Below are 84202 nucleotides of genomic sequence, written 5' to 3'. Positions count from 1 at the left end.
GGGCTATGTCCCGCCGGCGGCCTGAGCGACGCCGATGACCCGACAGGAATACAGAAAAACGAGAATCGTTCTCGTTACAAGCTAGACTCCCGGCCTCGTCAATCGTCCGGGAGTCCTTCATGTCGGGTTCGTCCTTCGTCCGTGCGGCCGCGGCCGCCGTGCTTCTCGCCGCCGTCTCCGCCGCCCAGGCGCAGTCGCCGGTGCTGAATCTCTATTCGGCGCGCCACTACCAGACCGACGAGGCGCTCTACGACAATTTCACGAAGGCGACCGGCATCCGCATCAACCGCGTCGATGCCGACGACGCCGGCGTGCTGGCACGCCTGCAGAGCGAAGGACAAAACAGCCCGGCCGACGTCGTGCTGCTCGTCGATGCCGCCCGGCTGTGGCGCGCTGAAAACCAGGGGCTTTTCCAGCCGGTGAAGAGCCGGGTGCTCGAGCAACGGATTCCAGCGACGCTGCGCAGTGACGACGCCGGCCAGGGCTCGCAGTGGTTCGGCTTTTCGACGCGGGCGCGCGTCATCGTCTACGACAAGGCCCGCGTCAAGGCCACCGAAGTCGACACCTACGAAAAACTCGCCGATCCGGTGAACAAGGGTCGCGTCTGCACGCGCTCGGGCTCGCATCCCTACAACCTGTCGCTCTTCGGCGCCATGCTCGAGCACCTCGGCCCGCAGAAGACCGAGGCCTGGCTGCGCGGCGTGGTCGACAACATGGCCCGCCCGCCCAAGGGCGGCGACACCGACCAGATCAAGGCCGTGGCCAGCGGCGAGTGCGCTGTCGCGGTGACCAACAGCTACTACCTCGCGCGGCTGATGCGCTCGGCCAACCCGGCCGACCAGCAGGTCGTCGAGCGCATCGCCGTGGTCTTCCCGAACCAGGCCACGACGGGCACCCACGTCAATATCGCAGGCGGCGCCGTGGCGCGCCACGCGAAGAACCGGGACGCCGCCGTGCGATTCCTCGAATACCTCGCCAGCGCCGACGCCCAGTTGTATTTCGCCAACGGCAACAATGAATGGCCGGCGGTCACCGAGGTCAAGCCGCGCAATCCCGCACTCGAGTCCTTCGGCAGCTTCAAGATGGAATCCGTGCCGGTTTCGGCGATCGGCCGCAACCAGGTTCCGGTGCAGCAGATGCTGGACCGCGTCGGTTACCGCTGATTTCGCGCTGCGAGATTTCTCGCGGGTCGATCGGGGTGCCGGTGGTATATTCCCCGGCACCGACGGATTCGACAGGAGATACCTCGATGGCCACGTTGTCCGAACTGCTCGCGCAGAAGGCTGCACTCGAAAAGCAGATCATCGAGACGCAGCGCGAAGAACGCGCTGCAGCGATCGCCCAGGTGAAATCGCTGATGTCGCAGTACGGGCTGACGCTGGCCGACCTGAGCGGCAAGACGAGTGCCGCGGCCCCGCGCCGCGGCAGCACCGGCAAGGTGCCGGCCAAGTTCCGTGATCCGGACACCGGCGACACCTGGTCGGGCCGCGGCCTGCAGCCCAAGTGGCTGAAGGCGGCGCTGGCCAACGGCCGGTCGCTGTCCGACTTCGCCGTCTGAAGACGGCCACCCCAATGCGGGGCGGGCCCGGGTCGATGCCCGGGTGCGGCGGTAGCATCCGGCGGTTCGCCTGCCGCCGCCACCCCACCCCCGCGTGACCCCTTCCGAAAGCCGCCGACTTCTGCCCCGACTGCGGGCGGACTGGCAGACTGGCCCCGCACGAGCCGTCGGCGCTTTCGCCGCCGCGCTCGGTTGCCTGCTCGCCGGCCTGCTGGGCGGCTTCTCCCTCGCCGACATGCCGTGGAGCACGATGGGCCCCACGGCCGGCGTCGTGCTCGCCTGCGTGCTGCGCTGGGGCGCCGCGGCCGGCGCCGGCGCCGCCCTTGGCGCCGCGCTGGCGTTGCTGGCGCTGCCGCTGCCGCCGCTGGAGATCGCGATCGCGCTGGTGGCTCTGGGCTGCGGCCTGGCCCTGGCCTGGCGCCTGCTCGGCGAGGTCGGCTTCGAACGCCGGCTCGAACGCGCCCGCGACGTCGGCTGGCTCGCTGCCGCGGCGACGCTGGCCTTCGGCCCGGTGGCGGCGATCGTCGCTGCCGGCGCGCTGCGCTGGACCGCGCTGTCACCGACGGTGGATCAGGCCGGGCCGGTCCTGGCCGCCTGGGCGACACTGGCCGTCGGTGCACTGCTGACCGCCTTCCCGCTGCTGGCCCTGGACCAGCGTGCGATGGCGGCGCTGGCGAAGCCGGCACGCGCCGCGAGTGCCCTGGCACTGATCGGCGGCGCGACGGCCGCCACCGTGCTGCTGTGCATGCCGGCCAACCATGCCGGCGCGCTGGCCCCCCTGCTCCCTTTTCTGCCGCCGCTGCTGCTCGTCACGCTGGCCGCGCTGCACGGTGCGCCGCTGGCCGGCGCGGCGCTGCTGGCCTGCACCACCGCCGGCGCACTGGCCACCGCCTCGGGTTCGCCGTGGTGGGCCGGCTCGCTGCAGCCGGGGGCGCTGGCCACCGGCACGTGGCTCGCGACGCAGGCCGCGATGCTGCTGATCCTGCACGCCAGCGCCGTCGAGGCCCGCTGGCGCGAGCAGCGCTGGGAGTGGGCACTGGACGGCTCGCGCCTCGGCGTGGCCGACTGGCACGTGCATCGCGGCGAGGGGTTCGCGTCGACGGCCTGGCGCACGCTGGCCCCGGCGCAGGCCGCCGCCTGGTCCCCGGCCACCTGGCTGGCGCAGGTGCACCCGGACGACCGCAGCCACCTGGAGGCGGCGATCGCGCTGATCGACTCCGGCCAGGCCGGCCGCCTGCCGCTGGAACTGCGCATGCGCCACGACGGCGGCTGGCGCTGGCGCCAGGCCACGCTGCTGGTCATCGAACGCGGCCCCGACGGCCGCCCGGCGCGCATCCTGGCGACGCTGGCCGACATCGAGGAGCGCCACGAGGCGCAGGACCGCCAGCGCCTGTCGGCCAGCCTGTTCCAGCACCTGCACGAAGGCCTGCTCGTCACCGACGCCGAACTGCGTGTGCTCGAGGCCAACCCGGCCTACGGCGAGATCCTGGGCGTGGCGCGCGAGCAGTTGATCGGCACCGTGCCCTCGCTGCTGAGCCCGGCGCCCGACGACGCGCGTGCGCGCCAGCAGCGCGCCGAGATGTGGGCCGCGCTGCGCGAGCAAGGCAGCTGGCGCGGCGAGCTCGACGAACGCGCCGCCGACGGCAGCCTGCGCACGCTGCAGGCGACGATCTCGGCCGTGCCCGGGGCCGACCGCCGCATCAGCCACCACGTGCTGGTGATCTCCGACATCACCGAGCAGCGCCAGCAGCGCGAACGGCTCGAGCGCCAGGCGCTGTACGACGAGCTGACCCGGCTGCCCAACCGCGCCCATCTGTCGACGCTGCTGGCCGAGGCGATGGCCGTCGCCGACCGCGACGGTTTCCTCGTCGCCGTCTGCTACCTGGACCTGGACCGCTTCAAGCCCGTCAACGACCGCTTCGGCCACGCTGCCGGCGACCGGCTGCTGGTGGAGCTGGCGAGCCGGCTGCGCAACACGCTGCGCCGCCGCGATCAGTGGGCCGACGTCGCGGCGCGGCTTCACGGCGACGAGTTCGTGCTGCTGCTGCGCGCCGGCTCGATCGACGAGGTCCGGCGCGCGATCGTGCGCGTGCTGCGCGTGCTGTCGCAGCCCTATCTGGTCGACAGCTCGGCGGCCCCGGTGCCGATCACGACCAGCCTCGGCGCGACGCTGTATCCGCTGGACCGCAGCGACCCCGAGACGCTGCTGCGCCACGCCGATCACGCGATGTACGAAGCCAAGCAGTCGGGCCGCAACGGCTACGTGCTGTTCGATCCCGCCAGCCGCCGCGAGCGCGAGGCGCTGGCGATGGCCCAGGAGGAGATCGAACAGGCGCTGGACCGCGGCGAGCTGATGCTGCGCTACCAGCCCAAGGTCGACATGCGCAGCGGCCGCGTCGTCGGCTTCGAGGCCCTGCTGCGCTGGGAACACCCGTTCAAGGGCGAGCTGCCGCCGCACAGCTTCCTGCCCTGCATCGAGGACGACCGGCTGCTGGTGCGCGTCGGCGACTGGGTGCTGTCGCAGGCCCTCGAACACCTGGCGCAGTGGCGCCGCGACGGCCTGGACTTCGCGGTCGGCGTCAACGTCTCGGCCCGCCACCTGCGCCGCCCGGACTTCGCCGCCCAGCTGGCGGCGCTGATCGCACGCCACGGCCACGACCTCGCGCCCTATCTCGAGCTGGAGGTCGTCGAGACGGCCGCGATCGCCGCCGAGGACAGCCCCACCACCACCGAGCAGATGAAGCTGTGCCGGGAGCTCGGCGTGCGCTTCGCGCTCGACGACTTCGGTACCGGCTACTCGCCGCTGCGCTACCTGAAGGACCTGCCGGCCGACACGCTGAAGATCGACCGCAGCTTCGTGCACAACATGCTCGACGACGCCCAGGACCGCGGCATCGTCGAGGGCATCATCAGCCTGGCGCGCACCTTCGGCTGCAGTGTCGTCGCCGAGGGGGTCGAGACGCCGGCTCAGGCGCGCATGCTGCTGGAGCTGGGCTGCGACATCGGCCAGGGCACCGGCATCGCCTCGCCGCTGCGCGCCCAGCAAGTGGCCCAGTGGGTGCGCGACTTCCGCGGCATGTTCGTCATCGCGCCGGCGGGGGCCGCCGACGGCTTGGCTAGACTCGGCGGGTGATTCCCGCCGGTTTTCTCCAGGATCTGCTGTCCCGCGTCGACATCGTCGACGTGGTCGGCCAGCACGTCGAGCTCAAGCGCGGCGGCGCCAACCTGATGGGCCTGTGCCCGTTCCACGCCGAGAAGTCGCCCAGTTTCTCGGTCAGCCCGAGCAAGCAGTTCTATTACTGCTTCGGCTGCGGCGCCTCGGGTGACGCGATCCGCTTTCTCACCGAACACCTGGGCCTGAGCTTCGTCGAGGCGGTGCGCGACCTGGCGCAGCGTGTCGGCATGCAGGTGCCCGAGGAGCAATTGAGCGCCGAGGAGCTGGTGCGCCGCGACAAGCTGCGCGAACGCCGGCTGTCGCTGGGCGAGGTGCTGGTGCGCGCCAACGACTTCTACCGCGGCCAGTTGAAGACCAGCCCGCGGGCGGTCGGCTACCTGAAGGCGCGCGGCCTGACCGGCGTCGTCGCCGCGCGTTTCGGCCTCGGCTACGCGCCGCCGGGCTGGCGCACGCTGGCCGGCGTCTTCCCGCGCTACGACGACCCGCTGCTCGAGGAGGCCGGCCTGGTGCGCCACCGCGAGGCCGCCGACGGCGAGTCCGAGGACAGCGACCGCGGGCGCTACGACTGGTTCCGCGACCGGGTGATGTTCCCGATCCGCAACGTCGCCGGCGAGGTCATCGGCTTCGGCGGCCGCGTGCTCGACGACAGCAAGCCCAAGTACATCAACTCGCCCGAGACGCCGCTGTTCAGCAAGGGGCGCGAGCTCTACGGCCTGTTCGAGGCCCGCCAGGCGCTGCGCGAACGCGGCTGCGCGATCGTCGTCGAGGGCTACATGGACGTCGTCGCGCTGGCCCAGCACGGCGTGAACAACGCCGTCGCGACGCTGGGCACGGCCTGCACCGCCGAACACGTGCAGAAGCTGTTCCGCTTCACCGACGCGATCGTCTTCTCGTTCGACGGCGACGCCGCCGGCCGGCGCGCGGCGGCGCGTGCGCTCGAGGCCGCGCTGCCGCACGCTACCGACCTGCGCAGCGTGAAGTTCCTCTTCCTGCCGCCCGAGCACGACCCCGACAGCTACGTTCGCGAGCTCGGCGTCGAGGCCTTCGAGCAGGCGCTGGCCGCGGCCGTGCCGCTGTCGCGCCAGCTCGTCGAGCTGGCCGCCGAGGACGCCGACCTGTCCAGCGCCGAAGGCCGCGCGCGCCTGGCCGCGCAGGCCCGGCCGCTGTGGTCGGCGCTGCCCGAAGGCAGCCTGAAGGACCAGCTGCTCGGCGAGATCGCCGAACGCGCCCGGCTGCCGCGCGAAGACCTGGCGCGGCGCTGGGGCCTGCGGGCCGGCGAGGCCACGCGGCCGGCACCGGAGGCGCCGCAGGAACGCCCGGCCCACGGCGGCCGGCGCGGGCCTCCGGCGCCGCGCCGCGGCGGGGTGCGGGTGTCGGTGCGCCAGCCGCAGGACCAGGCGATGCGCCTGCTGCTGCTGCGCGCGGGCTGGTGGCTGGAGCTCACCGACGCCGACCACGAGGCCCTGACGGCGGTGCCCGACTGGCACGCCGACGGTTTTCGCTGGATCGAGCGCTGGCTCGCCGAACACGGCGACACGCCGTGGCCGACGCTGCGCGAGCAGATCGCCGCCGAGCCCTGGGGCGAACAGGCGATCGAGCTCGTCGACGGCGCCGAGATCCCGATCGAGCCCGTGCTCGAGGACCTGCGCACGGCCGCCGCGCAGACCGTGCGGGCGCAGGCGATGCGCCAGGCGATGGCGGTGCTCGGCCGGCGCTGAGCCCACGCGGGCGCGGCTTGCCCGCCACCAGCGCGGCTTTTTGCGACCGCGGTCCCGACGCGACGTCCACGCTGATTTCTTTGACGAACCGGCGCCGGCCGCCGATAATGGTGGGTTTGTTGCAGCGGCAAGAGTGAGCAGCAGCACCTCCGGGCCCCGGCCACCCGCGACACGGGTTCAAAAGGCCAACTTCACCCGCAAGGACTGCGCATTCCGATGAGTTCACGCGAGCTTGCCCGTCTGGACGCGCCACCCCAGGACGCCGCTCGTCGCGGCGTGATCCCGCACGCCTTGCGGCGAACGCAAGGCGGGGCGTGGCCGTGGAAACCTTCCCGAGGAACCGCATGACCGCCAAGAAGCCCGCATCCGCTGCCCCCGCCGACGCCGCCGAGGCCAAGACCCCCAAGACCAAGGCCGCCGCCGCCGAAACCGCCAAGCCGGCGAAGAAGGCGGCCAAGGCGCCGGCCAAGACCGACACCAAGGCCAAGGCCGGCAAGAAGGAGTCGAAGAAGGCCGCCGACGACGAGGACCTGGATGTCGAACTCGAGGCCGAACTCGAGGTCGAGCCGGAAGCCGAGGTCGAAGCCGAGGTCGAGGTCGACGCGAGCGAGGGCAAGGAAGCCAAGGCCAAGCCGCTGCGCATGAAGGTCAGCCGCGCCAAGGAGCGCGCGCTGATGCGCGAGTTCGGTCTCGACGAGACCATGCTCACCGAAGAGGAAGTCGCCAAGCGCCGCCAGGAGCTCAAGACCCTCATCAAGATGGGCAAGACGCGTGGTTTCCTGACCCATCAGGAGATCAACGACCACCTGCCCGAGAAGCTCGTCGACAACGAGATCCTCGAGGCCATCGTCTCGATGCTCAACGACATGGGCATCGCGGTCTACGAGCAGGCGCCCGACGCCGCCACACTGCTGATCAACGGCAGCAACACCGCCACCGCGACCGACGAGGAAGCCGAGGAAGCCGCCGAAGCCGCGCTGTCGACCGTCGACAGCGAGTTCGGCCGCACCACCGACCCGGTGCGCATGTACATGCGCGAGATGGGCTCGGTCGAGCTGCTCACGCGTGAAGGCGAGATCGAGATCGCCAAGCGCATCGAAGGCGGCCTGCAGGCGATGATGCTGGCCATCAGCGCCAGCCCGACGACGATCGCCGAGATCCTGGCGATGGCCGACAAGATCGCCGCCGGCGAGATGCAGATCTCCGAGGTCGTCGACGGCTTCGTCAGCGACGACGAGGCCGACGACTACGTCGCCGAGGAAGACTTCGACGAGTTCGACGAGGACGACGACGACGACGGCGCCGGTGGCAGCAAGGCGCTGACGAAGAAGCTCGAGGAGCTGAAGAAGCAGGCGCTGGAGAAGTTCGACCTGCTGCGCTCGCACTTCGACCGCATGCGCAAGGCCTACGAGAAGGACGGCTACAAGTCGCCGGCCTACAACAAGGCCCAGGAAGCGATCAGCCAGGACCTGATGACGATCCGCTTCACGGTCAAGACGATCGAGAAGCTGTGCCAGATCCTGCGTGCCCAGGTCGACGACGTGCGCCGCTACGAGCGCGAGATCCGCAAGATCGTCGTCGACAAGTGCGGCATGCCGCAGGAACAGTTCATCAAGACCTTCCCGCCCAACGTCCTGAACCTCAAGTGGGCCGAGAAGGAAGCCGCCGCCGGCAAGCCGTACTCGGCGGTGCTCGGCCGCAACCTGCCGGCCGTGCAGGAGCTGCAGCAGAAGCTCATCGACCTGCAGGGCCGCGCCGTCGTGCCGCTGGACGATCTGAAGGAGATCAACCGGCACATGAACGCCGGCGAGAAGGCCAGCCGCGACGCGAAGAAGGAGATGATCGAGGCCAACCTGCGCCTGGTGATCTCGATCGCGAAGAAGTACACCAACCGCGGCCTGCAGTTCCTGGACCTGATCCAGGAAGGCAACATCGGCCTGATGAAGGCGGTCGACAAGTTCGAATACCGCCGCGGCTACAAGTTCTCGACCTACGCCACCTGGTGGATCCGCCAGGCGATCACGCGCTCGATCGCCGACCAGGCGCGCACGATCCGCATCCCGGTTCACATGATCGAGACGATCAACAAGATGAACCGCATCTCGCGCCAGCACCTGCAGGAGTTCGGCTTCGAACCCGACGCGCCGACGCTGGCCGAGAAGATGGAGATCCCCGAGGACAAGATCCGCAAGATCATGAAGATCGCCAAGGAGCCGATCTCCATGGAAACGCCGATCGGCGACGACGACGACAGCCACCTGGGCGACTTCATCGAGGACACGAACAACGTGGCCCCGGTCGACGCCGCGATGCAGGCCGGCCTGCGCGAGGTCGTCAAGGACATCCTCGACAGCCTGACGCCGCGCGAAGCCAAGGTGCTGCGCATGCGCTTCGGCATCGAGATGAGCACCGACCACACGCTGGAAGAAGTCGGCAAGCAGTTCGACGTCACGCGCGAGCGCATCCGCCAGATCGAAGCCAAGGCGATCCGCAAGCTCAAGCACCCCAGCCGCTCGGACAAGCTGCGGACGTATCTGGACAATCTCTGATTGGACAGGGAGGTCGCCGCCGCAGGCGGCCGTCGTCGCGAAGCGGCGACGCGCAGCGGGCGGCGAAGCCACAAGCTGCGGACGCATCTGGACAATCTCTGATTGGCCGGGGCCGCGGCCCCCTGATGCCCGCCAGCGCGCCCTCGCCACCGAGGGCGCGTCCGTTTCGACCGTCCGGAGCCTCCGTGCCCGACCCGCACGCTGTGCCCTAACCCGCAGGCCCTCTCGTCGGAGGGGGGTGACGGTAAAATTTGGCGCTGAATGACGCAGATCTCCGACCTCACCGTGCTGTTCGCCGACTTGCGCGGCAGCACCGCGCTGTACGAGACGCTCGGCAATGCCGAGGCGACGTCGGTGGTCACGCATTGCGTCGGCTCGCTGACGCGCCCGGTGGCCGACTTCGGCGGCCATGTCGTCAAGACGCTGGGCGACGGGCTGATGGCCGTCTTCCCGCGGCCGACGAGTGCGCTGCAGGCCGCCGCGCTGATCCACGAGGTTCTCGACGGCATCACCAGCCGCGGCCACCAGCACGGCGCGTCCACCGGCCTGCGCGACCTGAAGCTGCAGATCGCGATGGCCCGCGGCGAGGTCGTCGAGATGGCCGGCGACTGCTACGGCGACGCCGTCAACGTCGCCGCCCGCCTGCTTGACCACGCCGGCGACAACGAGACGCTGGTCACCGCCGAGGTGCTGCAGGGCCTGCCCGAGCAGACGCGCTCGCGCTTTCGCTGCCTCGACCGCATGGTGCTGCGCGGCCGCGTCGAGCCGGTGCAGGTCTTCGTGCTCGGCGGCCGCCCGGGCACCGACCTGCCGCCGACGCAGTTCGCCGGCGACTCGGCCCCGGTATCCGAACCCGACGGCCTGCGGCTCGAGTGGATCGACAACAACCAGATCTTCGCCAGCCGGCAGCTGCCGGTGGTGCTCGGCCGCGGCCCGCAGGCCGAGTTCCGCGTCGACGACTCGCGCGTGTCGCGCTCGCATGCCCGCGTCGACTGGCACGGCGGCGCCTTCCAGCTCACCGACCTCAGCTACAACGGCACCTACGTGCGTTTTGCCGACGGCGAGATCGTCAGCCTGCGCCGCGGCAGCTGCACCCTGCACGGCAGCGGCGAGATCGGCCTGGGCGGCTCGCCCGGAGACCCGGCGGCCACCTGCGTGCTCTTCGACGTCCTCCGTTTCGACGACACCCAGCCGCTGCTCGCGGCTGACCTGCTCTAGCCTTCCGCCCCGCCATGCGCGTGCTGTACGTCGACGACGACCGGATCAACACCCTGCTCTTCGAGGAGACCTGCCGCTGCGCCGGTCGATTCGAGGTGGCCTGCGCGTCCACCGGCGCCGAGGCGCTGGAGATCGCGGCCGAGTTCCCCGCCGAGGCGCTGGTCATCGACCTGCACCTGCCCGACACCAACGGCTTCGAGTTGCTGCCCGCGCTGCGCCGGGTGCTGGGCGGGCGGCCGCTGCCGGCCTATCTCTGCACCGCCGACGACCCGGCCCAGGTCGCCGCCCAGGCGGCCGAGGCCGGCTTCGACGGCTGCTGGACCAAGCCGGTGACAGTCGAGGAGATGCTGGCCGAACTCGACCGCGGTGCACGCGGTTCGGCGGCATGACCTACCGGCCCGAGCCGCCTCATCGCCATGGCGACGTCGACCGCGTCGGCGTGCTGCTCGTCAACCTGGGCACGCCGTCGGAGCCGACCCCGTCGGCACTGCGCCGCTATCTCGCCGAGTTCCTGTCCGACCCGCGTGTCGTCGAGATCCCGCGCATCCTCTGGCTGCCCATCCTCTACGGCATCGTGCTGAGCGCGCGGCCGGCCAAGTCGGCGGCCAAGTACGCGACGATCTGGACCCCCGAGGGCTCGCCGCTGGCCGTCTGGAGCGACCGCCAGGCCGTCGGGCTGTCGCAGGCGCTGCGCGCTCGCGGCCACCAGGTCCAGGTGCGTGTCGCGATGCGATACGGCGAGCCGTCGGTCGCGCGCGGCCTGGACGCGCTGCGTGCCGAGGGCGCCACGCGCGTGCTGGTGCTGCCGCTGTACCCGCAGTACGCCAGCGCCACGACCGGCAGCGTCAGCGACGCGGTGATGAAGTGGAGCGCCGGCGCGCGCCGCCTGCCCGAGTTCCGCTTCGTCAACGAGTACCACGACGACCCCGGCTACATCGGCGCGCTGGCAGAGCGCGTGCGCGCGCACTGGCACGCCCACGGCCGCGGCGAGCGCCTGCTGCTGAGCTTCCACGGCGTGCCGCACCGCACGCTGGTGCTCGGCGACCCCTATCACTGCCAGTGCCACAAGACGGCGCGGCTGCTGCGCGAGCGCCTCGGCCTCGAGCCCGAGCACGTCGTCGTGACCTTCCAGAGCCGCTTCGGCAACGCCAAGTGGCTGGAGCCATACACCGAGCCGACGCTGCGCCGCCTGGCCGCCGAGGGCCTGCGCCGCGTCGACGTCATGTGCCCGGGCTTCGTCTCCGACTGCCTGGAGACGCTCGAGGAGATCAACGAGGAGGCGCGCGAAGCCTTCCTCTCCTGCGGCGGCGAACGCTTCGAGTACATCGAGTGCCTCAACGACCAGCCGGCCTGGATCGACGCGCTGGCGGCCGTCGCCGAGCGCCACATGGCCGGCTGGAACACACGCGCGCAAACGGACCTGGCGCAGGCCAGCGCGACGCGCGAGCGTGCCACGGCGCTCGGCGCGACGATCTAGACCGGAACGCGGAGCACAAGGCGCGGGCCGCGGCCCGATGAGCGGCCGCGCGGCGGCCAGGAGACCCGATGAACGACCCCCGGGTGCGGCTGGACAAGTGGTTGTGGGCCGCACGCTTCTACAAGACCCGCGCGATCGCCGCCGAGGAGGCCGACCGCGGCCGCGTCAGCGTCAACGGGCTGGCGGCCAAGCCGGCGCGCGAACTGCACCTCGGTGACCGCGTCGCGCTGCGCCAGGGCGGCGTCGAGCGTGTCGTCGACGTGCTCGTGCTGGGCACCGTGCGCGGCCCGGCGCCGGTGGCGCAGACGCTGTACCGCGAGACCGCCGAGAGCATCGCCGCGCGTGAACGCGCCGCCGAGGCCCGCCGCCTGCAGCCCGAACCCGCCGCCGCCATCGAACAAGGCCGCCCGACCAAACGCGACCGCCGCAAGCTGGCCGACTGGAACCGCTGGAGCGCGAGCCTCGACGACACAGGCTCTTGAAAGCCCGGCCGATGCCCCCAACTCCCTCCGAGTTTTGCCCCGAACCGCCCATGAACGCGAATCCGAACTCCCCCGACACCCCGTCTCCTGATGCCACCGCACCGGCGGCCGAGGCCGCCCCGAGCGCCGAGGCGCGCCTGGCCGAACTCGAGGCCAAGCATGCCGAGGTCGCCGACGCCTACCTGCGCGCCAAGGCCGAGACCGAGAACATCCGCCGCCGTGCCGAAGAGGAAGTGTCCAAGGCGCGCAAGTTCGCCGTCGAGGCCTTCGCCGAGAGCATGCTGCCGGTGAAGGACAGCCTCGAGGCCGCGATCGCGATCCAGAACGCGACGCCCGAGCAGTTGCTCGAGGGCACGCACGCGACGCTGCGCCAGCTGACCCAGGCGCTGGAGCGCAACAAGGTCGTGCAGATCGCGCCGCCGCAGGGCACGAAGTTCGACCCGCACCAGCACCAGGCGATCAGCGTGGTGCCGGCCGACCAGGAAGCGAACACCGTCGTCGCCGTGCTGCAGAAGGGCTACCTGATCGCCGACCGCGTGCTGCGCCCGGCGCTCGTCACGGTCGCCGCACCGAAGTCCTGACCACCGCCTGCGTGCGCCGGGCTTGAAACGCCGCCCGGCAGCCACAACTCCAAGACAACCGGAATCCAGATTTCAGGAGAACACCATGGGAAAGATCATCGGCATCGACCTGGGCACCACGAACTCGTGCGTGGCCGTGATGGAAGGCAACACGACCAAGGTCATCGAGAACAGTGAAGGCGCGCGCACCACGCCGTCGATCATCGCCTACCAGGACGATGGCGAGATCCTCGTCGGCGCGTCGGCCAAGCGCCAGGCGGTCACGAACCCGCGCAACACGCTGTACGCGGTGAAGCGCCTGATCGGCCGCAAGTTCACCGAGAAGGAAGTGCAGAAGGACATCGACCTGATGCCCTACACGATCACGGCGGCCGACAACGGCGACGCCTGGGTCGAGGTGCGCGGCAAGAAGCTCGCGCCGCCGCAGGTCAGCGCCGAAGTGCTGCGCAAGATGAAGAAGACCGCCGAGGACTACCTCGGCGAGGAAGTGACCGAGGCCGTGATCACGGTGCCGGCCTATTTCAACGACAGCCAGCGCCAGGCGACCAAGGACGCCGGCCGCATCGCCGGCCTCGAGGTCAAGCGCATCATCAACGAGCCGACCGCCGCGGCGCTGGCCTTCGGCCTGGACAAGGCCGGCAAGGGTGACCGCAAGATCGCCGTCTACGACCTGGGCGGCGGCACCTTCGACATCTCGATCATCGAGATCGCCGACGTCGACGGCGAGAAGCAGTTCGAGGTGCTGTCGACCAACGGCGACACCTTCCTCGGCGGCGAGGACTTCGACCAGCGCATCATCGACTACATCATCGGCGAGTTCAAAAAGGAACAGGGCGTCGACCTGACCAAGGACGTGCTCGCGCTGCAGCGCCTGAAGGAAGCCGCAGAGAAGGCCAAGATCGAGCTGTCCAACAGCTCGCAGACCGACATCAACCTGCCGTACATCACGGCCGACGCGTCGGGCCCGAAGCACCTGAACATCAAGCTCACGCGCGCCAAGCTCGAGGCCCTGGTCGACGAGCTGATCGAACGCACGATCGAGCCCTGCCGCACCGCGATGAAGGACGCCGGCGTGAAGGTCGGCGAGATCGACGACGTCATCCTGGTCGGCGGCATGAGCCGCATGCCCAAGGTGCAGGAGAAGGTCAAGGAGTTCTTCGGCAAGGAACCGCGCCGCGACGTCAACCCCGACGAAGCCGTCGCGGTCGGCGCCGCGATCCAGGGCCAGGTCCTGGGTGGCGAGCGCAAGGACGTGCTGCTGCTGGACGTCACCCCGCTGTCGCTGGGCATCGAGACCCTGGGCGGCGTGATGACCAAGATGATCAAGAAGAACACCACGATCCCGACCAAGTTCTCGCAGGTGTTCTCGACCGCCGACGACAACCAGCCGGCGGTGACGATCAAGGTCTTCCAGGGCGAGCGTGAACTGGCCTCGGGCAACAAGAGCCTGGGCGAGTTCAACCTCGAGGGCATCCCGCCGGCGCCGCGCGGCCTGCCGCAGATCGAGGTCACCTTCGACATCGACGCCAACGGCATCCTGCACGTCAGCGCCAAGGACAAGGGCACCGGCAAGGAGAACAAGATCACCATCAAGGCGAACTCGGGCCTGTCCGAGGCCGAGATCGAGAAGATGGTGAAGGATGCCGAGGCCAACGCCGCCGAGGACAAGAAGAAGCTCGAGATCGTCCAGGCCCGCAACCAGGGCGACGCGATGCTGCACTCGGTGCGCAAGACGCTGGGCGAGCACGGCGACAAGCTCGACGCCGGCGAGAAGGAGAAGATCGAGGCCGCGCTGAAGGACCTGGAAGAAGCGCTGAAGGGCGAGGACAAGGCCGCCATCGAGGCCAAGACCGAAGCCCTGATGAGCGCCAGCCAGAAGCTCGGCGAGAAGGTCTACGCCGACGCCCAGGCCGCGCAGGCCGCGGCCGGTGCCGCCGCCGGGGCCGACGAGGCGCCGCAGCCCTCGTCCTCCAAGCCGGCCGACGACAACGTCGTCGACGCCGAGTTCAAGGAAGTCAAGAAGTGATCTTCCCGCGGCCGGCGCAGCACGCCCGGCCGTGATTTCCCGCCGCGTCCAGGCGTGCCGGCCCACTCCGGCACACCTGCGCGGCGTTTACGCTTGACGACTGGCTGTTCACGGCAACCCCATGGCAAAGCGCGACTACTACGAAATCCTCGGCGTGGCGAAAAACGCCTCGGACGACGACATCAAGAAGGCCTATCGCAAACTGGCCATGAAGTACCACCCTGACCGCAACCAGGGTGACGAGGCGAAGAAGGCGGAGGAGAAGTTCAAGGAGGTCAAGGAGGCCTACGAGATGCTCTCCGACGCGCAAAAGCGCGCCGCCTACGACCAGTACGGCCACGCCGGCGTCGACCCGAACATGGGTGGCCGCGGCGCGGGCCCGGAAGGCTTCGGCGGTTTCGCCGAGGCCTTCGGCGACATCTTCGGCGACATCTTCGGCGGCGGCGGCGCCGGCCGCCGCGGTGGCGGCGGCCAGCAGGTCTACCGCGGCAGCGACCTCAGCTACGCGATGGAGATCACGCTGGAGGAAGCGGCCGCCGGCAAGGAGTCGCAGATCCGCATCCCGAGCTGGGACGGCTGCGACACCTGCCACGGCAGCGGCGCCAAGCCCGGCACCAGCCCCAAGACCTGCCCGACCTGCTCCGGCTCGGGCACGGTGCACCTGCGCCAGGGCTTCTTCAGCATCCAGCAGACCTGCCCGCACTGCCACGGCAGCGGCAAGATCATCCCCGAGCCCTGCCCGACCTGCGGCGGCGCCGGCAAGATCAAGCGCCAGAAGACGCTGGAGGTGAAGATCCCCGCCGGCATCAACGAAGGCATGCGCATCCGCTCGGCCGGCAACGGCGAGCCGGGCACCAACGGCGGCCCGCCGGGCGATCTGTACATCGAGATCCGCATCAAGCCGCACGAGATCTTCGAGCGCGACGGCGACGACCTGCACTGCACGGTGCCGGTCGGCATGACGACGGCGGCGCTCGGCGGCACGATCGAGGTGCCGACGCTGGGCTCCAAGGCCGAGATCGAGCTGCCCGAGGGCACCCAGCACGGCAAGACCTTCCGCCTGCGCGGCAAGGGCATCAAGGGCATCCGCTCCAGCTACCCGGGCGACCTCTACGCGCACATCACCGTCGAGACCCCGGTCAAGCTGACCGAGCACCAGCGCAAGCTGCTGCGCGAGCTCGACGAGTCCTTCCGCAAGGGTGGCGACCGGCACTCGCCGAACGCCAAGAGCTGGACCGACCGGGTCAAAGACCTCTTCAAGTAGAGGTTTTCCCGCCTGACGGGACATGCACCGCTCAAGTGCGCGGCGGCCTGGCCGACAACACGGTCACGAAATGCCGCGCATGACGACAAGCCGCCCCGCCCTCTCCTCCACCCGCCGCCTGCGTGCGGCGGCTGGCGCTCTGCCCGGGCGAGACGCACGATGAGACTGGACCGCGACATCCACCTCAGCAAGGCGCTGGTCATCGACCCGAACCCGACCTCGCGCAGCATCCTCGTCGCCCAGCTGCGCGACTTCGGCATCGGCACCGTCGTCCAGTGCGGCCGTGTCGCCGACGCGCGCAACCAGCTCGAGGCGCGGGGCTTCGACATCGTGCTGTGCGAGAACAACTTCGCCGGCAACGATGCCGCCGGGCAGCAGTTGCTCGACGACCTGCGGCGCCACCAGCTGCTGCCGCTGTCGACGGTGTTCATCATGATCAGCAGCGAGGCGACCTACAACAAGGTCGCCGAGGCGGCCGAGTCGGCGCTGGACAGCTTCCTGATCAAGCCCCACACCGCCGCCGGCCTGGGCGACCGAATCCTGCACGCCCGCCGGCGCAAGAAGGTGCTGCGTGACATCTTCGAGGCCGTCGACGAGTCGCGTTTCGACGACGCGATCCGGCTGTGCCTCAAGCGCTTCGAGGAACGCGGCGAGTTCTGGCTGTTCGCCGCGCGCGTCGGTGCCGAGCTGCTGCTGACCCACGACCGCCACCGCGAAGCCTGGGGCCTGTACGAAGCGGTGCTGAAGGCGCAGACCCTGCCCTGGGCGCGCCTGGGCGTCGCGCGTGCGCAGGTCGAGGCCAACGAGCCGGGCAAGGCCTTGTCGACGCTGGAGAGCCTGACCGCCGACCAGCCGAACTTCGTCGACGCCTACGACGTGATGGGCCGCATCCATGTCGACCAGGGCAATCTCGACGAGGCCGCGGCGGTGTTCATGCGCGCCGCCTCGCTGACGCCGGACTCGGTGACACGGCTGCAGAAGGTCGGCATGCTGTCCTTCTACCTGGAGCGTCACGACGACGCGCTGAAGGCGCTGGAGCGCAGCGTGGGCATCGGCATCTCGTCGAAGATGTTCGACCCGCAGACGCTGGTGCTGCTGGCCTTCGTGCGCTGGCGGCAATCGGACTCCAAGGGCGTGCAGCGCTGCAACGAGAACCTGGAGCACCTGCTCTCGCGCAGCCCCGACAGCCAGCGCCTGCGGCGCTTCGCCGGCGTGGTGCGCGTGCTCGAGCTGATGCTTCGGCTGCAGCACGCCGACGTGCAGCAGGCCGTGGCCGACCTTGCGCTCGAGGTGCGCGAAGCCTCCTTCGACATCGAGGCCGCCTGCAACCTGCTGTCGCTGCTGGCGCGGCTGGCCGACGTCGGCTACACGCTGGAACAGGCCGACGAATGGGTGGACGCGATCGGCCTGCGCCACTGCACCGCGAAGTCGATGACGGAACTGCTGGCCCGCGCGGCGCAACCGCACGCGCCGTTCGTCGAACGCATCCGCGCCTGCCAGCACCGGGTGCTCGAGGTGTCCGAGGCGGCGATGGCCTTCAGCCTGGCCGGCGACCCGGGCTCGTCGGTGCGCACGCTGCTCGACAACGGCCGGGCCTCGCTCAATGGCAAGCTGATCGACACCGCGCGCCTGGTGCTGCAGCGCCACCACGGCAGGATCGAGGGCGCGGCCGAACTGCAGGCGACGATCGACGACCTGCGCCAGCGCTACTTCACGCTGCCGACCCGGCTGCCGATCGGCGACAGCCCGGGGCGCAAGGCCGGCGGCCTGGCCCTGCGCGGCGCCGTCGCCAGCGCGCTGGGCGCCGAACCCGCACCACCAGTCGCTGCGGCGACCTGAAGCCGGAGCATCAGAACAGGCGCCGCTGCGCGCCCTCCGGCGGCCGGAATGCCGCCACGTCCAGCGTCCCGTGCCGGCGCTGCAGGCCCAGACGATCGCAGGCCTTGTGCAGGCGCTGGCGCAGCAGTTCGGCCCAGACGCCCTCGCCGCGCATGCGGCTGCCGAAGCGCGGATCGTTGTCGCGGCCGCCGCGCACCTCCTGCACCCGTGCCATCACACGCGCCGCACGGTCCGGGACATGCTGCTCCAGCCAGTGCCGGAACAGCGGCGACAGCTCCGACGGCAGGCGCAGCACGATGGCGAAGGCGCGCACCGCACCGGCCTCCCGCGACGCCTGCAGCACCCGCTCGAGCTCGGGCTCGTTGACGAAGGGGATCAGCGGCGACACGCTGACGCCGACCGGAACGCCGGCTTCGGCCAGCGTGCGGATCGTGCGCAGCCGGCGCTCGGGCGAGGCGGCACGCGGCTCCAGCCGGCGCGCCAAGGCCGGGTCCAGCGTCGTCAGCGTGATGTCGACGCAGGCGCGGCCGGCGGCGGCCATCGGCACGATCAGGTCCAGGTCGCGCTCGACCAGCGCCGACTTCGTGATCAGCGAGAACGGGTGCCGCGTCTCGTGCAGCACCTCGAGCACCGCACGCGTGATCCCGAGGCGGCGTTCGACCGGCTGGTAGGCGTCGGTGACAGTGCCCACGGCGATCGGCCGCGGTTGGTAGCCGCGTGCGCCGAGCGCGGCGCGCAGGCGCTCGGCGGCGTTGACCTTGGCCACCAGCCGGGTCTCGAAGTCCAGCCCCGGCGACCAGCCGAGGTAGGCGTGCGAGGGCCGCGCGTAGCAGTAGATGCAGCCGTGCTCGCAGCCGCGGTAGGGGTTCAGCGAGACCTCGAAGCCGATGTCCGGCGAGTCGTTCTCGGCCAGGATGCGGCCGGCGTGTTCCTCGACGACCTGCGTCGGCAAGGGCTGCGGCGTCTCGCCGGCGGCCGCGTCCACGGCGCCCCAGCCGTCGTCGAAGGCTTCGCGCGCGTCGCGCTCGAAGCGGTGGGCGATCGCCCAGGTCGTGCCGCGGCCCTTCAGCGGGGCGTTTGCCGGCGTGGCCGGCGGCGGGGCGGGTGGACGGAAACTGCGGGGCGGCGACATGCTGTTGTTTTATACAGCATGCCGCGGCAACTCCCGTCTTAGTAGTCCGACATCGCGTCGGGGGCGAGGTTCTCGAACTTGGTCAGCGGCTTCAGGAAGGCCAGGCGCACGGTGCCGACCGGGCCGTTACGCTGCTTGCCGATGATGACTTCGGCGACGCCCGGGTCCTTGCTGTCCTTGTTGTAGTACTCGTCGCGGTAGATGAACATGATGATGTCCGCGTCCTGCTCGATGGCGCCCGACTCGCGCAGGTCGCTCATCATCGGCCGCTTGTCGGTGCGCGTCTCGACCGAGCGGTTGAGCTGCGACAGCGCGATCACCGGGCACTGCAGCTCCTTGGCCAGCGCCTTCAGGCCGCGCGAGATCTCGCCGATCTCGGTGGCGCGGTTCTCGCCGGTGCTGGCCGACGAGCCGCTCATCAGCTGCAGGTAGTCGATGACGATCAGGCCGAGCTGGCCGTACTGGCGCGCCATGCGCCGTGCGCGGGCGCGCAGTTCGGGCGCGGTCAGCGCCGGCGTCTCGTCGATGAAGAGCTGCACCTGGCCGAGCTTGTCGACGGCCTCGGTCAGGCGCTCCCATTCCTCGGTGCGCAGACGCCCGGTGCGCAGGTTCTGCTGGTCGATGCGGCCGAGCGAGCCGACCAGACGCAGCGCCAGCTGCGAGGCGCCCATTTCCATCGAGTACACGAGCACCGGCAGCCCTTCGGCGACGGCGACGTTCTCGGCGATGTTCAGCGCGAACGCGGTCTTGCCCATCGACGGCCGCGCCGCGAGGATGATCAGGTCGCCCTTCTGCAGGCCCGCGGTCATGCGGTCCATGTCGTAGAAGCCGGTGCGCACGCCGGTCACTTCCTCGGCGCCGTTGTCGTGCAGCTCCTGCACGCGGTCGATCAGGTCGACGACCAGCTTGTCGATGCCCAGGAAACCCTGCTTCTGGCGCGAGCCTTCCTCGCCGATCTTGAAGATCTTGCCTTCGGCCTCGTCGAGGATGCTGCTCACCGGCCGGCCCTGCGGGTTGAAGGCGTTGGTGGCGATCTCGTCGCTGGCGGCGATGAGCTTTCGCAGGATCGCGCGCTCGCGCACGATCTCCGCGTAGCGGCGCATGTTGGCCGCGCTCGGCACGCTCTGCGCCAGCGCGTTCAGGTAGGCCAGGCCGCCGCAGTCCTCGGCCTTGCCCAGGCTCTGCAGCTGCTCGAAGACGGTGATGACGTCGGCCGGCTTGCTCTGGTTCACCAGCGTCGAGATCGCGCTGAAGATCAGCTTGTGCTCGAAGCGGTAGAAGTCGCTGTCGGTCAGCAGGTCGGCGGCGCGGTCCCAGGACAGGTTGTCGATCAGCAGGCCGCCGAGCACGCTCTGCTCGGCCTCGTTCGAGTGCGGCGGCACCCGCAGGCGGGCGACTTCGTCGTCGGGAGCGGAGGAACCTCGGGATTCGAACAGCGCGGACATCGGATCTGTGGGCAAGTCTGTGGACAGCCTGGGAGTCGTCGGGGGACGGCCGGGGGACAACTCTTGACACCCAAAACGAAGAAGGCCGGCAAGAGCCGGCCTTCTTCAGAAGGGTGGACGAAGCGTAGGCGCTTCAGTCGGCTTGCGCAACCACCTGGACGGTGAGCTCGACGACGACGTCGCCGTGCGGGGCCACCGACACCGGGTGCTCGCCGACGGTCTTCAGCGGACCGTTGGGCATGCGCACCTGCGACTTCTGCACCGCCTTGCCGGCTTGCGTCAGCGCGTCGGCGATGTCGGCGTTGGTCACCGAGCCGAACAGGCGGCCGTCGACGCCGGCCTTCTGCACGATGCGCACGGTGGTGCCGGCGAGCTGCTCGCCCAGGGCCTGGGCGGCGGCGAGCTTGGCGGCGGCGGCCTTCTCGAGTTCGGCACGGCGCTCGGCAAACTCCTTGATCGCGGCGTCGGTCGCGCGGCGCGCGAGCTTGGTCGGGATCAGGAAGTTGCGGGCGTAGCCGTCCTTGACCTTGACGATGTCACCGAGGTTGCCGAGCTTGGCGACCTTCTCCAGCAGGATCACTTGCATGTCGTCGCTCCTCAGACCTTGTGCTGATCGGAGTACGGCAGCAGCGCCAGATAGCGGGCGCGCTTGATCGCCGTGGTCAGCTGGCGCTGGTAGTAGGCGCGCGTGCCGGTCAGACGGGCCGGCGTGATCTTGCCGTTCTCGCTGATGAAGTCACGCAGCGTGTCGATTTCCTTGTAGTCGATCTGTTCGACGCCGGCGACGGTGAAGCGGCAGAAGCGCTTGCGGCGGAACAGGAGAGACTGGGTGTTGCGCTTCGGACGCTTGTCCTTCGAGAAGCGACCCTTGCCACGGGGGGGAGCCATAAGACCTCCTGGGAATGCTGAAAACTATCCGGAACAGTGGACCGGTCAGCCCAACGGGGCGACCGACGTGATGTGGAACCGCATGCCGCGTCCGTTGCGCAGGGCTGCCAGGAAGCCGCCGAATTCGGCGTTGCTGCCCAGCGCCAGCGTGGTGAGCACCGCGGTGATGTCCGCCCCGATCGCCAGCGCCCGGATCTCCAGGGAGACCTTGCGCGGAGCGCCGTTCTCGACGACCTCGGACTCGTGCTTCAAGCTCAGGTCCAGGGCCGGAAGGCCGGCGGGGGTGTACCGCAGCGCGCCCCGCTCCACCAGTTGCGCCGAAAGAACCAGCCGGTTCATCGGCACCCCGCGGTGGCAGGCGCAGTCGTGCGCGTCAGGCCGAGGCCTCCTGCTGGCTGGCCTTGCGCGACTCTTCGCGCTCGACCGCCTTCATCATGACCGACGGCGTCGTCTCGGCCTTTTCCTTGCGCACCGTGAGGTGGCGCAGGACGGCGTCGTTGAAGCGGAAGCCGGTCTCCAGCTCCTCGAGCACGGGCTTGTCGCACTCGATGTTCAGGCACAGGTAGTGGGCCTTGGCGAGCTTCTGGATCATGTAGGCCAGCTGACGGCGGCCCCAGTCCTCGACCCGATGGACCTTGCCGCCACCGGCGGTGACCAGGGTCTTGTAGCGTTCCAGCATCGCCGGAACCTGTTCGCTTTGATCCGGATGGATCAGCAGAACGATCTCGTAGTGACGCATTGATTCTCCTCGAGGGTTTCCTGTTGCGGAAAGCCGCCCCGTAGCGTCTATTCCCGGGTGCGGCAAGGCGAAAAGCCGATGATTATAGCCCGGAAACGGCGCCCCGCCGAGGCCGCCTCACACGCGCTCGGGGCGGGGGTCGCGGATGCGGTCGACCAGCGCGTCGCTGGCCGCGCCGGGCCGCGGCGTCAGCAGGCTGACGACGACCATCGCCGCCAGCGCCACCGGCACGCCGAAGACGCCGGCGGCGATCGGCGCGATGCCGAACCACATGCAGTCCTCGACCGGCCGCCAGACGCCGAACAACCCGCGCAGCCAGGGCTGCGTCGTCGCCATGTAGTAGCTGGTGACGGCCAGCCCCGCGAGCATGCCGCTGACGCAGCCCCAGCGGTTGGCGCGCTTCCAGAAGACGCCCAGCACCAGCGCCGGGAAGATCGACGAGGCCGCCAGCGAGAACGCCGCGGCGACGAGGAACAGGATGTCGGCGACACGCATCGACGCGACGTAGGCCGCGGCCAGTGCGACGACCAGCAGCAGCACCTTGGACACCGCGACCCGGCGCGAGCTCGGCCGGTTGGGGTCGATGACGCGGTAGTACAGGTCGTGCGACAGCGCGTTGGAGATCGTCAGCAGCAGCCCGTCGGCGGTGGACAGCGCCGCGGCCAGGCCGCCGACGGCGACCATCGCCGAGATCACGTAAGGCAGCCCGGCGATCTCGGGCGCGGCCAGCGTCACCAGGTCGGCGCCGATGTGCAGCTCGCCGAGCTGCAGGATGCCGTCGCCGTTGACGTCGCTGACCTGCACCAGCGACGGATCGACCTTGGCCCAGCTGGCGATCCATGCCGGCAGCCGGTCGAACGGCGTGCCCACCAGACTGTTGAAGACCTCGTGCTTGACCAGCAGCGCCAGCGCCGGCGCCGTCAGGTAGAGCGCACAGATGAACAGCAGCGTCCAGCCCACCGCGCGCCGCGACTCGCGCACCGACGGCGTCGTGTAGAAGCGCGTCAGGATGTGCGGCAGCCCGGCCGTGCCCAGCATCAGGCAGAAGACCAGCGCCAGGAAGTTGCGCCGCGAGTGTTCGTCGCTGATGCGCGCCGCCGGGTCGTCGCCGCGCGGGTTGGCCGCGAAGGCCTGGGCGTGCGGCGGCATGCCGCCCAGCGGCTGCGACCAGGCTTCGGCAGCGGCCAGCTCGTCGCCGTAACGGCGACGAGCCTCGTCCTCGGTGCGCGGCAGTGCGGCGAGCTCGCGCCGCGCGGCCTGCACCTCGGCCAGCGGTGCCGCGGACTCCATCAGCTGCTCGACACGGCGCTGCGCCGCGGCCCGGTCGTCGGCCATCGCCGCCGGCACGTCCAGCAGCTTGGCACCGGCGACCGCCGCACGCTGGGCGTAGGCGGCCATGACGTCGCGCTCGCCGATGTCGGCGACGAGCTGCGCCTCGCGCTCGGTGACCGACTGCAGCACCTGCCCCATCGCCACCTGCGGCACCGGGTTGCCGGTGACCTTCAGCGACAGCCAGGCCACCGGGGCCAGGTAGGCGACGACGAGGATGATGCACTGCGCGACCTGGGTCCAGGTCACCGCCCGCATGCCGCCCAGGAAGGAGCAGACGAGCACGCCGCCGAGGCCGACGAAGATGCCGATCTCGAAGCCGAAGCCGGTGAAGCGCGCGACGATCAGGCCGACGCCGTAGATCTGGGCGACGACGTAGACGAAGGACACGACCACCGCCGCGGCGATGCCCACCAGCCGCGGCATCGTGCCGCCGTAGCGCGCACCGAGGAAGTCGGGGATCGTGTACTCGGCGAACTTGCGCAGGTACGGCGCGATCAGCAGCGCGACGAGGCAGAAGCCGCCGGTCCAGCCGATGACGAAGGCCAGGCCGTTGTAGCCGCCCAGGTACAGCGTGCCGGCCAGGCCGATGAACGAGGCGGCGCTCATCCAGTCGGCCGAGGTGGCCATGCCGTTGTAGAACGCCGGCACGCGGCGGCCGGCGACGTAGTACTCGGCCGAGTCCGAGGTGCGGCAGCGCAGGCCGATGGCCGCGTAGAGCACGACGGTGCCCAGCAGCATCGTCAGCCCGATGAGGTTGCGGCCGAGCCCGAAGCGCTCGGCCGCCGCCATCAGCCCGATGAAGCCGGCCAGCGCCAGCGTGTACAGCAGGTAGGCGCCGTGAAGGCGGCGGCGGAAACCCCGCGCGCCGCTGGCCGTCGCCCCGCTGCCGACCGAGGACATGCGGCCCGGCGCGGGTTCAGCGCTGGGCCAGGCGCTGCCAGGTGTCGACGACCGTGTCCGGGTTCAGCGAGATGGACACGATGCCTTCGGCGGCCAGCCACTCGGCGAAGTCGGGGTGGTCGCTGGGGCCCTGGCCGCAGATGCCGATGTACTTGCCGGTGGCGCGGCAGGCGGCGATGGCGCGCGAGATCATCGCCTTGACCGCCGGGTCGCGCTCGTCGAAGTCGCTGGCCAGCAGTTCCAGGCCGGAGTCGCGGTCCAGGCCCAGCGTCAGCTGCGTCAGGTCGTTCGAGCCGATCGACATGCCGTCGAAGTGCTCGAGGAACTGGTCGGCCAGGATGGCGTTGCTCGGCACCTCGCACATCATGATCAGGCGCAGGCCGTCGACACCGCGCTTCAGGCCGTGGTCGGCGAGCATCTGCGCCACGCGCTCGGCCTGGCGCACGGTGCGCACGAACGGCACCATGATCTCGACGTTGGTCAGGCCCATCTCGCCGCGCACGCGCTTCAGGGCCTCGCACTCCATCGCGAAGGCCTCGGCGAAGTCGCTGCTGATGTAGCGGCTGGCACCGCGGAAGCCCAGCATCGGGTTCTCTTCCTCCGGCTCGTAGCGCGTGCCGCCGATCAGCTTGCGGTACTCGTTGGACTTGAAGTCCGACAGGCGCACGATGACCGGCTTCGGGAAGAACGCGGCGGCAATCGTCGCGATGCCCTCGACCAGCTTGTCGACGTAGAACGCACGCGGCGAGGCGTGGCCACGCGCCACCGACTCGACGGCCTTCTTCAGGTCGGCGTCGACGTTCGGGTAGTCGAGGATCGCCTTCGGGTGCACGCCGATGTTGTTGTTGATGATGAACTCGAGGCGCGCCAGGCCGACGCCGGAGTTCGGCATCTGGGCGAAGTCGAAGGCCAGCTGCGGGTTGCCGACGTTCATCATGATCTTCACCGGGCAGTACGGCATCTCGCCGCGCTGCACCTCGCTGACCTCGGTCTCGAGCAGGCCGTCGTAGACGCGGCCGGTGTCGCCCTCGGAGCAGGCGACGGTGACCAGGGCGCCGTCCTGCACACGCTCGGTGGCGTCGCCGCAGCCGACGACGGCCGGGATGCCGAGTTCACGCGCGATGATCGCCGCGTGGCAGGTGCGGCCGCCGCGGTTGGTGACGATCGCCGACGCACGCTTCATCACCGGCTCCCAGTTCGGGTCGGTCATGTCGGTGACGAGCACGTCGCCGGGCTGCACGCGGTCCATCTCGGCGATCGAGTGCACCAGGCGCACCGGGCCGGTGCCGATCTTCTGGCCGATCGCGCGGCCCTCGGCGAGCACGGTGCCCTGGCCCTTGAGCTTGTAGCGGTGCTCGACCTTGCCGGCGGCCTGGCTCTTCACGGTCTCCGGACGGGCCTGCAGGATGTAGATGCGGCCGTCGACACCGTCCTTGCCCCACTCGATGTCCATCGGGCGGCCGTAGTGCGCTTCGATGATCTTCGCGTACTTGGCCAGCTCGACGGCGTCGGCATCGGCCAGCGAGTAGCGGTTGCGCATCTCGGGCGGGTTGTCGACGACCTTGACCAGGCGGCTGCCGGCGGCGCGGTCGGCCTCGGTCGCGAACTCCATGCGCTGCAGCTTGCTGCCGAGCACGCGGCGGATGATCGGGAACTTGCCCGCGGCCAGCGCCGGCTTGAAGACGTAGAACTCGTCGGGGTTGACCGAGCCCTGCACGACGGTCTCGCCCAGGCCGTAGCTCGCGGTGATGAAGACCACGTCGGCGAAGCCCGACTCGGTGTCGATCGTGAACATCACGCCGGCCGAACCGACGTCCGAGCGCACCATGCGCTGCACGCCGGCCGACAGCGCGACGTCGGCGTGGGCGAAGCCCTTGTGCACGCGGTAGCTGATCGCGCGGTCGTTGTAGAGCGACGCGAAGACTTCCTTCATGTGGTGCAGCACCGACTCGATGCCGCTGACGTTCAGGAAGGTCTCCTGCTGGCCGGCGAACGAGGCGTCGGGCAGGTCTTCGGCGGTGGCCGACGAGCGCACCGCGTAGGTCGCGCCGGGGTTGTCGCCTTCCAGCAGCTTGAACTGCGAGCGGATGGCCGCCTCGAGCTCGGCCGGGAACGGGGTCTCGATGATCCAGCGGCGGATCTCGGCGCCGGCCTCGGCCAGCGCGCGCACGTCGTCGGTGTCGAGCGCGGCCAGGCGCGCCTCGATGCGCTCGGCGAGGCCGCCGTGGCGCAGGAAGAGGCGGAAGGCGTGTGCCGTCGTCGCGAACCCGCCGGGAACGCGCACGCCGGTGGCGGCCAGCTGACTGATCATTTCGCCGAGGGAGGCGTTCTTGCCGCCTACGACCTCGACGTCGGTCATGCGAAGTTGTTCGAACGGGACGACCAGGGCGGTCGCCAAGTTGGCCTGGGACATGGTGGGAAAGCTCCGTGATGTGAGAAAACCGGTGCTGCCGCAGGCACGCTCTGACCCCTCGCTCCAGCGCTTGTGGATTCTGTTTGTCGGCCGGGGGTGGTCACGTCGAGGTGAAGGCAGGATGCTTCGCAGGCATTCTACGGAAGTCTTTCCCTATGATGACCAGAAACGGGGCACGGGCGCCCCAAGTGAACTCATGACCGAACGCAGCGTCTTCTTCGTCTCCGACGGCACCGGCATCACCGCCGAGACCTTCGGCAACTCCATCCTCAACCAGTTCCCGGTGAAGATGCGCCACGTGCGCCGGCCCTTCATCGACTCGCTCGAGAAGGCCGACGCCGTCGTCTCCGAGATCAACGAGGTCGCCGAGCGCGAAGGCCGCCGCCCGGTCGTGTTCATCACGCTGGTGGAGCCGCAGATCCGTGCGCGTGTCACCGGCCCGGGCGTCAACGGGATGGTGCTGGACATGTTCCGCACCTTCGTCGAGCCGCTGGAGGACGAGCTGGGCGTCAAGTCCAACCACCGCGTCGGCCGCTTCAACGACGCCAGCCAGAGCCAGGAGTACAACGACCGCATCGAGGCGATCAACTTCAGCCTCGCGCACGACGACGGCCAGAGCTCGCGCAACCTCGATCTGGCCGACGTGATCCTCGTCGGCGTCAGCCGCTGCGGCAAGACGCCGACCTCGCTGTACCTGGCGATGCAGCACGGCGTGAAGGCCGCCAACTACCCGCTGATCCCGGAAGACTTCGAGCGCGGCAAGCTGCCGTCGATGCTGGCGCCGCACCGCAAGAAGTGCTTCGGCCTGACGATCGAGCCGACGCGGCTGGCACAGATCCGCAACGAGCGACGCCCGGGCAGCCGCTACGCGGCGCTGGAGAACTGCCGCTACGAGGTCAACGAGGCCGAGACGATGATGCGCCGCGAGGGCATCCAGTGGCTGTCGTCGACGCACAAGTCGATCGAGGAGATCGCGACGACGATCCTGCGCGACATCCGCCCGGACCGCCTGATCTACTGACCTACCGAGGCCCGCGCGCCGCCGATTCGTACAGGCAGATCGCCGCCGCGGCGGCGACGTTCAGCGACTCCTCGCCGCCCGGCTGCGGGATGCGCACCGCCAGCGTGCAGCGCGACTGCAGCGCCGCCGAGACGCCCTGCCCTTCGTGCCCCAGCACCCAGGCGCAGCGTGGCGGCAGCGCCGCCTCGCGCAGCGTCGCGCCGGCGTGCGGCAGCGTCGCCACCAGCGGCACCGCCAGCGCATCGAGCGCCGCGTCGTCCAGCCCTTCGACGAGGTTCAGCGCGAAATGCGCGCCCATGCCGGCGCGCAGCACCTTGGGCGACCACAGCGAGGCCGTGCCCTTCAGCGCCAGCACCTGCGTGGCGCCCAGCGCCGCGGCGCTGCGCAGGATGCTGCCGACGTTGCCGGCGTCCTGCACGCGGTCGAGCACGACGCCGTGCGCGTCGGGCAGCACGGCGCCACCGGCCGGCGCGTCGATCAGGAAGCCGATCTTCGCCGGCGACTCCAGGCCGCTGGCCGCGGCGAACAGCGCGTCGTCGACGACGGCCACCGCCTGCGCCCAGCCGGCGAGATCGCGCAGCGCCCCACCCTGCTCCCAGGCGCTGGCGGCGACGAGCGCCTGCGCCGCCGGCCGCCCGCGCGCGCGCAGCGCGGCGCAGAGGTGGTCGCCTTCGAGCCAGACCTGGCCGACACGGCGGTAGGCGTTGCCGTCCTGCGCCAGCCGGCGCACGCGGGCCAGCAGCGGGTTGTCGCGCGAGGTGATGCTGCGCACGCTCGTCATGCCGTGCTCTTCTCGGCCGCCGCCAGCGCGGCACGCACCGGGGCGAAGCTGCGCCGGTGCTCGGGGCAGGCGCCCAGGCGGCGCAGGGCGTCCAGGTGCACCCGCGTCGGGTAGCCCTTGTGGCCGTCGAAGCCGTAGTCGGGCCAGCGCGCGTGCAGCTCGGCGCAGAGCCGGTCGCGGTGCACCTTGGCGACGATGGACGCGGCCGAGATCGCCGGCACCTTGGCGTCGCCACCGACCACGGCCTCGGCGGGGAAACGCAGCACCGGCAGCCGGTTGCCGTCGACCATCACACGCTTGGGCAGCAGGCGCAGCGTCTCGACGGCACGCTTCATCGCCAGCAGCCGGGCGTGCAGGATGTTCAGCGTGTCGATCTCCTCGACGCTGGCCAGCGCGATCGAGACGCACAGCGCACGCGCGTGGATCTCGTCGAACAGGCGTTCGCGCTGGCGCGCGCTCAGCGCCTTGGAGTCGGCCAGGCCGGCGATCGGCGCCTGGTCGTCGAGGATCACCGCGGCAGCGACCACCGGCCCGGCCAGCGGCCCACAGCCGGCTTCGTCCACGCCGGCCACCAGACCGGGCGGATGCCAGCCCAGGTCGAGCTGTTCAGGAGCGGCTTTCGAGAACTTGCGCGAGGGCATCGGTGGCACGGCGCGCGGTGTCGCGCTTGAGCAGATGGTGCAGTTCGACGAAACGCGCCTGCAAGGCGCGCGCACGCGGCGCGTCGTCGAGCCAGGCCAGCGTCTCGCGGGCCAGGGCCTCGGGCTCGCAGCGGTCCTGCAGCAGTTCGGGCACGACGAAATCGCGCGCCAGGATGTTGGGCAGGCCGACCCAGGGCAGATAACCCATGCGGCGCATCAGCTGCCACGACAGCCAGGCCATGCGGTAGCCGATGACCATCGGGCGCTTGAACAGCGCCGCCTCCAGCGTCGCCGTGCCGCTGGCGATCAGCGTCACGTCGCAGGCGGCCAGCACCTCGTGCGAGCGGCCGTCGAGCAGCTGGATCGGCGCGTCGCCGGCATGCGCCGCGACCAGCGGCTCGACCATCGCCCGCAGGCCCGGCGCGAGCGGCAGCAGGAAACGCAGCTCCGGCCGCTGGCGGTGCATCCGCGCGGCGGCCTGCAGAAAGGCCGGCGCGATGTGCTCGATCTCGCCGCGCCGGCTGCCCGGCAGCACCGCGACCACCGGCTCGGCCTCGCCCAGCCCCAGCGCCGCACGCGCGGCGGCGCGCGGCGGCTCGACCGGGATCGCGTCGGCCAGCGGGTGGCCGACGTAGGTCGCGGCGACGCCGTGGCGCTGCAGCAGCTCGGGCTCGAACGGGAACAGGCACAGCACGTGGTCGCAGCTGGCGGCCATCTTCTTCGCGCGGCCGCCGCGCCAGGCCCAGATCGACGGGCAGACGAAGTGCACCGACGGGATGCCGGCGGTCTTCAGCCGCTTTTCCAGCCCGAGGTTGAAGTCGGGCGCGTCGACGCCGACGAAAACCGCCGGCGGCTCGGCCAGCAGGCGGTCGCCGAGGCGGTCGCGGATGCCCTTGATCTCGCGGTAGTGGCGCAGCGCGTCGGCGTAGCCGTGCACGGCCAGCTTGTCGCTGGGCCACCAGGCCTCGAAGCCCTGCGCCGCCATCTTCGGGCCGCCGATGCCGGCGGCAGCCAGCGCCGGCCAGCGCTCGCGCAGCCCGCCCAGCAGCAATCCGGCGAGCAGGTCGCCGGAGGCTTCGCCCGCGACCATCGCCAGTCGCATGGGATTCAGCGCGCGATGCCCCGCGTCGACGCGGCGAGGAAGTCCAGCACCAGCGCGACGTCGGCATCGCCGCCGTCGACCTGGCCGGCGAGCGCGGCGATCGCCTCGCGCGCCTTCTCGAGCGTCAGCCCGTCGCGGTAGAGCAGACGGTGCATCTGCTTGACCTGGCCGATGCGTTCGCGCGAGAAGCCGCGTCGGCGCAGGCCCTCGACGTTGAAGCCGTGCACGCCCAGCGGGTTGCCGCTGACCATCATGAACGGCGGCACGTCCTGCGAGACATGGCTCTGGAAGCCGGTCATCGCGTGCGAGCCGACGTGGCAGAACTGGTGGATGCCGGTCAGGCCGCCGACGATGACCCAGTCGCCGACGTGCACGTGGCCGGCCAGCGTGGCGTTGTTGGCCAGGATGCAGCGGCTGCCCAGCTGCACGTCGTGCGCGATGTGCACGTAGGCCATGATCCAGTTGTCGTCGCCGATGCGCGTGACGCCGCCGTCCTGGGTCGTGCCGCGGTTGAAGTGGCAGAACTCGCGGATCGTGTTGCGGTCGCCGATGACGAGTTCGGTCGGCTCGCCGCGGTACTTCATGTCCTGCGGCGCGGTGCCGATCGCGGCATGGCCGTAGATCGTGTTGTCGCGGCCGATCGTCGTCGGGCCCTCGATGATGCAGTGCGGGCCGATCGAACTGCCGGCGGCGATGCGCACGCCGGCGCCGATGATCGTGTACGGGCCGACGCTGACCGACGCGTCGAGCTCGGCCTTCGGGTCGACGATGGCCGTCGGGTGGATCCGGGTCATCTCGGCCTCAGGCGACTTTGCGCATCGTGCACATCAGCTCGGCCTCGACGGCGGTCTCGCCGTCGACGCTGGCGCGCGTCTTGTACTTGTAGATGCCGCCCTTGGCGCGGTCGATCCAGGCCTCCAGCACGAGTTGGTCGCCCGGCTCGACGACCCGCTTGAAGCGCGCGCCGTCGATGCCGACGAAGTAGACGACGGTGTCGTCGCCGGGCTCGGTGCCCATCGACTCGAAGGACAGCAGCGCGGCGCTCTGCGCCAGGGCCTCGAGCATCATCACGCCGGGCATCACCGGGCGCGCCGGGAAGTGGCCCATGAAGAACGGCTCGTTGATCGTGACGTTCTTGATCGCCTTGATGCGCACGTTCTTCTCGAACTCGACGACGCGGTCGACGAGCAGGATCGGATAACGGTGCGGCAGCTTCTTCAGGATCTTGTGGATGTCCAGCACCGGCTCGCTCATGATGTCTTCTTCTCCAGCGCCCGCAGGCGCTCACGCAGGGAATGCAGGTTCTTCAGGGTCGCGGCGTTCTTCTCCCAGGACGCGTGGTCGTCGCAGGGGAAGACGCCGGTGTAGTGGCCGGGCTTGCGGATCGAGGCCGTGACCAGCGTCGCCGCGCTGATGTGCACGCCGTCGCAGATCTCCAGGTGGCCGACGATGTTGGCCGCGCCGCCGATCGTGCAGTGGCGGCCGATGCGCGTGCTGCCCGCCACGGCCGAGCAGCCCGCGAACGCGGTGTGGGCGCCGATGCGCACGTTGTGCGCGATCTGCACCAGGTTGTCGATCTTCACGCCGTCATCGAAGACGGTGTCGTCGAGCGCGCCGCGGTCGATGCAGGTGTTGGCGCCGATCTCGACGTCGTCACCCAGGCGCACCGCGCCGAGCTGCTCGATCTTGGTCCAGCGCCCGGCCTCCGGCGCGAAGCCGAAGCCGTCGGCGCCGATCACCGCGCCGCCGTGCACGATGCCGCGGGCGCCGATGCGGCAGCCGAAGGCGAGCATCGCCCGCGGCTTGAGCACCGTGCCCTCGCCGACGAAGGCGCCCTCGCCGACGTGGGCCTGGGCCGAGACGATGGCGCCGGCCTCGACGACCGCGCCGGCACCGACGAAGGCCAGCGCCCCGATCGAGGCACCTGGCGCGACGATCGCGCCCTCCTCGACGACGGCGCTCGGGTGGATGCCGGCGGCCGGCCGCTCGCGCAGCCGGGCGGCCCACCACTGGGACAGGCGCGCGTAGGCCAGGTAGGGGTCGGCGACGACGATCGCGGCGCCGCGCGCGGCAGCCGCCTCGCGCATCGCCGCCGACACGATCACGCAGCCGGCACGTGTCGTCGCCAGCTGGGCCTGGTAGCGGGGGTTGGACAGGAAGCTGACGGTGTCGGCCTCGGCACGCTCGAGCGTGCCGAGGCGGACGACCGTGTGTTCCGGGTCTCCGATCAGTTCGCCGCCGAGCAGCGCGGCCAGGTCGCCGATGCGCGCTTGCACGAGCGGCAGACCGTCTTCACTTGCCCGCGCCGGCCGGCGCGTTCAGGACCTTCAGCACCTTGTCGGTGATGTCCACGCGCGGACCCGCGAAGACGACCTCCTGCAGGATCAGGTCGTACTTCTCCTGGTCGAAGATCTGCTTGATGACGCGGTTGGCGCGTTCGACGACGCTGGCCAGTTCCTCGTTGCGGCGCTGGTTCAGGTCTTCCTGGAACTCGCGGCGCTTGCGCTGGAACTCGCGGTCCTGGTCGACGAGCTCGCGCTGGCGGCGGCTGCGCTCGCTCTCGCCGAGCGTCGGGCCGTCCTTCTCGAGCTTGTCGGCCGCGGCCTTGAGCCGGGCGGCCTGGTCGGACAGCTCGCGCTCGCGCTTGCTGAACTCGGTCTCGAGCTTGGCCTGCGCCGCCTTGGCGGGCGCCGCCTCGCGCAGCACACGCTCGCTGTTGACGTAGCCGATCTTCAGCTCCTGCGCGCCGGCCAGCGGCACCAGCGCCACGAGGGCGACGGCAGCAAGGAGGGATTTCATGGGCTGCACCTTCATCAGAACGAGGTCCCGATCTGGAATTGGAAACGTTGGATTTTATCGGTGCGCTCGACACGCAGCGGCACCGCGTAGCTCAACTGCAGCGGGCCGACCGGGGAGATCCAGCTCAGGCCCAGACCCGCGGACGCGCGCAGCGTGCCGAGGTCGACGGTCTCGCCATCGCGCCAGACGTTGCCCGCGTCACCGAAGGCGAAGATGCGCAGCGTCTTGTCGTTGCCCGTCCCCGGCACCGGGAAGTACAGCGAGGTGTTGAGGTTCAGGCGCTTGGAGCCGCCGATGTAGGCGCCGGTCGGGTCGACGACGCCCAGCGAGTTCTGCTCGAAGCCGCGCACCGTGCCGAGGCCGCCGCCGTAGAAGTTCTTGAAGATCGGGTACGGACGCCCGCCGATGCCCTCGCCCCAGCCGAGCTCGGCGTTGGCGCCCAGCGTCGTACGCCAGGGCATCGGCCAGAACTCCTGGTACTGCAGGTTGGTGCGCACGTAGCGCACGTCGCCGACCAGGCTCATCTCGGCGTTGACACGCGTGTAGCGCCCGCGCGAGGGCACCAGCGCGCTGTCGCGGCGGTCACGCTGCCAGCCCAGCGTCAGCGGCACCGAATAGCTGCTCTCGCCATAGGCGACGCGGTAGTTCAGGTAGGTCAGCGGAATGCCGGCCGAGGTGCCGATCTTGGTCGTCTCCGCGCCGATGCCGAAGAAGACCGTGTCGTACTCGGAGAACGGCACGCCGAAACGCACCGAAGCGCCCTGCGTCGCCAGGTCGTAGCTGTCGCCCAGGCTGTTGTAGGGGCGGGTCGTGCGGTAGTAGATGTCCAGCGCGCGCGAGATCCCGTCCTGGGTGAAGTACGGGTCGGTCGTGCTCAGCACCAGCGTGCGCTGCGACTTGCTGGTGTTGATCTGGAAGCCGAGGTAGTTGCCCGAGCCGAAGACGTTGTCCTGCTGGATCGACGCCGTCAGCGACAGCCGCTCGGCGTTGGAGTAGCCGGCACCCAGCATCAGGTTGCCGGTGGCTTTCTCCTCGACCTTGACCGTCAGGTCCACCTGGTCGGGCGCACCGGGCACCTCGGTGGTGTCGACGGCGACGTCGCTGAAGTAGCCCAGACGGTCGACACGGTCGCGCGACAGCTTGATGCGGTCGCCGTCGTACCACGACGACTCCAACTGGCGGAACTCGCGGCGGATGATCTCGTCGCGGGTGCGCGCGTTGCCGGCGACGTCGACGCGGCGCACGTAGACGCGGCGCTGCGGCTCGGCGCCGAGCACCAGCACGACCTGGCCCTTCTCGCGGTCGATCTCCGGCCGAGGCTCGACGCGCGCGAAGGCGTAGCCGTAGAGGCCGAAACGCTCGGTGATGCGGCGCGTGGTCTCGGCCACCGCGTCGCCGTTGTAGGGCGTGCCGGGCCGGATGCCGACCAGGGCGCGGAACTCGTCGTCCTTGCCGAGGTAGTCGCCCTCCAGCCGCACCGCGGTGACGGTGTAGGGCTGGCCTTCGCGGATCGAGATCGTGATCGCGATCGACTGCTTGTCCGGCGAGATCGTGACCTGGGTGGCGTCGACGTTGAACTCGAGGTAGCCGCGGTTGACGTACCAGGCCCGCAGCTTCTCGAGGTCGGCGTTGAGCTTGCTGCGCGAATAACGGTCGTTCTTCGTGTACCAGGTCAGCCAGCCGCCGGGGGTCAGGTCGAACAGGTCCAGCAGCGTGGACTCCTTGAACGCCCGGGCACCGACGATGCGGATGTCGGTGATCTTGGCCGCATCGCCCTCGTTCATCGTGAAGGTCACGTTGACGCGGTTGCGCTCCAGCGGCGTCACCGTGGTGACGACCTCGGCACCGTACAGGCTGCGCGTCAGGTACTGGCGCTTGATCTCCTGCTCGGCGCGGTCGATCAGGGCCTTGTCGAAGGGCAGGCCTTCGCCGATGCCGGAATCGCGCAGCGACTTGATCAGCGGCTCGGAGTCGAACTCCCTCAAGCCGACGAAGTTGACCGAGGCGACGATGGCCCGTTCGTCGACGACGACCACCAGGTCCTTGCCGTCGACCTCCAGGCGCACGTCGTTGAACAGGCCGGTGCCGAAGAGCGCACGCAGCGCGGCGGCACCCTTCTCGTCGTTGTAGGTGTCGCCGATGCGGAACGGCAGCGCGCCGAACACGGTGCCGGGGTCGGTGCGCTGCAGGCCCTCGATGCGGATGTCCTGCAGGACGAAGGGCGTGACGGCATGGGCGGCCGGCGTGGCCAGCACGGCCGCGCTGGCAAACAGGGCGCAGGCCACGCGCTGCGGAGTGGTCGGAATGACTGGGAGCATGGGGTTCAGTGCAGGCCCAGCAGCCGGGCCACGTCGTTGAAGAGGGCGAGCGACATCATCATCAGCAGCACCGCGATCCCGCCGCGCTGCAGCCTCGCCAGCCACAGTTCGGAGACAGGCCGTCCGGTGACGGCCTCGAAAATGTAATACATGAGGTGGCCGCCATCGAGCATCGGCAGCGGCAGCAGGTTCAGCACCCCGAGGCTGACGCTGACCAGCGCCAGGAAGCCGAGGTAGACCGCGGCGCCGCGCTGCACCGACTGGCCGGCGTAGTCGGCGATCGTCAGCGGGCCGCTGAGGTTCTTCAGCGAGGCGTCGCCGACCAGCATGTTGCCGATCATGCCGAGCGTCAGCGTCGACACCTCCCAGGTCCGCGCGGCACCCTCCTGCAGGCCGTCGAGCAGGCCGCGGCGCACGCGGACCGTCTCGGGCGCGGACCCGACGACGGTGTCGATGCGCCCGGCGGGGCCGTCGGCGGTCTGCACGACGCGCGGCACGACATCGAGCTCGCGCTCGGCGCCTCCGCGCTCGACGCGCCAGCGCATCGGCACGCCCTCGCCGTCGCGCACCGCCGCGCGCACGCGGCGCACGAGCGAGGTGGCGTCGGCCACCGGCTGACCGTCGACGAGCAGCACGCGGTCGCCCGCGCGCAGCCCGGCGGCCTCGCCCGGGCTTCCGGCGCGCACCTCGCCGATCAGCGCCTCGCTGAACGGCGCGCCGAAGCCCATCCGGCCGACGAACCGCGAGTCGACGTCGCGCGCCGAATAGGCCGACAGGTCCAGCCGCAGGCTGCGCATGCCGTGGCCGGCACGGTCGCTGACCTCGAGCTCGAGCGAGCGGCCCTGCATCGCGGCCTGCGTCACCTGCCAGCGCAGGTCGGTCATCGAGTCGACCTCGTCCCAGGACTGGCCGTCGCGCGACACGGCGCGCACCCAGTCGCCGGCACGCAGGCCGGCGGCCTCGACGGCGCTGCCCGCCGGCGGCGTGCCGAGCACGGCCTTGGGCTCCTCGATGCCGATCCAGTGCGCCGCGGCATACAGCAGCACCGCCAGCAGCAGGTTGGCGGCAGGCCCGGCGACGACGATGGCCGCGCGCCGCGACAGCGGCTGGCGGTTGAAGGCGCGGTGGAGCTCGTGACGCGCCACCGGCGCCTCGCGCTCGTCGAGCATCTTCACGTAGCCGCCCAGCGGCAGCGCGCAGACGACGAACTCGGTGCGGTCGGCACCGCGCACGCGGCTGAACAGCACGCGGCCGAAGCCGACCGAAAAACGCTGCACCTTGACGCCGCAGGCCACGGCGACACGGTAGTGCCCGTACTCGTGCACGACGATCAGCACGCCGAGCGTCAGCACGAAGCCGAGGACGGTCGCGATCACGCGGCCAGCGCCCCGATCAGCGTGCGCGCGGCGGCGCGGGCCTGCTCGTCGAGCGCGATCAGCTCGTCGATCGAGGCGATCGTGCCCAGCGCCGGCACCAGGCGCTCGACGGTGCCGGCGTTGACGGCGTGGATGTCGGTGAAGCCGATGCGGCGATCCAGGAAGGCCGCGACGGCCTCCTCGTTGGCGGCGTTCATCACCGCGGTGGCGCCCACCGGGCCGCGCAGCGTCTCCCAGGCCAGCGCCAGGCCGGGGAAGCGGCGCAGGTCGGGCTCCTCGAAGGTCAGCGCCTGCAGCTGCAGGAAGTCCAGGCGCGAGGCGCCGGACTCGATGCGCTCGGGGAACGCCAGGCCGTAGGCGATCGGCACGCGCATGTCGGGCGTGCCGAGCTGCGCCAGCACCGAGTTGTCGCGGCACACGACCATCGAGTGGATGATGCTCTGCGGGTGGATGACGACGCGCACCTGCTCGGGCTCCAGGCCGAACAGCCAGCGCGCCTCGATCACCTCGAGCGCCTTGTTCATCATCGTCGCCGAGTCGACCGAGATCTTGCGGCCCATGACCCAGTTCGGGTGGGCCACGGCCTGTTCGGGCGTGACGTCGCCGAGCGTCGCCGGGTCGCGGTGGCGGAACGGGCCGCCGCTGGCCGTCAGCACGATGTGGTCGATGCGCTGGCCCCAGACGCCGCGGTCCTCGGGCAGGCACTGGAAGATCGCCGAGTGTTCGCTGTCGATCGGCAGCAGCGTCGCGCCACCGTCCTCGACCGCCTTCATGAACAGCGCGCCGCCGACGACGAGCGCCTCCTTGTTGGCCAGCAGCAGCCGCTTGCCGGCACGCGCCGCGGCCATGCACGACGGCAGGCCGGCAGCGCCGACGATGGCCGCCATCACGCTGTCGACCTCGGGCTCGGCCACCAGTTCGCACAGCGCCTGGGCGCCGACGCGGACCTCGGTGCGCACGCCGCCGAGCAGCGCGCGCAGCGCCGCCGCCCGTTCCTCGGTCGGCACGACGGCCACGCGCGGATGGAACTGGCGGCACTGGGCCGCGAGTTCTTCCACGCGCTGGAAGGCGCTCAGGCCGTGGACCTGAAAACGCTCGGGATGGCGGGCCACGACGTCCAGCGTGCTGGTGCCGATGGAGCCGGTGGAGCCGAGGATGACCAGACGTTGGGGTGTGCTCACGATGCCTGACCCAGGAAACGAGAAATAGCTTAGACCCCGGCGAAGGCCAGGGCGATCGGGAAGACCGGCAGCAGCGCATCGACCCGGTCGAGCACGCCGCCATGGCCGGGCAGCAGCCGGCTGCTGTCCTTGGCGCCGGCGGCGCGCTTGACGAGCGACTCGACGAGATCGCCGACGACGCTCATCGCGACCAGCACCAGCAGCGCCGCGACGCCGACCGCCGGGCCCAGGGAGTCCGCCATGCGGGTGTAAAGACCCGGGCCGTCGAGACTCCAGCGGCCGTCGACGGCCATCCAGGCGACGGCCAGCAGCAGCACGCCGGCCAGGCCGCTCCAGACACCGGCCCAGCTCTTGCCCGGGCTGATCGACGGCGCGAGCTTGCGCCGGCCGAAGGCACGGCCGCCGAAGTAGGCGCAGATGTCGGCCGCCCACACCAGGCAGAACACCGAGAACATGAAGTTCAGGCCGACGGCACGCGCATGCGCGATCGCCAGCCAGGCGACCCAGAGCATCACCAGGCCCAGGCCCCAGCGGGCGAGCCGCGGCAGGCGCGGCCAGGCCGCCGGGCCACCGTGCAGCGCGACGACGCTGCCGGGCACCCACAGCGCCACGGCCAGCCACCAGACGCCGGACGGCGGCTGCTCGACCCAGCCAGCGGCCAGCGAGCCGGCGCAGGCCGCCGCGAGCAGCGCCCCCATCGCCACCGCGAGACCCTGCCCGGCCTGGTTCAGCCGCGCCCACTCCCAGCCGGCCGCAGCCAGCAGCACGAGCGTCAGCAGCGCGAACCAGACCGGCCCGGGGGCCGCCAGCGACGCGATGAGAACGAGAAGCAGGGCGACGGCCGTGATGACCCGCTGTCGCAGCATGGAACCTCAGGAGCTTTCGGACATCACCTGCGGCGCACGGATGCCGCCGAACCGGCGGTCACGCTGCGCGAAGGCGGCCAGCGCGGCGTCGATCTCGGCTTCGCCGAAATCGGGCCACAGGCACTCGGTGAAGAACAGCTCCGAGTACGCCGCCTGCCAGAGCAGGAAGTTGCTCATGCGCATCTCGCCGCCGGTGCGGATGAAGAGGTCCGGGTCGGGCGCGAAGGACAGCGCCATGTGCCGCGACAGATAGGACTCGTCGAAGTCCTCGGGCCGGATGCCGTCGGCCATCGCCTGACGGCAGGCCTGGACGACGTCCCAGCGGCCGCCGTAGTTGAAGGCCACCGACAGCGTGATGCGGTGGTTGTCGGCGGTCAGCGCCTCGGCGCGGTCCCAGGCCTCGCGCAGCTTGTCGGAGACCGCGGAGCGGTCACCGATGATGCGGATGCGCACCCCGTCGCCGGCCATCTTGGCCAGGTACTTGGACACGGCGACCAGCACCAGCCCCATCAGGCCCGAGACCTCGTCCGACGGCCGCTTCCAGTTCTCGGACGAGAACGCGAACACCGTGAGGTACTCGACGCCGCGCTCGGCAAAGACGTTGACCGCCCGCACCAGCGCGTCGACCCCCTGCTTGTGGCCGAAGAAACGCGGCATGTAGCGCTGGCGCGCCCAGCGGCCGTTGCCGTCCATCACGACGGCGACATGACGCGGAATCGCGCGATCGAGCGCCGTGCCGTCGGGCGCGAGGTTCTCGGTCAGCGGGAGATGGGTCATCGGCGACGCAGGTGGCTCAGACGGCCATGACCTCCGCTTCCTTCGCCTGGACGAGCTTGTCGATCTCGGCGATGGTGCGGTCGGTCAGGCGCTGGACCTCGTCCTGGCCGCGGCGCTCGTCGTCCTCGGAGACGAGCTTGTCCTTGACCAGCTTCTTCAGCTGGTCGTTGGCGTCGCGGCGGACGGCGCGCACGTGGATCTTGGCTTCCTCGCCGGTGTGGCGCACGACCTTGGTCAGCTCCTTGCGGCGCTCCTCGGTCAGCGCGGGCATCGGCACGCGCAGCAGGTCGCCCTGGGCGGAGGGGTTCAGGCCGAGGTCGGACTCGCGGATCGCCTTCTCGATCTTCGGGCCCATGCCCTTTTCCCAGGGCTGGACGCTGATCGTGCGGGCGTCGAGCAGCGAGACGTTGGCGACCTGGCTGATCGGCAGCATCGAGCCGTAGTACTCGACATGCACCTGGTCGAGGATGCCGGGGTGGGCGCGGCCGGTGCGGATCTTGTGCAGTTCGTTCTTGAACGCGTCGACGGACTTCGCCATCTTCTCGGCGGCCGTCTTCTGGATGTCAGCGATGGTCATGGAGGTGAGGCCTCGTCAAACGTGCACGAGCGTGCCTTCGTCTTCGCCCAGCACGACGCGCTTGAGGGCGCCGGGCTTGTTGATGCTGAAGACCCGGATCGGCAGCTTCTGGTCGCGGCACAGCGCGAACGCCGTGGCGTCCATCACCTGCAGGTTCCGCGCGATGGCTTCGTCGAAGCCGATCGTCGAGTAGCGCGTCGCGGTCGGGTCCTTGTTGGGGTCGGCGGAATAGACACCGTCGACCTTGGTCGCCTTGAGCACGACCTCGGCGCCGATCTCGGCGCCGCGCAGCGCGGCGGCGGTGTCGGTGGTGAAGAACGGGTTGCCGGTACCGGCGGCGAAGACGACGATCTTGTCTTCCTCGAGGTACTGCAGCGCCTTGGGACGCACGTACGGCTCGACGACCTGCTCGATCGAGATCGCCGACATGACACGCGCGGTCATGCCTTCCTGGCGCATCGTGTCGGCCAGCGCCAGCGAGTTCATCACGGTGGCCAGCATGCCCATGTAGTCGGCGGTGGCGCGGTCCATGCCGACCGAGCCGCCCGCGACACCGCGGAAGATGTTGCCGCCGCCGATGACGACGGCGACCTGGCAGCCCAGGCTGGTGATCTCCTGGATTTCGCGCACCATGCGCACGATGGTGCCGCGGTTGATGCCGTACGAGTCCTCTCCCATCAGCGCCTCGCCCGACAGTTTGAGCAGAATGCGCTTGTATGCCGGCATGCGGGAGACTCCTGAATCGATGAGGGTGCGAGAGTGAGTGTAAGGGGGCACGAGGCCCCCTTTGTTGCAGGACCTAGCTTACTGGCCCTTGGCGGCAGCGACCTGGGCCGCGACTTCGGCAGCGAAGTCGTCGACCTTCTTCTCGATGCCTTCGCCGACCACGTACAGGGTGAAGCCCTTCACCGTGGTGCCGGCGGCCTTGAGCATCTGCTCGACGGTCTGCTTGTCGTTCTTGACGAAGGCCTGGTTCAGCAGCGAGACCTCCTTCAGGAACTTCTGCACCGAACCCTCGACGCGCTTGGCGACGATCTCCGGCGACTGCACCGGCTTGCCGGCGGCGGTCGCGGCGGCGGCGTCCTCGGCAGCCTTCTCGGCGGCGATGCGGCGCTCGGACTCGACCAGCTCGGCCGGGACTTCGCTGGCAGCCAGCGCCTTGGGCTTCATCGCGGCGACGTGCATCGCGACGTCCTTGGCGGCGACGGCGTCACCGTCGAACTCGACGACCACGCCGATGCGCGTGCCGTGCAGGTAGCTGGCGAGCTGGCCGCCGCCGGCGTAGCGCTTGAAGCGGCGGATCGACATGTTCTCGCCGATCTTGCCGATCAGGCCCTTGCGAACGTCCTCGAGCGTCGGGCCGAAGCCGTCCTGCTCGTAGGCCAGCGCGCCGAGCGCGGCGACGTCGGCCGGGTTCTTCTCGGCGACGAGCTGGGCCGCGGCCTTGGCGAAGGCCAGGAACGAGTCGTTCTTCGAGACGAAGTCGGTTTCGCAGTTGATCTCGACGAGCGCGCCGGTCGTGCCGTCGACGGCCGCGGCGACGACGCCTTCGGCGGTCACGCGGCTGGCGGCCTTGCCGGCCTTGTTGCCGAGCTTGACGCGCAGGATCTCCTCGGCGCGGGCGATGTCGCCGTCGGCCTCGGTGAGCGCCTTCTTGCACTCCATCATCGGCGCGTCGGTCTTGGCGCGCAGTTCGGCAACCATGCTGGCGGTGATTGCGGGCATCTCTCTACTCCATTCGGATGGCAGGAAACCGCCCCAGCACGTCGTGCGCGCCGGCGGCGGACTCACGGATTCGGGGCGGGGCCGCGTGGGCCCCGCACGGATCAGGCCTCTTCGCGGACCTCGACGAACTCGTCGGCGCCGGCGGCGGCTTGCACGACCTCGTTGGTCGCGCTGGCACGGCCTTCGAGCACCGCGTCGGCGACGGCGCGCGCGTACAGCGCGACGGCCTTGGCCGAGTCATCGTTGCCGGGGATCACGTAGTCGATGCCGACCGGCGAGTGGTTGGTGTCGACGACGCCGATCACCGGGATGCCGAGCTTCTTGGCTTCGGCGACGGCGATCTTGTGGTAGCCGACGTCGATGACGAACATCGCGTCAGGCAGAGCGCCCATGTCCTGGATGCCGCCGATGTCCTTCTCGAGCTTGACCAGTTCGCGATCGAACAGCAGGGCTTCCTTCTTGATCATCTGCTCCATGCCGGCTTCCTTGGTGGCCTGCATGTCCTTGAGCTTCTTCAGCGAGCCCTTGACCGTCTTGAAGTTGGTCAGCATGCCGCCGAGCCAGCGTTGGTCGACGTAGGGCATGCCGCAGCGCTGGGCTTCCATCGCGATCACCTCGCGCGCCTGGCGCTTGGTGCCGATCATCAGGATCGTGCCGCGACGCGCGCTCAGCTGGCGCACGAACTTCATCGCGTCCTCGAAGAGCGGCTGCGTCTTCTCGAGGTTGATGATGTGGATCTTGTTGCGATGGCCGTAGATGTACGGGGCCATCTTGGGGTTCCAGAAGCGCGTTTGGTGACCGAAATGGACACCGGCTTCCAGCATTTCACGCATGGAGACAGTCATGGAGACTCCGAAGGTTGGATCTAGAATCCCGGCGCTTGATCGTTGCCGAAGGTGACGGAATCGCTCGAGTCGTGTACGACTGAAGAGCTTCCCGACTCCCCGCCAGCGACACCTCAGGTGCCCGGGTTCGCGGATGTGTCCGTCTCGAATCGCAGGGGCATCAGCACCCGCCCCGAGACAAACCCGATGAGTCTACCACGCCGCGGCGCCCCCGATCTGGGCGACGCCCGGGACCGCATCGTGGCCGGCGCTTCCAGCGCCGCCGCGATGCTCGAAGAATCCCTCGCCGCAGCCGGCACGCCCCCCTGCCGACACACCTTCGTTCGCCGCTTCGACAACCAGGCGCGCGCTGCGGCCGCGGCGGTCGACACGCTGCACGCCGCCGGCGCCCCGCTGCCGCCGCTGGCCGGGCTGGCGGTGTCGATCAAGGACCTGTTCGACGTCGCCGGCCAGCCGACGACCGGTGCCTCGGCGGCGCTGGCCGACGCGCCGCCGGCCACGGCCGACTGCCCGGCTGTCGCCCGGCTGCGTGCCGCGGGTGCAGCACTGGTCGGCCACACCAACCTGTCCGAGTTCGCGTTCTCCGGCCTGGGCCTGAACCCGCACCACGGCACGCCGGCCAACCCGGTGACCGCGGCGCTGGACGCCACGCCGCGAGCGCCCGGCGGCTCCACCTCGGGCGGCGCGGTCAGCGTCGCCACCGGCGCCGCCTGGGCGGCACTGGGCTCGGACACCGGCGGCTCGATCCGCATCCCGGCGGCGTTCCAGGGCCTGGTCGGCTTCAAGAGCACACAAAGCCTCGTGCCGCTGGACGGCTGCATCCCGCTGTCGAGTTCGCTGGACACGGCCTGCGCGATCACGCGCTCGGTGGCCGACGCGGTGCGGATGCACGCCATCCTCGCGGCACGCACGCCACGCCCGGCCGTGCGTCCGCTCGAAGGGCTGCGTCTGGCGGTGCCGCGCACGCTGATGCTCGACGGCCTGGACGACCACGTCGCGGCGGCCTTCGACGCCGCGCTGGCGGCGCTGTCGGCCGGCGGCGCGCGCATCGTCGAGATCAACCTGCCCGAACTCGCCGAGCTGGCAACGCTGAACGCCGCGGGTGGCCTGCCGGCCGCCGAGTCCTGGACCTGGCACCGCCGGCTCCTGGCCGAACGTGGCGCACGCTACGACCCGCGTGTCGCCGCCCGCATCCGCCGCGGCGAGACGATGTCGGCCGCCGACTACCTGGACCTGCTGCATGCACGCCGCGACTGGATCGCGCGCGTGCAGGCGGCGTTCGCCGGCTTCGACGCCGCGCTGTCACCGACGGTGCCGATCGTCGCGCCGCCGCTGGCACCGCTGGAGGCCGACGACAAGCTCTTCTTCGCCACCAACGCGCTGGTGCTGCGCAACCCGGCAGTGGTCAATTTCCTCGACGGCTGCGCGCTGTCGCTGCCCTGCCAGCCGCCCGGAACGCTGCCCGTCGGGCTGATGCTCTGGGCACCGGCCTTCGCCGACGACGCCGTGCTCGGCGCGGCGCTGCAGGTCGAGAGCGCGCTTACCGCGCGGGAGGCCTGAGGATGCGTGTCGCCGTCATCGGCGCCGGCATCGTCGGCGTCACCACCGCGTTCGAACTCGCCGCCGACGGGCACGAGGTCGTCGTCTTTGAACGCCGCGGCAGCGTCGCCGCGGAAACCAGCTTCGCCAACGCCGGCGTGCTCGCGCCCGGCTACGTGATGCCCTCGGCCGCGCCGGGCATGCCGTTGAAGCTGATGCTGCAGCTGTTGCGCCGCGAAGGCGCGCTGACGCTGGACGGCCTGGGAGTCTGGAGCCAGCTGCCCTGGCTGTGGCGCTGGTGGCGCGCCTGCCGGCCCGGCGTGCACGCGACCAACCGCGCGGCAATGCTGCGCCTGGCGCGGCTCAGCCAGGAGCGCCTGGCCACGCTGACCCGCGCGCTGCGCCTGGACTACGAGCACAGCCGCGGCTACACGGTGCTGCTGCGCAGCGAGCGTGAACTCAAGCGCTCGCGCCCCGGCCTGAAGCTGCTCGCCGAACTCGGCGTGCCGTTCGAACTGCTGGACGCCGAGCGTGCGCGCCAGGTCGAACCCGGTCTGAACCCGGACACCACGCTGCGCGCCGCCGTGCACCTGCCGCAGGACGGCGTCGGCAACTGCCGCCAGTTCGCGCAGTTGCTGAAGACCGAAGCCGAACGGCGAGGCGCCGACTTCCGCTTCGGCGTCGAGGTCCAGCGCATCGGCACGGGCGCCGGCCCGACCGTGACCGCCGCCGGCACCGAAGAGCGTTTCGACGCCGTCGTGCTGTGCAGCGGCGCGGCCTCGGCACCGCTGCTGCAGTCGCTGCGACTGAAGCTGCCGCTGGCGCCCGTCTGGGGCTACGCGGTCACCGCGCCGCTGCGCCAGCTCGAAGGTTATCCGGACCTCGGCCCGCGCTCGGCGGTGTTCGACGAGCGTTACCGGGTCACCGTGTCGCGGCTGGGGCAGCGGGTGCGCGTGGCCGGCAGCAGCGAGATCGGCGGCCGCGCCGACCGCTACGACGAACGGGCGCTGCGCACGCTGTACCGCGTGCTCGAGGACTGGTTCCCCGGCGCGTTCGTGCCGACCCAGGCGCAGCGCTGGAAAGGCGCACGCCCCAGCCTGCCCGACGGCCCGCCGGTGCTGGGGGCCAGCGGCCTGCCGGGCGTCTGGCTGAACCTCGGCCACGGTGCCAGCGGCTGGGCGCTGGCCTGCGGCTCGGCGCGCGTGCTCGCCGAGCAGGTGGCCGGGCGCGCCGCGCCGCTGGACATGACGGCGCTCGGTCTGGAACGCCTGCGCTGAAGCGGCAGGACGAGAATGGCGGCATGAGCCCCGTCCTCGTCGCCCCCGATACCGGCTGGCCGCTGCACGACGCCGCCGCCTCCCGCGCCGCCGAAGCGGCGGCGCTGGCCGGCGCACCGCCGCACGCGCTGATGCGGCGTGCCGGCCTCGGCGTCGCCCGGCTGGCGCTGGCGCTGGCCCCGCACGCGCGCACCGTCGCCGTGCTCGCCGGCCCGGGCAACAACGGCGGCGACGGCCTCGTCGCCGCGCGCCATCTGCACGCCGCGGGAAAGGCCGTGCGTGTCGTGCTGGCCGGCGACAGCGGCCGGCTCCCGGCGGACGCCGCCGACGCGCTGGCGGCGGCACAGGCCGCCGGCGTGCCGATCGCCCTAGCGCTGGACGAAGCCCCGGCCGAGCTCGTCATCGACGCCCTGCTCGGCCTCGGCACGCGCCGCGCGCCCGAAGGCCGCATCGCCGCCGCGATCGACTGGGCCGCGACACGGCGCGCGCCGGTGCTCGCCGTCGACCTGCCCTCGGGCCTGCACCCGGACACCGGCCAGCCGCTGGGCGAGACCTGCCTGCGCGCCGACGCGACACTGGCCCTGCTGACGCTGAAGCCAGGGCTCTTCACCGGCCACGGGCGCGACCATGCCGGCCAGGTCTGGTTCGACGACCTCGGCGTGGCGGCCGGCGGCGAGACGGCACGCCTGGCCGGCGCGCCCCCCGGCCCGGTGCGCCACCACGCCCAGCACAAAGGCAGCTTCGGCGACCTCGCTGTCGTCGGCGGCGCGCCCGGCATGGCCGGCGCCGCCTGGCTCGCAGCACGCGCAGCACTGGCGGCGGGCGCCGGGCGCGTCTACTGCAGCCTGCTCGACGCCGACGCGCCGCTGCTGGACGCGGCTCGCCCCGAGCTGATGGGACGCCCCGCCTGGTGGCGTTCGCCGCCGGCGACGCTGGCCGCGGCGACCGTCGTCGCCGGCTGCGGCGGCGGCCAGGCGGTGCGCGAGGCACTGCCGGCGCTGCTGGCCCACGCCGGGCGGCTGGTGCTGGACGCCGACGCGCTCAACGTGCTGGCGGCGGATCCGTCGCTGCAGCGGCTGCTGACCCACCGTTCACGGCCGACGGTGCTGACGCCGCATCCGCTGGAAGCCGCCCGGCTGCTCGGCACGACGGCCGCCGCGGTCCAGGCCGACCGCGTGGCGGCCGCACAGCGCCTGGCCGAGCGCCTGGGCTGCGTCGTCGTGCTGAAGGGCTCGGGCAGCGTCGTCGCCGCACCCGGCGCCCTGCCCTCGCTGAACCCGACCGGCAACGCGCTGCTGGCCACCGCCGGCACCGGCGACGTGCTCGCCGGGTGGCTCGGCGGACGGTGGGCGGCGGGCGGCGAGGCCTTCGACAGCGCGGTGGCCGCCGCGTGGCAGCACGGCCACGCCGCCGATCGTGCGCAGGCCGCCGGCGCCAGAGCGCCGCTGCGCGCGGCCGATCTCGTCGAGGCGCTGCACGCGGCGGCCTGAGGCCGGTCGGGCGAGACCGACCTCGGCCGGCCAGCAACACGGGAGCGCCCCGGCCGGAGCTCAGCGGCGCGAACCCGCCTTGGCGGCCGTCTTGCCGGCGGTCTTGCGGGCGCCGGTCTTGCGCGGCGCCGCGGACGTCGTGCGCGCCTTGGACGCGGCTTTCGCGGCGCGGTCGGCGGCCCGCAGCGCGGCCAGCTCCTCGGTTGCCGATCCTGGCTTGTCGGCCCGCTCGGGCGTCGTGCGGCCGCGCGACAGCAGGCGCTCGGCCTCGCCGTCGCGCACCATGCGGAAGTCGATGCGGCGGCCGTCGAGGTCGACACGGCTGACCTGGACCTGCACTCGCGTGCCGATGGCGTAGCGCACGCCGGTGCGCTCGCCGCGCAGCTCCTGGCGCAGCTCGTCGTGGCGGAAGTACTCGCCGCCAAGCTCGGTGATGTGCACCAGGCCCTCGACGTAGAGCGCGTCGAGCGTCACGAACAGGCCGAACGGCGTCACCGCGCTGACCGTGCCGGCGTACTCCTCGCCCAGGTGCTCGCGCATGTAGCGGCACTTCAGCCAGGCCTCGACGTCGCGCGAGGCCTCGTCGGCGCGGCGCTCGTTGGCGCTGCAGTGCGCGCCGGCGGCCTCCCAGGCCTCCATCTCCTGCGACATCGGCTTGGCCGCCTTGACCGGCTTGCCGCCGCGGGCACCGCGACGCACCTCGGGCACCCGCGTCTTCGGGCTGGGCACGAGGTGGTAGCGGCGCGCGCCGAGCAGCGCCTTGATGACGCGGTGCACCAGCAGGTCCGGGTAGCGCCGGATCGGGCTCGTGAAGTGCGTGTAGGCGCCGTAGGCCAGGCCGAAATGGCCGGCGTTGCTGGCGGTGTAGATCGCCTGCTGCATCGAGCGCAGCAGCATGGTCTGGATCTGCTGCGCGTCGGGGCGGCCCTGCACGGCCTGCGAGATGGCCTGCATCTCCGCCGGCGTCGGCTCCTCGCTGAGGTGCAGGCCCAGGCCCAGCGCCTTCAGGTAGGACTGCAGCGCGGCACGCTTCTCGGGCGTCGGCCCTTCGTGCACGCGGTACAGCGACGGGTGCTCGCCGTGGGCGATGAAGTCGGCGGCGCAGACGTTGGCCGCCAGCATCGCCTCCTCGATCAGCCGGTGGGCGTCGTTGCGCACGCGCGGCACGATCTTCTCGATGCGGCCGTTGTCGTCGCAGACGATCTGCGTCTCGACGGTGTCGAAGTCGACCGCGCCGCGCTGGGCACGCTGCTTGAGCAGCGCACGGAAGACCTCGTGCAGGTGCACGAGCTGCGGCACCAGATCGGCCCGGCGCTGGGCCTCGGGGCCGCGCGTGTTCTGCAGCACCGCGGCGACCTCGGTGTAGGTCAGCCGGGCGTGCGAGCAGATCACCGCCGGGTAGAACTGGTAGGCGTCGAGCGTGCCTTCGGTCGACACCAGCATGTCGCAGACCATCGCCAGCCGGTCCTGCTCGGGGTTCAGCGAGCACAGGCCGTTGGACAGCTTCTCCGGCAGCATCGGGATCACGCGGCGCGGGAAGTAGACCGAGGTGGCGCGTTCGTAGGCGTCCTCGTCCAGCGGCTCGCCGGGTTTGACGTAGTGGCTGACGTCGGCGATCGCGACGATCAGCCGCCAGCCCTCGAACAGCGTCTTGCCGCGGCCGCGGCGGAACGGCTCGCAGTAGACGGCGTCGTCGAAGTCGCGTGCGTCCTCGCCGTCGATCGTCACCAGCGGCACGTCGGTCAGGTCGACACGGTTCTTGCGGTCGGCGGCGCGCAGCTTCTCGGGCAGCGCCGCAGCCTGGGCCAGCGTCTCGGGCGAGAAGCGGTGCGGCACCTCGTACTTGCGCACCGCGATCTCGATCTCCATGCCCGGATCGTCGATCTCGCCGAGCACCTCGGCGACGCGGCCGACCGGCTTGGAGTGCAGCGACGGCGGCTCGGTCAGTTCGACCGACACGACCTGGCCGACGGCGGCGCTGGCGGTGGCGTTCTTCGGGATCAGGATGTCCTGGCCGTAGCGGCGATCCTCGGGCGCGACGACCCACTGCCCGCCTTCGTGCAGCAGGCGGCCGATGATCGGCGTCTTGCGGCGGTCCAGGATGTCGAGCACGCGCCCTTCCGGCCGGCCCTTGCGGTCGAAGCGCACGATGCGCACGCGCACGCGGTCGCGGTGCAGCACCGAGCGCATCTCCTGCGACGCGAGATAGATCCAGGTGTCGCCTTCGTCGGGCACGACGAAACCATGGCCGTCACGATGGCCTTCGACACGGCCCTCAACCTCGCCCAACAGGCCGGTTGAAGAATTTTTTGCGGAGGGGCTTGCAGAGTCCATATTCCGATGCTATAGTTCTTTTCTTCCTGAGACGCCCAGATGGCGGAATTGGTAGACGCACTAGTTTCAGGTACTAGCGCTTAACGGCGTGGAGGTTCGAGTCCTCTTCTGGGCACCAAACAACGACGGGGTTTCGGAAATTATCTTCCGAAACCCCGTTGGCTTTTCCGGAGCACGGAAAATAAAAAAGGCCAGCTGCATGCTGGCCTTTTTGCTGGGCGGTCAGACCGCGAACTTGCGGGCGAGACCGTCGGGACGCAGGTTGTCGTATTCCTCGAACGGCTGGTGGATCCACGGGCTCGTCGGCAGGACCTCGCAGTAGTAGTCCGGGACGTAGCTCGAAACGCCCTTCACCCACAGCACCGCAGCGCGCAGCTCGGTGATCGACGGCATGCCGCGCAGGCGGTCGACCACCGCACGCAGCGTCACGCCGGTGTCGGCGAGGTCGTCGACGAGCAGCACGCGGCCCGCGAGTTCACCCTTGGGCATGGTGATGTACTTGGCCATGTCCAGACGACCCTGGATGGTGCCGGCGTCCGAGCGGTAGGAACTCGTCGACATGATCGCCAGCGGCTTGTCGAACACCCGCGACATGACGTCGCCGGGGCGCATGCCGCCGCGCGCCAGACACAGGATCTGGTCGAACTCCCAGCCCGAGGCATGCACCTTCAGCGCCAGGCGCTCGATCAGCAGGTGGTATTCGTCCCAGGATACGTAGAGGTGCTTGCCGTCGTCGGTGAGCATGGATTCTCCTTCTCGCGAATCGTCGTGTTTCAGGCGCGGAACGGATGCCGCAGCAGGATGGTATGGACCCGGTCGGGGCCGGTGGAAACCATGTCGATGGGCGCGCCGATCAAGGCCTGCACGCGCTCGAGATAACGCCGGGCGGGCGCCGGCAACTGTTCCCAGTTGGTCAGGCCGGCGGTCGTGTCGCTCCAGCCCGGCATGGTTTCGTAGATCGGCTGGCAACGCTCGATCTCGTCGGCGTCCAGCGGCAGCACGTCGATCACGCGGCCGTCGAGTTCATACCCGGTGCAGATCTTGATTTCCTGCAGGCCGTCGAGCACGTCGAGCTTGGTGATGCACAGGCCGGAGACGCCGTTGATGATGATCGAGCGCTTCAGCGCGGCGGCATCCAGCCAGCCGCAGCGTCGCGCGCGGCCGGTGACGGTGCCACGCTCCTGGCCGACGGTCGACAGGTGGTGGCCGATCGTGCCCGGGGTCTCGATGTCGAGCTCGGTCGGGAACGGGCCGCTGCCGACACGCGTCGTGTAGGCCTTGGTGATGCCCAGCACGTAGTGCAGCATGCCCGGGCCGAGACCCGAGCCGGCGGCGGCGTTGCCGGCGACGCAGTTGCTCGAGGTGACGTACGGATAGGTGCCGTGGTCGATGTCGAGCAGCGTGCCCTGCGCGCCTTCGAACAGCAGGTTCTCGCCGACGCCATGGGCCTGGAACAGCCGGTAGCCGACGTCGGCCATCATCGGGCGCAGCTGCTCGGCGGCACGCAGCGCGTCGTCGAGGATGGGCTGCAGCTCCAGCGGCTGGCCGCCGAGCACACCGGTCAGCTCGGCGTTGTGCAGGTCGAGCAGCGCGCGCAGCTTGGCTTCAAGGCGCGCCGGGTGCTTCAGATCCTGCACGCGCAGCGCGCGGCGGGCGACCTTGTCTTCGTAGGCCGGGCCGATGCCCTTGCCGGTGGTGCCGATCTTGCCGCTGCCGCAGCTTTCGCGCTGCGCTTCACGCGCACGGTCGATCTCGACGTGGAACGGCAGGATCAGCGGGCAGGACTCGCTGATGAACAGGCGCGAGCGCACCTCCAGGCCCAGCGCCTCCAGGCGCTCGATCTCGCCGAGCAGGTGCTTCGGGTCGACGACGACGCCGTTGCCGATGTAGCACTTGACGCCTTCGCGCATGATGCCCGAGGGGATCAGCTGCAGCGCCGTCTTGCGGCCGGCGATGACCAGCGTGTGGCCGGCGTTGTGGCCGCCCTGGAAGCGCACCACGCCCTGGGCGTGATCGGTCATCCAGTCGACGACCTTGCCCTTGCCTTCGTCGCCCCACTGGGTGCCGACGACCACGACGTTGCGTCCCGCGGTCGGGAGGATGCCTGTTTGCATGGGATGGGTTCCTTACGGGGGATTCAGCACGCGCGCAGCTGCCACTGGCCGTCCAGCAGCACCAGCTCGCGATCGCATTCGAAGGCCTGGGTCTCGACCTCGTGGCCGGGAAGCGCGGCGATCACGGTCTCGCCGGCTTCGCGCAGACGCCGCACGGCGGCACGCAGCGCGGCGTCCTCGCCCCAGGGGGCGCGGATCGCGCGGCCGGCGCCGACGGCCGGCGCCAGCTCGGCCAACGCCTTCAGGTCCAGGCTGAAGCCGACGGCCGGCCGGTTGCGGCCGAAGACCGCGCCGACCTCGTCGTAGCGGCCGCCACGCGCCAGCGCGTCGGCGCTGCCGGCGCCGTAGACGGCGAAGCGCAGGCCGCTGTAGTACGCGTAGCCGCTCATGTCCGACAGGTCGAAGCCGATCGCCAGGTTCGGGAAGGCGGCGCGCAGGTGGCGCGCGGTCCATTCGAGTTGCTCGAGCGCGGCGACGATCAGGCTGCGCTGCGGCAGCTCGGTGCGGGCAGCAGCCAGCACCTCGTCGCCGCCGTACAGGCGCAGCAGCGCCCGCAGCCCTCGACGCGTCTCGTCGGGCAGGCCGGCGGCCAGCGCCTCCAGCGCCGAGGCGTCCTTCTCGGACAGCGCGGCGACGACGTCCTGCAGACGCGCCGCGTCCACCGGCGCGCCGGCGAGCACGCCGCGCAGGATGCGCGCGTCGGCAAGGTCGATCGTCAGCTCGGACAGGCGCGCGGCGTGCAGGCAGTCCAGGGCGAGCTCGGCGACCTCCAGGTCGGCTTCGAGCCCGGCATGGCCGAAGATCTCGGCGCCGAACTGCAGCGGCTCGCGCGTCGCGTTCAGCCCGGAAGGCCGGGTATGCAGCACCGGGCCGCAGTAGCACAGCCGGGTCACGCCTTCGCGGTTGAGCAGATGGGCGTCGATGCGCGCGGCCTGCGGCGTCGTGTCGGCGCGCACGCCGAGCGTGCGACCGCTCAGCTGGTCGACCAGCTTGAAGGTCTTGAGGTCGAGTTCACGGCCGGTGCCCGACAGCAGCGACTCGAGGTGCTCGAGCAGCGGCGGCATCACGAGCTCGAAGCCGTAGCCGCGGGCGCGGTCCAGAAGGCGCCGCCTCAGCTCCTCGATGCGTCGGGCGTCGGCGGGCAGGACGTCGGCGATATGCTCGGGCAAGAGCCAAGCTGACAACATTCGAAAAGGCCTGCAGCGCTTAAAAAGGGGATTGTACGCGGCGATGCACGCCCGGCCGCCGATCGGCCGAGCGCAGCACCGGGGCAGCTCAGTGCCAGAGCGCCAGCAGCACCAGGCCGACGCTGATGCAGCCCAGGCCGAGGAAACGGATCTGGCCGTCCTCGAGCCGGGTCATCTGCTCGAACATGCGGCGCCAGGTCGCCGGGCTTGCGAAGGGCAGCAGCCCCTCGAAGATCAGCACCAGCGCCAGGGCGCCGATCAGCAGGTCGGACACGTCCGTGCCGGCCCGCTCACCTGCCCTTGGCCGCCGGCGTGCCCGGCCCGCCGTTGCGCATCGCGCGGAAGAACTCCGAGTTCGGGTCCAGCACCATCACGTCGCTCTTGGAGCGGAAGGCGGCGCGGTAGGCCTCGAGGCTGCGGTAGAACTGGGCGAACTGCGGGTCGCGGCCGAAGGCCTCGGCGTACAGCGCCGACGCCTTGGCATCACCCTCGCCCTTGATCTTCTGCGCGTCGCGGTAGGCCTCGGCAAGGATGATCTCGCGCTGGCGGTCGGCATCGGCGCGGATCTTCTCGCCCTCGGCCGCGCCCTGCGAGCGCAGTTCGTTGGCAACCTGCTTGCGCTCGGACTCCATGCGGCGATAGACCGAGTCGGTGATGTCGGCGACGAAGTCCACGCGCTTGATGCGCACGTCGACGATCTCGATGCCGAAGCCCTGGGCCTCGTCGGTCAGCCGGCTCTTGACGTCGGCCATCACGCGGTCACGCTCGGTGGCGAGCACGCCGCGCACGGTGCGCTTGGTGATCTCCTCGTTGAACGCGGCCTGCACCACCGGCGCCAGGCGGGACTCGAGGTTGCGGATGTCGGTGCCGTTGTTGCGGATGAACTGGCGCGGCTCGGTGATGCGCCACTTGACCAGCCAGTCGATGACCAGGCTCTTCTTCTCGGCGGTGAAGATCGGCCGCGTCTCCGGGCTGTCCAGCGTCTGGATGCGCTTGTCCAGGAACACCACGTTCTGGAACGGCGGCGGCATCTTGAACTTCAGGCCCGGCTCGGTGACGACTTCCTTGATCTCGCCGAGCGCGTAGACCACCGCCACCTGGCGCTGGTCGACGACGAACAGGGTCGAGGCGGCGATCATCAGCGCGACGAGCGCGCCGGCAACGAAAACTCCAATGCGGTTCATGTCTCGCGTGCTCCTGGGTCAGCGGCCTTCGCGGTCGCGAGCGCGCGCGTTGTCGCGGGAACGGATGTCGGCGCTGCCGGACAGCGTGTCCGGCGTCGACGACGAAGGCGTCGGCACGGCCACCGGGGCCTGCGGGGCCGCCGTGGTCGGGCCGCTCTGCTGGATCAGCTTGTCCAGCGGCAGGTACAGCAGGTTGGAGCCGCTGCGCGAATCGACCATCACCTTGGAGACGTTCGAGTAGATCTGCTGCATCGCGTCGACGTACATGCGGTCGCGCGTGACGGCGGGCGCCTTCTGGTACTCGGCCAGCACCGAGCGGAAACGCTGCGCATCACCCTCGGCCTGCGCGATGACGCGGGCCCGGTAGCCTTCGGCCTCCTCGAGCAGGCGCGAGGCGTTGCCGCGAGCCTTCGGGATCACGTCGCTGGCGTAGGCCTGGCCTTCGTTCTTGAAGCGGTCGCGGTCGGCGCCGGCCTTGACGGCGTCGTTGAACGCGGCCTGCACCGCGTCGGGCACCAGCACGTTCTGGACGTTGACGTTGGCGATCAGGATGCCGGCGCGCAGGCGCTCGAGCTGCGACTGGATGGACTTGACCAGGTCGGCGGCGAGCGCGTCGCGCTGCTCGTAGAGCACCGAGTCGACCCGGCTGCGGCCGACGATCTCGCGCACCGCGGACTCGGAGGCCTGGACCACCGCCTCGTCGGGGCTGCGGTTCTCGAACAGGTACTGGCGCGCATCGCTCAGCCGGTACTGCACGGTGAAGCGGATGTCGATGATGTTCTCGTCCTGCGTCAGCATCGACGAGTCGCGCAGGCCGGTGGCCTGGACCACCGTGCTGCGGCCGACCTCGACCGAGCGCAGCTGCGTCACCGACACCGTTTCGTGGGCCTGCACCGGATACGGGAAGCGCCACTGGAAGCCGGCGTCTGCCGTGTGGCTGTACTTGCCGAAGGTCGTGACGACCGCCTGCTGGCCTTCCTGGACGATGAAGAAGCCGCTGCCCAGCCAGACCAGCACGACGACCGCGCCGATCAGGCCGACGCCGATGCCGGCGCTCTTCATGTCGGGCTGGAACGACGGGCCGCCGGAGCCGCCGCCACCGCCGCCGCCGTCGTTGCGGTTGCCGCCGCCACCGCCGCCCTTGCCGCCGAACAGGCCGCTGAGCTTGCGGTTGAAGTCGCGCCAGAGCTCGTCCAGGTCGGGCGGACCGTCATTGCGGTTGTTGAAGACCCAGCCTGCCAGCGCGGCGCGCAGCCGCGAGACCTTGAAGGGGGGTGTGTGCTTCATTCGGTGGTGATCAGTTGCGCGTCTTGCGCGGAATGCGCGGCATCGGCGATGAGCTGGCGCAGGCTGTCGAGACCCTGTCCGTCGCGGGCGCTGACGAACACGCGGGCACGGCGCACGCCGGGATGGACCTCGACCTCGTCACGGGGACAGCGCGGCAGGCGCGAGTCCTGGAGCAGATCGCATTTGTTGAAGACCAGGATCTGCGGCACGCCGCTGGCCCCGATCTCCTCGAGCACGCGCTCGACCTCGGCCTGCTGCTCCAGCAGCGCCGGGCTCGCGGCGTCGACGACGTGCAGCAGCAGGTCGGCGTCGGCAGCCTCGCGCAGCGTCGCCTCGAAGGCCTCGACCAGCTTGTGCGGCAGGTCGCGGATGAAGCCGACGGTGTCCGACAGCGACACCGACATGCCGGCCTCGCCCAGCCACAGCGAGCGAGTCGTCGTGTCCAGCGTCGCGAACAGCTGGTCGGCGGCGTAGGTCTTGGCCTTGACCAGGGCGTTGAACAGCGTCGACTTGCCGGCGTTGGTGTAGCCGACCAGCGAGACGCGGAACGTGCCGCGGCGCTCGCGCGCCCGGCGCTGCGTGCCGCGCTGCTGCTTGACCTTCTCCAGCCGGGCCTTCACCGACTTGATGCGCTCGCCGATCATGCGCCGGTCGAGTTCGATCTGCGCCTCGCCCGGGCCGCCGCGCGTGCCGATGCCGCCGCGCTGGCGCTCCAGGTGCGACCAGCGCCGCACCAGCCGCGTGGCGACGTACTGCAGCCGCGCGAGTTCGACCTGCAGCTTGCCCTCGTGGCTCTGGGCGCGGGCGGCGAAGATGTCGAGGATCAGCGAGGTGCGGTCGGCGACCGGAACGCCGAGGTGACGCTCCAGGTTGCGCTGCTGCGCCGGCGACAGCGCCTGGTCGAAGATGACGCCGTGGGCCTGCGTCGCCGCGACCATCGCCCGGATCTCGTCGGCCTTGCCCGAGCCGACGAACAGCGCGGCGTCCGGCGCCTTGCGGCGCGCGGTCACGCGCGCGACGGCGACGTCACCGGCCGACTCGGCCAGCAACGCCAGTTCGTCGAGCGTGGGATCAAAGTGGGGGTCACCACCGATGTCGACGCCGACGAGCACGGCGCGCGTCGGGCCGCCCTCAGGTGACAGCGTCTGCGGTGATGCGGAACTCAAGGCTCTGGGGGTGGCGGGTCTCGGTACGGCAGGGCCCGAACGGGATCAGGCTTGCTCGGGAGCCTCGTTCGGGTGGAAGTTGACCGCGCGGCTGGGCACGACGGTCGAGATCGCGTGCTTGTAGACCATCTGGGTGACGGTGTTGCGAAGCAGAACGACGTACTGGTCGAAGGATTCGATGTGGCCCTGGAGCTTGATGCCGTTGACCAGGTAGATCGAGACCGGCACGTGCTCCTTGCGCAGCAGGTTCAGGAAGGGGTCCTGCAAAAGTTGGCCTTTGTTGCTCACGATATGCTCCGTGTTGAATGTCGAGTGCCCCACGTTATCACACGGGGGAGAACCCGACGCTAAATGCGGATTGCCTCAGGGGCTGCGGTCGTCGAAGGGATTCTTCGACGATCGGAATTCGATCCGCATCGGCGTGCCGACGAGCTTGAAGTGCTCGCGGAAACGGCCTTCGAGATAACGCTTGTAGGCGTCGGTGATGTGGTCGAGCGAGTTGCCGTGGATCACGACCAGCGGCGGGTTCATGCCGCCCTGGTGGGCGTAGCGCATCTTGGGCCGGAAGGCACCATCGCGCCGCGGCGCCTGGTGCTGCACGGCGTCGATCAGCAGCCGCGTCAGCACCGGCGTCGGCATCTTCACCGTCGCCGAGGCGTGGGCGTGCAGGATCGCCTTCCACAACGCCGTCAGGCCGGTGCGCTTCTTCGCCGAGATCTGCAGCAGCGGCGCGAACTTCAGGAACGCCAGCCGGCTCTCGATCGAGCGCTGCAGCTGCTGGCGCTGGTACTCGTCGGTGGCATCCCACTTGTTGAGCGCCAGCACGACGGCCCGGCCGGACTCCAGCACGTAGCCCGCGATGTGCGCGTCCTGCTCGCTGACGCCGACGGTCGCGTCGACCATCAGCACGACGACGTTGGCGTCGGCGATGGCCTGCAGCGTCTTGACGACCGAGAACTTCTCGATCGCCTCGAAAACCTTGCCCTTGCGGCGCAGGCCGGCGGTGTCGATCAGCTCGAAACGGCGGCCCTCGCGCTCCAGCGAGACCTTGATCGCGTCACGCGTCGTGCCCGGCTGGTCGAACGCCACCAGGCGCTCCTCGCCGAGCCAGGCGTTGATCAGCGTGGACTTGCCGACGTTGGGCCGGCCGGCGACGGCCAGGCGGATCGGCGCGTCGGCGTCGGGTTCGGCGCCCTCCTCGTCCTCGTCGCCGAAGTCGAAGTCCTCGAGCGCCGCCTCGAGCAGGCTGCGCACGCCCTGGCCGTGCGAGGCCGACAGCGGATGCGGCTCGCCGATGCCAAGCTCGTGGAACTCGGCCAGCAGCGGCGACTCGGCCATGCCCTCGGCCTTGTTGACCGCGAGGATGACCTTCTTCTGCTGCGTGCGCAGGAAACGCGCGATGTCGTGGTCCTGGGCCGAGACACCGGCACGCAGGTCGGCGACGAAGACGACGACGTCGGCCTCGGCGACCGCCTGCCTGGTCTGCTTGGCCATCTCGGCGACGACGCCGGAGGGCTTCTCGGGCTCGAAGCCGCCGGTGTCGACGACGATGAACTCGCGCCCGCCCAGGCGGGCGTCGCCGTAGTGGCGGTCACGCGTCAAGCCGGCGAAGTCGGCGACGATGGCGTCGCGGCTCTTCGTGATCCGGTTGAACAGCGTCGACTTGCCGACGTTCGGGCGCCCGACGAGCGCGATGACGGGTTTCACTCGCGACCTCAGTTCGGACGGAAGGCGTACAGGCCGCCCTTGCGGGTGACGACGAGCATCGTGCTGCCGGACAGCACCGGCGTGCCGACGACGGGCGAGCCGTCGGTCGGCAGGCGCAGCTGGGTCTCGCCGGTGGCCGTGGACAGGAAGTGCAGGTAGCCCTCGTAGTCGCCGAAGACGACGGTCGTGCCGGCGACCACCGGCGCGCTCAGGCCGCGGTTGAGCAGGCGCTCGTGGGTCCACAGCACCTCGCCGGTGTCGGTGCGCCAGGCACTGATGCGGTCGGTGCCGTCGGCGCCGAAGATCGCCATCTCGTTGCCGCCGATCGGCTGCAGGCCGCCGACGTTGCGCGACCACAGCAGCGTGCCCTTGGACGCGTCGACGCAGGCCACGGCCGACTGGAAGGCGCGGGCGCAGAAACGCTCGCCCAGGCGCAGCGGCGGGCCGAGCAGGTCGGCCAGGCGCTCGACCTCGTTGGTGCCGCGCGGCGAGGCCATCGCGGCCTCCCACTGGATGGTGCCGCGCAGCGAGTCGACGCCGGTCAGGCGCGGGCCCTGGCCCACCAGCAGCGTGTCGCGGAAAGCCGCCACGATGCCGGGCTGCGCCAGCGTCAGCGCGTCGCCGGGACGCTGCAGGCGCCACAGCAGGCGGCCGTCGAGCGCGTCGAAGGCGTGCACGGCACGGTCCACGCCCATCACGAACACACGTTCGCCGGCGACCAGCGGCGCGGTGACGACACGCGCGGGCAGGCGCTTGCGCCAGACCTCGCGGCCGCCGTCGACGACGACGAGCTCGTTGGCGACCGTCACGACGGCGTCGAAGCGCCCGTCGCTGCCCAGACCGGCCGCGATCTTGCCGTCGACCCGGGTGCGCGAGACCTCGCGGCCGCTGTCGGCGTCGAGCACCAGGATCGTGCCGTCGGTCCCGGCGACGCGGAACTTGCCGTCGCGCACGACGACGGCGAGCGGGAACTCGACGCTGCCCAGGCGCGCGCTCCACACCTGCCGGCCGGCGATCGTCGGCTTGACGGTCTCCAGCGGCATCGGCTTGGGCTTGGACGAGGTGCAACCGGCCAGCACCGCAGCCAGGCCGAGCACGAGAACGGCGCGGCGCATCACGACGCGGCTCCCGAGGCGGCGGGAGCCGCCGGTGCGGGTGCGGCGCCCAGCGCGGTGAGCTTGGCCTCGATCAGGCGCTTGTAGTCGACCGAGTCGTCCATCGCCTTGTAGGCTGCCTCGTAGGCGGCGCGCGCCTCGGCTTCGCGGCCGGCGGCAGCGAGCACGTCGCCGCGGCGGTCGGCCACCAGGGCCTCGAACCCGGCCGCCTTGGCGGCGTCGAGTTCGGCCAGGGCCTGGTCGAACTGCTTGGCGGCGGCCAGCACGGCGGCCAGGCGCAGCCGGGCGACCGTCCGGTACTCGTCCTCGGCGGCGTTGGCGGCCACCCAGGTCAGCGAGGCCTTCGCGGCGTCGACCTGCCCCTTCTCGAACTGCACCTTGGCGGCGGCCAGGCCACCCTGCTCGGCGTAGGCGGTGCCGGGGTAGCGGTCCTTCAGATCACCGAAGATGCGCGCGGTCTTGTCGGCGTCGCCGGCGGCGGCGGCACGGTCGAGCTCGTCGTACATCGCGCTGGCCTTCAAGGCCTGGTCGCGCTGCCAGTAGTTCCAGCCGTTCCAGCCGGCGTAGGCGGCGAGCGCGGCGATCAGCAACCAGGTGACCAGGTTGCCGTACCGCTTCCAGAACGCCTTGAGGGCGTCGAGCTGCTCCTGCTCCTGCAGGTCGAGTTGTGTGGCCATGTCGATGAAGCGGACGAAAAACGATCGATTATGCGGGGAGCAGTTCGCTCGCCCAGATGGCGGGGTCGGCGATCGGGCGCGCGGTCTGCGCCGCGGCGGCGTCGCGCAGCGGCTTGACGGCGACTTCGCCGCGCGCCAGCTCGTCGCCGCCGAAGATCAGCGCATGGCGCGCGCCGCTGGCGTCGGCCTTCTTGAACTGCGACTTCATGCTGCCGCCGCCGACGTGCAGCTGCACCGCGACACCGGCGGCACGCAGCGCCTCGACGACACGCATCGCCTGCGGCAGCGCGGCGCCGTCGGGCACGATGGCGTAGGCGTCGGGCACCGGCGCCGGCGGCGCGACACCCAGCTGCTGCACGAGGTCGAGCACACGCTCGATGCCCATGCCCCAGCCGATGCCGGGCGCCGGCTTGCCGCCGACCAGCTCGACCAGGCCGTCATAGCGTCCGCCGCCGCAGATCGTGCCCTGGGCGCCAAGCTTGTCGGTCACCCATTCGAAGACGGTCAGGTTGTAGTAGTCCATGCCGCGCACCAGGCGCGGGTTGACGCGGTAGGGCTGGCCGGCGGCGTCGAGCATGGCCTTCAGCGCGTCGAAGTGCTTCAGCGAGGCTTCGCCGAGGTAGTCGATGAGCTGCGGCGCGGCCTCGACCATCGCCTGCATCGCCGGGTTCTTGGTGTCCAGGATGCGCAGCGGGTTGCTGTGCAGGCGGCGGCGCGCATCCTCGTCGAGCAGCTCGGCGTGGCGCTCGAAGTGGGCGATCAGCGCCGCGCGGTGCGCCTTGCGCTCCTCGGGCTGGCCCAGGCTGTTGATGTCCAGGCGCACCTCGCCCAGGCCCAGGTCCTTCCACAGCGCGCGGCACATCAGGATGACCTCGGCGTCGACGTCCGGGCCGCCGAAGCCCAGCGCCTCCACGCCGACCTGGTGGAACTGGCGGTAGCGGCCGCGCTGCGGGCGCTCGTGGCGGAACATCGGGCCGATGTAGAACAGCCGCTTGCCGCCGTCGTACAGCGCCGAGTGCTCGACGACCGCGCGCACGACGCCGGCCGTGCCCTCGGGGCGCAGCGACAGCGGGTCGCCGTTCATGCTGTCGACGAAGGAGTACATCTCCTTCTCGACGATGTCGGTCACCTCGCCCAGCCCGCGCACGAACAGCGGCGTGTGCTCGACGATCGGCGTGCGCACGTTCTGGTAGGCGTAGCGACGCATCAGCGCGCGCACGGTGTCTTCGAACCACTCCCAGCGCGCCGACTCGGGCGGCAGGATGTCGTTCATGCCTTTGACGGCAACGATCTTCTCGGCCATGGGGAACAGGTTGGTGCGGCGGGCCGGCGGCCCGCCTGGAACGAGGATCAGGCCGCGGTCGCGGCCGCGCCGAAGCGGCGCTCGATGTAGTCCTCGACGATCTTGTGGAACTCCTGCGCGATGCCCTCGCCGCGCAGCGTCAGCGCCTTCTCGCCGTCGATGAACACCGGCGCGGCCGGGGCTTCGCCGTTGCCCGGCAGGCTGATGCCGATGTCGGCGTGCTTGCTCTCGCCGGGGCCGTTGACGATGCAGCCCATCACCGCGACCTTCAGGTTCTCGACGCCCGGGTAGCGGCTCCTCCAGACCGGCATCTGCGCGCGCAGGTAGTCGTCGATCTGCTTGGCGAGCTCCTGGAAGGTGGTGCTCGTCGTGCGGCCGCAGCCCGGGCAGGCGGTGACGCTGGGGTTGAAGGTGCGCAGGCCCAGCGCCTGCAGGATCTCGCCGGCGACGACGACCTCCTGGGTGCGCGCCTCGCCCGGTTGCGGCGTCAGGCTGACGCGGATCGTGTCGCCGATGCCTTCCTGCAGCAGGATGCCCAGCGCGACGCTGGAGGCCACCGTGCCCTTGGTCGCCATGCCGGCTTCGGTCAGGCCGAGGTGCAGCGCGTAGTCGCAGCGCTGCGCCAGGCCGCGGTAGACCGAGATCAGGTCCTGCACGCCGCTGACCTTGCAGCTGATGACGATCTGGTCCGGGTTCAGGCCGAGTTCGCGCGCGGCCGTGGCCGAACTCAGCGCCGACTGCACCAGCGCCTCGTACATCACCTGCTTGCCGTCCAGCGGCTGCGCGCGGCGGGCGTTCTCGTCCATCATGGACGCGAGCAGTTCCTGGTCCAGGCTGCCCCAGTTGACGCCGATGCGCACCACCTTGTCCCAGCGGCAGGCGGCCTCGACCATCATCGCGAACTGGCGGTCGCGCTTGTCGCCCTTGCCGACGTTGCCCGGGTTGATGCGGTACTTGGACAGCGCCTGGGCCATCGCCGGGTACTCGGTGAGCAGGCGGTGGCCGTTGTAGTGGAAGTCGCCGACCAGCGGCACGTCGATGCCCATGCGGTCGAGCTGCTCGCGGATGTGCGGCACGGCCTCGGCGGCTTCGGGCGTGTTGACGGTGATGCGCACCAGCTCGGAACCGGCCAGCGCCAGCTCCTTGACCTGGATGGCGGTGCCGATCACGTCGGTCGTGTCGGTGTTGGTCATCGACTGCAGGCGCACCGGAGCGTCGCCGCCGATGGTGACGACCCGGCTCCCCCAGACGGCACGGGCCTGGCGCGAGCGGCGCGGCAGCGGTGCGGCGGACGGGATGGTGGCGGGCGTTTCCGGAGCGTTCATCGAAACCTCACTGCAAGAACTTCTTCGCTCACTGCAACTCGACGCGGGCGACGGCGTTGCGCGTCAGCGGCGCCAGGTCGACGGGCTGGCCGCGGAAGACCAGGCGGGTCGCCGGCGCATTGCCGATTTTGAGCCGGATCGGCAGCTGGCCCTCGACGCCGGCCGACTCGCCCGCCTGCAGCAGACGCGAGAACAGCAGCTGGCCCTTGCCGTCATAGGCTTCGACCCAGGAGGCGCCGTCGGCGTGCAGTTGCACCAGGCTCGGGCGCGAGGCCGCGGCCGGCACGGGGGCGGACGCCACGAGCGTGCGTGCGGCCGGGGTCGCGGCCTGTGCCACCGACGCCGGCGCGGACGGCTGGGCGACGGCGGGCGCGACCACGCTCTGCGAGGCCTGCAGCACGGGCGCTGCCGGGTCCAGCGGCACGGCCGAGGCCGACACCTCGGCCGCCGGCTCGACAGCCAGCTCGGCGGGCGCTGCCGGTTCGGCGGCCAGTGGCGCGTCGGCCGTGGCCGCCGGCGGCTGCAGCAGCCCGCTCGGCATGAAATAGACGACCGCGGCAGCCACGAGCAGCGCACCGCCGGCCCAGGCCATCGGACGCACCGCCCCCAGGTTGACCTTGGGCAGATCGGGGCCGGCACGCTCGCGGAACGGCGTGTTCAGGTTGCCGACGACGTGGTCCAGCGCCGAGCCGTCGGTCTGCGGCAACAGCGCCAGCACCGGCTGGGGGTCGGTGCGCAGCGCACGGCACACCGCCTGGGCCAGCGCCCGGGTGAAGGCCGCATCCGGCAGCAAGGCGTACTGGTCGGCTTCGAGGGCTTCGAGCTTGGCCACCGGGACCTTGATCGACGCCGCCAGCGCGGCGATGTGCAGGCCCTGCTTCTCGCGCGCGGCGCGCAGCAGCGCGCCGGCCGTCGTGCCCTCGGGCGGGGGCGTCACGGGATCAGTCATCGAACCGGCCTTGCTCGAACAGCGCTGCCTCAGGCGATTGGGGGAAACGGTCGCGCACCTGGCGACCGAACTCGCGTGCACCAGCCAGGTTGCCCAGCCGGCGCTCGATGCGCGCGGCCAGCCAGAGCGAGGACGCGCTGGATTGCTCCGCCACGGCGTTCACTCGCTGGACGTAGAAGCGCGCGCGCTCGTAGTCGCCGCGTCGGTACAGCGTGTCGGCGAGGTTGAACGAGGTGGCGGCATTGCCGGGGTCGAGCTGGAAGCTGCGCATCAGCGCGCTCTCGGCGTCGGCCCAGCGGCCTTCACGGGCATCGCAGACGCCCTTGGCAAGCAGCGTGCGGGAGCCGCCGCGGTACTGCGGCAGCGCCATCGCGGCGTCAAACTCGCGGTCGGCGTCGGCGTAGCGGCGCTGCTGGCAGAGGAACCAGCCGTAGTTGTGACGCATGTCGCCGTCGCGCGGGGCCAGCGACAGCGCGCGCTGGAAGCTCTCCTCGGCCAGCCGGTTCTCGCCCAGCGCGGCGTAGATCAGGCCACGCAGGCCCAGTGCCTCGGGCATGTCGGGACGGGCCGCCAGCGCCTGCTTGACCTCGTTCAGCGCAGTCTCGGTCTGCCCGCGCGCGAAGTAGGCTGACGCCAGCTCCAGCCGCACCTTGGCCCGGCGCTCGACGTCGGCGGGGTCGTTGCTCGGGCGCGCGTCGCGCACGCTGCCGCCGGCCGGCGGCTCGGTGACACAACCCGGCAGCAGCGTGCCCAAGCACGCCAGCATCGCCAGCGAAGCCAGCAGGCGTCGCGTCACCGCGAGTCCTCCGCCGCGGCGATCGGGATCGTGCGACGGCGCTCCAGCAGGCGCTCGCGCGCCCGGGTGCGGTCCTGGACCTCGCCGGCGAGCTGGCCGCAGGCGGCGTCGATGTCGTCGCCGCGCACCTTGCGGATCGTCGTCACGATGCCCGCGTCCTGCAGCACCTTGGCAAACGCCGTCACGCGTTCGCGCGGCGAACGCTTCAGCCCCGACTCGGGGAAGGGGTTGAACGGGATCAGGTTGAACTTGCACGGCACGCGGCGACGGCGGACAAGGTGCACGAGCTGCTGCGCCTGCTCGGGGGCGTCGTTGACGCCGTCGAGCATGCAGTACTCGAAGGTGATGAAGTCGCGCGGGGCGGCTTCGACATAACGCAGGCAGGCGTCGAGCAGCGCCTCGATGCCGTCCTTGCGGTTGATCGGCACGAGCATGTCGCGCAGCGCGTCGTCGGGCGCGTGCAGCGAGACCGCCAGCGCCACCGGGCAGTCCTCGCGCAGGCGGTCGATCATCGCCACCATGCCCGAGGTCGACACCGTCACGCGGCGGCGCGACAGGCCGTAGCCGTGGTCGTCGAGCATCACGCGCAGCGCCGGCACGACGGCGGCGTAGTTCTGCAGCGGCTCGCCCATGCCCATCATCACGACGTTGTCGATGACACGCTGGCCATCCGGCCCGCGCAGGCGGTGCTCGGCGTAGCGCAGCTGGGCGATGATCTCGCCGGTGCTCAGGTTGCGGCTGAAGCCCTGGTGCCCGGTCGAGCAGAAGCGGCAGCCGACGGCGCAGCCGGCCTGCGAGGACACGCACAGCGTGCCGCGGTCGTCCTCGGGGATGTAGACGGTCTCGACGGCGTTGCCGCCGCCGACGTCGAACAGCCACTTGGTCGTGCCGTCGGCCGAGACGTGCTCGCTGATGACCGGCAGCGACTCGACGACCGCCGTGCCGGCGAGCTTGCCGCGCAGCGACTTGGCGAGATCGGACATCTTGTCGAAGTCCGACTCGCCTTTCTGGTGGATCCAGCGGAACAGTTGGACGGCGCGGAAACGCTTCTCGCCCAGGCTGTCGCAGAAGGCCGCCAGCCCCTCGAGGTCGAAGTCGAGAAGATTGACGGCCATCGTCGACTCAGCGGCTGTAGACGCTCATGCCGGGGAAGAAGAACGCGACCTCGACGGCCGCCGTTTCCGGGGCGTCGGAGCCGTGCACGGCGTTGGCGTCGATGCTGTCGGCGAAGTCGGCGCGGATCGTGCCCTTCTCGGCCTTCTTCGGATCGGTCGCGCCCATCAGCTCGCGGTTCTTGGCGATCGCGCCTTCACCTTCGAGCACCTGGATCATCACCGGGCCCGAGATCATGAAGTTCACGAGGTCGTTGAAGAACGGACGCGCCTTGTGCACGGCGTAGAAGGCCTCGGCCTCGGCACGCGACAGGTGCTGCATCTTCGCGGCGGCGATCTTCAGGCCGGCGCCTTCAAAGCGGGCGTAGATCTGGCCGATGACGTTCTTGGCGACGGCATCGGGCTTGATGATCGAGAGGGTGCGTTCGATGGCCATGTAAATGTTCTCCTGAATCAAGGACTTGGCAAAGTTTTCGATTCTACCGCGAGGGATCGCGGCAGGGATTTGACAAAGAGGCGCTCAACGCCCGCCGCGACGCCCGCCGCCGCCACCACCGCCGCTGCGCCCCCCGCGCGAGCCGCCACGGCCACCGCCGCCGGACCCCTTGCGCAGGAAGGCATCGCCGCCGATGTAGCCGACCGAGGTCTGCATCGGGTCGGGCTGGCCGCCGGCGCCGCCCTTCTTCGGGCCGCGGGCGCCGCGGCCGCCGGCCAGCGGCTTGGGCTTCTGCACGAAGCGCTTGTCGTAGGTCTGCTGCAGCGGGTTCGGGATCGGGCCGTCCTCGCCGAAGTCGCGCACCGGCCGTTCGCGCTGCAGGCCGCGCTTGTCGTAGGTCTGCTGCAGCGGGTTCGGGATCGGGCCGTCCTCGGGAATCTCGCGCTTGCGCTGGCGCTCCTGCTGGATCGCGCGCTTGTCGAAGGTCTGCTGCAGCGGGTTCGGGATCGCCGGCCCCTCGCCGCCCTCGCGGCGCTGCGGCCTGGCCGCACGCGGCGCGCCCTCGGGGGCGTTGCCGCCGCGGCCGCGCTTGCCACGCTTGCCGCGACGGTCGCCGCCGGCCTCACGCGCCTCGCGCGCCTCGCCTTCGGGACGCTCGCCGACGCCGGTCATGCGGCGCAGCGTGCGCACGTCCTGCTCGCTCAGGTCGACCCAGACGCCGCGCTTGAGCCCCTTGGGCAGCACGACCGAGCCGTAGCGGATGCGGATCAGCCGGCTCACCGCGTGGCCGACGGCGTCGAAGAGCTTGCGCACCTCGCGGTTGCGGCCTTCGGTGATGACGCAGCGATACCACTGGTTGGCGCCTTCGCCGCCGCCGTTCTCGATGCTCTTGAACGCGCAGCGCTGGCCGTCGATCTCGACGCCTTCGAGCAGCTTCTGGCGCGAAGCGTCGTCCAGGCCACCCAGCGAACGCACGGCGTACTCGCGCTCGATGCCGAAACGCGGGTGCATCAGCTGGTTGGCCAGCTCGCCGGAGTTGGTGAACAGCAGCAGGCCTTCGGTGTTGATGTCCAGACGGCCGACCGACTGCCACTTGCCCTGGTGCAGCCGGGGCAGACGACGGAAGACCGTCGGCCGCTGCTGCGGGTCGTCGTGCGTGACGACCTCGCCGGCCGGCTTGTGATAGGCGATGACGCGGGTCGGCGGCGGCGCGATGCGGTAGCGCACCGGCTTGCCGCCGACGGCGATGCGGTCGCCGGCGGCGATGCGCTGGCCGATGTGCGCCGGCTCGCCGTTCACGGTGATGCGCCCTTCCAGGATCATCTGCTCCATGTCGCGGCGCGAGCCGATGCCGGCCTGGGCCAGCACCTTGTGCAGCTTGGGCGCGTCGGGCTCGGGCGCGAGCACGCGCTTGGCCGGCAGCGGCGGCGCTTCGTCGCCGGCCTCGGCGTCCCAGCTGCCCGACAGCACGCTGGCGAAGACCTCGCCGACGTCGGCCGGCGGCAGCTGCGGCGCCGGCGCGGCGGCTTCGGCGGCCTCGTCGTCGCCGGCGGCGGCGTCGCCTTCGGCGGCCGGAGCGGCAGCGTCGCGCGGAGCACGCTCGCCGCGGTCGCCGCCACGGCGGCCACGGCGGCGGTTGCGGCCGCGGCGCGGCGCATCAGCTTCGGCACCGGCTTCGGCGGGCGCGCTGTCGGCGCCCTCGCCTGCCGGCTCGGCCACGGGCTCGGCAGCCGCCGGGGCTTCGGAGCGCACGGGCGCCTCGGCGAGCTGCGGCGCCGACTCGGGCGCACGCTCGGCGGCGGCGGCCGGCAGCGACTCGACGACGGCCGCAGGCTCGGCCAGCGGCGTCTCGGCCGCGGCGTCCTTCTTGGTCGTGCGCCGGCGGCGCGGCTTGGCCTCGGCCGCGGGTTCTGCCGCAACCTCGGGCGCGGGCGCCTCGGGAGCCGGCGCCGCCTCGGCGGCCGGCGCGACCTCGGCGGCGGGCGCCTCGGCCTTCTTGCGCGGCGCGCGCCGCTTCTTCGGCGCGGCCTCTTCGGCGGCAGGCGCGGCGGCGATCGGGTCCGGCGTGGATTCGGCGTCGTTCGAGCTCATGCGATCTCGTCGTTCAGGATTGGGTGTCGGGGCCGGACTCGCCCTGGGGCCGTCCGGTGATGGGGGCAGGCGCGTCGGCGCCCGGTGTCTCGGGGGTGGCGGCGGCCACGGCGTCGGCTTCGTCCAGCGGCAGCCGGGCCTGGCCGTCGCCGAGCAGCGAAGGCTGGTCTTCCAGCGCCTCGAGCATCGCCGTCGGCGCCTCGCCGCCGTCCAGCGGCGGCAGCTGGTCCAGGCTCTTCAGGCCCAGGTCGTCGAGGAACTGGCGCGTCGTCGCGTACAGCGCCGGGCGGCCGGGGGCCTCGCGGTAGCCGATGACCTCGACCCAGCCGCGGTCCTCGAGCTGCTTGACGATCTGGCTGCTGACGGTGACGCCGCGGATGTCCTCGATGTCGCCGCGCGTGACCGGCTGGCGGTAGGCGACGATGGCCAGCGTCTCCAGCGCCGCACGCGAGTACTTCGGCGGCTTCTCGGGGTTCAGGCGGTCGAGGTAGTCGCGCATCTCCGGCCGGCTCTGGAAGCGCCAGCCCGAGGCCAGCGCGACCAGCTCGACGCCGCGGCCCCGCCAGTCGGACGCCAGCTCGTCGAGCAGCGTGCGCAGCGTGTCGGCGCCGACCTGGTCGTCGAAGAGCACGCGCATCTCGCGCAGCGGCAGGGGCCGGTCCGCGCAGATGAGCGCCGTCTCGAGGACGCGCTTCGCCTCCGATGTGTTCATCGCCTGGGATGAGGGCCTGCGGGCGGCAGGCGGGTCGTTCGTTGGGTCGGGCCGGCGCGAGGGCCGGGGCGAGGAGTCGCCGTGGGTCGGGATCGCGCGGCAGCGGCCAGCAGCGCCCGGACATTGTCAATCGAGCGGGATTGTAACCCCAGCAATGGCCCGCCATGCCGCCGAGAAATCGGCCGGCGGCGGACAGACGAAGGACAGCGGCGCCCGCGTGAGCGGATGTTCGAGCTCCAGCCGCACCGCGTGCAGCGCCTGGCGCGCCATGCCCAGCGCCGGCCGGCCGCCGTACAGCGTGTCGGCCACCAGCGCATGGCCGCGCGAGGCCAGGTGCACGCGGATCTGGTGCGTGCGCCCGGTGTGCAGCGTGCAGCGCACGGCGCTGACGCCGTCGTGCTGCGCCAGGCACTCGACGTCGGTGCGCGCCGGTTTGCCCGACGCGACGACGGCCATGCGCACGCGCGACACCGGGTCGCGGCCGACCGGCGCGTCGATGCGCTGCGTCGCCACGGCACCGTGCGCCAGCGCCAGGTAGCGCCGGTGCACGTCGCGCGCGGCGATGTCGCGCACCAGCGCCGTCACCGCCGGCAGGCTCTTGCCGACCATCATCACGCCCGAGGTGTCCTTGTCCAGGCGGTGCACGATGCCGGCACGCGGCAGCGTCGCGGCGGCGGCGTGGTGGGCCAGCAGGCCGTTGAGCAGCGTGCCCGACCAGTTGCCCGGCGCCGGGTGCACGACCAGCCCGGCGGGCTTGTCCAGCACCAGCAGGTGCTCGTCCTCGTACAGGATGGCCAGCGCCATCGGCTGCGGGCGGAAGGCGCGGCTCTCGTCGGTGGGGACCAGTTCGACCTCGACACGCTGGCCGGCCTTGACGCGCCGCGATGCGGTGCTCGCAGGCTGGCCGTCCACGCGCACGTGGCCGAGTTCGATCAGGTGCTGCAGGTGGCTGCGCGAGAACTCGCCGGCGATCGACACCAGCACGCGATCCAGGCGCTCGCCGTGGCGCGCGGTGTCGACGACGTCGCTGCGCGTCTCGACGGCATCGTCGGCGCCGCCGTCGTCCTCGGGGCCGTCCACCTGGGACGCCGGGACATCGTGCGCGAGCGACGGGGTCGCCTCCCTATAATCGGCCGCTTTTGGCACGCTTCCGGCACGCTTTCCGATGACCTTCTCCCAGAGGTGGCGCCTTGCGCCCGTAGCCGTTTCGACGGCCGTGATGGTGGCCACGCTGCTGGCAGGCTGCGGCTCGACCACCAAGGAAGAGCGCGCCGACGTGGCGGCCGAAAAATTGTATGCGGACGCCAAGGACAACATGGAGGCCGGCAGCTACGAGCCGGCCATCAAGGCCTTGTCGCGCGTCGAGGGCCTGGCCGCCGGCACGGTGCTGGCGCAGCAGTCGCAGATCGACCTCGCCTACCTGTACTGGAAGACCGGCGAGCGGGCCCAGGCGCTGACGACGATCGAGCGCTTCATCCGCCTCAACCCGTCGAGCCCGGCGCTGGACTACGCGATGTACCTGCGCGGGCTGATCAACTTCAACGAGGACATGGGCCTGTTCGGGCGCATCGCCCGTCAGGACCTGTCCGAGCGCGACCAGCGCGCCGCACGCGACGCCTACCAGGCCTTCAAGCAGCTCGTCGAGCAGTTCCCGCAGTCCAGGTACACGCCGGACGCCAAGCTGCGCATGGACTACATCGTCAACTCGCTGGCGGCCTACGAGGTGCACGTCGCGCGCTATTACTTCAAGCGCGGCGCCTACGTCGCGGCGGCCAACCGCGCGCAGCAGGCGGTGGCCGAGTTCCAGCGTTCGCCGGCGGCCGAGGAAGGCCTGTTCCTGATGGTGCAGAGCTACGACCGGCTGCAGCTCGTCCAGCTGCGCGACGATGCGCTGCGCGTGCTGCAGAAGAACTACCCCGACAGCCGTTTCCTGGCCCAGGCCATCGAACCCGAGAAGCGCCCCTGGTGGAAGCTCTGGTGAGGCCTGCGCCCCGCTGAACAAGGCCGCCCGAGGGCGGCCTTTTTGTCGTCAGTGCTCGGCGGCGAGCTCGTGCAGCCAGTCCAGCGCCTCTTCCTCCGAGCCCACCCAGGACATCGGCGGCAGCGCCGCGCGCAGCCGCGCGCCATAGCCCATCTGGCGCATGCGCGGGTCGCAGACGACGAGCAGGCCGCGGTCGGTCTCGGTGCGGATCAGCCGCCCGGCGCCCTGCTTCAGCGACACCGCGGCCTCGGCGACGAAATAGGCGTCGAACGGGTCGCGGCCCTCGGCGCGCAGCTGGCGCACGCGGGCCTCGACCAGCGGGTCGTTGGGCGGCGGGAACGGCAGCTTGTCGATGAGCACGCACTGCAGGGCGTCGCCCGGCATGTCGATGCCTTCCCAGAAACTCTGCGAGCCGACGAGTACCGCACCGCGGCCGTCGCCGAAACGCTGCAGCAGCGCACGCCGCGGCTGGCTGCCCTGCACCAGGATCTCCAGCGCCTGGCCCTGCCACTCGGCCTCGGTGCGCAGCGCCTCGGCGATCTGCGGCAGCACGCGCAGCGTCGTCGTCAGCACGAAGGTGCGGCCGCCCAGCGCGCCGGCCAGCCTCGCGGCCAGCGAGCCCACCGCCGCCGGGTGCGCGGCCTCGTTGGGCTTCGGGAAGCGTGTCGGGATCCAGGCCCGGGCGTGGCTCGGGTAGTCGAAGGGGCTGCCGACACGCAGCGTCGTCGCGTCCTCCAGCCCGGTGGCCGAGGTGAACCAGGCCAGGCCGTCGTCCTCGCCGAGCGTCGCCGAGGTGAAGATCCAGGCCCGCGGCGCCGCCTGGCGCTGCTCGGTCAGCATGTCGCGGATGTCCAGCGGCGACTCGACCAGCCGGGCCTGCAGCGGCGACAGGTCGATCCAGCGCACGCGGCCGTCGACCGGCTCCTGAGCGAAACGTTCGGCCAGCTCGGCGATCGTGCGCACACGCTCCTGCAGGCGCACGAAGTCGGGGCCGACCGCGGCGACGCCGGCCAGCGCGTCGGCGGCTTCGTCGGCCGCCCGCGCCAGCGCCGCCAGCGGCTCCTGCAGCCGGCCGTCGCGGGCCCGTTCGTCCCAGCGCAGCTTGATCACGCCGCGCACCTCGCGCAGCGCGCCGGCGCAGGCCAGGCGCAGCTCGCGCGCCGCCTTCTCCAGCCCGGCCTGCAGCTCGTGCCAGGGCATCAGGCCGCGGGCCTGCGCCAGCCCGGCGGCCAGCAGGTCGCGGCCGACGTCGAGCACCTGGGCCGTGCCGAGCATCGTGCCGAGGAACTGCACGCCGGTCTCGACGAGCTGGTGGGCCTCGTCGAAGACCGCCGCGTCGACCGTCGGCAGCAGCTCGGCGACGCCGCTGTCGCGCAGCGCCATGTCGGCGAAGAACAGGTGGTGGTTGACGACGACGAGGTCGGCGGCCATCGCCTCGCGGCGGGCTTGCATCACGTGGCAGTTGCGGTGCTCGGGGCAGTCGGTGCCCAGGCAGTTGTCGCGTGTCGAGGTGACGATCGGGATCACCGGCGAACGTTCGTCCAGGCCTTCGAGTTCAGCGAGGTCGCCGCTGCGCGTCGACAAGGCCCAGGTCTCGACGCGCGCGAGCTGGCGCACGGCGAAGCGGTCGGGCAGCTCGGCCGTCGTGCGCGCATGGGCCAGACGGTGACGGCACAGGTAGCTGGCGCGGCCCTTGAGCAGCGCCATGCGCACCGGCACGCCCAGGGCCTGCACCAGGCGCGGCAGGTCGCGCAGGAAAAGCTGGTCCTGCAGGCTCTTGGTGGCGGTGCTGACCAGCGCACGCCGGTCCGACAGCAGCAGCGGCACGAGGTAGGCGAAGGTCTTGCCGACGCCGGTGCCGGCCTCGGCGACCAGGGTGCCGCGCTCCTCGACGGCGCGGGCGACGGCCAGCGCCAGGCGGTCCTGCTGCTCGCGCGGCATGAAGTGGGCGTCGTGGCGCGCGAGCGCGCCATCGCTCGCGAAGGCCTCCGCGACGCGGTCGGCGAGGTCCTGGCTCACGCGGGCTCGGGCGGTTCGAGCGCGCCCTCCAACTGCGCGATGCGGTCGCGCAGCGCGAGGCGGCGCTTCTTCAGGCGCCGCAGCACGAGGTCGTCGGACGGTGTCGCGACGGCATGGCGGTCGATCAGGTCGTCCAGGTCGGCGTGCTCGATGCGCAACTCGATGAGTAGCCTTTGCGGCGAATGCAGGTTGTCGTCCATTGCTCCGCACCGGGGGCCGGATGGCCGAGTTTATAGTCGGCCGCATGCCGCCACCCGCCCCTGCCCGGCCGACGTTCCGCCTGAACGCGACCACCGCCCTGCACCGCGGCGACCGCGCCTATCAGCAGGACCAGGTGGCCATCGTGCCGCACGCACGCGTCAACGGCTGCGCGCTGGCCGTCGTCGCCGACGGCATGGGCGGCAAGAGCGGCGGGCGCAAGGCCGCCGACCAGGTGCTGCTCACCGCACGCCAGCTCTTCGAGCGCTTCGTGCCCGGCGAGGACACGGCCGCCGACCTGCTGCGCCAGCTGGTGACCGAGTCGCACCTGATGATCAAGCTGACGGCGATCACCGCCGAGGAGGAGCCGCACAGCACCGTCGCGGCCTTCCTGCTGCAGCCCGACCTCGGCTGCGACGTGATCCACGCCGGCGATTCGCGCATCTACCACTTCCGCGGCGCCGAACTGGTCTGGCGCAGCACCGACCACTCCTTCGTGCAGCGGCTGATCGACGACGGCAAGCTCACCGAGGAAGCGGCCAACCACCACCCGCAGTCCAACCTGCTGACAGGCTGCCTGGGCACCCACGCGGACCCGCCGCTGACGCTGCACCGCATCGGCCGGCTCGAGCCCGGCGACACACTGCTGGCCTGCAGCGACGGCCTCTGGCACTACTTCACGACCAAGGAGCTGGGCGCGATCGTGCATGCGCTGCCGCCGCGCGAGGCCGGCGAGATGCTGGTCAACAAGGCCCGGCAGCGCGCACGCGGCGGCGGCGACAACCTGTCGCTGGCGCTGACGCGCATCGAGGCGCTGAAGTAGGCGCGCTCAGTCCCGGGGAATCTCGGGACGGGACGGCAGCGGCGTGACCGGTTTCTTCGCCTTGGCGCGGCGCTGCGCTTCGCGCTCGGCGATCCGGGCCCGGTCGTCGGCCGCCTGCTGCCGCCGCTGCTCCGCCGCCTCGGTGCGGCGCTGGGCGCGCAGGGCTTCGTCATGGGCCCGCGCGGCGCGTTCGGCCTCGGATGGTGCGGGCTGCGGGCGGGCCGCAGGCGCCGACGCGGCCTCGCGGATCACCGGCGCCGGCTGGGCGGGCAGCGGCGGGCGTGCCGCGGCTTCGCGCTGCTTGGCCTCGATCGCCTCCAGCCGCGCCGCGGCACGCCGGCGGCGCTCCTGTTCGTCGAGCACCAGCTCCTGGCTCTTCAGGACGCCCAGGGCCTCGCGCCGCCGTGCCTTGGCCTCGTCGACGCAGGCGGTGACGACGAACCGCGTGCGGCAGGCCGCTTCGTCGGCGGCATAACGCGACTCGGCGGCGGCACGCTCGCGGGAGATGCGCTCACGCTCGGCACGGACGTCGAGATCGGCCGCGGCGGCGGCACCGGCGGCCAGCAGCAGCGAGGCCAGCGCGACAGGGGAAAGACGGTCCATCGGCAGGAGTGTGCCCGAGCGCAGCATCACGGGGGCGCCCGTCAGGTCAGCGAGGTGTCGACCTCGCGGCGTTCGAGGCCCAGGTATTCGGCCGACTGCATCTCGCGCAGCCGCGAGACGGTGCGCGGGAACTCGTGCGCCAGCGGGCCGTCGGTGTACAGCGCCTCGGGCGGAGCCTCGGCCGAGACGAGGAACTTGACGCGCCGGTCGTAGAGCACGTCGACGAGCCAGGTGAAGCGCCGCGCCTCGCTGGCCAGCCGCGGCGGCATGCTGGGCACGTCCGACAGGATCAGCGTGTGAAAACGCGAGGCCAGCTCCAGATAGTCGTTCTGCGAACGCGGGCCACCGCACAGCGTCTTGAAGTCGAACCAGACCACGCCGCCGGCACGCCGGCGCGCACGCAGCTCGCGGTGCTCGATGTGCAGCAGCGGGTCTTCGTCGCGGGCCTCGGCCAGGCGCTCGAAGGCTTCGGCCAGCGCACGCTCGGCCGCGGCATCGGCCGGGCAGTGGTAAGTCTCGACGTGCTGCAGCGTGCGCTGGCGGTAGTCGATGCCCGCGTCGACGTCGACGACCTCCAGCTGCGTCTTCAGCAGCTCGATGGCCGGCAGGATGCGGTCGCGGTGCAGGCCGTTCGGGTACAGGCCGTCGGGGTGGAAGTTGGACGTCGTGACGATGCTGACGCGGTTGTCGAACAGCGCCTGCAGCAATCGGTGCAGGATCATCGCGTCGGTGACGTCGGCGACGTGGAACTCGTCGAAGCAGATCAGGCGGAAGCGCCGCGCGATGCGCCGGCCGAGTTCGTCCAGCGGGTCGGCGGTGCCCTTCAGGTCCTGCAGCTCGCGGTGCACCTCGCGCATGAACTCGTGGAAGTGCAGCCGCGTCTTGCGCACCAGCGGCACGGCCTGGAAGAAGCAGTCCATCAGGAAGCTCTTGCCGCGGCCGACACCGCCGACCATGTAGACGCCGCGCGGGATCGGCGGGCGCACCAGCAGCTTGGTGAGGCGGTTGCCGCGCCGCGCCTTGTAGTCGGCCCACTCGCGCTCGCAGCGCTCGAGCGCGTCGATGGCGCGCAGCTGCGCCGGGTCGGACTGGTAGCCGCGTTCGGCCAGCGTGGCCTCGTACAACGCTCGGACGCCGGACATGTGCGTGTCTTCGAGGGAGGATCGACAGGGTCGCGGATGCTAGCCGCCCGCGGCGGCCGCGAGGCTGCGGCCACGCAAGCGCACGCAGGGCTGGCCAAGGCCGCCCCGCGTGCACCGCACTCAGAAATTCAGCGTGCGCTTGTCGACGGCCAGCGCCGCTTCCTTCACCGACTCGGCCAGCGAGGGGTGGGCGTGGCAGATGCGCGCGATGTCCTCGCTGCTGGCCTTGAAGGCCATCGCGACGCAGGCCTCGGCGATCAGCTCGCTGGCCATCGGGCCGACGATGTGCACGCCGAGGATTTCGTCTGTGGTGGCGTCGGCGAGGAACTTGACCATGCCGGTCGTGTCGCCCAGCGCGCGCGCGCGGCCGTTGGCCATGAACGGGAAGCTGCCGGCCTTGTAGGCGCGGCCTTCGGCCTTGAGCTGCTGCTCGGTCTTGCCGACCCAGGCGATCTCGGGGCTGGTGTAGAGCACCCAGGGGATCAGGCCGAAGTCGACGTGGCCGTGCTGGCCGGCGATGCGTTCGGCGACCGCCACACCCTCTTCCTCGGCCTTGTGCGCCAGCATCGGCCCGCGCACGACGTCGCCGACCGCCCAGACGCCCGGCAGGTTGGTGCGGCACTCGTCGTCGACGACGATGGCGCCGCGTTCGTCGAGCTTCAGGCCCACGGCCTCGGGGTTCAGGCCGGTCGTGTTCGGCACCCGGCCGATGGAGACGATCAGCTTGTCGACGTCGAGCGTCTTCTCGGCGCCCTTGGCGTCGGCGTAGGCGACGCTGACGCCCTTGGCGCCGGTCTTGATCTCGCCGATCTTCACGCCCAGCTCGACCTTCAGGCCCTGCTTGGCAAACGCCTTCTGCGCCTCCTTGGCGATCTGCTCGTCGGCCGCGCCGAGGAAGGCCGGCAGCGCCTCGAGCACCTGCACCTCGGCGCCCAGGCGGCGCCAGACCGAGCCCATCTCCAGGCCGATGACACCGGCGCCGATGACACCCAGCTTCTTGGGCACCGCGCCGATGCGCAGCGCGCCGTCGTTGCTGAGGATCTTGTCCTCGTCGAACGGCAGGCCCGGCAGCGCGCGCGCGCTGGAGCCGGTGGCGACGACGACCTGCTTGGCCGTCAGCAGCTCGTCGCCGACCGCGATCTGGTAGCCGCCGTCGACCGCCTTCACGAACGAGCCGCGGCCGTGGAAGAAGCTCACCTTGTTCTTCTTGAACAGGTAGAGGATGCCGTCGTTGTTCTGCTTCACGACCTGGTCCTTGCGCGCGACCATCTTCGCGACGTCGATGGACAGGCTCTTCAGGCCGATGCCGTGCTCGGCGAAATGCTTGGCGGCATGCTCGTAGTGCTCGCTGGACTGCAGCAGCGCCTTGCTCGGGATGCAGCCGACGTTGGTGCAGGTGCCGCCCGGGGCCGGGCCGCCCTTGTCGTTCTTCCACTCGTCGATGCAGGCGGTGGTGAAGCCGAGCTGGGCAGCGCGGATCGCGGCGATGTAGCCGCCCGGGCCGCCGCCGATGACGATGACGTCGAAATTCTTGGACATGAGGTCTTTCTAGATGGGATCCTCGGGCACGAAGATCCACAGCAGCAGGTACAGCAGCACGCCGGTGCCGCCGAAGAGGGCCAGGCCGGCGGTGACGAGGCGCCAGATCCAGGCCTCGACGCCGGTGGCACGCGCCAGGCCGCCGCAGACACCGCCGAGCCAGCGGTCGCTGCGGCTGCGGCGCAGCCGGTTGACGGCGTCGAGGGCCGGCGCCGGCGCGGCCGCGCCGTCGAGCAGCCGCGCCTTGGCGCGAGCGAACTCCTCGTCGCTCAGCACGCCGCGCTGGCGCAGTTCGTCCAGGCGGGAGAGTTCGTCGGCCAGGCTCATCGTGCGCTCAGAGGTCGAACAGCAGACGCGACGGGTCTTCCAGCGCTTCCTTCATCGCCACCAGGCCCAGCACGGCTTCGCGGCCGTCGATGATGCGGTGGTCGTAGGACATCGCCAGGTAGTTCATCGGGCGCACGACGATCTGGCCGTTCTCGACCACGGCCCGGTCCTTGGTGGCGTGCACGCCGAGGATGGCGCTCTGCGGCGGGTTGATGATCGGCGTCGACAGCATCGAGCCGAAGACACCGCCGTTGCTGATCGAGAAGGTGCCGCCGGAGAGCTCTTCGATCGACAGCTTGCCGTCGCGGGCCTTGGCGCCGTACTCGGCGATCTTCTTCTCGATGTCGGCGAACGACATCTGGTCGGCGTTGCGCAGGATCGGCACCACCAGGCCGCGCGGCGAGCCGACGGCGATGCCGATGTCGAAGTAGCCGTGGTAGACGATGTCGTTGCCGTCGACCGAGGCGTTGAGCACCGGGTACTTCTTCAGCGCCGCGACCGCGGCCTTGACGAAGAAGGACATGAAGCCGAGCTTGACGCCGTGTTCCTTCTCGAAGCGCTCCTGGAAGCGCTTGCGCATCTCCATCAGCGGCGCCATGTTGACCTCGTTGAAGGTCGTCAGGATGGCGTTGGTGGCCTGCGACTGCAGCAGGCGCTCGGCGACGCGGGCGCGCAGGCGCGACATCGGCACACGCTGCTCGGGGCGCTCGCCGAGGTTGACCGCCGGCGCGGCCACCGGGGGCAGTGGCTTGGCGACGGCCGGGGCGGCGGGCGCGGCGACCGGCGCGGCGGCCTTCGGTGCAGCGGGCGCAGCCAGCGCGCCGAGCACGTCGCCCTTGGTGACGCGGCCGTCCTTGCCGGTGCCCGGCACCGAGCCGGAGGCGAGGTTGTTGTCGGCCATCAGCTTGGCGGCAGCCGGCATCGCGACGCCGGCCTTGGAACCGCCGGCGGCAGGCGCGGCCGCGGCGGCTGCCGGGGCGGCCGCAGCCGGCGCGGAGGCAGCGGCCGCGGGCGCGGCGGCGCCGGCCTTGGCCTCGGTGTCGATCCTGGCGATCAGCTGGTCGCTGGCGACGGTGGCACCGTCGGCCTCGACGAGCTCGGCCAGCACGCCGGCAGCCGGCGCCGGCACCTCGAGCACGACCTTGTCGGTCTCGATCTCGATCAGGATCTCATCGGCGGCGACGGCGTCGCCGGGCTTCTTCTTCCATTGCAGCAGGGTGGCTTCCGCGACCGATTCGGACAGTTGCGGGACCTTCACTTCAACGATTGCCATGGTCTATCTCGGTGTCTTGTTCGGGGCACCGCGGGGTGACAGGGCCGTCCAGGCCGTCGACCTCGCGGCGGGGCCGGGCGCTGCCACACGGCGCGCCCGGCACGCGCTCACTTGGTCAAAACAAAGCCCTTGAGCTTGCCGTAGGCCTGCTCGAGCAGCGCCTTCTGCTGCTCCTGGTGCAGGTGCGAGTAGCCGACCGCGGGCGAGGCGGACGGCGGCCGGCCGGCGTAGCCCAGCTTCTGGCCGTCGAGCATGTTCTCGTGCACGTAGTGCTGCACGAAGAACCACGCGCCCTGGTTCTGCGGTTCGTCCTGGCACCACACGACCTCGGTGGCGTTCGGGAAACGCTTCATCTCGGCGGCGAAGGCCTTGTGCGGGAACGGATAGAGCTGCTCGACGCGAATGATCGCGACGTCGGCGGCCTTCTTCTCCTCGCGCTTCCTGATCAGGTCGTAGACCACCTTGCCCGAGCAGCAGACGACACGCTTGACCTTGTCGGCCTCGGCATCCGGGTGCAGCGAGGTCATCACGGTGCGGAACTCGCCGCGCGTGAACTCGGTGAGCGGCGAGGTCGCGTCCTTGGCGCGCAGCAGCGACTTCGGCGAGAAGATCACCAGCGGCTTGCGGAACGGGCGCACCATCTGGCGGCGCAGCAGGTGGAAGATCTGGCTGGCCGAGGTCGGCTGCACGATCTGCATGTTGTTGTCGGCCGCCAGCTGCATGAAGCGCTCCAGGCGCGCCGAGCTGTGCTCGGGGCCCTGGCCTTCGTAGCCGTGCGGCAGCAGCATCACCAGGCCGTTGGCCCGGCCCCACTTCACTTCGCCGGAGGCGATGAACTGGTCGATGACGACCTGCGCGCCGTTGGCGAAGTCGCCGAACTGGGCTTCCCAGATCGTCAGCGTGTTCGGCTCGGCCGAGGCGTAGCCGTACTCGAAGCCGAGCACCGCTTCTTCGGACAGGATCGAGTCGATGACGACGAACGGCGCCTGGCCTTCGGCGACGTTCTGCAGCGGCACGTAGGTGCCGGTGTCCCACTTTTCGCGGTTCTGGTCGTGCAGCACGGCGTGGCGGTGCACGAAGGTGCCGCGGCCGCAGTCCTCGCCCGACAGGCGCACCGCGTAGCCGCTGGCCACCAGCGACGCGTAGGCCAGCGTCTCGCCCATGCCCCAGTCGACGTTGATCTCGCCGCGGCCCATCGCGGCGCGGTCGGCGAGCACCTTCTCGACCAGCGGGTGCACCTTGAACGTCGACGGCAGCGTCGTCACGCGTTCGGCCAGCCGCTTGATCTCGGCCAGCGGCAGCGCGGTGTCGGCGGCGTCGGTCCACTTCCGGCCGAGGTACGGGGCCCAGTCGACCGCGTACTTGCTCTTGAAGTTGGTCAGCACCGGGTTGATCGTGTGCCGGCCTTCGTCCATCGCGGCGCGGAAGGCCTTGACCATCTGGTCCGGGCCCTCGGGCGGCAGCACGCCCTGGGCGACGAGCTTGTCGCCGTAGAGCTTGCGCGTGCCCGGGTGCTGGGCGATCTTCTTGTACATCAGCGGCTGCGTCAGGCTCGGCGTGTCCTGTTCGTTGTGGCCGAGCTTGCGGAAGCAGACGATGTCGACGACGACGTCCTTCTTGAACTGCTGGCGGTAGTCCATCGCCAGCTGGGTGCACAGCACGACGGCCTCGGGGTCGTCGCCGTTCACGTGCAGCACCGGCGCCTCGATCATCTTGACGACGTCCGAGCAGTACAGCGTCGAGCGGCTGTCACGCGGGTCGCTGGTCGTGAAGCCGATCTGGTTGTTGACGACGAGGTGCAGCGTGCCGCCGGTGAAGTAGCCGCGCGTCTTGGCCAGCGCCAGCGTCTCCATCACGACGCCCTGGCCGGCGAAGGCCGCGTCGCCGTGCACCTGCACCGGCAGGACCTGGTTGCCCTGCGGGTCGCCGCGGCGGTCCATGCGCGCCTTGGCCGAACCTTCGACGACCGGGTTGACGATCTCCAGGTGCGAGGGGTTGAAGGCCAGGCTCAGGTGCACCGGGCCGCCGGCCGTCGAGACGTCGCTGGAGAAGCCCTGGTGGTACTTGACGTCACCGGCCGGCAGCGCCTCGGGCGCGGTGTGGTCGAACTCGGCGAACAGGTCCTTGGGCATCTTGCCCAGGGTGTTGACGAGCACGTTCAGGCGGCCGCGGTGGGCCATGCCGATGACGATCTCCTGCACGCCCTTCTCGCCGGCGCGCTGCACGAGTTCGTCCATCGACGCGATGAAGCTCTCGCCGCCTTCGAGCGAGAAGCGCTTCTGGCCGACGTACTTGGTGTGCAGGTAGCGCTCCAGGCCTTCGGCGGCGGTCAGGCGCTCGAGGATGTGCTTCTTCTCGTCGGCGGTGAAGCTGGGCTTGCTGCGCGAGGACTCCAGGCGCTCCTGCCACCAGCGCTTCTCGGCCGGGTCGGTGCAGTGCATGAACTCGACGCCGATCGTGCCGCAGTAGGTCTCGCGCAGGGCCTGCAGGATGTCCCGCAGGCTCATGTTCTCGGCCTTGCTGAAGTACGTGTTCGCGGCCGAGAACACGATGTCCATGTCCGACTCGCTCAGGTCGTAGAACGCCGGCTCGAGTTCGGGGATCTTCGGGCGCTCGGTGCGCTTGAGCGGGTCGAGGTCGGCCCAGCGCGAACCGAGGAAGCGGTAGGCCGCGATCAGGCTCTGGACGTGGACCTGCTTGCGCGCGACGGCGAGGTCGGCGGCGCTGGCCTTCAGCGCGAAGGCGTTGGCCTTGGCGCGCTGGGCGAAGGATTCGACGACCGGGGCGTGGGCGACGTCGCGGCTGTCGGAGCCGTCGACTGCGGGCACGTGCTGGAGGTTGTCGAAGTAGGCGCGCCAGTTGTCGGGCACGCTGCCGGGGTTGTCGAGGTAGGCCTCGTAGAGTTCCTCGACGTACGGGGCGTTGCCCCCGAACAGGTACGAATTCGACCTGTACTGCTGCATCATCTCTCGCGCACCTTTCGCCCCGGTTCCCAGGGCTACGATGGGTTGATCAACCTTCCGCGGCCCCGGCTTCACCGGTTGGCGGATTGCGACCCGCCTTGCTGCACATCTGACTCAGCAAGGGGACGGGAAGGACCAGACACGTTCCGTATCCAGCGAAGGACTGTAGCACTCGTGCGGATTTCGGGTGGGGCGATCTGATCCAGCGCAAACCCGGACGACCCCGTGCACGGCGTGGCAAATGGCACGCGGCGGCAGCCTTCATCGGCGCTTGGCGGCCCGGCGTCCGGGCGCACACTGCGCCGGCCATGTCCACCCGCCGCATCCTCATCGTTCCCGAGGCACCACCGAAGCCGACGGCCGGCGAGCCCTGCAACGGCTGCGGCGTCTGCTGCGCCGCCGAGCCCTGCCCGCTGGGCGTGTGGATCTCGCGCCGCCGCCACGGCGCCTGCGCGGCGCTGTTCTGGGCGGCCGAAGAAGGCCGCTACCGCTGCGGCGCGATCGCCGATCCCGGGCGCCATCTGCCGTGGCTGCCCGCGGCCTGGGCGGCGCGGCTGGCGCAGCGCTGGATCGCGGCCGGTGCCGGCTGCGACGCCGATTACGAGGTGCTGGACGCAGAACGGGCCGGCGACGCCGCGAACGGCGACCCGGCCCGCTAGCGTCGAGTGCGCAAGTTCAGGCCGCGAGGCCCAGGCGGCCCCGCGCCGCGACGTACTCGCGCGTCAACCGCGCGACCAGTTCGCCGGCCGGCAGCACCGCCTTCACGGCACCGATGCCCTGGCCGCAGCCCCAGATGTCCTTCCAGGCCTTGGCGCCGTCACCGCCGAAGTTCATCTTCGACGGGTCGCTCTCGGGCAGGTGGTCCGGGTCCAGCCCGGCGTTGCGGATCGACGGCTTCAGGTAGTTGCCGTGCACGCCGGTGAAGAGGTTGGAGTAGACGATGTCGTCGCTGTCGCAGTCGACGATGCACTGCTTGTAGGCCTCGGCGGCGCGCGCCTCCTCGGTGGCGATGAAGGCCGAGCCGATGTAGGCCAGGTCGGCGCCCATCGCCTGCGCGGCGAGCACCGCGTCGCCGGTGGCGATCGAGCCCGACAGCGCCAGCGGACCGTCGAACCAGGCGCGGATCTCCTGGATCAGCGCGAACGGGCTCTTGACGCCGGCATGGCCGCCGGCGCCCGCGGCCACGGCGATCAGGCCGTCGGCGCCCTTCTCCACCGCCTTGTGCGCGAAGGCGTTGTTGATGACGTCGTGCAGCACGATGCCGCCCCAGGCGTGCACCGCATCGTTGACGTCGGTGCGCGCACCCAGCGAGGTGATGACCAGCGGCACCTTGTAGCGCGCGCAGACCTCCAGGTCGTGCTCGAGCCGGTCGTTGCTCTTGTGCACGATCTGGTTGATCGCGAACGGCGCCGACTTGCGCTCGGGGTGGTCGCGGTCCCAGGCGGCCAGCGTCTCGGTGATCTCGGCCAGCCACTCGTCGAGCAACGAGGCCGGCCGGGCGTTGAGCGCCGGCATCGAGCCGACGATGCCGGCCTTGCACTGCTCGATGACGAGCTTGGGATTGCTGATGATGAACAGCGGCGAGCCGATGACCGGCAGCGCCAGGTGTTGCAGCACGGGCGGCAGCATCAGAAGGCCTCCAGTTCGAGCGCGGTGACCGACTCGGCGCCGTCGACGATGGCGTCGCGCAGCCCGCCGCAGCGCACCAGCAGGTGGTCGCCGTAGAAGCGCGCGGTGGCGATCTTGGCCTTCATGAACTCGGGATCCTCGCCGGCGGCCAGGCGCTGTTCGGCGACGAGCAGCGCCCGCGCCATCTGCCAGCCCGCCACCGCCGTGCCGGCCAGCATCAGATAGGGCACGCTGCCGGAGAACACGGCGTTCGGCTCGCTCTTCACCTTGGCGAGCACGAAGTCGACGACGTCGAGGAAGGCGCGGCGCGCGGCCCCCAGGTGGCGCGCCATCGCCAGTGCGGCGGCGCTGCCGGCCCCGTTCAGCTCGCCTTCGGTGGCTTCGATCTGCGCCGCGATCGCACGCGCGGTGGCGCCGCCGTCGCGCGCCGTCTTGCGGCCGACCAGGTCGTTGGCCTGGATCGCCGTCGTACCTTCGTAGATCGTCAGGATCTTCGCGTCGCGCAGGTGCTGCGCGGCGCCGGTCTCCTCGATGAAGCCCATGCCGCCGTGCACCTGCACGCCCAGGCTGGCGACGTCCAGGCTCATCTCGGTGGACAGGCCCTTCACCAGCGGAACCAGGAACTCGTAGAAGGCCTGGTTCTGCTTGCGCGCGGCGGCGTCCGGGTGTGCGTGCGCGGCGTCGTAGGCGGCCGCGGCCACCAGCGCCATCGCGCGGCAGCCTTCGGTGTGGGCGCGCATCGTCATCAGCATGCGGCGCACGTCGGGGTGGCGGATGATGGCCGAAGCCCCCGGCGTCGAGCCGTCGACCGGGCGGCTCTGCACGCGGTCGCGGGCGTAGGCCACGGCCTGCTGGTAGGCACGTTCGGCCAGCGCGATGCCCTGCACGCCGACGCCGAAGCGCGCGGCGTTCATCATGATGAACATGTACTCCAGGCCGCGGTTCTCTTCGCCGACGAGGTAGCCCACCGCACCCCCGTGGTCGCCGAACTGCAGCACCGCGGTCGGGCTGGCCTTGATGCCCAGCTTGTGCTCGATGCTGACGCAGTGCACGTCGTTGCGCGTGCCGTCGGCCAGGACCTTCGGGCAGACGAACAGCGAGATGCCCTTCACGCCTTCCGGCGCGCCGGTGACACGCGCGAGCACGAGGTGGACGATGT

The 84202-nt window shown here is 70.8% G+C and carries 75 protein-coding genes and 1 tRNA gene (1 of these 76 running past the window's edge); 21 read left to right on the top strand and 55 right to left on the bottom strand.

What is annotated here, in order from left to right; translation table 11 throughout:
- Nucleotides 1-119 precede the first annotated feature (119 nt).
- The 13 genes from G5B56_RS03715 (at nt 120) to G5B56_RS03655 (ending at nt 17887) form a co-directional block, all read left to right on the top strand.
- Nucleotides 120-1163 carry an extracellular solute-binding protein gene (locus G5B56_RS03715; RefSeq protein ID WP_164962346.1) on the top strand — a complete coding sequence of 348 codons (1044 nt, stop codon included), beginning with the start codon at nt 120-122 and terminating at the stop codon, nt 1161-1163.
- 86 nt (nt 1164-1249) lie between these two features.
- Nucleotides 1250-1558, top strand: coding sequence for an H-NS family nucleoid-associated regulatory protein (locus tag G5B56_RS03710; protein ID WP_009855520.1), 309 nt, complete (start codon nt 1250-1252; stop codon nt 1556-1558).
- 94 nt (nt 1559-1652) lie between these two features.
- On the top strand, nt 1653-4691 hold the full coding sequence (locus G5B56_RS03705) for a GGDEF domain-containing phosphodiesterase (protein WP_240920639.1): 3039 nt from the start codon (nt 1653-1655) through the stop codon (nt 4689-4691).
- Entirely contained in the window at nt 4688-6451 is a 1764-nt protein-coding gene (gene dnaG, locus G5B56_RS03700; RefSeq protein WP_164962345.1) for a DNA primase, read from the top strand. Before G5B56_RS03705 ends, dnaG begins: the two co-directional genes overlap by 4 nt.
- 344 nt (nt 6452-6795) lie before the next feature.
- Nucleotides 6796-9000, top strand: a complete 2205-nt coding sequence (gene rpoD, locus G5B56_RS03695) for an RNA polymerase sigma factor RpoD (RefSeq protein WP_164962344.1) — start codon at nt 6796-6798, stop codon at nt 8998-9000.
- A gap of 261 nt (nt 9001-9261) precedes the next feature.
- On the top strand, nt 9262-10218 hold the full coding sequence (locus G5B56_RS03690; RefSeq protein ID WP_009858836.1) for an adenylate/guanylate cyclase domain-containing protein: 957 nt from the start codon (nt 9262-9264) through the stop codon (nt 10216-10218).
- 14 nt (nt 10219-10232) lie between these two features.
- On the top strand, nt 10233-10607 hold the full coding sequence (locus G5B56_RS03685) for a response regulator (protein WP_009858835.1): 375 nt from the start codon (nt 10233-10235) through the stop codon (nt 10605-10607).
- Nucleotides 10604-11695, top strand: a complete 1092-nt coding sequence (gene hemH / locus G5B56_RS03680; RefSeq protein WP_009858834.1) for a ferrochelatase — start codon at nt 10604-10606, stop codon at nt 11693-11695. The genes G5B56_RS03685 and hemH overlap by 4 nt, the downstream gene beginning before the upstream one ends.
- 68 nt (nt 11696-11763) lie before the next feature.
- On the top strand, nt 11764-12177 hold the full coding sequence (locus tag G5B56_RS03675; RefSeq protein WP_009858833.1) for an RNA-binding S4 domain-containing protein: 414 nt from the start codon (nt 11764-11766) through the stop codon (nt 12175-12177).
- Nucleotides 12178-12227: 50 nt separating this feature from the next.
- Nucleotides 12228-12758 (top strand): nucleotide exchange factor GrpE, encoded by a 531-nt coding sequence (gene grpE, locus G5B56_RS03670; RefSeq protein WP_164962343.1) that lies wholly within the window; start codon nt 12228-12230, stop codon nt 12756-12758.
- 85 nt (nt 12759-12843) lie between these two features.
- The gene (gene dnaK / locus G5B56_RS03665; RefSeq protein ID WP_164962342.1) at nt 12844-14784 is read left to right on the top strand and encodes a molecular chaperone DnaK; all 1941 of its coding nucleotides are present in this window, start codon (nt 12844-12846) and stop codon (nt 14782-14784) included.
- A gap of 121 nt (nt 14785-14905) precedes the next feature.
- Nucleotides 14906-16048, top strand: a complete 1143-nt coding sequence (gene dnaJ, locus G5B56_RS03660; RefSeq protein ID WP_164962341.1) for a molecular chaperone DnaJ — start codon at nt 14906-14908, stop codon at nt 16046-16048.
- A 159-nt stretch (nt 16049-16207) separates the two neighbouring features.
- Nucleotides 16208-17887 carry a response regulator gene (locus G5B56_RS03655; RefSeq protein WP_164962340.1) on the top strand — a complete coding sequence of 560 codons (1680 nt, stop codon included), beginning with the start codon at nt 16208-16210 and terminating at the stop codon, nt 17885-17887.
- Between the two features lie 10 nt (nt 17888-17897).
- Here the strand turns inward: G5B56_RS03655 and G5B56_RS03650 are convergent, their stop codons facing one another.
- The 8 genes from G5B56_RS03650 to ppsA all read right to left on the bottom strand — a co-directional run bounded on the left by G5B56_RS03650 (nt 17898) and on the right by ppsA (nt 26736).
- Nucleotides 17898-19019, bottom strand: a complete 1122-nt coding sequence (locus G5B56_RS03650) for a PA0069 family radical SAM protein (protein WP_164962339.1) — start codon at nt 19017-19019, stop codon at nt 17898-17900.
- Nucleotides 19020-19057: 38 nt separating this feature from the next.
- Entirely contained in the window at nt 19058-20464 is a 1407-nt protein-coding gene (gene dnaB / locus G5B56_RS03645) for a replicative DNA helicase (protein WP_009858827.1), read from the bottom strand.
- A gap of 133 nt (nt 20465-20597) precedes the next feature.
- Nucleotides 20598-21050, bottom strand: coding sequence for a 50S ribosomal protein L9 (gene rplI / locus G5B56_RS03640; RefSeq protein WP_009858826.1), 453 nt, complete (start codon nt 21048-21050; stop codon nt 20598-20600).
- A gap of 11 nt (nt 21051-21061) precedes the next feature.
- Nucleotides 21062-21352: a 30S ribosomal protein S18 gene (gene rpsR / locus G5B56_RS03635; RefSeq protein ID WP_029718341.1), complete on the bottom strand. Its 291-nt coding sequence runs from the start codon at nt 21350-21352 to the stop codon at nt 21062-21064.
- A gap of 45 nt (nt 21353-21397) precedes the next feature.
- Nucleotides 21398-21691 carry a primosomal replication protein N gene (gene priB, locus G5B56_RS03630; RefSeq protein WP_029718340.1) on the bottom strand — a complete coding sequence of 98 codons (294 nt, stop codon included), beginning with the start codon at nt 21689-21691 and terminating at the stop codon, nt 21398-21400.
- 34 nt (nt 21692-21725) lie between these two features.
- Nucleotides 21726-22091 carry a 30S ribosomal protein S6 gene (rpsF, locus tag G5B56_RS03625; protein ID WP_009858824.1) on the bottom strand — a complete coding sequence of 122 codons (366 nt, stop codon included), beginning with the start codon at nt 22089-22091 and terminating at the stop codon, nt 21726-21728.
- Nucleotides 22092-22208: 117 nt separating this feature from the next.
- The gene (locus G5B56_RS03620; protein ID WP_164962338.1) at nt 22209-24323 is read right to left on the bottom strand and encodes a sodium:solute symporter family protein; all 2115 of its coding nucleotides are present in this window, start codon (nt 24321-24323) and stop codon (nt 22209-22211) included.
- 16 nt (nt 24324-24339) lie between these two features.
- Nucleotides 24340-26736: a phosphoenolpyruvate synthase gene (gene ppsA, locus G5B56_RS03615; protein ID WP_029718338.1), complete on the bottom strand. Its 2397-nt coding sequence runs from the start codon at nt 26734-26736 to the stop codon at nt 24340-24342.
- A gap of 196 nt (nt 26737-26932) precedes the next feature.
- Between ppsA and G5B56_RS03610 the strand changes: the two genes are divergently transcribed.
- Nucleotides 26933-27757: a pyruvate, water dikinase regulatory protein gene (locus tag G5B56_RS03610; protein WP_164962337.1), complete on the top strand. Its 825-nt coding sequence runs from the start codon at nt 26933-26935 to the stop codon at nt 27755-27757.
- Nucleotide 27758: 1 nt separating this feature from the next.
- On the opposite strand, the gene G5B56_RS03605 is transcribed toward G5B56_RS03610, so the two are convergent.
- From G5B56_RS03605 to rpsB, 16 genes are all read right to left on the bottom strand, one after another.
- Nucleotides 27759-28538 (bottom strand): RNA methyltransferase, encoded by a 780-nt coding sequence (locus tag G5B56_RS03605; protein WP_164962336.1) that lies wholly within the window; start codon nt 28536-28538, stop codon nt 27759-27761.
- The gene (rnhB, locus tag G5B56_RS03600; protein ID WP_009858819.1) at nt 28535-29179 is read right to left on the bottom strand and encodes a ribonuclease HII; all 645 of its coding nucleotides are present in this window, start codon (nt 29177-29179) and stop codon (nt 28535-28537) included. Before rnhB ends, G5B56_RS03605 begins: the two co-directional genes overlap by 4 nt.
- A complete protein-coding gene (gene lpxB / locus G5B56_RS03595) occupies nt 29145-30281 on the bottom strand; it encodes a lipid-A-disaccharide synthase (RefSeq protein WP_164962335.1) in 1137 nt (378 codons plus the stop codon). Before lpxB ends, rnhB begins: the two co-directional genes overlap by 35 nt.
- A 5-nt stretch (nt 30282-30286) precedes the next feature.
- Complete coding sequence (gene lpxA / locus G5B56_RS03590) at nt 30287-31075, bottom strand: acyl-ACP--UDP-N-acetylglucosamine O-acyltransferase (protein WP_164962334.1); 789 nt, start codon at nt 31073-31075, stop codon at nt 30287-30289.
- Between the two features lie 7 nt (nt 31076-31082).
- Nucleotides 31083-31523, bottom strand: coding sequence for a 3-hydroxyacyl-ACP dehydratase FabZ (fabZ, locus tag G5B56_RS03585; protein WP_029718335.1), 441 nt, complete (start codon nt 31521-31523; stop codon nt 31083-31085).
- Nucleotides 31524-31531: 8 nt separating this feature from the next.
- Complete coding sequence (gene lpxD, locus G5B56_RS03580; protein WP_164962333.1) at nt 31532-32557, bottom strand: UDP-3-O-(3-hydroxymyristoyl)glucosamine N-acyltransferase; 1026 nt, start codon at nt 32555-32557, stop codon at nt 31532-31534.
- A 16-nt stretch (nt 32558-32573) separates the two neighbouring features.
- The gene (locus tag G5B56_RS03575; RefSeq protein WP_085977013.1) at nt 32574-33080 is read right to left on the bottom strand and encodes an OmpH family outer membrane protein; all 507 of its coding nucleotides are present in this window, start codon (nt 33078-33080) and stop codon (nt 32574-32576) included.
- A 14-nt stretch (nt 33081-33094) separates the two neighbouring features.
- On the bottom strand, nt 33095-35398 hold the full coding sequence (gene bamA, locus G5B56_RS03570; RefSeq protein WP_029718334.1) for an outer membrane protein assembly factor BamA: 2304 nt from the start codon (nt 35396-35398) through the stop codon (nt 33095-33097).
- 5 nt (nt 35399-35403) lie between these two features.
- Nucleotides 35404-36774, bottom strand: coding sequence for an RIP metalloprotease RseP (gene rseP / locus G5B56_RS03565; RefSeq protein ID WP_164962332.1), 1371 nt, complete (start codon nt 36772-36774; stop codon nt 35404-35406).
- Nucleotides 36771-37955 (bottom strand): 1-deoxy-D-xylulose-5-phosphate reductoisomerase, encoded by a 1185-nt coding sequence (gene ispC, locus G5B56_RS03560; protein ID WP_164962331.1) that lies wholly within the window; start codon nt 37953-37955, stop codon nt 36771-36773. The genes rseP and ispC overlap by 4 nt, the downstream gene beginning before the upstream one ends.
- A 29-nt stretch (nt 37956-37984) precedes the next feature.
- Nucleotides 37985-38821: a phosphatidate cytidylyltransferase gene (locus G5B56_RS03555; protein WP_009858810.1), complete on the bottom strand. Its 837-nt coding sequence runs from the start codon at nt 38819-38821 to the stop codon at nt 37985-37987.
- A gap of 6 nt (nt 38822-38827) precedes the next feature.
- Nucleotides 38828-39598, bottom strand: coding sequence for a polyprenyl diphosphate synthase (gene uppS / locus G5B56_RS03550; protein ID WP_009858809.1), 771 nt, complete (start codon nt 39596-39598; stop codon nt 38828-38830).
- A gap of 16 nt (nt 39599-39614) precedes the next feature.
- The gene (frr, locus tag G5B56_RS03545; RefSeq protein ID WP_009858808.1) at nt 39615-40175 is read right to left on the bottom strand and encodes a ribosome recycling factor; all 561 of its coding nucleotides are present in this window, start codon (nt 40173-40175) and stop codon (nt 39615-39617) included.
- A 15-nt stretch (nt 40176-40190) separates the two neighbouring features.
- Nucleotides 40191-40901, bottom strand: coding sequence for a UMP kinase (gene pyrH, locus G5B56_RS03540; RefSeq protein ID WP_164962330.1), 711 nt, complete (start codon nt 40899-40901; stop codon nt 40191-40193).
- 78 nt (nt 40902-40979) lie between these two features.
- Nucleotides 40980-41900, bottom strand: coding sequence for a translation elongation factor Ts (gene tsf / locus G5B56_RS03535; protein ID WP_009858806.1), 921 nt, complete (start codon nt 41898-41900; stop codon nt 40980-40982).
- Nucleotides 41901-42001: 101 nt separating this feature from the next.
- The gene (gene rpsB / locus G5B56_RS03530) at nt 42002-42745 is read right to left on the bottom strand and encodes a 30S ribosomal protein S2 (protein WP_009858805.1); all 744 of its coding nucleotides are present in this window, start codon (nt 42743-42745) and stop codon (nt 42002-42004) included.
- Nucleotides 42746-42931: 186 nt separating this feature from the next.
- Here rpsB and G5B56_RS03525 point away from each other — a divergent pair, with 186 nt between their 5' ends.
- Genes G5B56_RS03525 through G5B56_RS03515 form a run of 3 tightly spaced genes read left to right on the top strand, consistent with a single transcriptional unit; the run spans nt 42932 to nt 47051 of the window.
- Nucleotides 42932-44305, top strand: a complete 1374-nt coding sequence (locus G5B56_RS03525) for an amidase (protein ID WP_164962329.1) — start codon at nt 42932-42934, stop codon at nt 44303-44305.
- Between the two features lie 2 nt (nt 44306-44307).
- A complete protein-coding gene (locus G5B56_RS03520; RefSeq protein ID WP_009858803.1) occupies nt 44308-45561 on the top strand; it encodes an FAD-dependent oxidoreductase in 1254 nt (417 codons plus the stop codon).
- Between the two features lie 23 nt (nt 45562-45584).
- On the top strand, nt 45585-47051 hold the full coding sequence (locus G5B56_RS03515) for an NAD(P)H-hydrate dehydratase (RefSeq protein ID WP_164962328.1): 1467 nt from the start codon (nt 45585-45587) through the stop codon (nt 47049-47051).
- A 60-nt stretch (nt 47052-47111) separates the two neighbouring features.
- Here the strand turns inward: G5B56_RS03515 and rnr are convergent, their stop codons facing one another.
- Nucleotides 47112-49385 carry a ribonuclease R gene (gene rnr / locus G5B56_RS03510; protein ID WP_164962327.1) on the bottom strand — a complete coding sequence of 758 codons (2274 nt, stop codon included), beginning with the start codon at nt 49383-49385 and terminating at the stop codon, nt 47112-47114.
- A 33-nt stretch (nt 49386-49418) separates the two neighbouring features.
- Between rnr and G5B56_RS03505 the strand changes: the two genes are divergently transcribed.
- Nucleotides 49419-49503: transfer RNA gene (locus tag G5B56_RS03505), tRNA-Leu, on the top strand.
- A gap of 104 nt (nt 49504-49607) precedes the next feature.
- Here the strand turns inward: G5B56_RS03505 and G5B56_RS03500 are convergent.
- The 20 genes from G5B56_RS03500 to G5B56_RS03405 all read right to left on the bottom strand — a co-directional run bounded on the left by G5B56_RS03500 (nt 49608) and on the right by G5B56_RS03405 (nt 69626).
- On the bottom strand, nt 49608-50129 hold the full coding sequence (locus G5B56_RS03500; RefSeq protein WP_009858800.1) for a phosphoribosyltransferase: 522 nt from the start codon (nt 50127-50129) through the stop codon (nt 49608-49610).
- Between the two features lie 29 nt (nt 50130-50158).
- On the bottom strand, nt 50159-51499 hold the full coding sequence (locus G5B56_RS03495; RefSeq protein ID WP_009858799.1) for an adenylosuccinate synthase: 1341 nt from the start codon (nt 51497-51499) through the stop codon (nt 50159-50161).
- A 23-nt stretch (nt 51500-51522) separates the two neighbouring features.
- On the bottom strand, nt 51523-52683 hold the full coding sequence (locus tag G5B56_RS03490; RefSeq protein WP_164962373.1) for an ATP phosphoribosyltransferase regulatory subunit: 1161 nt from the start codon (nt 52681-52683) through the stop codon (nt 51523-51525).
- A gap of 91 nt (nt 52684-52774) precedes the next feature.
- Entirely contained in the window at nt 52775-52960 is a 186-nt protein-coding gene (locus G5B56_RS03485; protein ID WP_009858797.1) for a DUF2065 domain-containing protein, read from the bottom strand.
- Between the two features lie 16 nt (nt 52961-52976).
- A complete protein-coding gene (hflC, locus tag G5B56_RS03480) occupies nt 52977-53870 on the bottom strand; it encodes a protease modulator HflC (RefSeq protein ID WP_009858796.1) in 894 nt (297 codons plus the stop codon).
- Between the two features lie 18 nt (nt 53871-53888).
- A complete protein-coding gene (hflK, locus tag G5B56_RS03475; protein ID WP_164962326.1) occupies nt 53889-55157 on the bottom strand; it encodes an FtsH protease activity modulator HflK in 1269 nt (422 codons plus the stop codon).
- Nucleotides 55154-56323: a GTPase HflX gene (gene hflX, locus G5B56_RS03470; protein ID WP_164962325.1), complete on the bottom strand. Its 1170-nt coding sequence runs from the start codon at nt 56321-56323 to the stop codon at nt 55154-55156. The genes hflK and hflX overlap by 4 nt, the downstream gene beginning before the upstream one ends.
- A 45-nt stretch (nt 56324-56368) precedes the next feature.
- The gene (gene hfq / locus G5B56_RS03465) at nt 56369-56611 is read right to left on the bottom strand and encodes an RNA chaperone Hfq (protein ID WP_009858793.1); all 243 of its coding nucleotides are present in this window, start codon (nt 56609-56611) and stop codon (nt 56369-56371) included.
- A gap of 75 nt (nt 56612-56686) precedes the next feature.
- Entirely contained in the window at nt 56687-58030 is a 1344-nt protein-coding gene (der, locus tag G5B56_RS03460; RefSeq protein ID WP_009858792.1) for a ribosome biogenesis GTPase Der, read from the bottom strand.
- 8 nt (nt 58031-58038) lie between these two features.
- A complete protein-coding gene (gene bamB / locus G5B56_RS03455) occupies nt 58039-59145 on the bottom strand; it encodes an outer membrane protein assembly factor BamB (RefSeq protein WP_164962324.1) in 1107 nt (368 codons plus the stop codon).
- Nucleotides 59145-59822, bottom strand: a complete 678-nt coding sequence (locus G5B56_RS03450) for a tetratricopeptide repeat protein (RefSeq protein ID WP_009858790.1) — start codon at nt 59820-59822, stop codon at nt 59145-59147. Before G5B56_RS03450 ends, bamB begins: the two co-directional genes overlap by 1 nt.
- 28 nt (nt 59823-59850) lie before the next feature.
- Nucleotides 59851-61125: a histidine--tRNA ligase gene (hisS, locus tag G5B56_RS03445; RefSeq protein ID WP_009858789.1), complete on the bottom strand. Its 1275-nt coding sequence runs from the start codon at nt 61123-61125 to the stop codon at nt 59851-59853.
- A gap of 47 nt (nt 61126-61172) precedes the next feature.
- A complete protein-coding gene (gene ispG / locus G5B56_RS03440; RefSeq protein WP_009858788.1) occupies nt 61173-62450 on the bottom strand; it encodes a flavodoxin-dependent (E)-4-hydroxy-3-methylbut-2-enyl-diphosphate synthase in 1278 nt (425 codons plus the stop codon).
- A gap of 28 nt (nt 62451-62478) precedes the next feature.
- Nucleotides 62479-63387: a RodZ domain-containing protein gene (locus tag G5B56_RS03435; protein ID WP_009858787.1), complete on the bottom strand. Its 909-nt coding sequence runs from the start codon at nt 63385-63387 to the stop codon at nt 62479-62481.
- A 4-nt stretch (nt 63388-63391) separates the two neighbouring features.
- Nucleotides 63392-64195 (bottom strand): type IV pilus biogenesis/stability protein PilW, encoded by an 804-nt coding sequence (gene pilW / locus G5B56_RS03430; protein WP_164962323.1) that lies wholly within the window; start codon nt 64193-64195, stop codon nt 63392-63394.
- Complete coding sequence (gene rlmN, locus G5B56_RS03425; RefSeq protein ID WP_164962322.1) at nt 64192-65310, bottom strand: 23S rRNA (adenine(2503)-C(2))-methyltransferase RlmN; 1119 nt, start codon at nt 65308-65310, stop codon at nt 64192-64194. Before rlmN ends, pilW begins: the two co-directional genes overlap by 4 nt.
- Before the next feature lie 7 nt (nt 65311-65317).
- Complete coding sequence (ndk, locus tag G5B56_RS03420; RefSeq protein WP_009858784.1) at nt 65318-65743, bottom strand: nucleoside-diphosphate kinase; 426 nt, start codon at nt 65741-65743, stop codon at nt 65318-65320.
- 84 nt (nt 65744-65827) lie between these two features.
- Entirely contained in the window at nt 65828-67834 is a 2007-nt protein-coding gene (locus tag G5B56_RS03415; protein WP_164962321.1) for a pseudouridine synthase, read from the bottom strand.
- 13 nt (nt 67835-67847) lie between these two features.
- Nucleotides 67848-68471 (bottom strand): SMC-Scp complex subunit ScpB, encoded by a 624-nt coding sequence (gene scpB, locus G5B56_RS03410; RefSeq protein WP_230763438.1) that lies wholly within the window; start codon nt 68469-68471, stop codon nt 67848-67850.
- A gap of 201 nt (nt 68472-68672) precedes the next feature.
- A complete protein-coding gene (locus G5B56_RS03405; RefSeq protein WP_164962320.1) occupies nt 68673-69626 on the bottom strand; it encodes an RluA family pseudouridine synthase in 954 nt (317 codons plus the stop codon).
- An 85-nt stretch (nt 69627-69711) separates the two neighbouring features.
- On the opposite strand from G5B56_RS03405, the gene G5B56_RS03400 reads away from it, so the two are divergent.
- A complete protein-coding gene (locus G5B56_RS03400; protein WP_029718327.1) occupies nt 69712-70527 on the top strand; it encodes an outer membrane protein assembly factor BamD in 816 nt (271 codons plus the stop codon).
- 48 nt (nt 70528-70575) lie between these two features.
- On the opposite strand, the gene G5B56_RS03395 is transcribed toward G5B56_RS03400, so the two are convergent.
- Together G5B56_RS03395 and G5B56_RS03390 are read right to left on the bottom strand one after the other, a co-directional pair.
- A complete protein-coding gene (locus G5B56_RS03395) occupies nt 70576-72546 on the bottom strand; it encodes an ATP-dependent DNA helicase (protein WP_164962319.1) in 1971 nt (656 codons plus the stop codon).
- On the bottom strand, nt 72543-72746 hold the full coding sequence (locus tag G5B56_RS03390; protein ID WP_029718326.1) for a YdcH family protein: 204 nt from the start codon (nt 72744-72746) through the stop codon (nt 72543-72545). Before G5B56_RS03390 ends, G5B56_RS03395 begins: the two co-directional genes overlap by 4 nt.
- A 44-nt stretch (nt 72747-72790) precedes the next feature.
- On the opposite strand from G5B56_RS03390, the gene G5B56_RS03385 reads away from it, so the two are divergent.
- Complete coding sequence (locus tag G5B56_RS03385; RefSeq protein ID WP_009856824.1) at nt 72791-73567, top strand: PP2C family serine/threonine-protein phosphatase; 777 nt, start codon at nt 72791-72793, stop codon at nt 73565-73567.
- Nucleotides 73568-73573: 6 nt separating this feature from the next.
- Here G5B56_RS03385 and G5B56_RS03380 read toward each other — a convergent pair whose 3' ends face one another.
- From G5B56_RS03380 to G5B56_RS03355, 6 genes are all read right to left on the bottom strand, one after another.
- A complete protein-coding gene (locus G5B56_RS03380; protein ID WP_240920637.1) occupies nt 73574-74170 on the bottom strand; it encodes a hypothetical protein in 597 nt (198 codons plus the stop codon).
- Nucleotides 74171-74211: 41 nt separating this feature from the next.
- Nucleotides 74212-75312: a cell division protein ZapE gene (gene zapE / locus G5B56_RS03375; protein ID WP_029718325.1), complete on the bottom strand. Its 1101-nt coding sequence runs from the start codon at nt 75310-75312 to the stop codon at nt 74212-74214.
- A 120-nt stretch (nt 75313-75432) separates the two neighbouring features.
- Nucleotides 75433-76851 carry a dihydrolipoyl dehydrogenase gene (lpdA, locus tag G5B56_RS03370; RefSeq protein WP_164962318.1) on the bottom strand — a complete coding sequence of 473 codons (1419 nt, stop codon included), beginning with the start codon at nt 76849-76851 and terminating at the stop codon, nt 75433-75435.
- Nucleotides 76852-76860: 9 nt separating this feature from the next.
- Nucleotides 76861-77178, bottom strand: coding sequence for a PspC domain-containing protein (locus tag G5B56_RS03365; protein ID WP_164962317.1), 318 nt, complete (start codon nt 77176-77178; stop codon nt 76861-76863).
- Between the two features lie 7 nt (nt 77179-77185).
- Nucleotides 77186-78451, bottom strand: coding sequence for a 2-oxoglutarate dehydrogenase complex dihydrolipoyllysine-residue succinyltransferase (gene odhB / locus G5B56_RS03360; RefSeq protein WP_164962316.1), 1266 nt, complete (start codon nt 78449-78451; stop codon nt 77186-77188).
- Nucleotides 78452-78558: 107 nt separating this feature from the next.
- Nucleotides 78559-81417 carry a 2-oxoglutarate dehydrogenase E1 component gene (locus tag G5B56_RS03355; protein WP_164962315.1) on the bottom strand — a complete coding sequence of 953 codons (2859 nt, stop codon included), beginning with the start codon at nt 81415-81417 and terminating at the stop codon, nt 78559-78561.
- 305 nt (nt 81418-81722) lie between these two features.
- On the opposite strand from G5B56_RS03355, the gene G5B56_RS03350 reads away from it, so the two are divergent.
- Complete coding sequence (locus tag G5B56_RS03350; RefSeq protein WP_164962314.1) at nt 81723-82073, top strand: hypothetical protein; 351 nt, start codon at nt 81723-81725, stop codon at nt 82071-82073.
- Between the two features lie 16 nt (nt 82074-82089).
- On the opposite strand, the gene G5B56_RS03345 is transcribed toward G5B56_RS03350, so the two are convergent.
- Nucleotides 82090-83043: a nitronate monooxygenase family protein gene (locus G5B56_RS03345; protein WP_164962313.1), complete on the bottom strand. Its 954-nt coding sequence runs from the start codon at nt 83041-83043 to the stop codon at nt 82090-82092.
- Nucleotides 83043-84202, bottom strand: the 3' portion of a protein-coding gene (locus G5B56_RS03340; RefSeq protein WP_164962312.1) for an acyl-CoA dehydrogenase. The gene runs 616 nt beyond the window's last position; only the last 1160 of its 1776 coding nucleotides appear in the window; the start codon falls outside the window, past its right edge; its stop codon occupies nt 83043-83045. Before G5B56_RS03340 ends, G5B56_RS03345 begins: the two co-directional genes overlap by 1 nt.

This window comes from Rubrivivax sp. JA1026 (genome assembly GCF_011065555.1).
Taxonomy (GTDB): Bacteria; Pseudomonadota; Gammaproteobacteria; order Burkholderiales; family Burkholderiaceae_C; genus Rubrivivax; species Rubrivivax benzoatilyticus.
Note: the sequence above shows the minus strand (reverse complement) of the source record. Positions and strands in the feature narration are given on the sequence as shown.

What these genes read in the sequence shown, in the direction of transcription:
- G5B56_RS03350 (WP_164962314.1), top strand. Translation starts at nt 81,723, where the DNA reads ATGTCCACCCGCCGCATCCTCATCGTTCCCGAGGCACCACCGAAGCCG.
- G5B56_RS03525 (WP_164962329.1), top strand. Translation starts at nt 42,932, where the DNA reads ATGAGTCTACCACGCCGCGGCGCCCCCGATCTGGGCGACGCCCGGGAC.
- bamA (WP_029718334.1), bottom strand. Translation starts at nt 35,398, where the DNA reads ATGCTCCCAGTCATTCCGACCACTCCGCAGCGCGTGGCCTGCGCCCTG.
- lpxA (WP_164962334.1), bottom strand. Translation starts at nt 31,075, where the DNA reads ATGACCCGGATCCACCCGACGGCCATCGTCGACCCGAAGGCCGAGCTC.
- lpxB (WP_164962335.1), bottom strand. Translation starts at nt 30,281, where the DNA reads ATGCGACTGGCGATGGTCGCGGGCGAAGCCTCCGGCGACCTGCTCGCC.
- ppsA (WP_029718338.1), bottom strand. Translation starts at nt 26,736, where the DNA reads ATGTCCCAGGCCAACTTGGCGACCGCCCTGGTCGTCCCGTTCGAACAA.
- G5B56_RS03385 (WP_009856824.1), top strand. Translation starts at nt 72,791, where the DNA reads ATGCCGCCACCCGCCCCTGCCCGGCCGACGTTCCGCCTGAACGCGACC.
- G5B56_RS03575 (WP_085977013.1), bottom strand. Translation starts at nt 33,080, where the DNA reads ATGAAATCCCTCCTTGCTGCCGTCGCCCTCGTGGCGCTGGTGCCGCTG.
- G5B56_RS03355 (WP_164962315.1), bottom strand. Translation starts at nt 81,417, where the DNA reads ATGATGCAGCAGTACAGGTCGAATTCGTACCTGTTCGGGGGCAACGCC.
- G5B56_RS03710 (WP_009855520.1), top strand. Translation starts at nt 1,250, where the DNA reads ATGGCCACGTTGTCCGAACTGCTCGCGCAGAAGGCTGCACTCGAAAAG.
- G5B56_RS03690 (WP_009858836.1), top strand. Translation starts at nt 9,262, where the DNA reads ATGACGCAGATCTCCGACCTCACCGTGCTGTTCGCCGACTTGCGCGGC.
- ispG (WP_009858788.1), bottom strand. Translation starts at nt 62,450, where the DNA reads ATGAACGCTCCGGAAACGCCCGCCACCATCCCGTCCGCCGCACCGCTG.
- hflK (WP_164962326.1), bottom strand. Translation starts at nt 55,157, where the DNA reads ATGAAGCACACACCCCCCTTCAAGGTCTCGCGGCTGCGCGCCGCGCTG.
- priB (WP_029718340.1), bottom strand. Translation starts at nt 21,691, where the DNA reads ATGAACCGGCTGGTTCTTTCGGCGCAACTGGTGGAGCGGGGCGCGCTG.
- rpsB (WP_009858805.1), bottom strand. Translation starts at nt 42,745, where the DNA reads ATGACTGTCTCCATGCGTGAAATGCTGGAAGCCGGTGTCCATTTCGGT.
- pyrH (WP_164962330.1), bottom strand. Translation starts at nt 40,901, where the DNA reads ATGCCGGCATACAAGCGCATTCTGCTCAAACTGTCGGGCGAGGCGCTG.
- hflC (WP_009858796.1), bottom strand. Translation starts at nt 53,870, where the DNA reads ATGAACCGCATTGGAGTTTTCGTTGCCGGCGCGCTCGTCGCGCTGATG.
- G5B56_RS03345 (WP_164962313.1), bottom strand. Translation starts at nt 83,043, where the DNA reads ATGCTGCCGCCCGTGCTGCAACACCTGGCGCTGCCGGTCATCGGCTCG.
- G5B56_RS03365 (WP_164962317.1), bottom strand. Translation starts at nt 77,178, where the DNA reads ATGAGCCTGGCCGACGAACTCTCCCGCCTGGACGAACTGCGCCAGCGC.
- G5B56_RS03390 (WP_029718326.1), bottom strand. Translation starts at nt 72,746, where the DNA reads ATGGACGACAACCTGCATTCGCCGCAAAGGCTACTCATCGAGTTGCGC.
- uppS (WP_009858809.1), bottom strand. Translation starts at nt 39,598, where the DNA reads ATGACCCATCTCCCGCTGACCGAGAACCTCGCGCCCGACGGCACGGCG.
- G5B56_RS03605 (WP_164962336.1), bottom strand. Translation starts at nt 28,538, where the DNA reads ATGACGAGCGTGCGCAGCATCACCTCGCGCGACAACCCGCTGCTGGCC.
- frr (WP_009858808.1), bottom strand. Translation starts at nt 40,175, where the DNA reads ATGACCATCGCTGACATCCAGAAGACGGCCGCCGAGAAGATGGCGAAG.
- G5B56_RS03450 (WP_009858790.1), bottom strand. Translation starts at nt 59,822, where the DNA reads ATGGCCACACAACTCGACCTGCAGGAGCAGGAGCAGCTCGACGCCCTC.
- G5B56_RS03610 (WP_164962337.1), top strand. Translation starts at nt 26,933, where the DNA reads ATGACCGAACGCAGCGTCTTCTTCGTCTCCGACGGCACCGGCATCACC.
- odhB (WP_164962316.1), bottom strand. Translation starts at nt 78,451, where the DNA reads ATGGCAATCGTTGAAGTGAAGGTCCCGCAACTGTCCGAATCGGTCGCG.
- G5B56_RS03715 (WP_164962346.1), top strand. Translation starts at nt 120, where the DNA reads ATGTCGGGTTCGTCCTTCGTCCGTGCGGCCGCGGCCGCCGTGCTTCTC.
- G5B56_RS03515 (WP_164962328.1), top strand. Translation starts at nt 45,585, where the DNA reads ATGAGCCCCGTCCTCGTCGCCCCCGATACCGGCTGGCCGCTGCACGAC.
- G5B56_RS03620 (WP_164962338.1), bottom strand. Translation starts at nt 24,323, where the DNA reads ATGTCCTCGGTCGGCAGCGGGGCGACGGCCAGCGGCGCGCGGGGTTTC.
- dnaK (WP_164962342.1), top strand. Translation starts at nt 12,844, where the DNA reads ATGGGAAAGATCATCGGCATCGACCTGGGCACCACGAACTCGTGCGTG.
- tsf (WP_009858806.1), bottom strand. Translation starts at nt 41,900, where the DNA reads ATGCCCGCAATCACCGCCAGCATGGTTGCCGAACTGCGCGCCAAGACC.
- G5B56_RS03655 (WP_164962340.1), top strand. Translation starts at nt 16,208, where the DNA reads ATGAGACTGGACCGCGACATCCACCTCAGCAAGGCGCTGGTCATCGAC.
- G5B56_RS03685 (WP_009858835.1), top strand. Translation starts at nt 10,233, where the DNA reads ATGCGCGTGCTGTACGTCGACGACGACCGGATCAACACCCTGCTCTTC.
- rpsF (WP_009858824.1), bottom strand. Translation starts at nt 22,091, where the DNA reads ATGCGTCACTACGAGATCGTTCTGCTGATCCATCCGGATCAAAGCGAA.
- G5B56_RS03380 (WP_240920637.1), bottom strand. Translation starts at nt 74,170, where the DNA reads ATGGACCGTCTTTCCCCTGTCGCGCTGGCCTCGCTGCTGCTGGCCGCC.
- hemH (WP_009858834.1), top strand. Translation starts at nt 10,604, where the DNA reads ATGACCTACCGGCCCGAGCCGCCTCATCGCCATGGCGACGTCGACCGC.
- ndk (WP_009858784.1), bottom strand. Translation starts at nt 65,743, where the DNA reads ATGGCCATCGAACGCACCCTCTCGATCATCAAGCCCGATGCCGTCGCC.
- G5B56_RS03500 (WP_009858800.1), bottom strand. Translation starts at nt 50,129, where the DNA reads ATGCTCACCGACGACGGCAAGCACCTCTACGTATCCTGGGACGAATAC.
- dnaB (WP_009858827.1), bottom strand. Translation starts at nt 20,464, where the DNA reads ATGTCCGCGCTGTTCGAATCCCGAGGTTCCTCCGCTCCCGACGACGAA.
- scpB (WP_230763438.1), bottom strand. Translation starts at nt 68,471, where the DNA reads ATGCGCGTGCTCTTCGACGACCAGGTCGGCGCCGACACGCTGCGCACG.
- G5B56_RS03650 (WP_164962339.1), bottom strand. Translation starts at nt 19,019, where the DNA reads ATGTCGCCGCCCCGCAGTTTCCGTCCACCCGCCCCGCCGCCGGCCACG.
- G5B56_RS03400 (WP_029718327.1), top strand. Translation starts at nt 69,712, where the DNA reads ATGACCTTCTCCCAGAGGTGGCGCCTTGCGCCCGTAGCCGTTTCGACG.
- rnhB (WP_009858819.1), bottom strand. Translation starts at nt 29,179, where the DNA reads ATGCCCTCGCGCAAGTTCTCGAAAGCCGCTCCTGAACAGCTCGACCTG.
- rlmN (WP_164962322.1), bottom strand. Translation starts at nt 65,310, where the DNA reads ATGGCCGTCAATCTTCTCGACTTCGACCTCGAGGGGCTGGCGGCCTTC.
- bamB (WP_164962324.1), bottom strand. Translation starts at nt 59,145, where the DNA reads ATGCGCCGCGCCGTTCTCGTGCTCGGCCTGGCTGCGGTGCTGGCCGGT.
- grpE (WP_164962343.1), top strand. Translation starts at nt 12,228, where the DNA reads ATGAACGCGAATCCGAACTCCCCCGACACCCCGTCTCCTGATGCCACC.
- G5B56_RS03675 (WP_009858833.1), top strand. Translation starts at nt 11,764, where the DNA reads ATGAACGACCCCCGGGTGCGGCTGGACAAGTGGTTGTGGGCCGCACGC.
- G5B56_RS03520 (WP_009858803.1), top strand. Translation starts at nt 44,308, where the DNA reads ATGCGTGTCGCCGTCATCGGCGCCGGCATCGTCGGCGTCACCACCGCG.
- G5B56_RS03555 (WP_009858810.1), bottom strand. Translation starts at nt 38,821, where the DNA reads ATGCTGCGACAGCGGGTCATCACGGCCGTCGCCCTGCTTCTCGTTCTC.
- rpoD (WP_164962344.1), top strand. Translation starts at nt 6,796, where the DNA reads ATGACCGCCAAGAAGCCCGCATCCGCTGCCCCCGCCGACGCCGCCGAG.
- zapE (WP_029718325.1), bottom strand. Translation starts at nt 75,312, where the DNA reads ATGTCCGGCGTCCGAGCGTTGTACGAGGCCACGCTGGCCGAACGCGGC.
- dnaJ (WP_164962341.1), top strand. Translation starts at nt 14,906, where the DNA reads ATGGCAAAGCGCGACTACTACGAAATCCTCGGCGTGGCGAAAAACGCC.
- rnr (WP_164962327.1), bottom strand. Translation starts at nt 49,385, where the DNA reads ATGGACTCTGCAAGCCCCTCCGCAAAAAATTCTTCAACCGGCCTGTTG.
- G5B56_RS03415 (WP_164962321.1), bottom strand. Translation starts at nt 67,834, where the DNA reads ATGAGCTCGAACGACGCCGAATCCACGCCGGACCCGATCGCCGCCGCG.
- rpsR (WP_029718341.1), bottom strand. Translation starts at nt 21,352, where the DNA reads ATGGCTCCCCCCCGTGGCAAGGGTCGCTTCTCGAAGGACAAGCGTCCG.
- G5B56_RS03495 (WP_009858799.1), bottom strand. Translation starts at nt 51,499, where the DNA reads ATGCAAACAGGCATCCTCCCGACCGCGGGACGCAACGTCGTGGTCGTC.
- rplI (WP_009858826.1), bottom strand. Translation starts at nt 21,050, where the DNA reads ATGCAAGTGATCCTGCTGGAGAAGGTCGCCAAGCTCGGCAACCTCGGT.
- hisS (WP_009858789.1), bottom strand. Translation starts at nt 61,125, where the DNA reads ATGGCCGAGAAGATCGTTGCCGTCAAAGGCATGAACGACATCCTGCCG.
- lpdA (WP_164962318.1), bottom strand. Translation starts at nt 76,851, where the DNA reads ATGTCCAAGAATTTCGACGTCATCGTCATCGGCGGCGGCCCGGGCGGC.